Origin of the sequence: Pseudomonas sp. FYR_7, from assembly GCF_043106155.1 — a bacterium.
In the GTDB taxonomy this organism is placed as follows: Bacteria; Pseudomonadota; Gammaproteobacteria; order Pseudomonadales; family Pseudomonadaceae; genus Aquipseudomonas; species Aquipseudomonas parafulva_B.
In genome coordinates this window covers 1-113,635 of the sequence record NZ_JBICMI010000078.1, presented here as the reverse complement: position 1 = coordinate 113,635, position 113,635 = coordinate 1, and the positions used below count along the sequence as shown (strand labels likewise).

Annotated in this window: 95 protein-coding genes and 2 riboswitches (1 of these 97 cut by a window edge); of the genes, 50 read left to right on the top strand and 45 right to left on the bottom strand. The window is 63.7% G+C overall.

Going from position 1 to position 113,635, the window contains the following annotated elements; genetic code table 11:
• The 4 genes from hisI to ubiE all read right to left on the bottom strand — a co-directional run.
• A protein-coding gene (gene hisI / locus ACF8R3_RS20195) for a phosphoribosyl-AMP cyclohydrolase (RefSeq protein ID WP_182139345.1) crosses the window boundary here: on the bottom strand, positions 1–263 show its 5' portion. Its footprint begins 130 nt before the window's first position; only the first 263 of its 393 coding nucleotides appear in the window; its start codon is at positions 261–263; its stop codon lies beyond the left edge, outside the window.
• Between the two features lie 72 nt (positions 264–335).
• Positions 336–1,952, bottom strand: coding sequence for a ubiquinone biosynthesis regulatory protein kinase UbiB (gene ubiB / locus ACF8R3_RS20190; RefSeq protein WP_058639874.1), 1,617 nt, complete (start codon positions 1,950–1,952; stop codon positions 336–338).
• Entirely contained in the window at positions 1,949–2,572 is a 624-nt protein-coding gene (locus ACF8R3_RS20185) for an SCP2 domain-containing protein (RefSeq protein WP_196186591.1), read from the bottom strand. The genes ubiB and ACF8R3_RS20185 overlap by 4 nt, the downstream gene beginning before the upstream one ends.
• On the bottom strand, positions 2,572–3,342 hold the full coding sequence (ubiE, locus tag ACF8R3_RS20180; RefSeq protein WP_058604286.1) for a bifunctional demethylmenaquinone methyltransferase/2-methoxy-6-polyprenyl-1,4-benzoquinol methylase UbiE: 771 nt from the start codon (positions 3,340–3,342) through the stop codon (positions 2,572–2,574). The genes ACF8R3_RS20185 and ubiE overlap by 1 nt, the downstream gene beginning before the upstream one ends.
• Before the next feature lie 124 nt (positions 3,343–3,466).
• Here ubiE and ACF8R3_RS20175 point away from each other — a divergent pair, with 124 nt between their 5' ends.
• On the top strand, positions 3,467–3,742 hold the full coding sequence (locus tag ACF8R3_RS20175; RefSeq protein WP_058639876.1) for a polyhydroxyalkanoic acid system family protein: 276 nt from the start codon (positions 3,467–3,469) through the stop codon (positions 3,740–3,742).
• Positions 3,743–3,796: 54 nt separating this feature from the next.
• On the opposite strand, the gene phaZ is transcribed toward ACF8R3_RS20175, so the two are convergent.
• The 12 genes from phaZ to gshB all read right to left on the bottom strand — a co-directional run bounded on the left by phaZ (position 3,797) and on the right by gshB (position 15,385).
• Positions 3,797–4,609 carry a poly(3-hydroxyalkanoate) depolymerase gene (gene phaZ / locus ACF8R3_RS20170; RefSeq protein WP_058604287.1) on the bottom strand — a complete coding sequence of 271 codons (813 nt, stop codon included), beginning with the start codon at positions 4,607–4,609 and terminating at the stop codon, positions 3,797–3,799.
• A 62-nt stretch (positions 4,610–4,671) separates the two neighbouring features.
• The gene (gene phaC / locus ACF8R3_RS20165) at positions 4,672–6,348 is read right to left on the bottom strand and encodes a class II poly(R)-hydroxyalkanoic acid synthase (RefSeq protein WP_392516055.1); all 1,677 of its coding nucleotides are present in this window, start codon (positions 6,346–6,348) and stop codon (positions 4,672–4,674) included.
• A 258-nt stretch (positions 6,349–6,606) separates the two neighbouring features.
• Positions 6,607–6,984, bottom strand: a complete 378-nt coding sequence (locus ACF8R3_RS20160; RefSeq protein WP_058639878.1) for a gamma-butyrobetaine hydroxylase-like domain-containing protein — start codon at positions 6,982–6,984, stop codon at positions 6,607–6,609.
• A 135-nt stretch (positions 6,985–7,119) separates the two neighbouring features.
• On the bottom strand, positions 7,120–8,463 hold the full coding sequence (hslU, locus tag ACF8R3_RS20155; RefSeq protein ID WP_058604290.1) for an ATP-dependent protease ATPase subunit HslU: 1,344 nt from the start codon (positions 8,461–8,463) through the stop codon (positions 7,120–7,122).
• Between the two features lie 75 nt (positions 8,464–8,538).
• Entirely contained in the window at positions 8,539–9,069 is a 531-nt protein-coding gene (gene hslV, locus ACF8R3_RS20150) for an ATP-dependent protease subunit HslV (RefSeq protein ID WP_023533032.1), read from the bottom strand.
• A 417-nt stretch (positions 9,070–9,486) separates the two neighbouring features.
• Complete coding sequence (locus ACF8R3_RS20145; RefSeq protein WP_392516054.1) at positions 9,487–10,758, bottom strand: dihydroorotase; 1,272 nt, start codon at positions 10,756–10,758, stop codon at positions 9,487–9,489.
• Positions 10,755–11,759 (bottom strand): aspartate carbamoyltransferase catalytic subunit, encoded by a 1,005-nt coding sequence (locus tag ACF8R3_RS20140; protein WP_058604064.1) that lies wholly within the window; start codon positions 11,757–11,759, stop codon positions 10,755–10,757. Before ACF8R3_RS20140 ends, ACF8R3_RS20145 begins: the two co-directional genes overlap by 4 nt.
• Positions 11,760–11,771: 12 nt before the next feature.
• Entirely contained in the window at positions 11,772–12,290 is a 519-nt protein-coding gene (gene pyrR, locus ACF8R3_RS20135; RefSeq protein ID WP_078477869.1) for a bifunctional pyr operon transcriptional regulator/uracil phosphoribosyltransferase PyrR, read from the bottom strand.
• A gap of 49 nt (positions 12,291–12,339) precedes the next feature.
• Entirely contained in the window at positions 12,340–12,777 is a 438-nt protein-coding gene (gene ruvX / locus ACF8R3_RS20130; protein WP_058638869.1) for a Holliday junction resolvase RuvX, read from the bottom strand.
• Positions 12,777–13,346 (bottom strand): YqgE/AlgH family protein, encoded by a 570-nt coding sequence (locus ACF8R3_RS20125; RefSeq protein ID WP_023532990.1) that lies wholly within the window; start codon positions 13,344–13,346, stop codon positions 12,777–12,779. Before ACF8R3_RS20125 ends, ruvX begins: the two co-directional genes overlap by 1 nt.
• Positions 13,347–13,392: 46 nt before the next feature.
• Positions 13,393–14,292, bottom strand: a complete 900-nt coding sequence (locus ACF8R3_RS20120; protein WP_197844817.1) for an energy transducer TonB — start codon at positions 14,290–14,292, stop codon at positions 13,393–13,395.
• 139 nt (positions 14,293–14,431) lie between these two features.
• Positions 14,432–15,385, bottom strand: a complete 954-nt coding sequence (gene gshB / locus ACF8R3_RS20115) for a glutathione synthase (protein ID WP_058638871.1) — start codon at positions 15,383–15,385, stop codon at positions 14,432–14,434.
• 238 nt (positions 15,386–15,623) lie between these two features.
• Between gshB and ACF8R3_RS20110 the strand changes: the two genes are divergently transcribed.
• From ACF8R3_RS20110 to ACF8R3_RS20080, 7 genes are all read left to right on the top strand, one after another.
• Positions 15,624–16,025: a PleD family two-component system response regulator gene (locus ACF8R3_RS20110; RefSeq protein ID WP_058604060.1), complete on the top strand. Its 402-nt coding sequence runs from the start codon at positions 15,624–15,626 to the stop codon at positions 16,023–16,025.
• A gap of 48 nt (positions 16,026–16,073) precedes the next feature.
• A complete protein-coding gene (pilH, locus tag ACF8R3_RS20105; protein ID WP_058638872.1) occupies positions 16,074–16,439 on the top strand; it encodes a twitching motility response regulator PilH in 366 nt (121 codons plus the stop codon).
• Entirely contained in the window at positions 16,436–16,987 is a 552-nt protein-coding gene (locus ACF8R3_RS20100) for a chemotaxis protein CheW (protein ID WP_058638873.1), read from the top strand. Before pilH ends, ACF8R3_RS20100 begins: the two co-directional genes overlap by 4 nt.
• Before the next feature lie 48 nt (positions 16,988–17,035).
• On the top strand, positions 17,036–19,060 hold the full coding sequence (locus ACF8R3_RS20095) for a methyl-accepting chemotaxis protein (RefSeq protein WP_241493095.1): 2,025 nt from the start codon (positions 17,036–17,038) through the stop codon (positions 19,058–19,060).
• Between the two features lie 9 nt (positions 19,061–19,069).
• Positions 19,070–24,019: an Hpt domain-containing protein gene (locus ACF8R3_RS20090; protein WP_392516053.1), complete on the top strand. Its 4,950-nt coding sequence runs from the start codon at positions 19,070–19,072 to the stop codon at positions 24,017–24,019.
• Entirely contained in the window at positions 24,012–24,494 is a 483-nt protein-coding gene (locus ACF8R3_RS20085; protein WP_058604056.1) for a chemotaxis protein CheW, read from the top strand. The genes ACF8R3_RS20090 and ACF8R3_RS20085 overlap by 8 nt, the downstream gene beginning before the upstream one ends.
• Positions 24,495–24,562: 68 nt before the next feature.
• Positions 24,563–25,180, top strand: coding sequence for a hemolysin III family protein (locus ACF8R3_RS20080; protein ID WP_058638874.1), 618 nt, complete (start codon positions 24,563–24,565; stop codon positions 25,178–25,180).
• Positions 25,181–25,221: 41 nt separating this feature from the next.
• On the opposite strand, the gene ACF8R3_RS20075 is transcribed toward ACF8R3_RS20080, so the two are convergent.
• Together ACF8R3_RS20075 and ACF8R3_RS20070 are read right to left on the bottom strand one after the other, a co-directional pair.
• Positions 25,222–25,941, bottom strand: coding sequence for a 16S rRNA (uracil(1498)-N(3))-methyltransferase (locus ACF8R3_RS20075; protein ID WP_058638875.1), 720 nt, complete (start codon positions 25,939–25,941; stop codon positions 25,222–25,224).
• A gap of 102 nt (positions 25,942–26,043) precedes the next feature.
• A complete protein-coding gene (locus tag ACF8R3_RS20070; protein WP_058638876.1) occupies positions 26,044–27,450 on the bottom strand; it encodes an adenosylmethionine--8-amino-7-oxononanoate transaminase in 1,407 nt (468 codons plus the stop codon).
• 206 nt (positions 27,451–27,656) lie between these two features.
• Here ACF8R3_RS20070 and ACF8R3_RS20065 point away from each other — a divergent pair, with 206 nt between their 5' ends.
• From ACF8R3_RS20065 to ACF8R3_RS20055, 3 genes are all read left to right on the top strand, one after another.
• Complete coding sequence (locus ACF8R3_RS20065) at positions 27,657–29,561, top strand: FAD-dependent oxidoreductase (protein WP_145253728.1); 1,905 nt, start codon at positions 27,657–27,659, stop codon at positions 29,559–29,561.
• 243 nt (positions 29,562–29,804) lie between these two features.
• Entirely contained in the window at positions 29,805–30,356 is a 552-nt protein-coding gene (locus ACF8R3_RS20060) for a cytochrome b (RefSeq protein WP_058638878.1), read from the top strand.
• Between the two features lie 34 nt (positions 30,357–30,390).
• Complete coding sequence (locus ACF8R3_RS20055; RefSeq protein ID WP_058604050.1) at positions 30,391–30,969, top strand: YceI family protein; 579 nt, start codon at positions 30,391–30,393, stop codon at positions 30,967–30,969.
• A gap of 49 nt (positions 30,970–31,018) precedes the next feature.
• On the opposite strand, the gene ACF8R3_RS20050 is transcribed toward ACF8R3_RS20055, so the two are convergent.
• From ACF8R3_RS20050 to ahcY, 4 genes are all read right to left on the bottom strand, one after another.
• Positions 31,019–32,899 carry a DEAD/DEAH box helicase gene (locus tag ACF8R3_RS20050; RefSeq protein WP_058638879.1) on the bottom strand — a complete coding sequence of 627 codons (1,881 nt, stop codon included), beginning with the start codon at positions 32,897–32,899 and terminating at the stop codon, positions 31,019–31,021.
• Between the two features lie 218 nt (positions 32,900–33,117).
• Positions 33,118–33,906 carry an ABC transporter substrate-binding protein gene (locus ACF8R3_RS20045; protein ID WP_145253722.1) on the bottom strand — a complete coding sequence of 263 codons (789 nt, stop codon included), beginning with the start codon at positions 33,904–33,906 and terminating at the stop codon, positions 33,118–33,120.
• A gap of 133 nt (positions 33,907–34,039) precedes the next feature.
• Positions 34,040–34,885, bottom strand: coding sequence for a methylenetetrahydrofolate reductase [NAD(P)H] (gene metF / locus ACF8R3_RS20040; protein ID WP_058638928.1), 846 nt, complete (start codon positions 34,883–34,885; stop codon positions 34,040–34,042).
• A 159-nt stretch (positions 34,886–35,044) separates the two neighbouring features.
• Positions 35,045–36,454: an adenosylhomocysteinase gene (gene ahcY / locus ACF8R3_RS20035; protein WP_027914022.1), complete on the bottom strand. Its 1,410-nt coding sequence runs from the start codon at positions 36,452–36,454 to the stop codon at positions 35,045–35,047.
• A gap of 20 nt (positions 36,455–36,474) precedes the next feature.
• Positions 36,475–36,571: riboswitch (S-adenosyl-L-homocysteine riboswitch) on the bottom strand.
• A 178-nt stretch (positions 36,572–36,749) separates the two neighbouring features.
• On the opposite strand from ahcY, the gene ACF8R3_RS20030 reads away from it, so the two are divergent.
• Positions 36,750–37,151 (top strand): acyl-CoA thioesterase, encoded by a 402-nt coding sequence (locus tag ACF8R3_RS20030; RefSeq protein ID WP_023533000.1) that lies wholly within the window; start codon positions 36,750–36,752, stop codon positions 37,149–37,151.
• A gap of 34 nt (positions 37,152–37,185) precedes the next feature.
• Here the strand turns inward: ACF8R3_RS20030 and ACF8R3_RS20025 are convergent, their stop codons facing one another.
• Positions 37,186–38,421, bottom strand: a complete 1,236-nt coding sequence (locus ACF8R3_RS20025) for a sodium:proton antiporter (RefSeq protein WP_058604046.1) — start codon at positions 38,419–38,421, stop codon at positions 37,186–37,188.
• A 242-nt stretch (positions 38,422–38,663) separates the two neighbouring features.
• On the opposite strand from ACF8R3_RS20025, the gene ACF8R3_RS20020 reads away from it, so the two are divergent.
• Complete coding sequence (locus ACF8R3_RS20020) at positions 38,664–39,497, top strand: EamA family transporter (RefSeq protein ID WP_196186569.1); 834 nt, start codon at positions 38,664–38,666, stop codon at positions 39,495–39,497.
• Positions 39,498–39,524: 27 nt separating this feature from the next.
• Positions 39,525–39,911: an MAPEG family protein gene (locus ACF8R3_RS20015; protein WP_058638882.1), complete on the top strand. Its 387-nt coding sequence runs from the start codon at positions 39,525–39,527 to the stop codon at positions 39,909–39,911.
• A 27-nt stretch (positions 39,912–39,938) separates the two neighbouring features.
• Here ACF8R3_RS20015 and ACF8R3_RS20010 read toward each other — a convergent pair whose 3' ends face one another.
• Positions 39,939–41,090 carry a murein transglycosylase A gene (locus ACF8R3_RS20010; protein ID WP_392516052.1) on the bottom strand — a complete coding sequence of 384 codons (1,152 nt, stop codon included), beginning with the start codon at positions 41,088–41,090 and terminating at the stop codon, positions 39,939–39,941.
• A 119-nt stretch (positions 41,091–41,209) separates the two neighbouring features.
• Between ACF8R3_RS20010 and ACF8R3_RS20005 the strand changes: the two genes are divergently transcribed.
• Entirely contained in the window at positions 41,210–41,668 is a 459-nt protein-coding gene (locus tag ACF8R3_RS20005) for a cytochrome c (protein ID WP_196126747.1), read from the top strand.
• A gap of 49 nt (positions 41,669–41,717) precedes the next feature.
• Here ACF8R3_RS20005 and ACF8R3_RS20000 read toward each other — a convergent pair whose 3' ends face one another.
• The 4 genes from ACF8R3_RS20000 to ACF8R3_RS19985 form a co-directional block, all read right to left on the bottom strand.
• Positions 41,718–42,110: a DUF1090 domain-containing protein gene (locus ACF8R3_RS20000; protein ID WP_100850659.1), complete on the bottom strand. Its 393-nt coding sequence runs from the start codon at positions 42,108–42,110 to the stop codon at positions 41,718–41,720.
• A 138-nt stretch (positions 42,111–42,248) separates the two neighbouring features.
• Positions 42,249–43,946, bottom strand: a complete 1,698-nt coding sequence (gene ligB, locus ACF8R3_RS19995; protein WP_058638884.1) for an NAD-dependent DNA ligase LigB — start codon at positions 43,944–43,946, stop codon at positions 42,249–42,251.
• A gap of 143 nt (positions 43,947–44,089) precedes the next feature.
• A complete protein-coding gene (gene metK, locus ACF8R3_RS19990) occupies positions 44,090–45,280 on the bottom strand; it encodes a methionine adenosyltransferase (RefSeq protein WP_023532964.1) in 1,191 nt (396 codons plus the stop codon).
• Positions 45,281–45,298: 18 nt separating this feature from the next.
• The gene (locus ACF8R3_RS19985; RefSeq protein ID WP_027914015.1) at positions 45,299–46,291 is read right to left on the bottom strand and encodes a metalloregulator ArsR/SmtB family transcription factor; all 993 of its coding nucleotides are present in this window, start codon (positions 46,289–46,291) and stop codon (positions 45,299–45,301) included.
• 227 nt (positions 46,292–46,518) lie between these two features.
• Here ACF8R3_RS19985 and tkt point away from each other — a divergent pair, with 227 nt between their 5' ends.
• The 10 genes from tkt to ACF8R3_RS19935 all read left to right on the top strand — a co-directional run bounded on the left by tkt (position 46,519) and on the right by ACF8R3_RS19935 (position 56,866).
• Complete coding sequence (tkt, locus tag ACF8R3_RS19980; RefSeq protein ID WP_078477879.1) at positions 46,519–48,516, top strand: transketolase; 1,998 nt, start codon at positions 46,519–46,521, stop codon at positions 48,514–48,516.
• A gap of 184 nt (positions 48,517–48,700) precedes the next feature.
• Complete coding sequence (epd, locus tag ACF8R3_RS19975; RefSeq protein WP_058604038.1) at positions 48,701–49,762, top strand: erythrose-4-phosphate dehydrogenase; 1,062 nt, start codon at positions 48,701–48,703, stop codon at positions 49,760–49,762.
• 12 nt (positions 49,763–49,774) lie between these two features.
• Complete coding sequence (locus ACF8R3_RS19970) at positions 49,775–50,938, top strand: phosphoglycerate kinase (protein ID WP_058604037.1); 1,164 nt, start codon at positions 49,775–49,777, stop codon at positions 50,936–50,938.
• Positions 50,938–51,189, top strand: coding sequence for a hypothetical protein (locus ACF8R3_RS19965; RefSeq protein ID WP_058604036.1), 252 nt, complete (start codon positions 50,938–50,940; stop codon positions 51,187–51,189). Before ACF8R3_RS19970 ends, ACF8R3_RS19965 begins: the two co-directional genes overlap by 1 nt.
• 74 nt (positions 51,190–51,263) lie before the next feature.
• Positions 51,264–51,593: an MliC family protein gene (locus ACF8R3_RS19960; protein ID WP_058638886.1), complete on the top strand. Its 330-nt coding sequence runs from the start codon at positions 51,264–51,266 to the stop codon at positions 51,591–51,593.
• A 118-nt stretch (positions 51,594–51,711) separates the two neighbouring features.
• The gene (gene fba / locus ACF8R3_RS19955; RefSeq protein ID WP_023533056.1) at positions 51,712–52,776 is read left to right on the top strand and encodes a class II fructose-bisphosphate aldolase; all 1,065 of its coding nucleotides are present in this window, start codon (positions 51,712–51,714) and stop codon (positions 52,774–52,776) included.
• 231 nt (positions 52,777–53,007) lie between these two features.
• Positions 53,008–55,143, top strand: a complete 2,136-nt coding sequence (locus tag ACF8R3_RS19950; protein ID WP_392516051.1) for a putative bifunctional diguanylate cyclase/phosphodiesterase — start codon at positions 53,008–53,010, stop codon at positions 55,141–55,143.
• Between the two features lie 31 nt (positions 55,144–55,174).
• Entirely contained in the window at positions 55,175–55,675 is a 501-nt protein-coding gene (locus ACF8R3_RS19945) for a M48 family metallopeptidase (RefSeq protein WP_058638888.1), read from the top strand.
• An 11-nt stretch (positions 55,676–55,686) separates the two neighbouring features.
• The gene (locus tag ACF8R3_RS19940) at positions 55,687–55,983 is read left to right on the top strand and encodes a helix-turn-helix domain-containing protein (protein ID WP_078477883.1); all 297 of its coding nucleotides are present in this window, start codon (positions 55,687–55,689) and stop codon (positions 55,981–55,983) included.
• 145 nt (positions 55,984–56,128) lie between these two features.
• Positions 56,129–56,866: an ABC transporter substrate-binding protein gene (locus tag ACF8R3_RS19935; protein ID WP_078477884.1), complete on the top strand. Its 738-nt coding sequence runs from the start codon at positions 56,129–56,131 to the stop codon at positions 56,864–56,866.
• A 347-nt stretch (positions 56,867–57,213) separates the two neighbouring features.
• On the opposite strand, the gene yccS is transcribed toward ACF8R3_RS19935, so the two are convergent.
• The 7 genes from yccS to ACF8R3_RS19900 all read right to left on the bottom strand — a co-directional run bounded on the left by yccS (position 57,214) and on the right by ACF8R3_RS19900 (position 67,614).
• Entirely contained in the window at positions 57,214–59,412 is a 2,199-nt protein-coding gene (gene yccS / locus ACF8R3_RS19930; protein WP_058638891.1) for a YccS family putative transporter, read from the bottom strand.
• A gap of 124 nt (positions 59,413–59,536) precedes the next feature.
• Complete coding sequence (locus ACF8R3_RS19925) at positions 59,537–60,718, bottom strand: NAD(P)/FAD-dependent oxidoreductase (RefSeq protein WP_058638892.1); 1,182 nt, start codon at positions 60,716–60,718, stop codon at positions 59,537–59,539.
• A gap of 147 nt (positions 60,719–60,865) precedes the next feature.
• Complete coding sequence (gene dbpA / locus ACF8R3_RS19920) at positions 60,866–62,203, bottom strand: ATP-dependent RNA helicase DbpA (protein ID WP_230375157.1); 1,338 nt, start codon at positions 62,201–62,203, stop codon at positions 60,866–60,868.
• Between the two features lie 112 nt (positions 62,204–62,315).
• The gene (mdtD, locus tag ACF8R3_RS19915) at positions 62,316–63,743 is read right to left on the bottom strand and encodes a multidrug transporter subunit MdtD (RefSeq protein WP_058638894.1); all 1,428 of its coding nucleotides are present in this window, start codon (positions 63,741–63,743) and stop codon (positions 62,316–62,318) included.
• A gap of 100 nt (positions 63,744–63,843) precedes the next feature.
• Positions 63,844–65,163, bottom strand: a complete 1,320-nt coding sequence (locus ACF8R3_RS19910) for a TldD/PmbA family protein (RefSeq protein ID WP_392516050.1) — start codon at positions 65,161–65,163, stop codon at positions 63,844–63,846.
• A complete protein-coding gene (locus ACF8R3_RS19905; protein WP_058638896.1) occupies positions 65,163–66,605 on the bottom strand; it encodes a TldD/PmbA family protein in 1,443 nt (480 codons plus the stop codon). Before ACF8R3_RS19905 ends, ACF8R3_RS19910 begins: the two co-directional genes overlap by 1 nt.
• Positions 66,606–66,723: 118 nt before the next feature.
• Positions 66,724–67,614: a LysR family transcriptional regulator gene (locus ACF8R3_RS19900; protein ID WP_058638897.1), complete on the bottom strand. Its 891-nt coding sequence runs from the start codon at positions 67,612–67,614 to the stop codon at positions 66,724–66,726.
• Between the two features lie 259 nt (positions 67,615–67,873).
• Between ACF8R3_RS19900 and ACF8R3_RS19895 the strand changes: the two genes are divergently transcribed.
• Positions 67,874–68,797 carry a DMT family transporter gene (locus tag ACF8R3_RS19895; RefSeq protein WP_058638898.1) on the top strand — a complete coding sequence of 308 codons (924 nt, stop codon included), beginning with the start codon at positions 67,874–67,876 and terminating at the stop codon, positions 68,795–68,797.
• 18 nt (positions 68,798–68,815) lie between these two features.
• On the opposite strand, the gene ACF8R3_RS19890 is transcribed toward ACF8R3_RS19895, so the two are convergent.
• Together ACF8R3_RS19890 and putA are read right to left on the bottom strand one after the other, a co-directional pair.
• Positions 68,816–70,618 (bottom strand): acyl-CoA dehydrogenase, encoded by a 1,803-nt coding sequence (locus tag ACF8R3_RS19890; RefSeq protein WP_392516049.1) that lies wholly within the window; start codon positions 70,616–70,618, stop codon positions 68,816–68,818.
• Between the two features lie 251 nt (positions 70,619–70,869).
• Entirely contained in the window at positions 70,870–74,823 is a 3,954-nt protein-coding gene (gene putA / locus ACF8R3_RS19885) for a trifunctional transcriptional regulator/proline dehydrogenase/L-glutamate gamma-semialdehyde dehydrogenase (protein WP_058638902.1), read from the bottom strand.
• Between the two features lie 359 nt (positions 74,824–75,182).
• On the opposite strand from putA, the gene putP reads away from it, so the two are divergent.
• From putP to ACF8R3_RS19840, 9 genes are all read left to right on the top strand, one after another.
• Positions 75,183–76,661: a sodium/proline symporter PutP gene (gene putP / locus ACF8R3_RS19880; RefSeq protein WP_058638903.1), complete on the top strand. Its 1,479-nt coding sequence runs from the start codon at positions 75,183–75,185 to the stop codon at positions 76,659–76,661.
• Positions 76,662–76,832: 171 nt separating this feature from the next.
• A complete protein-coding gene (locus ACF8R3_RS19875; protein WP_078477889.1) occupies positions 76,833–77,669 on the top strand; it encodes a 23S rRNA (adenine(2030)-N(6))-methyltransferase RlmJ in 837 nt (278 codons plus the stop codon).
• Between the two features lie 232 nt (positions 77,670–77,901).
• Positions 77,902–79,659, top strand: coding sequence for a carbamoyltransferase (locus ACF8R3_RS19870; protein WP_058604017.1), 1,758 nt, complete (start codon positions 77,902–77,904; stop codon positions 79,657–79,659).
• Positions 79,643–80,770: a glycosyltransferase gene (locus tag ACF8R3_RS19865; protein WP_392516048.1), complete on the top strand. Its 1,128-nt coding sequence runs from the start codon at positions 79,643–79,645 to the stop codon at positions 80,768–80,770. Before ACF8R3_RS19870 ends, ACF8R3_RS19865 begins: the two co-directional genes overlap by 17 nt.
• Positions 80,770–81,666, top strand: a complete 897-nt coding sequence (locus ACF8R3_RS19860) for an antimicrobial resistance protein Mig-14 (protein WP_196142496.1) — start codon at positions 80,770–80,772, stop codon at positions 81,664–81,666. Before ACF8R3_RS19865 ends, ACF8R3_RS19860 begins: the two co-directional genes overlap by 1 nt.
• The gene (locus tag ACF8R3_RS19855) at positions 81,663–83,093 is read left to right on the top strand and encodes a PIG-L deacetylase family protein (RefSeq protein WP_392516069.1); all 1,431 of its coding nucleotides are present in this window, start codon (positions 81,663–81,665) and stop codon (positions 83,091–83,093) included. The genes ACF8R3_RS19860 and ACF8R3_RS19855 overlap by 4 nt, the downstream gene beginning before the upstream one ends.
• Entirely contained in the window at positions 83,090–84,235 is a 1,146-nt protein-coding gene (locus ACF8R3_RS19850; protein WP_392516047.1) for a glycosyltransferase, read from the top strand. Before ACF8R3_RS19855 ends, ACF8R3_RS19850 begins: the two co-directional genes overlap by 4 nt.
• Positions 84,232–85,116, top strand: coding sequence for a glycosyltransferase (locus ACF8R3_RS19845; RefSeq protein ID WP_058604013.1), 885 nt, complete (start codon positions 84,232–84,234; stop codon positions 85,114–85,116). Before ACF8R3_RS19850 ends, ACF8R3_RS19845 begins: the two co-directional genes overlap by 4 nt.
• A gap of 5 nt (positions 85,117–85,121) precedes the next feature.
• Positions 85,122–85,760, top strand: coding sequence for a CatB-related O-acetyltransferase (locus tag ACF8R3_RS19840; protein WP_058638908.1), 639 nt, complete (start codon positions 85,122–85,124; stop codon positions 85,758–85,760).
• On the opposite strand, the gene ACF8R3_RS19835 is transcribed toward ACF8R3_RS19840, so the two are convergent.
• Complete coding sequence (locus tag ACF8R3_RS19835; protein ID WP_392516046.1) at positions 85,737–86,945, bottom strand: acyltransferase family protein; 1,209 nt, start codon at positions 86,943–86,945, stop codon at positions 85,737–85,739. The genes ACF8R3_RS19840 and ACF8R3_RS19835 overlap by 24 nt on opposite strands.
• A 1-nt stretch (position 86,946) precedes the next feature.
• Positions 86,947–88,803: a bifunctional O-antigen ligase/aminoglycoside phosphotransferase family protein gene (locus tag ACF8R3_RS19830; RefSeq protein ID WP_196121420.1), complete on the bottom strand. Its 1,857-nt coding sequence runs from the start codon at positions 88,801–88,803 to the stop codon at positions 86,947–86,949.
• Positions 88,804–88,949: 146 nt separating this feature from the next.
• Between ACF8R3_RS19830 and msbA the strand changes: the two genes are divergently transcribed.
• Together msbA and hldE are read left to right on the top strand one after the other, a co-directional pair.
• Positions 88,950–90,755 (top strand): lipid A export permease/ATP-binding protein MsbA, encoded by a 1,806-nt coding sequence (gene msbA, locus ACF8R3_RS19825; protein ID WP_392516045.1) that lies wholly within the window; start codon positions 88,950–88,952, stop codon positions 90,753–90,755.
• Between the two features lie 129 nt (positions 90,756–90,884).
• The gene (hldE, locus tag ACF8R3_RS19820; RefSeq protein ID WP_023532960.1) at positions 90,885–92,306 is read left to right on the top strand and encodes a bifunctional D-glycero-beta-D-manno-heptose-7-phosphate kinase/D-glycero-beta-D-manno-heptose 1-phosphate adenylyltransferase HldE; all 1,422 of its coding nucleotides are present in this window, start codon (positions 90,885–90,887) and stop codon (positions 92,304–92,306) included.
• A gap of 72 nt (positions 92,307–92,378) precedes the next feature.
• Here the strand turns inward: hldE and ACF8R3_RS19815 are convergent, their stop codons facing one another.
• The 4 genes from ACF8R3_RS19815 to ACF8R3_RS19800 form a co-directional block, all read right to left on the bottom strand.
• Entirely contained in the window at positions 92,379–93,350 is a 972-nt protein-coding gene (locus ACF8R3_RS19815) for a metal ABC transporter ATPase (protein WP_197844734.1), read from the bottom strand.
• Positions 93,351–93,396: 46 nt separating this feature from the next.
• Positions 93,397–94,209, bottom strand: a complete 813-nt coding sequence (locus ACF8R3_RS19810; RefSeq protein WP_058638911.1) for an aldo/keto reductase — start codon at positions 94,207–94,209, stop codon at positions 93,397–93,399.
• Positions 94,206–95,381 carry an FAD-binding oxidoreductase gene (locus ACF8R3_RS19805; protein ID WP_058638912.1) on the bottom strand — a complete coding sequence of 392 codons (1,176 nt, stop codon included), beginning with the start codon at positions 95,379–95,381 and terminating at the stop codon, positions 94,206–94,208. The genes ACF8R3_RS19810 and ACF8R3_RS19805 overlap by 4 nt, the downstream gene beginning before the upstream one ends.
• Before the next feature lie 104 nt (positions 95,382–95,485).
• Entirely contained in the window at positions 95,486–95,818 is a 333-nt protein-coding gene (locus ACF8R3_RS19800) for a multidrug efflux SMR transporter (protein ID WP_058638913.1), read from the bottom strand.
• A gap of 83 nt (positions 95,819–95,901) precedes the next feature.
• Here ACF8R3_RS19800 and ACF8R3_RS19795 point away from each other — a divergent pair, with 83 nt between their 5' ends.
• Positions 95,902–96,792, top strand: coding sequence for a LysR family transcriptional regulator (locus ACF8R3_RS19795; protein WP_392516044.1), 891 nt, complete (start codon positions 95,902–95,904; stop codon positions 96,790–96,792).
• 11 nt (positions 96,793–96,803) lie between these two features.
• Positions 96,804–98,075 (top strand): lipid IV(A) 3-deoxy-D-manno-octulosonic acid transferase, encoded by a 1,272-nt coding sequence (gene waaA / locus ACF8R3_RS19790; RefSeq protein WP_196124466.1) that lies wholly within the window; start codon positions 96,804–96,806, stop codon positions 98,073–98,075.
• A gap of 82 nt (positions 98,076–98,157) precedes the next feature.
• Here waaA and ACF8R3_RS19785 read toward each other — a convergent pair whose 3' ends face one another.
• Positions 98,158–99,591, bottom strand: a complete 1,434-nt coding sequence (locus tag ACF8R3_RS19785; RefSeq protein ID WP_058638916.1) for a TolC family outer membrane protein — start codon at positions 99,589–99,591, stop codon at positions 98,158–98,160.
• Between the two features lie 160 nt (positions 99,592–99,751).
• Positions 99,752–99,858: riboswitch (TPP riboswitch) on the top strand.
• 154 nt (positions 99,859–100,012) lie between these two features.
• Here ACF8R3_RS19785 and thiC point away from each other — a divergent pair.
• Both thiC and cytX read left to right on the top strand, forming a co-directional pair.
• On the top strand, positions 100,013–101,893 hold the full coding sequence (gene thiC, locus ACF8R3_RS19780; protein ID WP_058638917.1) for a phosphomethylpyrimidine synthase ThiC: 1,881 nt from the start codon (positions 100,013–100,015) through the stop codon (positions 101,891–101,893).
• Between the two features lie 120 nt (positions 101,894–102,013).
• Positions 102,014–103,297: a putative hydroxymethylpyrimidine transporter CytX gene (cytX, locus tag ACF8R3_RS19775; RefSeq protein ID WP_392516043.1), complete on the top strand. Its 1,284-nt coding sequence runs from the start codon at positions 102,014–102,016 to the stop codon at positions 103,295–103,297.
• On the opposite strand, the gene ACF8R3_RS19770 is transcribed toward cytX, so the two are convergent.
• Positions 103,266–104,012 carry an RsiV family protein gene (locus ACF8R3_RS19770; protein WP_058638919.1) on the bottom strand — a complete coding sequence of 249 codons (747 nt, stop codon included), beginning with the start codon at positions 104,010–104,012 and terminating at the stop codon, positions 103,266–103,268. The two genes, cytX and ACF8R3_RS19770, sit on opposite strands and share 32 nt — an antisense overlap.
• A gap of 185 nt (positions 104,013–104,197) precedes the next feature.
• Between ACF8R3_RS19770 and ACF8R3_RS19765 the strand changes: the two genes are divergently transcribed.
• The 9 genes from ACF8R3_RS19765 (at position 104,198) to ACF8R3_RS19725 (ending at position 113,604) form a co-directional block, all read left to right on the top strand.
• Positions 104,198–104,815 (top strand): NUDIX domain-containing protein, encoded by a 618-nt coding sequence (locus tag ACF8R3_RS19765; protein WP_023532940.1) that lies wholly within the window; start codon positions 104,198–104,200, stop codon positions 104,813–104,815.
• Positions 104,770–105,258, top strand: a complete 489-nt coding sequence (locus tag ACF8R3_RS19760; protein WP_205885101.1) for a DUF1249 domain-containing protein — start codon at positions 104,770–104,772, stop codon at positions 105,256–105,258. The genes ACF8R3_RS19765 and ACF8R3_RS19760 overlap by 46 nt, the downstream gene beginning before the upstream one ends.
• A 12-nt stretch (positions 105,259–105,270) precedes the next feature.
• Complete coding sequence (gene cpdA, locus ACF8R3_RS19755) at positions 105,271–106,071, top strand: 3',5'-cyclic-AMP phosphodiesterase (RefSeq protein WP_392516042.1); 801 nt, start codon at positions 105,271–105,273, stop codon at positions 106,069–106,071.
• A 336-nt stretch (positions 106,072–106,407) separates the two neighbouring features.
• Positions 106,408–107,016 (top strand): YqiA/YcfP family alpha/beta fold hydrolase, encoded by a 609-nt coding sequence (locus tag ACF8R3_RS19750; RefSeq protein WP_058603997.1) that lies wholly within the window; start codon positions 106,408–106,410, stop codon positions 107,014–107,016.
• A gap of 35 nt (positions 107,017–107,051) precedes the next feature.
• Complete coding sequence (parE, locus tag ACF8R3_RS19745; protein ID WP_392516041.1) at positions 107,052–108,956, top strand: DNA topoisomerase IV subunit B; 1,905 nt, start codon at positions 107,052–107,054, stop codon at positions 108,954–108,956.
• Positions 108,953–109,939 (top strand): esterase-like activity of phytase family protein, encoded by a 987-nt coding sequence (locus tag ACF8R3_RS19740; protein ID WP_392516040.1) that lies wholly within the window; start codon positions 108,953–108,955, stop codon positions 109,937–109,939. Before parE ends, ACF8R3_RS19740 begins: the two co-directional genes overlap by 4 nt.
• Positions 109,936–110,454 carry a TIGR02281 family clan AA aspartic protease gene (locus ACF8R3_RS19735; RefSeq protein ID WP_058638923.1) on the top strand — a complete coding sequence of 173 codons (519 nt, stop codon included), beginning with the start codon at positions 109,936–109,938 and terminating at the stop codon, positions 110,452–110,454. Before ACF8R3_RS19740 ends, ACF8R3_RS19735 begins: the two co-directional genes overlap by 4 nt.
• A gap of 10 nt (positions 110,455–110,464) precedes the next feature.
• Entirely contained in the window at positions 110,465–112,720 is a 2,256-nt protein-coding gene (gene parC / locus ACF8R3_RS19730) for a DNA topoisomerase IV subunit A (protein WP_196121424.1), read from the top strand.
• Positions 112,721–112,893: 173 nt separating this feature from the next.
• Complete coding sequence (locus ACF8R3_RS19725) at positions 112,894–113,604, top strand: membrane integrity-associated transporter subunit PqiC (RefSeq protein ID WP_023532908.1); 711 nt, start codon at positions 112,894–112,896, stop codon at positions 113,602–113,604.
• Positions 113,605–113,635 lie beyond the last annotated feature (31 nt).

The window sequence follows — 113,635 nt, the reverse complement described above, 5'->3', positions numbered from 1 at the left end:
TCGACCATGAGGATGATCACGTCGGCGTCGCAGTCCAGGCGCATTTCGTGAAGTTTTTGCACATGGCCCGACTCCTCGCCCTTGCGCCACAGTTTGCCACGCGAGCGCGACCAGTAGATGGCGCGTTGCTCGGCAGCGGTCAACGCCAGTGCCTCACGGTTCATCCACGCCATCATCAGCACGCGTCCGGTCTTGTGGTCCTGGGCGATGGCCGGCACAAGGCCATCGCTGTTCCACTTGATCTCGTCCAGCCAGTCTTTCATCGTCGACTCCAAAACGGGCCCGTCTGCGTCGCGGGCCTTTTGCGCTAGTGTGCCAGCCACGGGCGCGGCTGGCTATTGGCGCACGATCAGGTAAAGGCCTGCGGCCAGCATCAACCAGGCCGGCCACGCCGTGGCGGCCGCCAGGCTACCGGCCTGCAGGGCGACACCGCCCAGGATCACACCCCCGCCCAGCAAGCCGGCACCGAGCAGGCGCAGGGCCCAATGGTCGCCATTTCGGCGCTCTGGCATCTTGGGGTCGTGCAGGTGCGGTTGCGACAGTCGTTCGAGCAAGTCCCGGGTCATGTTGGCCAGGTGCGGCAACTGCTCAGCCTGGCTGTGCAGGTTGCCCAGCAAGGCCTTGGGGCTCATGCGCTGGCGCATCCAGCGCTCAAGATAAGGCTTGGCCGTGCTCCACAGGTCCAGCTCAGGGTACAGCTGACGTCCCAGGCCTTCGATGTTGAGCAGGGTCTTCTGCAGCAGCACCAGTTGAGGTTGCACTTCCATGTTGAAGCGGCGCGCGGTCTGGAACAGGCGCATCAGCACCTGGCCGAAGGAAATATCCTTGAGGGGTTTTTCGAAGATCGGCTCGCACACGGTGCGGATGGCCGCTTCGAACTCATTGACCTTGGTGTTGGCCGGTACCCAGCCCGAGTCGATGTGTAGCTGGGCGACGCGGCGATAGTCGCGCTTGAAGAAGGCAATCAGGTTGCGCGCGAGGTAATCCTGGTCTTCATCGGTGAGGCTGCCGACGATGCCGCAGTCGATGGCGATGTACTTGGGGCTCCACGGCTTGACCGTGCTCACGAAGATGTTGCCTGGGTGCATGTCGGCATGGAAGAAGCTGTCACGAAACACCTGCATGAAGAACACTTCGACGCCGCGTTCGGCCAGCATCTTCATGTCGGTGCGCTGATCGGCGAGGGTAGCCATGTCGGTCACCGGCACGCCGTAGATACGCTCCATCACCAGCACTTTGGGCCGGCACCAGTCCCAATAGACCTGGGGCACGTACATGAGTTCGGAATCCTCGAAATTGCGCCGCAGCTGGCTGGCGTTGGCCGCCTCGCGAAGCAGGTCGAGTTCGTCGTAGATGGTTTTCTCGTAATCGCCGACAACCTCCACCGGGTGCAGGCGACGTGCATCGGCAGAAAGGCGCTCGGCACCCTTGGCGATCAGGAACAGCCAGGCAATGTCGGCAGCGATGATTGGCTTGAGCCCCGGCCGTACCACCTTGACCACCACTTCTTCACCGCTTTTCAGGCGCGCGGCGTGCACTTGCGCCACCGATGCGGACGCCAGGGGCTCCACGTCGAAGCGGCTGAACACCTCGCCCACCTTGGCCCCAAGCTGGGCTTCGATCAGCGCCACGGCTTTTTGCGGGTCGAACGGCGGTACTCGGTCTTGGAGCAGCATCAGCTCGTCGGCAATGTCAGTGGGCAGCAAGTCGCGCCGGGTAGACAACAGCTGGCCGAACTTGATGAAGATAGGCCCTAGGTCCTGCAGCGCCATGCGCAACCGCGCGCCGCGGCTCAGTTCCGAGGCGCGACGCGGTAGCCAGCGCCACGGCAACAGCAGCCGCAGGCTCATCAACCACCAGGGCAGAGGGTAGTCGAACAGCAAGTCATCGAGCCGGTAGCGGATGACGACGCGCTGGATGCGGAAAAGGCGGCGGAAGGCGAGCAGCTTCATGCGTTATCGCTGGAATCAAGGGATCGGGAAAGGCGCAGGATGCGCGCCTCGAGGCGTTCTGTATCGACCTTCATGGCATCGAGTTCGCTGAAGGCGGCCTCGGCTTCGCGTTTGCCTACCAGCGTACGCGATTCTTCCGCCAGATACTCGGACAGGCTCTGGCTCAGGCGTGCCAGGCCTTGACGGGTCCACCGGGTGCGCAGGCGGATGTGCCCTGCGATCAGGGCCGTGGGCACAGGGCCCAGCCACTTCTGCAACTCATGCTCCCAGTCCAGCTCCAGGTCCTGGAAAATGCCGAACAGATCGAGCAAGGCCGCGGTATCGCCGTGCAACGCCACATGGGGGCTGTGCAGGACTGCCGTCTTGTCTCGCGACAACGCCAGGTGCGCCAGGCTTGCCGCCGGCGCGCTCAACCGGCAGTCGACTTCGCCTTCCCAGGCACTGGCCAGCATCAGGCCCTGCTCGTCAGGCAGGATGAAGACCTGCATGGCCGGTTGGCGGCAGTCGATCTCGATGACCTTGCCTTCCAGCGCTGCTAGCCTTGGCAATGCCGTGCTGTCCATGCGCAGGACGCGGTTCAGGCCATGTTCGGCGCTGGCGAGCAGACCGGCCATGAGCATCAGGGCTTGATCCCCCGGTGCACGGCCACGATGCCGCTGGTCATGTTGTGGTAGGTCACCCGGTCGAACCCGGCCTGCACCATCATGGCCTTGAGGGTTTCCTGGTCAGGGTGCATGCGGATCGATTCGGCCAGGTAGCGGTAGCTCTCGGAATCGTTGGTGATCAGCTTGCCGGCCAGGGGCATGAAGGCGAATGAGTAGGCGTCGTAGGCCTTGGACATCAGCTTGTTGGTCGGCTTGGAGAACTCCAGCACCAGCAGGCGGCCACCCGGCTTGAGCACGCGCAGCATGGAGCGAATGGCATCTTCCTTGTGGGTGACGTTGCGCAGGCCGAAGGCGATGGTCACGCAGTCGAAATGGTTGTCCGGAAACGGCAGCTTTTCAGCGTCGGCCTGGACGAACTCAATGTTGCCGGCCACGCCACGGTCCAGTAGGCGGTCGCGGCCGACCTTGAGCATGGACTCGTTGATGTCGGCCAGCACCACGTGCCCGGTCGGGCCCACCAGGCGCGAGAACTTGGCTGCCAGGTCGCCCGTGCCGCCGGCGATGTCCAGCACACGGTTGCCGCTGCGAACGCCCGACAGCTCGATGGTGAAGCGCTTCCACAGGCGGTGCATGCCGCCGGACAGCACGTCGTTCATCAGGTCGTATTTGGCCGCCACCGAGTGGAACACTTCGGCAACCTTGCGCGCCTTCTGGCTTTCAGGCACGTCCTGGTAGCCAAAATGGGTCGTGGGTTCGGCGTGGTCGCCTTTGCGCTGGTCGTTCATATCGCTTCACCGAAATTAATTGACGCCATTCTAGGGCGAACGAGCGGATTTGTCTTGGCGGGGTGTGCCGCCAGGCGGGGGCGGGCATAATGCCGATTATGTCTACATGTTCAGGAACACCCGCATGACCCAGATCAGCGTCGAACGCAAACACACCCTCGGGCGCGACGCCGCCCGTTCCAAGGCCCAAGCGCTGGTGGACCGCCTCAGCCGCGAGTATGACCTCAAGGCCTCGTGGGATGGCGACCGCGTCGATGTGGCACGCAGCGGCGCGAACGGCAGCGTGCACATCGGCCAGGACAGCATCCGTGTCGATCTCAAGCTCGGCATGATGATGTCGATGATGAGCGGCACCATCAAGGGCGAAATCGAGCGGGCGCTGGACAAGGCACTTGCCTGAATCTGGACACCGGCCGTTCGGCCCGGATCGGCCGGTGATCGCGAATGGGGCGTTTCAGGTTGGCTCGGCCAGAAACTTCATGATGACCGGCGCGATGGCGTGTGGCCGGGTGATCAGAAACAGATGACCATCATCGATGATGTGCAACTGCGCATTGGGGATACGCCAGGCCAGCAGACGCATGTTCACCAGCGGAATCAACGGATCGTCATCCCCGGCAAGCACCAGGGTGGGCTGGCGGAGTTTGTGCAGCCAATGGATGCTGGTCCAGCCAAGTGCCGCGAACAGTTGCCAGTAATAACCCAGCTTGCCAGCCGAGCGTGCCGTGGCCGCGTGCTTTAGCGCCAGGTGCGGATCCCGGCGAAACCCGCCGCCATACACCAGCGGCGCGATGCGCATGACATGGGAGGGGTCTACGTACCGGCGGGGGCTGGCCATGCTCCACAACACCTTGGGCTTGCCAGGTACCATGACCGCGCCTGCGGCCGTGGCAGCCAGGATGAGTTTTCGGCAGCGCTGCGGGTAGTCATGGGCGAATTGCTGAGCCAGCCCGCCTCCCCACGACACGCCGATGACGTTGACCTGGCCGTAATTTAGCGTGTCGAGCAGCCGAGCGGCGAGCCGGGCCAGTCCTGAAAACCGATAAGGCCGCTGCGGCGTGGATGAACCGCCCACACCTGGGGCGTCGAAGGCGATGACCTGCAAGTCGGGGTCCAGTGCTTCGATGAACGGAAATATCAGCTCGAAGTTGGCCCCGATGCCGTTGAAGATCAGCAAGGGCGCCAAGGTCGACTGACCTGGACGCACGACGGTACGGATGGACAGGCCATCGAGCTCGACCGTTTTGAACACGTAAGGTGACGGCATGCGCATGGCTCCTGGAGCTGGTAAACGCCTTGGCACCGCGCAGGTGGCCACGGCGCAGGGGTTCAACGCTGGTGCACGTAGCTGCCTGGCGCAGCTTCGGCTGCAGGATGGCTGCGGCACCCCAAGTGGCTCGGTGCCTCGATCAATGCCCCGGCTCGGTCGGCCAGCCAGCCCTGCCAGTGCAGCCACCATGAATCGACGTGCCTGACGGCGCCCTGTTGCCAGGCAAGCGGATCGTCATGCTGGCCATCCCCAGCCTGAAAGCGCGCCTTCGAGTTGCCGGGCGGATTGATGATGCTCTGGATGTGCCCGCTGTTGGACAGCACGAACTCGACCTTGCCCCCGAACAGTCGCGCCGAGCGATAGCAGGCCTGCCAAGGCGTAATATGGTCGGCATTGCCCGCCACACTGAAGAGATCGCACTTGACCTGCTTGAGGTCGATGGCGGTACCGCAGACAGTGAGGCCACCGGGACGGGTGAGCGGATTGCGCCTGTACATCTCGATCAGGTCGGCATGGAATGCGGCGGGCAGGCGCGTGGTGTCGTTGTTCCAGTACAGGATGTCGAACGCTGGCGGCTCATTGCCGAGCAGGTAATTGTTGACCCAGTAGTTCCAGATCAGGTCATTGGGACGCATCCAGGCAAACAGCCGGGCCAGGTCGCTGCCCTCGAGTACCCCCGCCTGCTGGGATTGACGCTTGGCCGCATCCAGCGCCTGGTCGTCGACGAACAATGCCAGCGCATTGTCGAGCGTGGCGTCCAGCACGCTGACCAGCAGGGTCAAGGCATTGACCTTGGTTTCATTACGCGCCGCTAGATGACCCAGCAACGCGGTGCAGGTAATCCCTCCTGAGCATGCACCGAGCATGTTCAGGGTCGCACTGCCGGTGATGCTCAGCACGGCGTCCACCGCCTCGCCAAGTGCCTGCACATAGGTAGACAAGTCCCAGTCACGCTGCGCCCTGGTCGGGTTGCGCCAACTGACCATGAAGGTTTGTTGCCGGGCGTCCAGACAGAAGCGCATCAGGCTTTTTTCCGGGCACAGATCAAAGATGTAGAACTTGTTGATCTGCGGTGGCACCACCAGCAGTGGCCGCTCATGCACCTGCTCGGTGAGGGGGCTGTACTGGATCAATTCCAGCACCTGATTACGGTACACGACCGCGCCGCTACTGCTGCCCAGGTCCTTGCCCACTTCGAAAGCATCCATGTTCACCTGGCGGGGCATGCCGCCGTTGTGGACCACGTCCCTGGCCAGGTTCGACAGACCATCGAGCATGCTTTTGCCGCCGGTCTCGAAGAAACGCTTGAGCGCGGCAGGATTGGACAGGTTATTGGTAGGCGCCAGCGCTTCGGTCATGAGCTGGATGACGAACTGCCCGCGGCTGATGTCCTCAGGGGGCAGGTCACTGCTGCTGATCCAGGCCTGCAGTTCATTACGCCATGCCAGGTAGCTTTGCAGGTAACGTCGGTAAAGCGGGTTCTGTGACCAGGTCGGGTCGTTGAAGCGGCGATCATCGCTGGCAGGGGCAAGGCTCGATTTGCCCAGCATCACGTTTTTCAGTTCGAGCCCGAAGGCAAGCGCGTGCTTGGCACTGTGCAGGGGCTGACGCACAGCCTGGCGCAGCACGGTCTGGGCCGTGCCCAACAGGTCCTTACGTCGAACGCCGACCATCGGGTTCAGGCCCGTGGCGCGTTGCGGGCTCTGCTGCTGATCTTCATTGTTGTTGTTACTCATCCGCGACGCTCCGTTGTCTGAGACGAGTACCGGCTGGCGTGGGTGCACCGACGTGTCCCCGATACCGCTACTCGGGTAATCCGTGACCGCGTCCTGCAGTGCTACGGACGATCAGGCGCCTGCAGCGCCATGCTGGTAAATGGCCACTTCTACTGGTTACCCGAGTTTCAGGCGCGAAGCAACCTGGCGCTGTCGTAAGCTCCTTATCATTGTCAGTTGGTCCGGCATGTCGGACGAGAGCGCGTGCGAGGGGAGCGGCTAAAGCATCAGCTTGACCACGGACTCCGAAGGGTCACGGGTCTTGCCGGCCTTGTGCAGCGCCTCGAGGTATTCAGCCCACAAGGCATCCTGCCGCAGGCACAGCTGCTCCAGGTATTCCCAGGTGAACAGGCCGCTGTCATGGCCATCGTCGAAGGTAAGTTTCAGGGCGTATTGACCCGCCGGCTCCAGTCCGACGAGGCCGACGTTGACCTTGCCAAACTGCAAAATGGGGTTGCCGTGCCCCTGGACTTCGGCGGAGGGGGAGTGCACGCGCAGGAATTCGGCGGGCAGGTGGTAGACCTCATCGGGCCCGTAGGTAAGGCGCAGGGTCTTGGAGGCTTTGTGCAGGTTGATGGCGGTAGGCATGCGAGCCATGGGCGTGATCTCTGTTTGAGTTACACACCGCACGCTACCCGCTGCAAGAAGCGCTCGCCAGCTTCTTGAGCAAAAAAACTGTGTCGCCAGGCTGCAAGCGCCGCACGGGCTCGCTTGCAGCCTGGCGCAGGCCCGTTACAGGATGTAGCGGGACAGGTCTTCGTTCTGGGCCAACTCGCCCAGGTGGCTGTTCACGTAAGCTGCGTCGATCTGGATCGGCGCTTCGTCATGGGCACTGGCCAGGTCGCCAGCGCTGAACGACACCTCTTCGAGCAGGCGTTCGAGCAACGTGTGCAGGCGACGGGCACCGATGTTCTCGGTTTTCTCGTTGACCTGGTAGGCGATCTCGGCCAAACGCTTGATGCCATCCTCGACGAACTCGATGTTAAGCCCTTCGGTCTTGAGCAGTGCCTGGTACTGTTCGGTCAGCGAGGCATGCGGCTCGCGCAGGATGCGCTGGAAATCTTCCGGCGTCAGGGCCTTGAGCTCCACGCGGATCGGCAGGCGACCTTGCAGTTCAGGCACCAGGTCGCTCGGCTTGCTCAAGTGGAACGCGCCGGAGGCGATGAACAGGATGTGGTCGGTCTTGACCATGCCCAGCTTGGTATTGACCGTGCAGCCTTCGATCAGCGGCAGCAGATCGCGCTGTACACCCTCACGGGAGACATCGGCACCGCCGACATTGCCGCGTTTGGCGACCTTGTCGATCTCGTCGATGAACACGATGCCGTGCTGCTCGACCGCTTCCAGCGCCTTGGCCTTGAGCTCTTCTTCATTGACCAGGCGACCAGCCTCCTCGTCGCGCACCATTTTCAGTGCTTCGCGAACCTTCAGCTTGCGCGACTTGCGCTTGCCCTTGCCCATGTTGGCGAACAGGCTCTGCAACTGATTGGTCATTTCTTCCATGCCAGGAGGCGCGGCGATTTCGACGCCCACGGCATCGGCCACCTCAATTTCGATTTCCTTATCGTCCAGCTGGCCTTCGCGCAGGCGCTTGCGGAACAGCTGGCGGGTGTTGGAATCGGAACTGGTCTGGGCGGCTTCCTCGCTGAAGCTGCTGACCCGTGCCGGTGGCAGCAGGGCATCGAGGATGCGCTCTTCGGCGGCATCTTCGGCGCGGTGGCGCACGCGGATGATTTCCTGCTCACGCAGCATCTTCAAGGCCGCGTCGGCCAGGTCGCGGATGATGGATTCCACATCGCGGCCCACATAGCCCACTTCAGTGAACTTGGTGGCTTCGACCTTGAGGAACGGGGCATTGGCCAGCTTGGCCAGGCGCCGGGCGATCTCGGTCTTGCCCACGCCGGTGGGGCCGATCATCAGGATGTTCTTGGGCGTCACTTCGGCGCGCAGCTCGGCGGGGAGCTGCATGCGCCGCCAGCGGTTGCGCAAGGCGATGGCCACGGCGCGCTTGGCGTCGTCTTGGCCAATGATGTGGCGGTTGAGTTCGTGGACGATCTCGCGGGGGGTCATGGACATGATCAATAGGGTCCTGATACGAATGATTCAGCGTGGAAAAGCCCCGTCACCGGGACGGGGCGCCAGAGCAGCTGATCACTCGGCCAGATCCTGCTCCTCGATGGTCAGGTTGTGGTTGGTGAACACGCAGATGTCACCGGCGATGTTCAGCGCGGTCTCGGCGATTTCACGGGCCGAGAGGTCGGTCTTGTTCAGCAGTGCACGGGCTGCGGCCTGGGCGTAGGCGCCGCCGGAACCCATGGCGATCAGGCCGTCTTCAGGCTCGACCACGTCACCGTTGCCGGTGATGATCAGCGACGCATCCTTGTTGGCCACGGCCAGCATGGCTTCGAGGCGGCTGAGGGAACGGTCGGTACGCCATTCCTTGGCCAGTTCCACGGCCGCGCGAATCAGGTGGCCCTGGTGTTTCTCCAGTTGGCCTTCGAAGCGTTCGAACAGGGTGAAGGCATCGGCAGTGGCGCCGGCAAAGCCCGCGATGACCTGACCGTGGTACAGGCGACGCACTTTCTTGGCGTTGCCTTTCATCACGGTGTTGCCGAGGGATACCTGGCCGTCGCCGCCCATGACGACTTTGCCATTGCGGCGGACTGAAACGATGGTGGTCAAGGGAGAGTCTCCACGCAGCGGGGCGAAAATGCCTGTTGCAAACTCATATGGGGGTGCAAGGCGGGATTTCAACCGTGGGGGATGAACGGTTCGAGGGGGGCGGGGCTCGGGATCAGTGGCAGGGGGTGCCCAGGTTCTGGGGAAGCACCCCGAGGGGGAACGCAGCAGCCCAGGGATTTTGGCTCGCAGCGCGTATCGTTGGGGCCGCTGTGCGGCCCATCGCGGCACAAGACCGCTCCTACACCGGAATCAGTAAGCCTCACAAATACGCTGCAAGGCGATTGCTCCCCTCAGGTGCACCACCCTCCCTGTAGGAGCGGCCTCGTGCCGCGATGGGCCGCACAGCGGCCCCAACGATACGCGCTGCGAAGCTGAAACCCTAAACCGCCGCGCAACCCTTTGACCGGCCCACCAGGCTCAAGCCTCGTGACAGATACGCCCATCGACCAACGTATAGCGCACGGCACCCGGCAGGCAGTGCCCGATGAACGGGCAGTTGTCGCCACGGGAGTACCAATGCTCACCGGCCACGGTCGAGGCCTGTGGATCGAACACCACCAAGTCAGCCGCAGCGCCAACCTTCAGCTGGCCAGCCGGCAGCCGCATGGCATCAGCGGGACCACAGGTCAGGCGCGCCAGCAAGGTCGGCAGGTCGAGCAAGCCATCCTGCACCAACGTCATGGCCAACGGCAGCAACACGTCCACGCTGCTGATACCCGGCTCTGTGGCGCCGAAGGGGGCCAGCTTGGCATCGCGTTCATGAGGCTGGTGATGGCTGGAGATCGCCTGGATCACGCCGGTTTTCACCGCCTCGCGCAGGCCATCGCGATCGGCAGCGCTACGCAGTGGCGGTTGCACGTGGTACAGGCTGGAAAATTCACGCAGCGATTCGTCGGTCAGGATCAACTGGTACAACGCGACATCGGCAGTGACCGGCAAACCAAGGCTTTGCGCCTGGGCAATCAGCCGCGCGCCACGGGCGCTGGTGATCTGGGTGAAGTGGGCGCGGACGCCGGTCTGCTCCACTAGCAGCAGGTTGCGCGCCAACGCCACGGTTTCAGCAGTTTCGGGAATGCCGGGCAAACCCAGGAAGCTGGCCATGGCACCTTCATGGGCAAGGCCGCCTTGGGCCAGGTCGCGGTCCTGGGAGTGGAACACCACCGTCAGGTCGAACGTGGCGGCGTATTCCAGCGCACGGGCCAAGGTGCGGTTGTTGGGGATTTCCTTCAGGCCATTGCCGAACGCGACGCAGCCGGTGTCACGCAGGCCCACCAGTTCGGCCAACTGTTCCCCCTCCAGGCCCTTGGTCAGCGCGCCGATCGGGTAAACCTTGCTGTTGCCCGCCTCGCGGGCGCGGTCCAGGATCAACTCGGCCACCGCCGAGGTGTCCAGGGCCGGGCGGGTCTGCGGCGGGCAGCACAGGCTGGTCACGCCACCGGCCACGGCCGCGCAGGTCTCGCTGGCGATGGTGCCTTTGCGGCTATAGCCGGGCTCGCGCAGCGACACGCCCAGGTCCACCAGGCCAGGGGCGACGACCAGGCCATCGGCCTGAAGGGTGCGGTTGGCGGTAAAGCCAACGGGCGCGGCGCCCATGGCGGCAATGCGGCCGCCCTCCAGGTGCAGGTCGGTGACCTGGTCAAGGCCGCTTTGAGGGTCGATGACCCGGGCGCCAAGAATGCTGATGCTCACTGGGCGATCTCCTGGTCGAGTTGACGTTGTACGTTTTGCCCGCTCATGGCCATGGACAGCACGGCCATGCGCACGGCGATCCCGTAGGTGACCTGGTTCAGGATCACCGAATGCTTGCCATCGGCCACGGCAGATTCGATTTCCACTCCACGGTTGATCGGACCGGGGTGCATGACGATGGCGTCCGGCTTGGCCCCTGCCAGGCGGGCAGTGGTCAGGCCGAACAGGCGGTAGAACTCGCCTTCGCTGGGCAGCAGGCCACCGGCCATGCGCTCACGCTGCAGGCGCAGCATGATCACCACGTCGACGTCCTTGAGGCCTTCGGCCAGGTCGGTGTACACCTTCACGCCATACTGCTCGATGCCGATCGGGATCAGGGTTTTCGGGCCGATCACGCGAATGTCCGGGCAGCCCAGCGCCTTGAGCGCGAGCATGTCCGAACGCGCCACGCGCGAATGAAGGATATCGCCGACGATGGCAACCGAGAGGTTCTCGAAGCCGCCCTTGTGCCGGCGAATGGTGAGCATGTCGAGCATGCCCTGGGTCGGGTGCGCATGGCGGCCGTCACCGCCGTTGATCACGGCCACCTCCGGGCACACGTGCTCGGCAATGAAGTGCGCCGCGCCTGAATCCGAGTGGCGCACCACGAACATATCGGCGGCCATGGCTTCAAGGTTGCGCAGGGTATCGAACAGCGTCTCGCCTTTGCTGGTCGAGGAGGTCGACACATTCAGGCTGATCACGTCGGCGGACAGGCGCTGGGCGGCCAGCTCGAACGTGGTCCGGGTGCGGGTGGAGTTCTCGAAGAAGACGTTGCACACCGTCTTGCCACGCAGCAGCGGCACTTTCTTCACGGCGCGGGCGCCGACTTCCAGGAAGGAATCGGCAGTGTCGAGGATTTCGGTCAGCAGTTCGCGGGGCAAACCGTCAAGCGAAAGGAAATGGCGCAGCTGGCCCTGATCATTGAGCTGCAGCGGGCGCTTGGCGTCGATTGGCGTCATCGCGGGGGACTCTTAAAGGGCGGTAGCGGGGGCGAGGTCCTGGCGCTCGAGGGCGAGCGGTGCGGGTCCGGTCAATTTTACCCGTTCATGGGCCGCCAGTGACAAGGTGGCGCCGAGCACATTCGGGCGGATGGGCAGCTCGCCTGCATCCAGGTCCAGCAGGCAGACCAGGGTGACGCTGGCCGGACGGCCGTAGTCGAACAGTTCGTTGAGGGCGGCGCGAATGGTGCGACCGCTCATCAGCACGTCGTCCACCAGCACCAGGTGCTGGCCTTCGATCTCAAATGGCAGCTCCGAGGGGCGCACCTGCGGGTGCAGGCCATTCTGGCTGAAGTCGTCTCGATAGAACGACACGTCAAGCGTACCCATGGCACTGGTGTCGTCCATGGCCTGTTGCAATGCCTGGGCCACCCACACGCCTCCGGTGCGAATGCCGATGTAGCGTGGCTCGACGATGGCACGGCGGGCCAGATGGGCGCGAAGGTCGACAGCCATCTGCCGGATCAGCGCGGCAGGATCAGGTAGGCTCATTGCAGGTTCCTCGGAAGGGTGCGCCGGATGCATCCGGTCGCGAAGATGATCAGGTATTGGCCTCCAGCCAGCCTTGCAGCAGCAGGGCGGCGGCGATGGCGTCGACCGGGTTGTCCCGGTACGTGCCGCGCTGGCCGCCACGGGCCATGCGCTCGCCCTTGGCCTCGAACGTGGTCAGGCGTTCGTCATGGGTATGCACCGGCAGGTTGAAGCGCCCATTGAGGCGGCGGGCGAATTTTTCGGCCCGGGCGCTCATTTCGCTGGGGGTGCCGTCCATGTTCAGCGGCAGGCCGACGACGATGGCGTCAGGCTTCCATTCAGCGATCAGGCGCTCGACCTGGGCCCAGTCCGGCACGCCATTCTGGGCGCGCAACGTACAGAGTTCACGGGCCTGGCCGGTGACCGCCTGGCCGACGGCCACGCCGATCTGCTTGGTGCCATAGTCGAAACCCAGCAGCAGCCGGGGTGCGGTAAGCGCGTCGGCCATCAGGCGTGGCCCGCCTGGCTGGTCAGCAGATGCAGGTTGATGCCAAGGCTCGCGGCCGCCGCTTCCAGGCGCAGCTCGCTGGTCATGGCAAACAGGATATCCGGGTCGAACGCACAGTTGAGCCAGGCGTTATCGGCCAGTTCGGCCTCGAGCTGGCCCGCTTCCCAGCCGGCATAACCCAAGGTGATCAGGCTCTTTTCCGGGCCCACGCCCTCGGCGATGGCGAACAGCACGTCCTGGGACGTGGAAAGCGAGAGGCCCTGCAGTTCCACCGTGGCCTGGTAGCTGCACTCGCTGGTATGCAGCACGAAGCCGCGGTCGGTCTGCACCGGGCCGCCTTGGTAGATAGGCACCTGCAGCGTGCTGGCCGGCGGGGTTTCGTCCGGGCGCAGTTGCTCGAGGATGTCGGCCAGGTTCAGTTCCTGCGGCTTGTTCACCACAAGCCCCATCGCGCCATGAGCATTGTGCTCGACGATGTACGTGAGGGTCTGGGCGAAGTTCGGGTCGGCCATGTGCGGCATGGCGATCAGGAACTGGTGCTTGAGGTAGCTCGGCGTGAGGTTCTTCATGGGGGATAGTGTGGCGCCACCCGGCCACCGCTGCAAGCGTGCCGGCTCAGTTGCTGGACAACCGATCACCCCTGGCGAAGCGCCAGGTACGGATGATTTCCAGCCGGTCGTACTCGGCCAGATCACCGGTGAACGGCGCGAACGGTGCGGCCAGGCGCACGATGCGCTGGGCAGCCTGGTCCAGCACGGGCTGGCCGGACGATTCAAGCACCAGCACTTCGTAGAGTGACCCGTCGCGGTTGATCGAGACCATCATGCGCAGGTTGCCGTAGATCTGCTGCCGGCGTGCCTCGTCCGGATAATTCAGGTTACCCACGCGTTCGACTTTCTTGCGCCATTCCTCTTTGTACCAGGCGCCCTTGTCGCGCATGGTCGAGGCCGCATTCAGGCGATGGATACGCGGGCGCTTGGCATATTGCTGCTGCTCATTGGCAAGCTCTGCCTCAAGGCTGGCGATCTGGCTGGACAGCTGCGAGCTGTCGAACTCGCGCACGGGCGTGCTCGGCTTAGGCTGGGGCTTGCTTTCCCGGGGCTTGGACTCGACCTTCTGCGCCTTCGGAGCCTTGGTCGCGACCGCCGACTTCTGCGGGGGCGGCGGTACCTCGGGCCTGGCGGCAGGTGGCGGGGTGATCTTGTTGATCTTGGTGTCCTGGAAAGGCGCAAGCTCGGTGGTCTTGGGCACGGCCTTCTTGTCCAGGGTGCCGCTGCCTTGCTGGTTGTCTTGCGCCTGGAAGTCGGCCTTTTCCGGCGGCTTTTCGCTTTTGAACGTGGCCAGGGTGATGTCCATGGTGCGGCTGATCTGCGCCGGCTTGACCACGGTAAAGCCCACCCCGAGGATCAACGCCAGGTGCACCAGCGCCGCCAGAAACAGCGTGAAGCCCAGCCTGTCCACCGGGCGAACGCGGGGCGGCAACAGGTCGGCGGGGATGTCAGCGGGCAGCGTCATCAGGTATCCAGGGGCATCGTCGAGCTACAAACGGCACGCAACAGGCAGCAGAGGCACGGGGCGGGCGTACCGGTCTTGCAGCCTGTCGTTTGCGGGTGAGCATGATACCCCACGCCAGTCCGTTACCGAATGTCCGTGGTCAACGCGTCTTGAGCTGGCGATCAATGGCATCCATCAGCTGGCCGCCGATGTCGGTGCCGTAGGCGGCGTCGATTTCGCGGATGCAGGTGGGGCTGGTCACGTTGATTTCGGTGAGGTAGTCGCCAATCACGTCCAGACCGACGAACAGCAGGCCTTTCTGGCGCAATGTCGGGCCTACCTGCGCCGCGATCCAGCGGTCGCGCTCGCTCAGGGGGCGTGCTTCGCCACGACCGCCGGCTGCCAGGTTGCCACGGGTTTCGCCGCTGGCCGGAATACGGGCCAGGCAGTAGTCGATCGGCTCGCCGTCGATCATCAGGATACGCTTGTCGCCGTCCTTGATCGCCGGCAGGTAGGCCTGGGCCATGATCTGCTGAGTACCCAGCAGGGTCAGGGTTTCGAGGATCACCGACAGGTTCGGGTCGCCCGCCCGGTGACGGAAGATCGACGTGCCGCCCATGCCATCCAGGGGCTTGAGGATCACATCGCCATGCTCGGCGGCAAACGCGCGGATGATGTCCGGGCGACGGCTGACCAGGGTGGGTGGCGTACATTGCGGGAACAGCGTGGCGAACAGCTTTTCGTTGCAGTCACGCAGGCTCTGAGGGCGGTTGACCACCAGCACGCCTTCGCTTTCGGCTTGTTCGAGCAGGTAGGTGCTGTAGACGAATTCCAGGTCGAAGGGTGGGTCCTTGCGCATCAGGATCACGTCCAGTTCGGCCAGGGCGCTGTCCTGCTCCTCGCCCAGCTCGTACCAGCGGGCCGGGTCTGCGTGCACCGTCAACGGGCGCATGCGCGCACGTGCCTTGCCTTGACCTTGATACAGGTCGCGCTGCTCCATGTAGAACAGGCTCCAGCCGCGTGCCTGGGCAGCCAGCAACATGGCCAGCGAACTGTCCTTCTTGTAGGAGATGGACGCGATAGGGTCCATGACAATGCCGAGGCGAACGCTCATGGGGTGGTTCCTCTTGGCGGCGTGGCCGCGATGGATCGAAAGAAAAGTGGCTCAGGGTGGCGCCGCCAACGCCGCCGGTCAAGGGGCGCGGCAGATGGAATGGCTACCCGGACTGTGCTAAAAATGCAGCTTCAAGCCTTCGGCTACACGCCTCAAGCGAAAAGCGGCCACGGGCCCATTGGGCTTTCCTGTAGCGTGGCGCTTGCAACGTGCAGCTCAATTCCCCGGGTAGGCGTTTATGGAACAACCCCTGAAAGTGATGGTGATCGACGATTCACGCACCATTCGCCGCACGGCGCAGATGCTGCTCGGTGAGGTGGGCTGCGAGGTCATCACTGCCAGCGATGGCTTCGATGCCCTGGCCAAGATTGTCGATCACAACCCGGCCGTGATCTTCGTCGATGTCTTGATGCCGCGTCTGGACGGCTATCAGACGTGCGCGGTGATCAAGCAGAACAGCACCTTCAAGGACGTCCCGGTGATTCTGTTGTCGTCGCGCGACGGTCTGTTCGACAAGGCCCGTGGGCGTGTGGTCGGTTCTGATCAGTTTCTGACCAAACCGTTTACCAAGGAAGAACTGATCGAGGCGATACAGGCCCATGTACCTGGGTTTGCCACCGCTCAACAAACAGCACCCTGACCGCGCCCTGCCATGGCACGGTCTTTCGAATCCTGATGGGGAACCCGTATGGCCCGCGTTCTGATTGTCGACGACTCGCCGACAGAGATGTATCGATTGACCCAATGGCTGGAAAACCACGGGCACGAGGTACTCAAGGCCAACAACGGCGCCGATGGCGTGGCCCTTGCCCGGCAGGAGAAGCCCGATGCAGTGCTCATGGATATCGTGATGCCAGGCATGAACGGCTTCCAGGCCACTCGCCAGCTCAGCAAGGACCCGGAGACCAAGGGCATTCCGGTCATCGTGGTGACCACCAAGGATCAGGAAACCGACCGCATCTGGGCGACGCGCCAGGGCGCACGTGACTTCCTGACCAAACCTGTGGAAGAAGACGCACTGGTGCACAAGCTCCAAGAGGTGCTGGGGGCTTGACCACACGCCCGCAAGGAGCGTCGCTGACCGCCTTCGAACTGTTGCTGGATATCGATCGGCGCTGCCGCCTGCTGGTAGCCGACCAACCGGCTTCGGGTGACAGGTTGCGGCAGTGGAGCGGCATCGGTTTTCGTGTAGCCGGGCAATGGTTCGTCGCCCCCATGGGCGAGGTGGCCGAAGTGCTGCGTGAGCCCCGCAGTAGTCGAGTACCTGGGGTGCAACCCTGGGTATGCGGGGTGGCCAATCTGCGTGGCCGGTTGCTGCCCGTGATGGACCTGGGCCGTTTCCTCGGCCTGGGCAGTGCTGTGCCCGGCAAGCAACGGCGCGTCCTGGTGCTTGATCACGAGGCGCTTTTCGTTGGCCTGCTGGTGGACGAAGTGGTAGGCCTGCAGCACTTTGCAATCGACAGCCTGCAACCCGCGCTGCCGGTGACCGATGCTGCCGGGCCCTTCGTTCAGGGGCGCTTTGAACGCGACCACGACTACTGGGCGATTTTCAGCCCCTTTGCCCTGGCCCAGGCACCGGGCTTTCTCGATGTGGCGTTATAGGACCTTGCAAACGTGAACCAGCCTGCTCCCCCCGTCACCGCCACTACCGTGAGCCCCCGCACCCGCAGCATTGCGCAGATCACCGTGCTGTTCCTGATCCTGATCCTCTCGATCATTCTGCTGTTCGCCAATTTCGCCTACCTCAACACCCAGTCCAACTACGACAAGCAATACATCGGCCATGCCGGCGAGCTGCGCGTGTTGTCCCAGCGCATCGCCAAGAACGCCACTGAAGCGGCTGCCGGCAAGGGCGTAGCCTTCAGGCTGCTGTCCGATGCACGCAACGACTTCGAGCGTCGCTGGGGCTACCTGCGCGAAGGCGACAAGGCCACCGGGCTGCCCGCGGCGCCAGCCTCGGTACGCGAAGAGATGGAAGCGGTGCGCGATGACTGGGAGAGCCTGCGCAAGAGCACCGACACCATCCTGGCCAGCGAACAGACCGTGCTGTCCTTGCACCAGGTGGCGGCCACCCTGGCCGAAACCGTCCCGCAGTTGCAGGTCGAATACGAAAAGGTGGTCGAAATCCTGCTGCAAAGTGGCGCCCCGGCCAGCCAGGTTGCCGTGGCACAGCGCCAGCTGCTGCTGGCCGAACGCATCCTGGGGTCGGTCAACACCGTACTGGCCGGCGATGCGGCGGCGGCGCAGGCCGCCGATGCCTTCGGCCGCGATGCTGGCCGTTTCGGCCAGGTGCTCGAGGGCATGCTCAAGGGCGACGCAGCCATTGGCGTGACCCGTGTCGAAGACGCCGATGCCAGGGCGCGGCTGGCGGAAATCGCCGAGCTGTTCCAGTTCGTGGCCGGCTCGGTCGATGAAATTCTCGAGACCTCGCCGGAGCTGTTCCGGGTGCGTGAGGCGGCCGGCAGCATTTTCAGCCTGTCGCAGACCTTGCTCGAGGAAGCCTCGCACCTGGCCAACGGCTTCGAGAACCTGGCCAGCGGGCGCACGCTCGATACCGTTGGGGGGTATGCACTGGGCTTGTTGGCACTGGCCTCGATCATCCTCATCGGCCTGGTGATGGTGCGCACCACCAACCGTCAGTTGCGTGAGACCGCCGAAAAGAACGAACGCAACCAGCAGGCGATCATGCGCCTGCTCGATGAAATCGAAGAGTTGGCAGATGGCGACCTGACGGTGACCGTCTCGGTGACCGAAGACTTCACCGGTGCCATCGCCGACTCCATCAACTACTCCGTCGACCAATTGCGCGACCTGGTCGCCACCATCAACCACAGCGCGGTGCAGGTCGCCTCGGCGGTACAGGACACGCAGAACACGGCCCGCCAGTTGGCCAAGGCATCCGAGCAGCAGGCCGAACAGATCAGCGAAGCCTCCGAGGCAGTCGGGGACATGGTCGAGTCGATCGACCGTGTTTCGGCCCATGCCTACGAATCGGCCAAGGTCGCCGAGCGGTCCGTGGCCATTGCCAACAAGGGCAATGAGGTGGTGCACAACACCATCGACGGCATGAACAACATTCGCGAGCAGATCCAGGACACCGCCAAGCGCATCAAGCGCCTGGGCGAATCGTCCCAGGAAATCGGCGATATCGTCAGCCTGATCGACGACATCGCCGACCAGACCAACATCCTGGCCTTGAACGCCGCTATCCAGGCCTCCCTGGCGGGTGAGGCAGGGCGCGGGTTCGCCGTGGTCGCGGACGAGGTCCAGCGCCTGGCCGAGCGCTCGTCCTCCGCTACACGGCAGATCGAAGCCCTTGTGCGGACCATTCAGGCCGACACCAACGAAGCGGTCATCTCCATGGAACAGACCACGGCCGAAGTCGTGCGAGGCGCCAGGCTGGCCCAGGACGCCGGCGTGGCGCTGGCCGAGATCGAAGGGGTTTCGCAGAACCTTGCCGACCTTATCCACAGCATTTCCGATGCGGCCCAGCTGCAAACCTCCTCGGCGGGGCAGATCTCACACACCATGGCCGTCATCCAGCAGATCACCGCCCAGACGTCCGCAGGTTCCGGCGCCACCGCCGACAGTATTCGTCACCTGGCGCGCATGGCCAGCGAGATGCGTCGCTCGGTTTCCGGATTCACCCTGCCGGCACCTGCCGAGCCCCATTGAGAAATGCCCATGTCCACGCCCATGCCCGGCTCCATTGCTGGCCCTGCCCGCCACGATACCGTGGGCTTGGCCTGGACCAAGGCTGCCCTGCTCGATTGCCTGGGGCAGGGGCGCCAGGCGCTGGAACGCTTTGCCGGCGAGCCTGAAGACCTGTCGCTACTCACCTTCGTGGCGGACAACCTGCACCAGGTGCACGGTTGCCTGGTGATGCTGGAATTGCCTGGGGCCACGCGCCTTGCCCAGGAGCTGGAAATGCTTGTGACCGACCTGGCCAGCGGAAAGGTCACCCCGCGAGGCGACTGCCTGGGCGCGCTGTTCAGGGGCCTGGAGCTGTTGCCTTCGTACCTTGAACGTCTGCGCGGCGCTCGCCATGACCTGCCACTGGTGATGTTGCCGCTACTCAACCAGCTGCGTGCTTGCCGAGGCGCGGAACCGGTGGTTCATGGCCGCCTGCTCGGCAGTGCAGGCCAGCGTCTGGCAGGTGCCGAGGACCTGGCCAACCTTGACGTGTCGCTGGGCAACTGGCGCGAGCAGTTGCAGGCCGGGGAGGGCCGCGACGCGCTAAGGTCGGTGGTGGCGGCATTGTGTGACGACCTCATGCGCATCAAGGACCGCCTGGACCAGTTCGTGCGCAGCGACCGGCAGCACAATGAACAACTGGAGGTGTTGCTCGCTCCCCTGCGCCACGTGGCCGATACTCTGGCTGTGCTGGGTTTCCAGCAGCCGCGTCGGGTCATCATCGATCAAGTGATGATGCTGCAAGGGCTGGCCCAGGGCGATCGGGCCGTGGATGACGCGGTGTTGATGGATGTGGCGGGGGCATTGCTGTATGTGGAGGCCACGCTCAACGGCATGGTCGGGCCGCTCGAAGAAGGGGGAGAGGCAGGCCTGCCGGGCGCCGATGTCGCCGAGATTCGCCTGGTCGTGCTGCGAGAGTCGCTGAACGTGTTGCAGCAAGCCAAGGATCTGTTGGGCGATTGCCTGGAGTCGGGTTGGCCCCGTCAACACCTGCAGGCCTTGCCAGGTTTGCTCCAGCAGGTGCGCGGCGCCCTTGCCATACTGATGCTGCCGGCAGCTGCCGAGGTGTTCGCGCGCTGCACGGCGTTTGTCCAGGGCTGGGTACAACAGGCGCAGGCCGACCCCTCCTCCGAGGAGCTGACGCTGCTGGCCGAAGCCTTGAGCGCTGGCGAATGCTACCTGCAATGGCGCGTGGCCGACCCGCTGGCCGACGCCCAGCGCTTCATCGTCATGGCCCGCGAGCGCCTGGGGGCGTTGGGCGTCCACTGTTCCACCGCACAAGAGCATGCCGATCTGGAGGACGGGGACGGCCTTCAGGACGAGTTGCGTGGCGTATTCATCGAAGAAGCCCAAACACTGCTTCAGGACATTGAGCGGCACTGGCTGAACTGGCGTGCCGACCACCAGCAGCAGGACGCGCTGATCGACGTGCACCGGGCGTTGCATACGCTCAAGGGCGCAGCCCGCCTGATGCATGCCCAGGCGTTGGCAGAGCTGGCTTGGGCCGCCGAGCACCTGCTCAACCGCGTGCTTGCCGGCCGCAACGTGCTTGGCGCAGACGGGCAGATAGCGCTTGAGCAAGCGTTCGCGCAACTGCCCGAGGTGCTCGCCGACTTCGCCGCAGGGCACCTGCCGCACGTGAGCGCAGTACAGCAATTGGTGGGCCGCCTGCATGCCCTTGCCGAGCGCGATTTGCCAGCCGCGGCCAACGCGCAGGGGCTCGACCCGCAGTTGCTGGACATCTTCCGTTCCGAGGCGCAAGGCCACCTGGCCAGCCTCGATACATTCCTGGCACATGCCCAGCACGGCGTCCCTGTGGACGACGCCCTGCAGCGGGCCTTGCACACCCTCAAGGGCAGTGCGGCCATGGCCGGGGTCTTGCCCATGGCCGAACTTGCCACCGTATTCGATCGGCTGGTGCGTGAGTACAAGGCGCACGACCTGCTGCTCGACGAAACAGAGCTGCGCTGGCTCACGTCCGCCGCCTCCATGTTCGGGCAGGGCCTGGCGCAGTTATCCACCACCCCGCTCGCCCCCCTGCCCGGCGCGGCCCAGTTGATCGAGCAGGTTGAGTTGGCCCTGGATGCGCGTATTGCCGCCCTGGGTGGCGATGCGCATGCCTCGACCGGCAACGCCCGCGACCCGCAACAGGTCGCCACGTTCCTGTCACAGGCCATGGACCGTCTGCTGGATGCCGAGACGTTGCTGGCCGACTGGCAGCGGCACCCGGCCCAACGGGGGGCCTTGGACACGCTGCTCGATGACATGACCGAACTTGCCCATGCCGCCCATTCAGCCGATCTGTGGCAGGTCGATGAGGTGTGCGAAGCCTTGCTGGACCTGTACGGTGCCGTGGAGGAGGGCAGTCTGCCTGCCGATGGGCAGTTCTTCACCCATGCCCAGCACGCCCACGAAGCGCTGCTGGACATGCTCGACGAGCTGGCTGCTGGCCAGGACGTCGCCCCGCGTACGGCACTGGTGACCCGTCTGCGCGACCTGCAAGGGCAAGGGCTGGCTCCGGATGCCACCGGGCGCGTGGGCCTCGACAGTGTCACACCGCTGCACCCGGACATGGACGTGCAGCTGATCGACACACCGACCCCTGACGTAGCCCTCGATCCGGCGCCAGTACAGCCGTCCCAGGCTCCGGAAAGCGCTGGGGAAGAGCTGATGGAGGTCTTTCTCGAAGAAAGCTCGGACATCGTCGAGAGCGCTGCGGCGGCCCTGGCGCGGTGGCAGGCCGACCCACGCAGCACGGTGGAGGTGGACAACCTGATGCGCGACCTGCACACCCTCAAAGGGGTGGCACGCATGGTCGAAATCGGCCCCATCGGTGACCTGGCCCATGAGCTGGAATTTTTGTACGAGTTGCTCGCGGCAGGGCGCCTGCCACCGAGCGGGGCCTTGTTCTCGCTGTTGCAGAACTGCCACGACCGCCTGGCGCACATGCTCGATGCCGTGCGCCTGGGGCAACCGCTGCACGCTGCCACGGCGCTGATCGATTACATCCGCAACTTCAGCAGCGCAGGGCTGACCGACAGCGCGGCCGGCACCAGCCCGGTCGAAACTGCCGCCAGCGAAGGGCCGGCAGTAACCCCTGAGCGCGTACCGGGGGACATGGTCAAGGTCGATGCCGAATTGCTGGACGACCTGGGCAACCTGGCCGGTGAGCATTCGATCATCCGTGGGCGTATCGAGCAGCAGGTCAACGACGCCCAGTTCACGCTCAACGAAATGGAAACCACGCTCGAGCGCATGCGTGACCAACTGCTACGCCTGGATATCGAAACCCAGGGCCGGATTTCCAGCCGCCAGCAGATCGAAGGCGATGTCTATGAAGATTTCGACCCACTGGAAATGGACCGCCACTCGCAGTTGCAGCAGTTGTCGCGGGCCCTGTTCGAGTCGGCCTCGGACCTGCTGGACCTGAAGGAGACCATGGCCCAGCGCGCCCAGGAAGCCTACGGCCTGCTCCAGCAGCAGGCGCGGGTCAACAGCCAACTGCAGGAAGGCCTGACGGCAACGTTGATGGTGCCCTTCGAACGCCTGGTGCCGCGCTTGCAGCGCGTGGTGCGGCAGGTGGCGAGCGAGCTGGGCAAGCAGGTCGAGCTGGTGGTGGGCAACGCCGAGGGGGAGCTGGATCGCAGCGTGCTGGAACGCATGGTGGCGCCCCTTGAACACATGTTGCGCAATGCCGTCGACCATGGCCTGGAAAGCCGCAAAGCCCGATTGGCTGCAGGCAAGCCCGAGCAGGGCACGATCCACCTGAACCTGCTGCACGAGGGGGCGGACATCGTCATCGAGATGACCGACGACGGCGCCGGCGTGCCGCTGCACGCTGTCCGGCTCAAGGCCATCAAGCGCGGTCTGCTGGACCCGCAGGCGCAGCTGAGCGACCACGAGATACTGCAGTTCATCCTCAGGCCGGGCTTTTCCACGGCCGAAAAGATCACGCAGATCTCAGGGCGGGGCCTGGGCATGGACGTCGTCCACGAAGAGGTCAAGCAGTTGGGCGGCTCGATGACCATCGAGTCGGCCCAGGGCAAGGGGGCGCGTTTCCAGATTCGCCTGCCGTTCACGGTGTCGATCAACCGCGCACTGATGGTGCACCTGGGCGATGAGCAGTACGCGATCCCGCTCAACACCATCGAAGGCATCGTGCGGGTACCGCCCGCTGAACTGGCGGCCTGCTACGAGCAGGAGCCGCCGCGCTACGCCTACGCAGGCCATCAGTACCAGCTGCGCTACCTGGGCGAGCTGGTGCAGGGCGCCCCGCGTCCCACGCTGCTGGGCCAGAGCGTGCCATTGCCCTTGCTGCTGGTGCATTCGCAGGAGCAGTCGTTCGCCATCCAGGTCGACAGCTTGTCGCCCAGCCGGGAGATCGTGGTCAAAAGCCTGGGCCCGCAGTTCGCGGCCGTTGCCGGCCTTTCGGGTGCAACGTTGCTGGGGGATGGGCGAGTGGTGCTGATTCTGGACCTTCTGGGGCAGTTGCGCGGCCAGCAACGGCGGCTTGCTCGTTTGCCTGGAGGCATGCCACGTGGGTTGCTGCCGGCAGCAACCCCGGATCGCACCTTGCTGGTGATGGTGGTGGATGACTCGGTCACGGTGCGCAAGGTCACCAGCCGGCTGTTGGAGCGCCATGGCATGAGCGTGATCACCGCCAAGGACGGAGTGGATGCCATGGCAGTGCTGGAAGGGCACCGGCCCGATGTGTTGCTGCTGGATATCGAAATGCCGCGCATGGACGGCTTCGAAGTGGCGACCCGCATTCGCCAGGACGCCCGCCTCAAGGACCTGCCCATTATCATGATCACCTCGCGTACGGGGCAGAAGCACCGCGACCGAGCCATGGCCATCGGGGTCAACGAATACCTCGGCAAGCCTTATCAGGAGTCGGTATTGCTGCACAGCATCCTCCAGTGGAGCCAGTCCCATGCTTGAACTGATAGCCGGGCAGCGCAGCAGCCTCACCGGGCTGTTGCTGCCCTTGGGCGACCGTACGTTGGTGCTGCCCAATGTGGCCGTGGCCGAACTCAGTGGGCTGCGCAATGTGGCGTGCCAGCGCGGTGACCTGCCCTGGCACCTGGGCTGGGTCGACTGGCGCCAGCAGCGCTTGCCCCTGATCGGTTTCGAAGCGGCCTGCGACAGCCATACGCCCTGTGGCGAACGGGCCCGCGTGGTAGTGCTCAACGCATTGGGCGACACGGGCTTGCGTTACCTGGCCTTGCTGCTGCAAGGCATACCGCGCTCGTGCAAGCTCGACAGCCAGCTCAACTACGTCGACGTGGCATTGGCACCCCTTGAGTTGGCCGCTGTCCAGGTAGGGGAGCAGGTGGCGCGCGTACCTGACCTGGTGGGGCTCGAGCGCCTGGTCAGGGACGCGCAACGCAGCGGCAGGCTGCAAGCGTCGGGTTAGAGCGTACGGTCGCCGTGCGTCGATTGTCGTGGCTGAAACTAGATGGGTTTCGAAAGGTCTTTAAGGGCATGTATTACGGTGAACGCTTCAATGCCTGGACCCACTTGGTGGGTGCGTTGCTGGCAGGCCTCGGTGCCCTCTGGCTGATCATCGGGGCCGCCTTGCAGGGGGACCCCTGGAAGATCGTCAGTTTCTCCATCTACGGCGGCACGCTGTTGCTGCTGTACAGCATTTCGACGCTGTATCACAGCACGCGCGGGCGGGCGAAGGTGATCATGCGCAAGCTCGATCACCTCTCTATTTACCTACTGATTGCCGGCAGCTACACGCCCTTCTGCCTGATCAGCCTGCGCGGGCCTTGGGGCTGGAGCCTGTTCGGCATCGTCTGGGGGCTGGCAGTACTGGGCATGCTGCAGGAAATCAAGCCGCGCTCCGAAGCACGGGTCTTGTCCATCGTGATCTATGCCGTGATGGGCTGGATCGTGCTGGTCGCGGTCAACCCGCTGCTGCAGGCGCTGGGTACCACCGGTTTTGCCTGGCTGGGCGCAGGGGGCGTGTTCTACACCGTGGGCATCATCTTTTTCGCATTCGACCGGCGTTTTCGTCACTGGCATGGCATCTGGCACTTGTTCGTGATTGCCGGCAGCCTGATGCATTTCGTGGCGGTGTCGCACTACGTGCGCTGATCACCCCAGCCTGCGAGCACCGCCCGTGCGCCTGGGAAGGCTTAGAAATCACCCCAGAGCTGTTGTGCCACTGCAAGGGCCACCACGGGGGCGGTCTCGGTGCGCAATACCCGCGGGCCCAGGCGCGCCGCATGAAAGCCCGCTGCCTTGGCCTGCTCGACCTCGGGTTCGCTCAAGCCGCCTTCTGGGCCAATCAGGAACGCCAGGCTTGCCGGTTTGGCATGGCTGACCAGCGGTTCGGCTACCGGATGCAACACCAGCTTGAGCTGCGCCTGGGTGGCGGCCAGCCACTCAGCCAGGGTGATGGGCGGGTGGATGATCGGCAGGCTGGAGCGGCCACACTGTTCGCAGGCGCTGATCGCCACTTGCCGCCAGTGGGCCAGGCGCTTGTCGGCGCGCTCGTCCTTCAGGCGCACCTCGCACCGCTCGCTGACGATCGGGGTGATCTCATTGGCGCCCAGCTCGGTGGCTTTCTGGATGGCCCAGTCCATACGCTCGCCCCGCGACAGCCCTTGGCCCAGGTGCACCTGCAGCGGTGAGTCGGCTTGGCCAGCGAATGCCTGGTCCAGGCTCACGCGCACAGCTTTCTTGCCCACCTCCAGCAACTGCCCACGGTATTCCTGGCCGCTGCCGTCGAACAGCTGCACGGGGTCACCCGCCGCCATGCGCAATACGCGGCCGATGTAGTGGGCCTGTGCCTCGGGCAGGTCGTGTTCGCCAAGGCTCAGGGGGGCGTCGATGAAGAAGCGGGACAGTCTCATGGGTAAGCTCTGAAAAGGTAAGGACGACCGGAAGGCCCACGCCGGCATTACGCATGCAGCGCAGGTTCCGGAGCGGTCGCAGGCATGGCCTTTGACTCGCTATCAGCCCGGATCGCGAAAATCCGGGTGGAAGGTGCTGGGCACCGTCACGCGGGTGCTGTCGCGGGTGGCGATGTCGATGCCTTCGCTGGCCACTTCGGCCAGGAAGTCGATCTGTTCGGGCGTGATGATATACGGTGGCAGGAAATACACCACACTGCCCAGCGGGCGCAGCAGCGCGCCACGGGTCAGGGCATGCTCGAACACTTTAAGGCCGCGTCGCGCCTGCCAGGGGTAGGGCACCTTGCCGGCCTTGTCCTGGACCATTTCGATGGCCAGGACCATGCCGGTCTGGCGAATCTCGGCCACGTGGGCATGGTCGGCCAGATGCGCAGTGGCGCTGGCCATGCGCGTAGCCAGCGCCTTGTTGGCCTCGATCACATTGTCCTGCTCGAAGATGTCGAGGGTGGCCAAGGCGGCCGCGCACGCCAGCGGGTTGCCGGTGTAGCTGTGCGAATGCAAGAACGCGCGCAACGTGCGGTAGTCGTCATAGAACGCCTGGTACACCTTGTCGGTGGTCAGGCAGGCAGCCAGGGGCAGATACCCCCCGGTCAGGGCCTTGGACAGGCACAGGAAGTCCGGGCGAATACCTGCCTGCTCGCAGGCGAACATGGTGCCCGTGCGACCGAAGCCAACCGCGATCTCGTCATGGATCAGGTGCACGTCGTAGCGATCGCAGGCTTCGCGCAAGAGCTTGAGATAGACCGGATGGTACATGCGCATGCCGCCGGCGCCCTGGATCAACGGCTCGATGATGACCGCGCTGATCGAGGCATGATGCTCGGCCAAGGTCTGCTCCATGACCTGGAACAGGGTGCGTGAATGCGCCTCCCAGCTGACGCCCTCCGGGCGCAGGTAGCAATCGGGGCTCGGGACTTTCAAGGTGTCGAGCAGCAACGCCTTGTAGGTTTCGGTGAACAACGGGACGTCACCGACGGACATGGCGGCGATGGTTTCACCGTGATAGCTGTTGGTCAGGGTGACGAACCGCTTCTTGTCCGGCTTGCCGACGTTCTGCCAGTAGTGAAAGCTCATCTTCAGCGCCACTTCGATGCAGGACGAGCCATTGTCGGCGTAGAACACCCGGTCGAGCCCGGCTGGCGTCATGGCCACCAGGCGTTCGGACAGTTCGATGACAGGCTGGTGGCTGAAGCCTGCCAGAATCACGTGCTCAAGCTGGTCGACCTGCTCCTTGATGCGCTCATTGATACGTGGGTTGGCATGGCCGAACACGTTTACCCACCAGCTGCTCACAGCATCCAGGTAGCGCCGGCCTTCGAAATCCTCGAGCCACACCCCTTCACCGCGCTTGATCGGTATCAGCGGTAGTTGCTCGTGGTCTTTCATCTGGGTGCAGGGGTGCCAGAGGACCTTGAGGTCGCGCTGCATCCACTGATCATTGAGGCCCATGAGCACTTCTCCTGGCTTGGCGGCGTGGGGGCGTAAGCCTAAGCAATGGCACGGGTGAGAACAACCCGCCAGAAAATGTCATTTAGCCAGACCACTTGATGTCACTCCACTGGCAGCCCTGGCAGCGGTGACGTATTCTACCGCCTCTCTCGGGGCATCCCGCCTCTCTCTGTTTTTCTGCAACCTTTGACTCGGAGTTCGCCAACATGGCTGCTGCTTGGGTGCGCCTGTGCGCGTTGGTATTGATTGGTGTTTCCAGCGGTGCCGCGCTGGCGAGTGACAAGACGCCCACGGCAATCGTCGTGGGCGGCGGCATGGCGGGCCTTACCGCAGCCTATGAGCTGCAGAACAAGGGCTGGCAGGTGACCCTGCTCGAAGCCAAGGCAGGCATGGGCGGCCGCTCGGGCCTGGCCACCAGCGAATGGATCGGCAATACCAAGGCGCAGCCGGTACTCAACCAGTACGTTGATCGCTTCAAGCTCGACACGCTGCCGGCGCCCGAATTCGTGCGCACCCCTGGGTACCTGATCGATGGCGAGTACTTCAGTGCCGCAGACCTGGCCCTCAAGCAGCCGGCCACGGCCGAAGCTCTCAAGCGCTACGAGAAAACCCTGGACGACCTGGCCCGTTCGATCGACGATCCGCTCAACCCCCAGGCGACCAGCACCCTGTTCGCCCTGGACCAGATCAACGTGTCCTCCTGGCTGGACAAGTTGCAGTTACCCGCCACGGCCCGTCAGTTGGTCAACCAGCAGATCCGCAGCCGCTACGACGAACCGTCGCGCCTGTCGCTGCTGTATTTCGCCCAGCAGAACCGCGTCTACCGTGACGTGAGCGACCGTGACCTGCGTGCAGCGCGGCTGCCCGGCGGCAGCCCGGTGCTGGCGCAGGCGTTCGTCAAGCAACTGAAGACCATCAAGACCGGCTCGCCGGTGAGTGCAATCGTTCAGGACAAGGACGGCGTTACCGTGAAAGTCGGCAGCGTGGGCTACCGCGCCGATTACGTGGTGATGGCCGTGCCCCTGCGTGCACTGGCCAAGATCCAGATGACGCCTGGCCTGGATAACCAGCATGTGGCGGCGCTCAAGGGCACCAACTACGGTTGGCGCGACCAGGTGATGCTCAAGTTCAAGAAACCGGTCTGGGAAAGTCGGGCGCGTATGTCGGGTGAGATCTTCAGCAATACGGGCCTTGGCATGTTGTGGATCGAACCGGCCCTCAAGGGCGGTGCCAACGTGGTGATCAACCTTTCCGGCGACAACGCCCGCCTGCTGCAGGCCTTTGGTGACAAGCAGATGGTCGACCAGGTGCTCATTCGCCTGCATACCTTCTACCCTCAGGCCCGTGGCGCTTTCACCGGTTATGAAGTCAAGCGCTACAGCGCCGATGCCGGCACTGGAGGTGCCTACCTGGCCTATGGACCTGGCCAGATCAGCAAGTACTGGCGCCTTTGGGAGCGCCCGGTACAACGCATCGCCTTTGCCGGTGAGCACACCGATGCCTTGTACCCAGGCACCCTTGAAGGCGCACTGCGCAGCGGTCAACGGGCTGCCGGCCAAGTGCAGGACCTGCTGGCCGGCAAGTCGTTCGACCCGGTCAAGGCCGTGCCAGTGGCAGCGACCGCCGCTGCAGGCGCGGCAGCGGCCAAGAGCAAGGGCAATTTCTTCACCAACCTGTTCGGCGGCGGCGCGTCCGACAAGGACAAGGCAGTCGACCAAGCGCCGGCCAAGCCTGAGACCCAATCGGCCGATGCGACGGGCCAGAAAAAACCAGGCTTCTTCGCTCGCCTGTTCGGTGCCAAGGAAACCCCGGCGCCAGCGCCTCAACCGGCGGCCAAGGCAGCTGAAGTAGCCCCTGTGGCGCCACCCGCAGCGCAACCGGCGGCGCAAGCCCCGGCACAGGCACCGGCCAGCCCGGCGCCCGTCGTCAAGGCAGCGCCCACCAAGGCGGCAACCACCAAGGCTGCCCCGGTCAAGCAGGCGCCGGCCCACAAGCCAGCGGCCAAACCGGTGCACAAGCCAGCGCACAAGCCTGCCGACAGCAAAAAAGCTGCTACCAAGCCGGCGCCAGCTAAGAAGCCTGCAACCGATAGCCAGGCCAAGGCGAGCTGATACTGCAGGTCTGTCGGGCACTGCCCGGCAGGCCTGTCAGAAGGGCTCAGCCACTTGACTGAGCCCTGTGTCATGCGCGTTGCTCGAAGCACTCGCTGCCCGTTATCGGCGTTAACGTTTCCTTAATAGGCCGTAGCGAAACTTGCTATCGGATTTGTCGATAATCCAAAGCAAGTTTTTCCGCTTTTATTCGATACGTTTGACGCTAGTCTTTGCATAGCTTTCACGGGGAAGAACGCCAACATGCAAGTGCGCAATTCATCTTCACGCTACGGCGCTGTCAGCATCTTCATGCACTGGGGCGTGGCGCTGACCGTCTTCAGCCTTTTCGGCCTCGGGCTGTGGATGGTCGGGCTCGACTACTATGACCCATGGCGCAAGGCCGGCCCGGACCTGCATAAAAGCATCGGTCTGGTGCTGCTGGCGGTGATGCTGTTGCGCGTGCTGTGGCGCTTTGTGAGCCCCCCACCGCCGGCACTGGCCAGTTATGGCCCGCTCACCCGCTTGGGTGCCAAGCTGGGGCATCTGGCGCTGTACCTGGGATTGTTCGCCGTAATGATCGCCGGTTACCTGATATCCACCGCCGACGGCGTAGGTATTCCGGTGTTTGGCCTGTTCGAGGTGCCCGCCCTGGTCAGCAATCTGCCAGACCAGGCGGACCTGGCTGGTGTCATTCACCTGTGGCTGGCGTGGGGTGTGGTGGTTTTTGCGGGGTTGCACGCCCTGGCCGCACTCAAGCACCATTTCATCGACCGTGACGCGACCCTCATGCGCATGCTGGGCCGCAAAGCTTGACGCTCAACCTCAATCGCAAAGGAAGGAAGTAACGATGTTGAAAAAGACTTTTGCCGCTCTGGCGCTCGGTACTGCTCTGTTCTCCGCTGGCCAGGCCATGGCAGCCGAGTACAAGATCGACAAGGAAGGCCAGCACGCTTTCGTGGACTGGAAGATCAGCCACCTGGGCTACAGCTTCATTCACGGTACGTTCAAGGACTTTGACGGTAACTTCACTTGGGACAGTGCCAAGCCTGAAGCCAGCAAGATCAGCGTCGACCTAAAAACCGCCAGCCTGTGGTCGAACCACGCCGAGCGTGACAAGCACATTGCCAGCGCCGACTTCCTGGACGTGAAGAAGTACCCGGATGCCAAGTTCGTATCCACCAGCGTCAAGTCCACGGGTGACAAGACCGCTGACGTGACCGGTGACCTGACCCTGCACGGCGTGACCAAGCCGGTGACGTTCAAGGCTACCTTCAATGGTGAGGGCAAGGACCCGTGGGGCGGTGAGCGCGCTGGCTTCAACGCCACCACCACCTTGAACCTGAACGACTTCGGCATCAAAGGCCCAGGTCCAACCTCGCAAACGCTGGATCTGGACATCAGCGTCGAGGGCGTGAAGCAGAAGTAATAAACGCCAGCCGAATGAAAAACGGGGCCGCTAGCGGCCCCGTTTTCGTTTACGACCCCTTGCGGGTCAGCAGTGCCGGGCGTTCGCCCCGCGGACGGCTTGGCAGATCGTCCAGTTGCTCGGGAGTCGGATAACGGTCCAGCTTGGATTCCTTGCGGATGATCACAGGCTGATGCTGGGGCTGGCGCGTGTTACCCACGGCCGGTTCCAGGCGGGCGGCGGCGTCACGCGGTGGACGACCACCACGTGCGCCGCCGTCACGGCGGGCAGCGCCGCCATTATTGCCGCGAGGCGGGCGTTTTTCGCCACCGCCAGTACGGGGTTGACCGTTGTTGCGGCCTTGACCACCGGCATTGGTACGCGGCGTACCCCCTTGCGGTTGACCGCCATTACCGGCTGGGCGACGGTTGCGGCCCTGTGCCTTGCCATTCTGGTAGGGGCTTACGTAGTCGGCACGGTTACCGAAGTTGTCTACATCGTCATCCAGAAACTCTTCCGGGTCGCGGTTGGGCTGCATGACCGGAGGGGTAGCGTTACTGGCCTGTTGCTGACGAGGCTTTTTGTCACGTGGCTTGCGCGGCTGTTGCTGCCTGTCGCCGGCCTTTTCCTTGTCAGCGGGTTTGTCCGCAGCCTGCTGGCGGGTCTTGCCCTTGTCCTTGCCCTTGTCCTTGCGGCCACCGTTGGCGTCTTTGCCACCCTCGCCACGGGCCTGCTGACCACGACCGCCGCGGCCATTGGTTTGCTGGCGTTCGCGTACTTCGGGCTTCTCGGCCTCGACCTGGCTGGCATCGAAGCCCATCAGGTCGCCGTCCGCGATTTTCTGACGGGTCACGCGCTCGATGCTCTTGAGCAGTTTTTCCTCGTCAGGTGCCACCAGGGAGATGGCCTCGCCCGAGCGACCGGCGCGGCCAGTACGGCCAATGCGGTGCACGTAGTCTTCTTCGACGTTGGGCAGCTCGAAGTTGACGACGTGGGGCAGTTGGTCGATGTCCAGCCCGCGAGCGGCGATGTCGGTGGCGACCAGAACGCGAATGTTGTTGGCCTTGAAATCAGCCAGGGCCTTGGTGCGCGCGTTCTGGCTCTTGTTGCCGTGGATGGCGGCGGCAGTCAGGCCGTGCTTTTCCAGATACTCGGCCAGGCGGTTGGCGCCGTGCTTGGTGCGGGTGAAGACCAGCACTTGCTCCCACGCACCCAGGGTGATCAGGTGCGCCAACAGAGCACGCTTGTGGCTGGCCGGCAGGCGGTAGACACGCTGCTCGATGCGCTCGACGGTGGTGTTGGGCGGGGTGACCTCGATGCGCTCCGGGTTGTGCAGGAGCTTGTCGGCAAGGTCGGTGATGTCTTTGGAGAACGTGGCCGAGAACAGCAGGTTCTGGCGTTTGGCCGGCAGGCGGGCCAGCACTTTCTTGACGTCGTGGATGAAGCCCATGTCGAGCATGCGGTCAGCTTCATCCAGGACCAGAATTTCTACATGGGCCAGGTCAACCTTGCCTTGACCGGCCAGATCGAGCAGGCGGCCAGGGCAGGCAACCAGGACGTCGACGCCCTTGGCAATGGCCTGCACCTGCGGGTTCATGCCGACGCCGCCGAAGACGCACGCACTGACCAGCGGCAGGTCGCGGGCGTACAGCTTGAAGCTGTCGTGCACCTGGGCCGCGAGTTCGCGGGTCGGCGTCAGTACCAGGACGCGTGGCTGGCGTGGGCCATGGCGCTGGGATTTGTCAGGGTGACCGGCCGGGAACAGACGTTCGAGAATCGGCAGGGCGAAGCCGCCGGTCTTACCGGTACCGGTTTGTGCGGCGACCATCAGGTCGCGGCCTTGCAACACGGCGGGAATTGCCCGCTGTTGCACGGGGGTCGGCTGGGTATAGCCCGCGGCTTCAATGGCGCGGACAAGAGCCTCGGAGAGACCGAGGGAAGCAAAGGACATGGGCAATCCTGTTCTCGTGTGGGCTGGGCCCGTAGGGATGTTCTGCCTGGCGCGACTGGCATCGGCAAGATGCGATCGCGTCCGGTCCAGCTGGGCGTTCACTGCACATCCGGGAAACGGAGGGCTGACGCCTGAGTGCGTCGATGCCGATCGGGATGCCTGTTGCGAGGCCGAGCGTCCGGGCGTGAGCCGGGCGGGAAGGCCCGAGTATAACAGAGCTAGCGCGCTGTGCTGCTTTCCTGCTGCTCAACGGCGTTCGCAACGGTCTCAGGGTCGTGTGTGTAATGGTCCATGATGGCCGCATAGGCCGGTTCCTGCTTGAAGCGTCGCAGTTCCTCGGCAAAGGCCTGGGCCAGTGCCTCGCGCCCGGGCTTGCGGGCCAGGCCCAGGTATTGGGGCTGACGACTGACGACAAGCGGCAAGGCCTCGATCTGTTGCTCCAGGCCCATGAGCCGGATGACATGCAGGCCGACCCTGCGGTCGGTGATCGCAAGGTCTATACGCCCCAGCGCCAGCTTGCCGAAGTTCGCTTCATGGGTCGGCGCCGCTTCGCGCTTGAAGAACTCAGCCTCATTGAAAGCCGCACTGTAGTTGTAGCCTGGCGAGGTGCCGACGGTCAGGCCGGCCAGGTCATCCAGGCTCGACACCTCATGCCGGCGTGCCTTGGTCTGGAACAGGATCAACTCGGCCGTGGACATGGGTTCTGGGACATACAGCAAATAAGGATGGCGGGACTCGACCTGGAAGACATCCATGATGCCGTCGGCCTGCCCTTGCTCGATCATCGCCAGGCAACGTTTGAAGGGCATGAATTGCCATTGGACCTCGTACCCCAGGCGACGCAGCACCTCGGTCGTGACCTCGTAGTCGATGCCTCGCGGCTGACCGTTTTGCTCGTAGACATAGGGTGCCCAGTCATCGCTTACCAGGCGCAAGCGCTCGCCCAGCGCGAACGGGCTGAGGCAAAAGAGCAGCAGGATCCAGATCAGACGGGCGGAGATTGGCATGCCCGGAGATTACGCGCTCGGCCAGGTCAAGACCAGTGCCGGATTGGGTGGAGCAGCGCGCCGCAGGTGGGGCCTGCGACACGTGCCAATGAACCAGGCGCCGGTCGGAAACCAGCACGTGGTCCATCAGGCTTCAACGAGAGGGTTGGAGGTTGTTCCAGATCGCCATGCTCGGTTCTGCCTGGTTCAAGGTGTAGAAGTGCAGGCTCGGTGCGCCGCCTTGCAGCAGCTCCTCGCACATGCGGGTGATGACTTCTTCCCCGAAGGCCTGGATGCTGGCCGTATCGTCCGCATAGGCTTCGAGCTGTTTGCGAATCCAGCGTGGAATTTCGGCGCCACAGGCGTCGGAAAAACGCGCCAGCTTGCTGTAGTTGGTGATCGGCATGATGCCGGGCACCACTGGAATGTCCACGCCCAGCTTCTGGGCCCGCTCGACGAAGTAGAAGTAGCTGTCGGCGTTGAAGAAGTACTGGGTGATGGCGCTGTCGGCACCGGCCTTGACCTTGTGCGCGAAATTGGCCAGGTCGGCTTCGAAGTTGCGTGCCTGCGGGTGCATCTCGGGGTAGGCGGCGACTTCGAGGTGGAAGTGGTCACCCGTTTCCTGACGGATGAACTCGACCAGGTCGCTGGCATAACGCATCTCGCCACTGGCCATGCCCATGCCCGAAGGCAGGTCACCGCGCAGTGCGACGATGCGCTTGATGCCGACTTGCTTGTACTCGGCCAGCAGCGCGCGCAACTCGGCCTTGGTATCGCCCACGCACGAGAGGTGGGGCGCAGCCGGCACCTGCACCTGGCTCTCCAGTTGCAACACGGTGTTGAGCGTGCGGTCGCGGGTGGAACCACCAGCGCCATAGGTGCAGGAGAAGAAATCAGGGTTGCAGGCGGCCAACTGGCGCGCCACGCCCATCAGCTTTTCATGACCTGCGTCGGTTTTGGTCGGGAAGAACTCGAAACTGTAGCGGCGTTCCTGTGACATCACTCGTTCCTCTAACAGCAAGCCCAAAGCTGCAAGCTGCAAGTAGAAGCCAGGTCGGTGATGGCCGACCTGGCCTGGCATCGTTCACGTTTCTTTCAGGCGTGTACTCCAAGCGGCAATGCCACGGTCTGGCACTGCCTGGCGCTTGAAGTGTGCCAATCAGTAACGGTAAGCGTCAGGCTTGAACGGGCCTTCAACGGTTACGCCGATGTAGTCGGCCTGCTGCTTGGTCAACTGGGTAACCACGCCGCCAAAACCGCGGACCATTTCCAGGGCTACTTCTTCGTCGAGCTTCTTGGGCAGCACTTCGACCGTCAGGCGCTCGGCTTTCTTCTCGGCCGACAGGTCGGCGTACTTCTGCTCGAACAGGAAGATCTGTGCCAGGACCTGGTTGGCGAAGGAGCCGTCCATGATGCGGCTTGGGTGGCCAGTGGCATTGCCCAGGTTGACCAGGCGGCCTTCGGCCAGCAGGATCAGGTAGTCGTCGTTCTGAGGATCGAAGCTGCCAGCGCCAGTGCGGTGAATCTTGTGCACCTGCGGCTTGACCTCTTCCCATGCCCAGTTCTTGCGCATGAAAGCGGTGTCGATTTCGTTGTCGAAGTGGCCGATGTTGCAGACCACGGCACGCTTTTTCAGGGCCTTGAGCATGTTGGCGTCGCAGACGTTGACGTTACCGGTGGTGGTGACGATCAGGTCGATCTTGCCCAGCAGCGCCTTGTCGACACTGGCCTCGGTGCCATCGTTCAGGCCATCGAGGAAGGGCGAAACCACTTCGAAACCGTCCATGCAGGCCTGCATCGCGCAGATGGGGTCGACTTCGGTGACCTTGACGATCATGCCTTCCTGACGCAGCGACTGAGCCGAGCCCTTGCCCACGTCACCGTAGCCGATCACCAGGGCCTGCTTGCCCGACAGCAGGTGGTCGGTACCGCGCTTGATGGCATCGTTCAGGCTGTGACGGCAGCCGTACTTGTTGTCGTTCTTGCTCTTGGTGACCGAGTCGTTGACGTTGATGGCCGGAACCTTCAGCTCGCCCTTGGCCAGCATGTCCAGCAGGCGGTGCACGCCGGTGGTGGTTTCTTCGGTCACGCCGTGGACGCGCTCGAGCACCTGTGGGTACTTCTTGTGCAGCAGCTCGGTCAGGTCGCCACCGTCATCCAGGACCATGTTGGCATCCCAGGGCTGGCCGTCCTTGAGGATGGTCTGTTCCAGGCACCATTCGTATTCCTGCTCGGTTTCACCCTTCCAGGCGAAGACCGGGATACCGGCGGCTGCAATGGAGGCGGCGGCCTGGTCCTGGGTGGAGAAGATGTTGCACGACGACCAGCGCACTTCGGCACCCAGGGCGACCAGGGTTTCGATCAGCACGGCAGTCTGGATGGTCATGTGGATGCAGCCCAGGATCTTGGCACCCTTGAGCGGTTGCTCGGCCTGGTACTTGCGGCGCAGGCCCATCAGCGCAGGCATTTCCGATTCGGCGATGATGGTTTCGCGACGGCCCCAGGCGGCCAGGGAGATGTCGGCAACTTTGAAATCGGTAAAACCAGCAGGCATGTTTGCAGCGCTCATCAGAGCCTCCATTCGTAGTGTGCGAATGGGCGCCGTTGTGCGTTGAGCGTCCGCGGGAGCGGACAACGCCCCATCCGAGCCTGACAGGTCGAGCCTGCTGCAGCGCCCCTCGGACAGGTGGCGGGCATGGCGCCGCTGTGGACGGCCATGTAAAACGGCCACGATTATAGCCGGGTGCGGCACCATCCCCAAGGTTTTCTGTCGATTAATCGAGACGATAGTCGATGTTGGGTGGAGTGACGCTGGCCGCTCTGCCATCATCGTTTTACGCAAGCCAGGATGCTCAGGAGTCCCGATGAACTTCCATACCCGCAAGTGGGTTAAACCCGAAGACCTCAACCCCAACGGCACGCTGTTCGGTGGCAGCCTGCTGCGCTGGATCGACGAGGAAGCGGCCATCTATGCCATCGTGCAGCTGGGCAACCAGCGCGTGGTGACCAAGTACATGTCGGAAATCAACTTCGTCAGTGCCTCGCGCAAAGGCGACATCATCGAGCTGGGCATCACGGCCACCGAGTTCGGCCGCACCTCGATCACGCTGCGCTGCGAAGTGCGCAACAAGATCACGCGCAAGAGCATCCTGACCGTCGAACGCATGGTCTTCGTGAACCTGGGCGAGGACGGTCTGCCTGCACCCCACGGGCGTACCGAGATCAAGTACGTGCAGGACCAGTTCCCCGATTCTGCCGTGGAGTGACGGTCTGGGGCTGCTGGGTGCAGCCCCGCTTCTTTCAGGGTTGTGCGCTGACCCTGCGCACCACCTTGCCGATGCTCAGGCCCTGGACCAGGATCGAGGACAGCACCACGATGTAGGTGATCGACAGCAGCAGGTCACGCTCTTCACCCAATGGCAACGACAGCGCCAGGGCTACCGATACCCCACCCCGCAGGCCACCCCAGGTCAGCACCCGCACCGTGCCCTTGGGCACCGCACGCCAACGCCGCAGCAACACGATGGCCGGCGCCACGGTCAGCAGGCGCGACAGCAGCACGGCCAGCGCCAGTACACTGCCGGCGGCCATGTGCAGCCAGTTGAACGGTAGCAACAGCAGTTCGAGGCCGATCAACGCGAACAGCAGCGCGTTGAGCATGTCGTCGATCAACTCCCAGAAACCGTCCATGTAGCGACGGGTCATGTCGTTCATCGCCAGGTTGCGGCCTAGGTTGCCGATGATCAGGCCCGCCACCACCATCGCGATGGGGGCCGAGACGTGCAGCTCGTAGCACATCGCCGAGCCACCGATCACCAGTGCCAGGGTCAGCATGACCTCGACCTGATACTGCTCCACGCTCTTGATCATGCGGTAGGTGGCGTAGCCGATCACACCGCCGAACAGCACACCGCCGATGGCTTCGCGAGCGAACAGCAGCGCGGTGTCGGCGATGCTCGGGGTTTCACCGAGCTGGATGATGCCCAGCAGCACGGTGAAGACCACAACGGCAGTACCGTCGTTGAACAGCGACTCGCCGACGATGGTGGTCTTCAGGGGTTTTGGAGCGTTGGCCGTACGCAGGGCGCCCAACACTGCAATCGGGTCGGTCGGGGAGATAAGCGCGCCGAACAGCAGGCAGTAGATCAGCGGCACCTGCCAGCCGAACATCGCGAACACCCAGTGCGACAGGTAGCCGATGACCACGGTGGCGATCAGCACGCCCACGGTGGCCAGCAGGCCGATGGGCCAGCGGTAGCTGCGCAGGTCGGACAAGTTCACGTGCAAGGCACCGGCGAACAGCAGGAACGCCAGCATCCAGTGCATCAGCAGGTCATTGAAGTCGATCTGGTTCATCAGGGCTTCGACGCGGGCTTCCAGGCCCGGAAAGCCGATCAGGCTCAATGCCTGCAGCATGAGCGAAAACAGCAAGGCCGTGACCATCACGCCGATCGCAGGGGGCAGGCCGATGAATCGATAGTTCACATACGTGAGCAGGGTGGTGAGGCAGATAAACGCGGCAACTAATTCAAGCATCCCGATTCCTGTAACAGTGGCTTCCAAGTCGTCACCCGAATGACTCGGGCAGCTCTTTGATGACCTGACGAGGGGTTCGGGGCACAGGGTTTGACCGAATTTGCCGTAAACGTTCCCGTTCGAGCCCTGCTAAAGGCGGTGGGCGGGCTGCAACACAGGGACGCAAGGCCGCCTTGTGATTGACGCGTTCACCTGGCCAGGGCTTATAGTCTGCGTCCGGTAACCCATTGAGGACCCACCGCGTGTTGGCCACGTCTCTGGTGCTGATCGCTGCCTTGCTTCATGCCACTTGGAACACCTTGATCAAATTCAGCGGCGAGCGCCTGCTGGTCATTGCGAGCATGGACACGGTGGCCCTGGCACTGGTGTTGCCTGCGGTGGCCTTCGTGGACATCCCACCTGCCGGTATCTGGCCCTGGTTGCTGGCTTCGGTGTTTGCCGAGCAGCTGTATCGCTGGCTGCTGATCAAGGCTTACCGTGTGGGTGATTTGGGCCTGGTCTATCCGCTGATGCGTGGGCTGTCGCCCCTGGTCGTGCTGGCGCTAACCCTGGTGTTCGCCGGAGAACCTCTCAGCCAGCAACAAATCATCGGCATTCTGCTGATTCCCTGTGGCATGGCCTGCCTGTTGTGGCAGGGCGGTGGCGGGGACCGGCTGCCCTGGTCGATGTTGCCGGTAGTGGCCCTGATCGGGCTGTGCATCGGGTGCTATACCTGGTTCGACGGTCAGGCCGTGCGCGAATGGGGCAAGCCCTGGGACTACCTGGTGTGGCTGACGTTGCTCAGCGCCTGGCAATTCCCCGCGCTGGCCGCGGTGGCGCGCCGGGCCCCGTTCGTGCTGTTCTGGAAAACCCAGTGGCGGCTGGGCCTGGCCGTTGGGCTGTGCGTGCTGTTCAGTTATGCCCTGGTGCTCTGGGCGATGCACCTGGGGTCGGTGGCCGAGGCAGCGGCGCTGCGCGAGCTGAGCGTGATCCTGGTGGTGTTGCTGGGGATGCGCTACCTCAAAGAACCTTTCGGCGGGCCAAGACTCCTAGCTTGCGGGCTGGTACTGGCAGGTATGCTGGTAATGAAGCTCTGACCGACTGACGAACGAGGAACCCTGTCCATGACCGTTGCCCTGTGGTGCATCCTGATCGCAATGATCCTGCCGCCGCTTTGTGCGCTGATCGCCAAGCTGGCGAGCGGCCGGTTCGGCTTGAAGCACAACCATGACCCGCGCGCCTTCCTCGATACCCTGTCCGGGCTGCCGCGCCGCGCGCACTCAGCCCAGCAGAACGGGTACGAAGCCTTTCCGGCATTCGCCGCCGCCGTGCTGGTGGCAGACATCGTCGGCAATGCCGAACAGGTGACCCAGGATGTGCTGGGGGTGATGTACATCACCAGCCGACTGCTTTACATCATCTGCTACCTCGCCGACTGGGCGGTACTGCGCTCGTTGGTCTGGTTCGCCGGCCTTGCGATCATCGTGGCGTTCTTCGTGGTCTCGGCCTGACCCCATCGCCCGATGCCAAGGCCCTGGTCACGGGACCTTGGGCACCTCAGGCAGCGGTTGGCCCTTGGGCCACAGCATCCAGATCTGGCCCTGCTGCTTCATGTTCCCGGCCAGGTCTCCGGCTGCCTGGCCGGTCCCCCAGAACAGGTCGGCGCGCACCTCGCCTGCAATGGCGCCTCCGGTGTCCTGGGCTGCGACCGGGCGCACGACGGGGCTGCCGTCCGGGCGTGTGGTCGATAGCCACAGCAGACTGCCAAGCGGGATGACTTTGCGGTCAATGGCCACACTGTAGCCCGCCGTCAGCGGAACGTTGAGCGAACCACGTGGCCCCTCGTTGCTGTCGGGGCGTGGGCTGAAGAACACGTAGCTGGGGTTGCTGGCCAGCAATTCAGGCACCCGTGAAGGGTTGGCCTGGGCCCACGCATGAATGGCGCCCATGCTCACGTCTTCTTTTTTCAGCTGCCCTTGCTCGACCAACCAGCGGCCAATGGGACGATACGGATGACCGTTCTGGTCGGCGTAACCCAGGCGCAGCTGGCGCCCGCCCTCCAGTTGAACACGGCCAGAGCCCTGGATTTGCAGGAACTGCAAGTCCATCGGGTCGGTCAGCCAGGCCAGTACCGGTGCCTTGGCGCCGTTGCGGTTGATCACCTCTGCGGTGTCGTAGGGCTTGAGCACGCGCCCTTCGAGGCGACCGCGCAGGCGCTTGCCCTTGAGTTCCGGGTACACGCTGGCCAGGTCCACCGTGATCATGTCTTCGGGAGGGCCGTAGACCGCCACATGATAGGTGGCAGATGGGGTCAAGCTGCCGGGGTAGACAGGCTCGTAATAGCCGGTGATCAAGCCGTCGGCACTGTTGTCGGCCGAACGCAGGCCGTAGACCTCAAGGTTCTGCTCGAGAAAGGTGCGCACCTGTGCAGCGCTTGCCGGCTGGCTCCCGGCGGCTTCACAGGTGGCGGCCCAGACCGGGTCGCGCGTGAGTTTTTCGCAGCCGCTGCGCCAGGCATAGAAGCCGGCGAGCATGTCTTCGTCGCTGACCGTGGGCAGGTCTTTCCAGGCAACAGGCGCGTAGGTCGCGATGGCGTGGGGCTCGGGCTTTGTCGTCTGGTCGTTGTCGCAGCCGGACAGCAACGCCATTAGCGGGAATGTCCAGGCCAGGTGGCGCAAGGCATGTTTCATCGTTGTATTCCTGTCATGGACGAACACGCGGTTCACCCCTGTTTTTTATGTGGCTATTGGTCTTTCGCCTTTTGCCAGCGATACTGGCCGGCCCTTTCTTCCAGGCATGGGTAGGCGCGATGTTTAAGCGGTTGGGCGTTGTGGTGCTTGCAGCATTGACCTTGGGCAGTGGCCTGACGGGGTGCGGGGGCGTTGACCCCGACTCGCCGCTGGGTAAGCGCAAGGCCATCTTCAAGGACATGCTCACGACAAGCGAGGACCTGGGCGGCATGTTGCGTGGTCGACTGCCGTTCGACGCCGGCCGCTTCGCCCAAGGGGCGCAGACACTGGATACGCTGTCTCACCAACCCTGGCAGCACTTTACGCAGGTGCGTGAAGGCGACAGCAGCGCAGCCCGCCCTGAGGTGTGGCAACGGCAGGCGCGCTTTCAGGACCTGGCCCGGCAATTGGAGGCAGCCACTGGCGAGCTCGTACAAGCGACGCGCCAGCCATCGCTGGACGCTGCGCAATTGAAGGCGCCCATGGACAAAGTCGAAGGCGCATGCCGAGCGTGCCATAGCGAATTTCGTAACCATTGAATGGCGAGGCGGGCGGCGGCTGGCCCGTGCGCCGCCTCAGGCGCTGGCCTCAGCGGTCAAGGTCGTCTACCGCGTCCTGCAGTTCCTTGCGGGACTCGGCGAGCTTGTCCTTGCGCTTGTTGATCTTTTCGGCATCGCCCTTCTTCTCGGCCTTTTTCAGGTCTTTCTCTCGCTGGGCCACCTCATGGCGCGCATCGAGCACCTTCTGCTCACGCTCCTTGCGTAGGCTGGCGTCAGTGCAGTTGGCTACGCCACGCAAGGCTTCTTCCAGCCCGGCCGCCTGAGCGGCATTGCCATGCTCACGGGCGATTTTGAGCTGGTTCTCGATCGCGCTGCGCTTGGCGTCGCAACCTGTCAGGCCGGCATCGGGCGCGGCTGCTTGTGCAGTGCCTGCGCCCAGGCCCAAGGCCGCGAGCAGAAAAAGGGGGGAAAAGCGTTTCATGAAAAGCCTCCTGGACGGGGCAGGGCAACGAGAAAAATTCTGGATGGAAATCCTGCCTTGGTTTTGGCTATTTAGAAACCCTTGATAAAGCTGGGCCGCTAAATCTCCGGCTTTTCCTACAGTTTTTTTGGTAAATAATCATTGCTCAGGCCTGAGCGGCTGCTCCGAGAACCCGTCTACAGCCTGCCCGGCCAGATGGGCTGCAATGGCTTGCACCTCGGCGCTGGCGAAGAATCGCGCAAGTTCGTCCGCCCTTTTCGAGCCGATGCCAGGCTGGGCTTGCCACTGCACGTGCGTCTGGGCAACCACTGTCGGCCAGTCACCGGGCAGCAGCACACCTTTGCCAATGGGTGCTCCAATACCGCGAACCCATTGGGAAAATGGGCGCGAGCGGGCCTGCTCGAAGGCGGCTAGCAATTGGGCTGCCCTCAGAGCGCTGATGCCTGGCACCTGTTGCAGGCGCCCCTCATCGAGCTCCAGCCAGTCGGTCATCGTCGACACCAGGCCTGCCTCGACCAGTCGCCGCCAGGTCCCTGGGCCCATCCCAGGCAGGACCAGGCCCTGTTTGCCGGCCAGCCAGCTGAGGCGGGCGATGAACTGCTCATTGCAGCCTTCTCCAGCACGCCAGCAGCTATGGGCATGGTATTGGTCGACTGCAGGTGCGTTGACTGGCTGGCGTTCGACCGAGTAATGCACGATCTGCTCGAAACGGGGGATGGTCAGCCCCGCCAGGCTAATGGCTATCTGGTCGCCTGGCCGAACGTCCAATGCCTGCCAGCGTGACAGCGAACCCAGGCTGATACGGGTCACGCGTCGGTCATCGAGGGTGACCGGCTCGAGGTGAACGATGGGGGTAACCTTGCCAGTACGGCCGACCTGGAAGCGCACATCGCGTACCTGCGCCAACTTTCGTGCGTAGGGGTATTTCCAGGCTGCGATCCAGTACGGCGCCTTGGCCTGCCAGCGTTGGGCGGGCGGGCGTTTGCCCTGGCGCAGGATCACCCCGTCGCTGGCGAAGTGTAGCGGCGTGCTGAACCAGTGGTCCCGCCACCGCGCAGCTTCTTCGGGAGTATTGATCGCAACGCTGTAATGCTGACTGTCCGCAAAACCTAACTGGACCAGCTGCGACAGGCGCTCGGTTTGCTGCTCAGGCCCGTTGGGCCAATCCCACACGAACAGACCGATGCGCGCGCCTTGTTCCTCGTCGATTTGGTGGCGAGCAAGCAGGCCGGCGACCGTGCCACGGGCATTTATACCCCCTGCGCTTGCCTGTATGTGGCCCTCAAGGCGCAAGTAGAGCTCGCCTTGAAGCGACAGATCGAGCGGGTGGGGCAGTCGCCGGACAATCCGTCCGAGTTGTGGGATGTGGCGGCTCCAATCGTGTCCCTGGACCCCGTCGCCTCGGCTGATCAACTGGGTCAGCCGGCCTTGGCGGTAGATCAGTGAAACGGCCACGCCATCGACCTTTGGCTGTATCCATAGGTCAGTCTTGCCAACCATCCAGCCGGCAACACGCTGGAAGTCGGCCAGCTTCTGCACGCCGGTGTGCGGCACGGGATGGACGACTGGGCCACCTGCGCTGGCCAGCGGCGAGGCCTGGGTCGCAAGGCCAACGCAGCGTTGCAGCATGGCCAGGTGATCGCGGCTCTGGTCATACAGCTCATCGGCCACCAGTGCCACGCCGTCACGGTGATAACGCTCGTCCCAGTGCGCGAGCGTGGCGCTCAGTTGGGCGATCTCAGCGTGTGAGCGCGACGGTGTCCAATCCGGGCACGGGTTGGCCCAGGTCGGCGGCAGGTGGAACACCACCATGATCAGCAGCAATACGATTGGCATGGCCCGCTTCCTTGCGTGGCTGAAAGTGTGCCGAGCCTATGGGTTTTTCACGGTGTTCGCCTCGGGCGGTTTGTCAGGCGATATGTCATAAAAAAGCCCCTGCCGATTGCTCGGCAGGGGCTTTCGCTCAGCGCTGTAGGAAATTACAGGCCAGCAGCGTCACGCAGCGCTTCAGCGCGATCGGTGCGTTCCCAGGTGAAGGTGGTGAAGGTATCGTCACCCACTGTCTTTTGTTGCGGGGTGCGGCCGAAGTGGCCGTAGGCAGCGGTTTCCTGGTACATCGGGTGCAGCAGGTCGAGCATGGTGGTGATGGCATATGGACGCAGGTCGAAGCACTCGCGCACCAGCTGGATGATCTTCTCGTCCGACACTTTGCCGGTGCCAAAGGTGTTGATCGAGATGGACGTCGGCTGGGCCACGCCGATGGCGTACGAGACCTGGATCTCGCAGCGCTCGGCCAGGCCGGCGGCGACGATGTTCTTGGCCACGTAGCGGCCGGCATAGGCGGCGGAACGGTCGACCTTGGACGGGTCCTTGCCCGAGAACGCGCCGCCACCGTGGCGGGCCATGCCGCCGTAGGAGTCGACGATGATCTTGCGACCGGTCAGACCGCAGTCACCGACCGGGCCGCCGATGATGAAGTTGCCGGTCGGGTTGATGTGGTACTGGGTACCCTTGTGCAGCAGCTCGGCAGGCAGCGTGTGCTTGACGATCAGTTCCATGACCGCTTCCTGCAGGTCTTTCTGCGATACCTCAGGGTTATGCTGGGTGGACAGGACCACCGCATCGATGCCCACGACCTTGCCACCTTCGTAGCGGCAGGTGACCTGCGACTTGGCATCCGGGCGCAGCCAGGGCAGCAGGCCAGACTTGCGTGCTTCGGCCTGGCGTTCGACCAGGCGGTGCGAGAAGCAGATCGGCGCTGGCATCAGCACTTCGGTCTCGTTGCTGGCGTAGCCGAACATCAGGCCCTGGTCACCGGCGCCCTGGTCTTCTGGCTTGGAACGGTCGACGCCCTGGGCGATGTCCACCGACTGCTTGCCGATGATGTTCATCACGGCGCAGGTGGCACCGTCGAAGCCTACGTCCGAGCTGTTGTAGCCGATGTCGATGATGACCTTGCGTACCAGGTCCTCAAGGTCGACCCAGGCCGAGGTGCTCACCTCGCCGGCAATGATCGCCACGCCGGTCTTGACCAGCGTTTCACAGGCGACGCGGGCGTACTTGTCCTGGGCGATGATCGCATCCAGCACGGCGTCCGAAATCTGGTCGGCGATTTTATCCGGATGCCCTTCGGACACGGACTCGGAGGTGAAAAGGGAGTATTCGCTCATCTCGAAGGTTCCTGAAATTTACCGATGGTGTATGTCGCCAGCCGTCCGCTGGAAATGGCGGACCTGGATCTGGAAACCGTTACGCAGGCCTACGTACAGGCTATCCCCGTGGGACAGGCCTGCCGCGTTGGCCCAGCGGGCCAAGTCGTCCTGTTCGAAGCCGAGCCACAGGTCGCCGCAGGCTTCCCGCGCCCACCCCTGGTCATGGCTGCACAACTCGGTGATCAGCAGGCTGCCGCCTGCTTTCACCCGTTTGGCCAGCTGGCACAACGCCAGGGCCGGGTCGCTGAAATGGTGCAGGACCATGTTCAGCACAACGCAGTCAGCGACCACATCCGTTGCACCCAGTGCATCGGCCAACTGCAGGTTCACATTGTCCAGCCCTTCGCGCTGGCAGACCTGGCGGGCGAGTTCGAGCATGGTCGGGCTGTTGTCCAGCGCCGTGACCTGGGCAAAGCGCCGAGCCAGGTCCGGCAGGAACCCGCCATCGCCGGGGCCGACTTCAAGCGCGCTGGCGCTTGGGTCGAAATGCAGTTTGTCGAGCAGCGCCAGCAGGCTCTCGCGGTATTGCGGCAAGCCTGCGATCAGGTCCTGCTGGGCGCGAAAGCGTTCTTCCACACGCAGGAAGAAGTCCTGGCTGGTTGCTGCGCGGCGCTGCTGCACCTGGGCGATGCGGCCCTGCACCTCAGCGGGCAAGGCCAGGTCATCGACCTCGTCGAGCAACGCGGCATGCAAGCGCCCGCCCAAGCGCAGGCTATCGGGCAGGGCACGGCGATAGAAAATGGCGTTGCCTTCCCGACGGGTGGCGACCAGGTCGGCCTGGGCCAGCACCTTGAGGTGGTGGCTCATGCCCGACTGACCGATGTCGAAGATCTGCGCCAGCTCCAGCACGCCGAAGGAATCGTTGGCCAGGGCGCGCAGTACATTCAGGCGCAACTCGTCGCCACTGGCCTTGCACAGGGCGGCCAGTGCCTCGCGTTGTTCCGGGATCGCTTGCGCACGAAGGTTCATGGTGCGGGAGTCTAGACAGGCATCGTTGCCCTAGCAAGGCCTATATCAAAAAGTTTTGATATTGCAGGCCTGCTACCCGATCACCCTCACCCTGGCCTTGCCATTGCGCCGATCATCGGACCAATGCACGCCGCCTGCTGCTTAAATGTTTGCCCCAAGCGCCCCAGTGGGCGAAAATGGCCGCCTTTTTCGTAATACCACCTATTCAAGCCCCCAGGAGATCAGCGATGCCCAGCCGTCGTGAACGTGCCAACGCCATTCGTGCCCTTAGCATGGATGCCGTGCAAAAGGCCAACAGCGGCCACCCCGGTGCCCCCATGGGCATGGCGGATATCGCCGAAGTTCTTTGGCGCGACTACCTCAAGCACAACCCGAGCAACCCGGCATTTCCCGATCGCGACCGCTTCGTGCTGTCCAACGGCCACGGCTCGATGCTCATCTACTCGCTGCTGCACCTGACTGGCTACGACCTGTCGATCGACGACCTCAAGGGCTTCCGTCAACTGCACAGCCGTACCCCTGGCCACCCGGAGCACGGTTACACCCCCGGGGTGGAAACCACCACCGGCCCGCTCGGCCAAGGCATCGCCAACGCCGTGGGCTTCGCCCTGGCCGAAAAGGTCATGGCGGCCCAGTTCAACCGTGACGGCCACACCATCGTCGACCACAACACCTACGTGTTCCTGGGCGATGGCTGCATGATGGAAGGCATCTCCCACGAAGTGGCCTCACTGGCCGGCACCCTGGGGCTGAACAAGCTGATCGCCTTCTACGACGACAACGGCATTTCCATCGACGGCGAAGTGCATGGCTGGTTCACCGACAATACCCCGGCGCGCTTCGAAGCCTACAACTGGCAGGTGATCCGCAACGTCAACGGCCACGACGCCGAAGAGATCAAGACGGCCATCGAGACCGCCCGCAAGAGCGACCGTCCGACCCTGATCTGCTGCAAGACCACCATCGGCTTCGGTTCGCCGAACAAGCAGGGCAAGGAAGAGTCCCACGGCGCGCCGCTGGGCAACGACGAAATTGCCCTGACCCGTCAGGCATTGGGCTGGAACCACGGCCCGTTCGAAATCCCTGCCGACATCTATGCCGAGTGGGACGCCAAGCAAGCCGGTGCCAAGGCCGAAGCCGAGTGGAACCAGCGTTTCGAGGCCTACGCCCAGGCTCATCCGGAGCTGGCCGCAGAGTTCAAGCGCCGCATGGCCGGTGACCTGCCTGCCGATTTCAGCGAAAAGGCCCAGGCCTACATCGAGGAAGTGGCGGCCAAGGGCGAAACCATCGCCAGCCGCAAGGCCAGCCAGAATGCCCTGAACGCCTATGGCCCGATGTTGCCTGAATTCCTTGGCGGCTCGGCGGACCTGGCCGGTTCCAACCTGACCCTGTGGAAGGGTTGCAAGGGTGTGGAAGCCGGCGACGCCAGTGGTAACTACGTGTTCTACGGCGTACGTGAGTTCGGCATGACCGCCATCATGAACGGCGTGGCACTGCACGGCGGTCTGGTGCCTTACGGCGCGACTTTCCTGATGTTCATGGAATATGCCCGCAATGCCGTGCGCATGTCGGCGTTGATGAAACAGCGCGTTATCCACGTCTACACCCACGACTCCATTGGCTTGGGCGAAGACGGCCCGACCCACCAGCCGATCGAGCAGTTGACCAGCCTGCGCACCACGCCGAACCTGGACACCTGGCGCCCGGCAGATGCCGTGGAGTCGGCCGTGGCCTGGAAGAACGCCCTGGAGCGCAAGGATGGCCCATCGGCGCTGATCTTCTCGCGCCAGAACCTGCAGCACCAGGCTCGCGATGCGCAGCAGCTCGCTGCCATCAGCCGTGGCGGCTACGTGCTCAAGGATTGCGCGGGCGAGCCGGAGCTGATCCTGATCGCCACCGGCTCGGAAGTGGGCCTGGCCGTTCAGGCCTACGACAAGCTGACCGAGCAGGGCCGCAACGTGCGCGTGGTGTCCATGCCGTCGACCAGCGTGTTCGATGCCCAGGATGCTGCCTACAAGCAGTCGGTGTTGCCGTTGGAAGTCAGCGCCCGTATCGCCATCGAAGCGGCCCATGCGGACTTCTGGTACAAGTACGTCGGCCTCGAAGGCCGCGTCATCGGCATGACCACCTACGGTGAGTCGGCGCCGGCTTCGGCACTGTTCGAAGAATTCGGCTTCACCCTGGAGAACATCCTGGGTACTGCCGAAGAGCTGCTGGAAGACTGATGTATCAGGGAGGGCAGGATGCCCTCCTGGTCGTGCGAGGGGAGGGCGTCGCCCTCCATCGCGCCATGAGGCCGCTTCCACAGGTACTACCCTGCCAGCAACGGCGTGGTACCTGTGGAAGCGGCCTTGTGCCGCGATAGGCCGCCATGCGGCCTCGAAGCCATCACGCTTAGCGAGTCAACGAATGTCCCACTTGCGTCCCTATAAAGTTGCACTCAACGGTTATGGCCGTATCGGCCGCTGTGTTCTGCGCGCGCTGTTCGAGCGGGGCAGCAGGGCCGATTTCGAGATCGTCGCACTCAACGACCTGGCCGACCAGGCCAGCCTGGAATACCTCACCCGCTTCGACTCCACCCACGGGCGCTTTCCCGGCGAGGTCAAGGTCGATGGCGATTGCCTGCATATCAATGGCGATTGCGTAAAGGTGATGCGCAGCGCCACGCCCGAAGGCATCGACTGGGCAGCCCTGGACGTGGACCTGGTCCTGGAGTGTTCCGGGGCCTACAACACCCGTGCCGATGGCCAGCGCTTTCTTGAGGCGGGTGCGCCACGGGTGCTGTTTTCCCAGCCCATGGCCAGCGAGGCCGACGTCGATGCCACGGTGGTCTACGGTATCAACCAGGATTGCCTGACCGGCACTGAGCGCCTGGTCTCCAATGCTTCGTGCACCACCAACTGCGGTGTACCGCTGCTGAGGGTGCTGGATCAGGCATTTGGCATCGACTACGTACAGATCACCACCATTCACTCGGCCATGAACGATCAGCCGGTGATCGACGCCTATCACCATGAAGACCTGCGCCGTACCCGTTCGGCGTTCCAGTCGGTGATTCCGGTGTCCACCGGGCTTGCGCGCGGCATCGAGCGCCTGCTCCCGGAACTTGCCGGGCGAATCCAGGCCAAAGCGGTACGCGTGCCGACGGTCAACGTCTCGTGCCTGGACATCACCTTGCAGACCGCTCGCGACACCACCGCAGCCGAGGTCAACAGGGTGCTGCGCGAGGCCGCGCTGACCGGGCCGCTCAAAGGCCTGCTGGCCTATACTGAGCTGCCCCACGCCAGTTGTGATTTCAACCACGACCCGCATTCGGCCATCGTCGATGCCAGCCAGACCCGTGTATCAGGCCCGCGCCTGGTCAACCTGCTGGCCTGGTTCGACAACGAATGGGGGTTTGCAAACCGTATGCTCGACGTCGCCGGACATTTTCTGCACGTCGTCCACCCAAACCGCAACAAACAGCCCTGAAGGACCGCATTCATGACCGTGTTGAAGATGACCGACCTCGACCTGCAAGGTAAGCGCGTACTGATTCGCGAAGACCTGAACGTGCCTGTCAAGGACGGTGTGGTGACCAGCGATGCGCGCATCCAGGCGGCGCTGCCGACCATCAAGCTGGCCTTGGAAAAGGGCGCGGCGGTGATGGTCTGCTCGCACCTGGGCCGCCCCACCGAAGGTGAATTCTCTGCCGAAAACAGCCTCAAGCCGGTTGCCCAGTACCTGAGCCAGGCGCTGGGCCGCGACGTACCACTGGTGGGTGACTACCTCGATGGCGTCGAGATCAAGGCCGGCGAGCTGGTGCTGTTCGAGAACGTGCGCTTCAACAAGGGCGAGAAGAAGAACGCCGATGAGCTGGCCCAGCAGTACGCGGCATTGTGCGACGTGTTCGTGATGGACGCCTTCGGCACGGCGCACCGCGCCGAGGGTTCTACCCATGGCGTTGCCAAGTTCGCCAAGGTCGCGGCGGCTGGCCCGTTGCTGGCAGCTGAGCTGGATGCCCTGGGCAAGGCGCTGAAGGCCCCGGCCAAGCCAATGGCCGCCATCGTTGCCGGTTCCAAGGTTTCCACCAAGCTGGACGTGCTCAACAGCCTGAGCTCGGTATGCGATCAGCTGATCGTCGGTGGCGGCATCGCCAACACCTTCCTGGCGGCTGCCGGGCACCCGGTCGGTAAGTCGCTGTACGAGCCTGATCTGGTCGAAACGGCCAAGGCCATTGCCGCCAAGGTCAGCGTGCCGCTGCCTGTCGATGTGGTGGTTGCCAAGGCCTTTGCCGAAGACGCCGAAGCCACCGTCAAGGCCATTGCCGATGTCGCTGCCGACGACATGATCCTGGACATCGGCCCGCAGACCGCCGCCCAGTTCGCCGACTTGCTCAAGTCCTCCAAGACCATCCTGTGGAATGGCCCGGTCGGCGTATTCGAGTTCGATCAGTTCGGCAATGGCACCCAGGTGCTGGCCAAGGCGATCGCCGACAGCGCCGCGTTCTCCATTGCCGGTGGCGGTGATACCCTGGCGGCCATCGACAAATATGGCGTCAGCCAGGATATCTCCTACATTTCTACCGGTGGCGGCGCCTTCCTCGAATTCGTCGAAGGCAAAGTCCTGCCAGCGGTGGCCATGCTCGAAGAGCGGGCCAAAGCCTGATGAACACGGCGCCTGGCAAAAGGAGTGGCCTGGTGGCCAAGCAGTTGCCTGTGTTGCTGCTGGCCGGGCTGCTGAGCGCCTGCGCCGGCAGCCCGGATGCCCAGGACGACCCGGCGCAACCGCCCAAGGGCGGGTGCTATCAGTCCGAATGGCAAGCCGAAACCGTGCCGGTGATCAGCAAGCGCGTAGGCCCGGAAGGCCTGGAAAAGTACGACGAAGAGCACCAGCGCAAGGCGCCAGGCTGCCCTTGATCGGGCCGCCGGCAACCTGCAGGCCGGTTTGTGGTCTTGGAGAAGGGCCGTGTACTGCCCATCGAGGTAATTGAATGAAAGCGCTCTTGGCCGTAATGGCCCTGGCGACACTGGCAGGATGTTCACTGCTGCAACCGGCGCAGACCGCGCCGGCGGACAACTGGACCCGCTGGGTCTGCGACACCCAGGCCGAAGTGCTGTGGCGGTTTGCCGACCCGCAGCGGGACCAGGTCGACGTGCGTCTTGGTGGCGGCGACCAGGTGTACCGGCTCAAGGCCGAGCCCGGCGCGTCCGGCGCGCTGTACAGCGACGGCATGCTGGCGTTCCACACCCAGGGTGAGGAAGGCCTGGTGTACTGGGTGGCGACCAACGATCTGATAGGGCGGGGCTGCAAGGCACCGTGACTGGCCGGGCCGCTAGGCTCTGTGTGAAAAGCCTAGGTGGCCCACACTACTTGAACAGCAACCGCCCCTGCGGCAGGCTTGCACGAAACAACGACGCTTGTCGGGAGAGAGATACACAATGGCACTCATTAGCATGCGCCAGATGCTGGACCACGCCGCCGAGTTCGGTTACGGCGTACCGGCTTTCAACGTCAACAACCTCGAGCAGATGCGCGCCATCATGGAAGCGGCTGACAAGACCGACTCCCCTGTGATCGTCCAGGCCTCGGCTGGTGCGCGCAAGTACGCGGGTGCGCCGTTCCTGCGCCACCTGATCCTGGCGGCCATCGAAGAATTCCCGCATATCCCGGTGTGCATGCACCAGGATCACGGCACCAGCCCGGATGTCTGCCAGCGTTCCATCCAGCTGGGCTTCAGCTCGGTCATGATGGACGGCTCGCTCGGCGAAGACGGCAAGACCCCGACCGACTACGAATACAACGTGCGCGTCACCCAGCAGACCGTTGCCATGGCCCATGCCTGTGGTGTGTCGGTAGAAGGCGAACTGGGTTGCCTGGGCTCGCTGGAAACCGGCATGGCCGGTGAAGAAGACGGTATCGGTGCCGAAGGCGTGCTCGACCACAGCCAGATGCTGACCGACCCTGAAGAAGCGGCCGACTTCGTCAAGAAGACCCAGGTCGATGCCCTGGCCATCGCCATCGGCACCAGCCATGGTGCGTACAAGTTCACCAAGCCGCCTACCGGTGACGTGCTGGCCATCGACCGCATCAAGGAAATCCACAAGCGCATCCCCGACACCCACCTGGTGATGCACGGCTCTTCCTCGGTACCGCAGGAGTGGCTGGCGATCATCAACCAGTACGGCGGCGACATCAAGGAAACCTACGGTGTGCCGGTCGAGGAAATCGTCGAAGGCATCAAGTACGGCGTGCGCAAGGTCAACATCGACACCGACCTGCGTCTGGCGTCCACCGGTGCCATCCGTCGTCACATGGCCATGAACCCAAGCGAGTTCGACCCGCGCAAGTTCTTCGCTGAAACCGTAAAAGCCATGCGCGACGTGTGCATCGCCCGTTACGAAGCATTCGGCACTGCCGGCCATGCCTCGAAGATCAAGCCGATCTCCCTGGAAGGCATGTTCCAGCGCTACGCCAAAGGCGAGTTGGCTGCAAAGGTCAACTAAGCCACCCGGCCTCGAAAAAACCCGCAGCGATGCGGGTTTTTCGTTTCTGGCAGTGGCTGCGAAACCGATCTGCCGTTGCGTATCACAGAATGTCAGCGAAACCGCTATCGGTCGGCTACCTTCAGTCAGTGACTGATGGTTTTGGCTTGTGATGCGTGCTATCAGCTCATGCCTGGGGTAAAACTGGATCCAACGGCCAGTTTGTAGTCGGTCATATAACAGAGATGCAGCATGGATGGCGCTCACCTTCAACTCATGCCACAGGATGGCAGCTCGGTGCTTCTGGTAGTCGACGATTACCCGGAGAACCTCATCAGTATGCAAGCCTTGTTGTCGCGCCAGGATTGGCAGGTGCTGACGGCAAGTTCGGGCCGAGAAGCCCTGAGCGCGTTGTTGGAAAACGATGTCGACCTGGTTTTACTCGATGTGCATATGCCCGAGATGGACGGCTTCGAAGTCGCTCGTCTGATGCGTGGCAGCCAGCGAACCCGGCTTACGCCCATCATTTTCCTGACAGCCAACGAGCAGTCCCAGGCCGCCGTGTTGAAAGGCTATGCCAACGGCGCCGTGGACTACATGTTCAAGCCGTTCGACCCTCAGATTCTCAAGCCCAAGGTTCAGGCCCTGCTCGACCAGCAGCGCAATCGGCGGCGTTTGCAGGCGCTGACCCGTGAACTCGACGAAGCCCGCGCCTTCAATGCATCCATTCTGGACAATGCGGCCGAGGGTATTGTGGTGGTGGATGCAGGCGGCATCATCCGCTTCGCCAACCCGGCTGTCTGTTCCCTGCTGGCAACGCCTATCGAACTGTTGCAGAACGTCGACCTGCTGGGGCTGTTGCAGCTGAGCACGCCGAGTACGTGGCAGGATTCGGCGTTCTACCAAAGCTACCTGGCCAGGCGCATCTACCGCCTGCACGACGCCCAATTGCGTCGCCCGGGCGGCGAGCTGCTGCCGGTGGCCCTGTCCTGTGCGCCCCTGCCTGCCGAGCAGCAGGCGATGGTGGTGACCGTGCTGGACATGTCGGCGGTGCACAACCTGCACCAACAGCTCGAATACCAGGCCATTACCGACCCACTTACCGGCCTGCTTAACCGCCGTGGGTTCTACCAGGCGGCCGAAGGGGCATTGCTGCGCAATGAGCGCTCCGACCGGGCGCAGGCCTTGATGTACATGGACCTGGATGGCTTCAAGCGTATCAACGATTCCCTCGGCCACGATGCAGGTGACCGGGTATTGCGCTGGGTGGCCGAGCAGCTCAAGGATTGTCTGGGCAGTGAAGCCCTGCTGGCGCGCATGGGCGGAGACGAATTCACCGCGCTGTTCGACGGCTTGCCCTATGCCGAGCAAGCCGGGCGCTACGCCGAGCGGCTGCTCGAGCGCATTGCCATCAGCCACCAGATCGATGGGCTGGACGTATGCCTGGGCGTGAGCATCGGCATCGCTACCTACCCCGACTGCGGTGGCAACGTCGAAGGCTTGCTGCGCGCAGCCGACGCGGCCATGTACGCTGCCAAGCAGGCAGGGCGCCAGCAGTATCGCTTCTACGACCAGGAGCTCAATGGCCGCGCCCGTTCCCGCCTGATGCTCGAAGACGGCGTGCGTACGGCCATCGAGCAGCAGGATTTTACCTTGGTGTATCAGCCGCAAGTGGCCTTCGCCGATGGTCGCCTGCGCGGCTTCGAAGCCCTGCTACGCTGGCAGCACCCCAGCGTTGGCGATGTGCCGCCAGGCCTGTTCATTCCCCTGCTCGAGGAAGCGCGGCTGATCAACCGCCTGGCCGGCTGGATCTACGGACAGAGTGCTGCCCAGCGCCAGGCCTGGTACCAATGCTTTGCGACCGACATTGTGTTGGGCATCAGCCTGAGCCGGGCCCAGTTCGTCTCGCCAAGCCTGGTCGAGGAGCTGCAACGGGTCATCCAGCGCTATAGCCTGCAGCCAGCGCACCTGGAAGTGGAAGTGGCCGAAACCTCGCTCATGTACAACATCGATGCGGCGGTCAAGCAGGTCGACCGGTTGCGCGCGCTGGGTGTACGTGTGGCGCTGGACGATTTCGGCGCCGGTGACTGCTCACTGCGTATGCTGCGCGATTTGCCCATCGATACCCTGAAACTCGATCGCCACCTGGTGGCGCGCCTGCCGGAGGCGTCGGCCGATGCGGCGCTGGCACGCAGCGTCATCGGGCTGTGTGCCGATTACGGGATCACCGTGATTGCCGAGGGCGTGGAAACCCAGGCCCAGGCTCAATGGCTCAAAGCCGCAGGCTGCCAATACGTTCAGGGCTTCTTGGTAGCGCACCCTATGACAGCTGCCGATGCCGGCAACTTCCCGGCAATTTTCCCCTGGCCTGCCCCGCCAGCGGGTTAGAATTGGCGTTCGTTACGCCGACTGTACTGCCATGACCGTCCTACGCTACCTGCAAGCTTACCCACCGCACCTGCAACAACAGGTGCGGCAGATGATCGACAGCGACCGCCTTGGCGAATACCTGCACAAGCGCTACCCCGAGCGCCACGAGGTACAAAGCGACAAGGCCTTGTACGGCTACGCCCAGGAACTGCGCCAGCGTTTTCTGCGCAGTGCACCGCCACTGGACAAGGTGCTGTTCGACAGCCGGCTGGACCTGACCCACCGGGCGCTGGGCCTGAACACTGCCGTCTCTCGCGTGCAGGGCGGCAAACTCAAGGCCAAGAAGGAAATCCGCATCGCCTCGCTGTTCAAGGAGGCTGCGCCGCAGTTTCTGCGCATGATCGTGGTGCATGAGTTGGCCCACTTGCGCGAGCGTGACCACAACAAGGCGTTCTACCAGCTCTGTCAGCACATGGAGCCGGACTACCATCAACTGGAATTCGACCTGCGCGTCTACCTGACCTATCGGGAGTTGCCGGGTAACGCTTGAGGACCCGCAGCATGGAAATAAGCAAGACCAAGAGCAGTTTCTACCGCCGTCTTTATGTCGCCTGGCTGATCGACAGCCAGGCCGCTACCAGCGTGCCTGCGCTGATGGAGGCTACGGGCATGCCCCGGCGCACGGCCCAGGACACCCTTGCAGCGCTGGCCGATCTGGACATCGTCTGCACCTTCGAGCAGCAAGAAGGCGCGCGCAATCACGCAGGCCATTACCGCATAAAGGACTGGGGGGCCATCGACCGGCAGTGGATCGAGCGTCACCTGAATCAAATACGCAAGGTACTGGGTTATCCCTGACCTGTACCCGTTAAGTCCACTGCAATAAAAACCGTAGGTTCGGCCAGAATAGAGGCTAGATGACACTATTGGCCGCTGCCCCGACCAGAGCCTTTGTGTAAGCTCACCCGCAGTGTACGTTTCTTCACCGCGCAAGGGCTTGGGCATGCGGCTGATGCTTTGTGTTCTCGGGTTACTGGCCACTGTCATGGCGCCTCCGGCCGCCGCCTCCGGCAAGCTGCGCCTGGTATCGGATCATTGGCCGCCCTTCACCGACGCCAGTATGCCTGGCGGCGGTCTGGCCATCAGCATCGTGACCACGGCGCTGACGCGGGCGGGGTATAGCAGCAGCTTCGAGGAGGCACCCTGGGCTCGGGCCCTGGCAGGCGTCGGGGACGGTCGTTACGACATACTGATCAACGCCTGGCACAACGAATCGCGTGCGCGCATCGGACTTTTTTCCAGCGCCTACCTGAACAACCGTATCCGCCTGCTGCAGCGTAAGGGTGCGGGCCTGCATTATGAGCACATCTCGGACCTGTATCCCTACAGCATCGCCGTGGTGCGTGATTACGCCTACTCGAGCGCGTTCGACGGCAATACCCGCTTGCACAAGGTAGCGGTGAGTACATTTTCGTCCGCCGTGCGCATGCTGGCGGCAGGGCGTGTGAGCCTGGCCGTGGAGGACGAGTACGTGGCCCGCTATCACCTGCAGCGCGAGCCGGACAATGTGCGTGACAAGGTGGAGCTGGTGGAGCCTGCACTGGGCGAAAACCCGCTGCACATTCTGGTCAGCTTGAAGCACCCGGATCACCAATTGATCGTCGCTCGCTTCGACGCGGCCATCGCCGCCATGAAGGCCGATGGCAGTTATGAACGGTTACTGCATCAGTATGGTTTCTAGGCGAGCAGGGGTGGCGTTACGATGCGCCGGCTTGGCAATGGCTTCAGGATTGCAGCTTCGCAGCTCATGGTGCCGGGGGCCGCTCTGCGGCCCATCGCGGCACAAGGGCCGCTCCTACAAAGACCGCGTTTGCCTGCAAGTCGGTGCATCCAAAGGCAATCGATTTCTCGGGTGGGAGCGGCCTTGCCGGGGCGCCGGACCGGCCGCGATGGGCCGCAAAGCGGCCCCGGCAGTATGCGCTGCGAAGCTGAAATATCAGGCTATTGCATAGCCCCTACCAATCCGCTGTCCCTGGAGATTCGCCAGCCTGCGAAGACTAATCAAAGCTATTCATCCTTGCTCCAGACCTAACGCGAAGCGCCACCTGCCGGAGCATCCTTCTTGATCAAATGCGCCGCCAACGTACGCAGCGGAGCCAATTGGCGGCAGATCAGTGCCAGTTGCGTCTGTACCAGGCGCTGATGTTCATCCACCTCTTCGGGCATCTGCTCCAAGGCGTTGGCAAGCGCTTCTTCGGCATCGCTGTGAATCGCTACCGGTGAGCGCGCCGCCAGGCCATTGGCTATTTCCTCAAGGCTGTTTGCCAGGCGGCTGCCTGCGTCTTCGATCAAGTGCTCCCGTGCGTCGGCCGGCAGAGCCGTGTCACGGTGGGCGCCCAGTCCCGACAGGTAGCTGAGCAGGGTGTGCGACAGCACCAGGAAGCGGAAGCCCACATCGGCCTCCTTGCGAAAGTGGCCAGGCTCCATGAGCATGTTAGCCAAGGTCGTCGACAGGGCCGCATCGGCATTGTGGGCATTGCGCCGCGCCAGGCGATAGGCCAGGTCGTCGCGCTTGCCGTAGGCATATTGCTGCATGATCTGGCGCAGGTACTCGCTGGCACAGATCAGCGTGTTGGCCAAGGCCTTGTTCAAGCGGCGGCCTTGCCAGTCGGGCAGGAACAGGAACACGGCAAGAATGGCGATCAGGCTTCCGACCAGGGTGTCGAACAGCCGCGGCAGGAACAGCCCGTAGCCGTCGCCGATCTGGTTGAAGCAGAACAGCACCATCAGTGTGATCGCAGCGGTGGCCAGGGTGTAGCGCGTGGTTCGGTTGACGAAGAACACCACCCCCGCCACGACCGCGAACAGCGACTGGATGACCGGGTTGGGGAACAGGTCAAACAGCGCCCAGCCGACGGTCAGGCCCACGGCAGTGCCGATGATGCGCTGCACCAGTTTGCGCCGGGTTGCTCCGTAGTTGGGTTGGCACACGAACAGCGTGGTCAGGATGATCCAGTAGCCCTGGGTCGGGTGGATCAGGTGCACCATGCCGTAACCGATGGACAGGGCCAGCGGCAGGCGCAGGGCGTGGCGGAACAACAGCGAGGTGGGCGTCAATTGCGTACGCAGGCGCTTGCCCATGTCCTTGAGCGAGCGCGGCGAGCGGTCCAGCAAGCTGCTGTCGCTGGCATCGGCCAGGCTGTCAGGGTTGCTTGCGGCACCGAGCAGGCGATCGAGCGTGGCCAGGTTGGCCGCCAGTGCACGTAATGAACGCAGCAGCCCGCGCCAGGCCGGGTTGTTCTGGCCGCGCAGGTGTTCGAGCGAAGCGTTGAGGTCTTCGAGTGCCTCGGTAAAGCCGCTGGCCAACACGAAGGGTTGGCGCAACCGAATCGAGCGTGCAAGTTCCTGGCACGAGGCACCTTGCTTGCGCAGCAGGCGCTGGCACCGGAACATCACATCGCTGTGGAAGAAAGCTTCGGCCAGTGCATTGTAGGGGTAGTGGGAGGCGCTGACCCGCTCATGGATGTCCTGGGCCAGGAAGTAGAGTTTCAGGTAACGGCTGACCTTGGAGTTGGGCTGGCTGTTGCCCACCCGGTGCAGGATGATTTCCTTCGCCGCGTTGAGGGCCGCCACCACCTTGCCATTTTGCTGGGCGAGTTCGAGCCGACGTGCTTCGACGTCCAGGGTGCGGACAGGCTCGAACAGGCTGGCCTTGAGCTTGAGATAGCTGCCCAGTTCGAAGAACAGCTTCGCCAGGCTCTGCTGCACCGGCTGGTTGGAGAACAACGCCTGCCACAGCACCGAGAGCAGCCCATACCAGGCCGCGCCTGCCACCAGCAGCATGGGTTCGTGCCAGAAGTCCGTCACCTGCCCGCCGCGCTGGTCCACGCCGATCATCGTGTAGACCGCCGTGATGAGTGTTGCCGATGCGATGGCGCCGTAGCGCTCGCCCAGGGCGCCCAGCATGGTCAAGGCAAACGCTGCCAGGGCCAGGGCGCAGACGAAGATCAGGGGGTAGGGGAACAGCAGTTCGACCGCGAGCGCCGCGATGGCAAAACAGACCAGGGTGACCGCCAGGGCGCTGAGGCGGCCTTGCCAGCTGTCGTCGGTTTCAGCCAGGGCACTGGCGATGATGCCCAGAAACAACGGGATCAGCAGGGCCATTTCGTTCTGGTGCCAGCACAGGGCAAGGCTGCCGGTAAGGGCAATGGTCACCCTGATGCTATAGCTGAACTTGTCCTGGCCCCACAGGCGACGCAGTGAATGACGTAACGAGCTCGATGACATGATGGCCTGCCGGGCAGTGATCGTAGAAATACCGTAGCGATGAGCGGGGCCGCCAGGCGCCCCGCCACCCGCTATTGAGCACGTGCCAGCAAGAAGCGTTCCGTGCTGCGCGGTGGATTCTACCCTAGACGAACTGCGCTGCGGCGTTGGCCGATGCCCAAGCCCACTGGAAGTTGAAGCCGCCCAGGTGCCCCGTGACGTCCAGCACTTCACCGATGAAGTAAAGCCCCGGGCTCTTGAGCGACTCCATGGTCTTGGACGAGACCTCACGGGTGTCCACACCGCCCAAGGTCACCTCGGCAGTGCGGTAACCCTCGGTGCCGGCAGGCACCAGTTGCCAGCGTGCCAGCTTGTCGGCGATCAGGGCCAGTTCAGCCGGTGTGTACTGCTTCATCGGCTTGGATTCGAACCACTGCTCGGCCAGCAAAGTGGCCAGCTTGCGCGTGAACACCTCACCCAGCACGGTCTTGAGTTCAGCATTGCCGCGCTCGGTTTGCTGGGTCTGCAACCAGTCCAGCGCATCGCGGTCAGGCAGCAGGTTGATCTCAAGCGTATCGCCGGCTTCCCAGAACGATGAGACCTGCAGGATCGCCGGGCCGCTCAGGCCCCGGTGGGTGAACAGCAGGTTTTCACGGAAGCTGGTGCCGTTGCAGCTGGCGGTGCAGTCCAGCGAGGTGCCGGACAGCTCGGTGCACATGGCCTTGAGCTGGGGCTCGGTGATGGTGAATGGCACCAGGCCCGCGCGGGTCGGCAGCAAGGTATGGCCGAACTGTCGGGCCACCTGGTAGCCGAAACCGGTCGCACCCAACGTCGGGATGGACAGTCCACCCGTCGCGATCACCAGCGACTGGCAGGCGAATGGGCCGGCGCTGGTCTGCAGCAGGTAGCCGTTGTCGGTCTTGTCGATCTGCTCGATGCTGGTGTGCATGCGAATCTGGGCGCCGGCCTCGTCGCACTCGGCCAGGAGCATGTCGAGGATGTCGCTGGCCTTGTTGTCGCAGAACAGCTGGCCGAGCTTTTTTTCGTGGTAGGGCACGCCGTGCTTGCACACCAGCTCGATGAAGTCCCACTGGGTGTAGCGAGCCAGGGCCGACTTGCAGAAGTGCGCGTTGTGCGAAAGAAAGTTGCTCGGCTCGGTGTACAGGTTGGTGAAATTGCAGCGCCCGCCGCCGGACATCAGGATCTTCTTGCCTGGCTTGTTGGCGTGGTCGAGCAGCAGGACCCGGCGGCCTCGGCGGGCGCTGAGCTGGGCACACATCAGGCCGGCAGCGCCTGCGCCCAGGATGATCACGTCGGTGGAGTGCACGGTGTTACCTCATCAATAGCCGAGGCCGCGTTGCGGCCCATCGCAGGCAGGCCAGCGCCTACAGGGGCGGCAACTGGCTGGAGGCCTGTGATGATCCTGTAGGGGCTGGCTTGTCTGCGATAGGCTGCAACGCGGCCCGAAAAAATGTCAGACGATGCGGACTTTCAGGGAGCGGCCCTTGATCTTGCCGCTATTCAAGCGTTGCATGGCCTGCTTGGCCAGCGCCCGCTCCACCGCCACAAACGCCTGGAAATCAAAGATCGCAATCTTGCCCACCTGCTTGCCGGGGATACCGGCATCACCGGTCAGCGCACCGAGAATATCGCCCGGGCGCAGCTTGTCCTTGCGCCCGGCTGCGATGCACAGCGTACTCATGACCGGCAGCAGCGGCTCACCGCCCTTGTTCTTGAGACTGTCCAACAGGTCCCAGCGCAGCGGGCTCTTCTGCAAGGCTTCGATGGCCTGGGCGCGATGGCCTTCGGCAGGTGCGACCAGGCTGACCGCGATACCCTTCTCGCCAGCGCGGCCGGTGCGGCCCACGCGGTGCACGTGGATTTCGGCATCACGCGCCAGCTCTACGTTGATAACCATGTCCAGGCCGTCGATATCCAGGCCACGGGCGGCCACATCGGTGGCCACCAGCACCGAGCTGCTGCGGTTGGCGAACATGGTCAGCACCTGGTCGCGATCACGCTGCTCCAGGTCACCGTGCAGCGCCTGGGCCACGATGCCCTTGGCCGTAAGGTGGGCCACCACGTCTTCGCACTGCTGCTTAGTGAAGCAGAATGCCACGCAGGACTGCGGGCGATAATGGCCCAGCACCCGGGTAACCGCTTCAAGGCGCTGTTCGGGAGCGATTTCGATGAAGCGCTGCTCGATCTGGTTGTCGGTATGCAGGCTTTCGACTCTGACCTGCTGCGGGTCGCGCATGAAATCGGCCGCCAGCTGCTTGATGCCAGAGGGATAGGTGGCGGAGAACAGCAAGGTCTGACGGCGCGCTGGGGTCTTGGCGATGATGCTGGCGATGGCATCGAAGAAGCCCATGTCGAGCATGCGGTCGGCTTCGTCGAGGATCAGCGTGTTCAGGCCGCCCAAAACCAGCGTGCCCTTGTCCAGGTGCTGCTGGATGCGGCCCGGGGTGCCGACGATGATGTGCGCGCCGTGCTCCAGAGAGGCGATCTGCGGGCCCAGCGACACGCCGCCACACAGCGTCAGGATCTTGATGTTGTCTTCGGCACGGGCCAGGCGACGCAGTTCCTTGGCCACCTGGTCGGCGAGCTCGCGGGTAGGGCACAGCACCAGCGCCTGGCAGCCGAAGTACCGAGGGTTGATCGGGTTGAGCAAGCCGATACCGAAGGCGGCGGTCTTGCCGCTGCCGGTCTTGGCCTGGGCGATCAGGTCCTGGCCCTTGAGAATGACCGGCAGGCTCTGGGCCTGGATCGGCGTCATCGAGGTGTAGCCGAGAGCGTCCAGGTTGGCCAGCATGGCGGCGGACAACGGCAAGGTGGCAAAGGCGGTGGAATCGGTGGTCACGAGGCGGGCCTGCGGTGCGAAGCGAAAAATGCTGCACAGTCTACCAGCCCCGACGCCATTCGCCCTAAGACTCCACGTGCTCTTCCGGACGACGGGCACGCCTTCCGTCCGTCGGCGCCAGTTGCAGGAAGATGGCCGCCGCCAGCATGGCCATGATGCCGATGGTGAAGAACGTCAGCTGGAACGCACCCAGGGTGGTTTCCACGCCTTCGGCGCTGCCTGCTGCCGTGAAGCCGCCCAGCAGCGCGCCAGCACAAGCCACCCCCAGGCTCAGCGACAGCTGGGCCACCACCGACAACAAGCTGTTGCCGCTACTGGCGCTGGCATCGTCCAGGTCGATCAGCGTCACCGTGTTCATGGCAGTGAACTGCAGGGAGTTCACGGCGCCCAGCAGGCCCAGTTGCACCAGCAGCAACCAGTACGGGGTCTGCTCGTCCACCAGGCCCAGGCCAGCGAGCAGCACGCCCAGCAGCACCGTGTTGCCAGTCAGGATGATGCGGTAACCGAGCCGTTCGATCAGCGGCCTGGCGACGGACTTGGCGACCATGGCCGCCGCCGCCAAGGGGATCATGCTCATGCCCGCCTGGGCCGGTGAATACCCAAGCGCTACCTGAAGCAGCAGCGGTACCAGGAACGGCAGTGCACCGCTGCCCAGGCGGGCGAACAGGTTGCCCAGGATACCGATGGCGAAGGTACGTACGCGGAACAGGCTCGGAGAGAACAACGGCTCCGGGTCGCGCCCGGCTCGCAGCCAGTAGGCCGCCAGGCAGGCCATGCCGGCGAACAGCAGCAACATGACGCGCAAGTGCGGCAGGTGCAGCTCGCCCAGGCCTTCCATGGCGATGGTGATCAGCACCATCGCGGCGCCGAACAGCAAAAAGCCCGGCCCGTCGAACGTAGTGCGCTCGGCGCCGCGCAGGTCGGGTATGAACTTCCAGACGGCGTAACAGCCCAGCAGGCCGACCGGCAAGTTAAGCAGGAAGATCCAGTGCCAGCTCAGGATCTCCACCAGCCAGCCACCTACCGTGGGGCCCAGCAATGGCCCGAGCAGACCAGGGATGGTGATGAAGCTCATGATGCGCACCAGTTCGGTGCGAGGGTAGGCGCGCAGCACCACCAGCCGGCCGACCGGCAGCATCAGCGCCCCGCCGAGCCCTTGCACGATCCGCGCGAAGATCAGAAAGCCCAGGCTGTTGGCCACTGCGCACAGCAACGAGCCGAAACTGAACAGCAGGATGGCGCTGAAGAAGATGCGCTTGGTGCCGAAACGGTCGGCGATCCAGCCCGAGGCGGGGATCAGCAAAGCCACGGTGAGCATGTACGAAATGATCACACCCTGCATGCGCAAGGGGTCTTCGGCCAGGGAGCGGGCCATGGCGGGCAGCGCGGTGTTGAGAATGGTGCCGTCCAGCGACTGCATGAAGAAGGCGATCGCCACCACCCATGGCAGCCAGCGGGCGGTGATGGGGTCGAGCGGGTTGCGTTCGGGCATGACGTCCTCGTCTGTCTGTACTGGCCTCTCGACGGCAAGCGCCGCGCCTACGGGGCGGGGCAGGCGTGGCTACCGCCGTGAGATGGCCGGCAAAATCCAATCACAATGTCAGCGTCAGCGCTTTGACCAGCGCGCCGGGCAAATGACTCGATCCGGTGCTGCGTTGCCCGTAAGTGCTGGTCGACAGAATCAGCTCCCGCTCGCACGTCAACGCCTCCAGTTGCTCGCCCAGCAGGTTGTACAGGCTGTCATCGAAGCGCATCGTGTTGACCGGCCCCTGGATCTGCCCGTCCTGCACCCAGAACGTGGCGAAGCGGGTCAGGCCGGTCATGCGCGCTGCGGGCAGGTCGGAGTAGTTCAAGTACCACAGGTTGCTGATGTACAGGCCGGTGCCGAGCCGCTCCAGAACCTGTTCACGGGGTAATTGGCCGGGTGCGAGGCTGAGCGCACAGGGCGACTCGTGGCTGTCGGCCCCGTTAGCCAACACCCCGAACTCGGCCGCGCTGCGCGCGCAAACCAGGCGTCGTGCTGGCTTGCCCTGCTCGATCAGCGCCACGTCCAGGCGCGGTGAGCCCTCGTCGGAGAACGCTGGACTCAGTGAGCCGCTGACCTGCTCGGTGAAGCTGATCAGTGGGCTCAGGGTGGCGTCACCGCTGTACAACCGCTGCAGGGCACTGCTGCCGGTCGCCAGGGCCTGCGCCGAGAAGCCACCCCAGCACAGCATGCCGGCGATTTCGTCCATGGCCGCTGGCGCCAGGTAGGCGCGGTAGCTGCCCGGTTGCAGTACCACCGGCGCACGCCCCAGGTAGCCCAACTGCGCCCGAGCCTGACGCAGGCGGGCGGTGAAGTCGTCGGCACGCCATACCTGCCCGGCATAGTTGGCCTTGACCGCCTGGCCGCTCTCGTGGAACAGGCTCCAGTCGATGTTGAAGCTATTGGCCTGGTGCCAGCCAAAGGCGCCGAACGAGCTGGCGAAACCCCGCCAGATCGGGCCTGCGGCATAAATGCCGACCAGGTCCAGGTCACCGGCTTCCTGTTCCAGCAGGGCCAGCACCTCATTCAGGTCGGGCAGGGCCTGCGTCTGTTGGCTATCACTGCGCCAGGCACTTTCATCCAGCCTCAGGTACGGGTCTGCCGCCAGTAGCGGCAGCATCTGGCGCAGTTGCGACAGGGCATCGAGCAGGCGCTGGCGGTCCAGGTGCGCATCACCGCTAAGGGTCACTTGTTGCTCGGCCTGACGACCAGCGTGGATCAAGCGCAGGTGAGCACTGGCCTGGCTCACCTCGCCCGCCTGACGGACCTTGGCGTGGTTAAAGCGCACGAATTGCGACTGCTCGGCGCTCAACCCCAGGGTGTAGTGTTCGCCTGCTTGCAGGGCAGCGCCCAGGGTGTCGATGAGTGATTGGAAGGCCTGTTTCATCATGCATCTCCTCCAAACACGTCGATGGCGCTGAACACGCAAGCTGGCGAGGCGTGCCCAACCCGGATCACCTGGTTGGGCTCGCCCTTGCCACAATTGGGCGTCCCCAGGACCTGGAAGGTGCTGCGGTCGCCGACGGCGGCCAAGTTGCGCCAGAACCGTGCGGAAATGCCGCGGTAGTTGGGGTTCTTCACGATGCCCTTGAGTTCGCCATTCTCGATCAGTTGGCCCCATTCGCAGCCGAACTGGAACTTGTTGCGCGCATCGTCGATGGACCAGGACCGGTTGGTGCGCATCAGGATGCCATGCTCGATACCTGCGATCAGCTGATCCAGGGACTGGTCGCCCGGCTCTATGTTCAGGTTCGCCATGCGGTCGATCGGCGCCCGGTTCCAGCCGCAGGCGCGGCTATTGGCCACGCCGCCAAGACCAGAGCGGAACTGGGAAAGGGCACCGCCCAGCGGGCGCAGCAGCACGCCGTCCTGAATGAGAAATTGCTTGCTGGCCGGCGTGCCATCGTCGTCGTGGCTGTAGCTGGCCAGCTCTTCGTTCAAGGTCGGGTCGAAGGTTACGTTCAGCAGGGAAGAGCCGTACTGCAACTGGCCAAAGTCACTGGCTTTGACGAAGCTGGTACCGGCGTAGTTGCGCTCATCGCCCAGGATGCGGTCCATCTCCAAGGGGTGGCCGATGGATTCGTGGATCTGCAGCATCATCTGGTCAGGCATCAACAGCAGGTCGCGTACGCCGCTGGGCGTGTTCGGCGCCTGCAGCAATTGCAGGGCCTGGTCGGCAACCTGCCGGGCCGAGCCCCTCAGGCCGCAGCGCTCGATGATTTCGAAGCCGCCCTGCTGACCGAAGTTCTCCCTGCCCAGGCTGCGGCTCTGGCTGTCCTGGCCATCGCTGGCCGTCACGGCCAGGCCAGGGAACAGAAAGCGCTGGGCCTGGCGCAGTTCGGCACCGGCCGAGTTCAGGTAAGTCTGCTCGACCAGGCTCATGCCAAGGCTTGCCTGCCAGTCCACCAGGCGCGAGTCCGACGGCACGCTGGCCGACTCTTCGGCGAGCAAGCCGAGGCAGTCGGCAAGGCCCGGCATCGGTTGGTCGAAATGAGGCGAAAGGTAATCGTGGCGCCCGGTCGGCACAGGCTGTTCGCGCAGGTCCAGCAGGCTGTAGCGGGCAATCTGTCGAGCGAGGGTTTCAGCCTGCTCCAATGCGCGCTGCAGGCCACTCTGGGACAGATCGGCCGTGGCGGCGTAGGCCTCCACACCGTTGATGCGCACGGTCAGCATGGCGCCCTCGTCCTGGCTCAAGGCAGGCGGCTCGGCGACGTTGCGGCGCACGGACAATGCCTGGTGCGACTGCCTGACATGGCGCAAGGAAAACAGATCGGCCGTGCTGCGCAGGGCGGCGAAGCGCTGGCGCAGCAGGGTGCTGGAATCGAACATGGACAAGCCTCCGGATACACGGTGGCTCCCTGGAACCACGCGCTGGGCAATGCCGAGACGGGCCGCGCTGCGGGCTCGGGCAATGCCGGGTCATTATGGCAGCCTACTGATGTGCTGGTCAGGCATTAACGGGCGTTTGCGTTGCGGCGAACTCTGAGTCGGCTTCTTTTTGAATCGCAGCCTTGAGCACTGCGTGCAAATGCACGGCCACAGGGTGCGCGGTGTCTGTCAACAGGTAGATGCCGTGCGCGGGAAGCGTCGGCAGGTCCTGGTCATGCAAAAAGACGAGCGAGTCGTCGGCTTCGAGCTCCTCGACGATGCCAACTGCCAGGCCACTTTTGACACAGGCCAGTACCGCATGCCAGTTGGCACTTTCCAGCAGGATACGGTACGCAATGCCTTCGGCTTTCAATGCCTGTACCGCTGCCTCCCGGTAGGGACAGCCCTTTAGCTGCAATGCCAGAGGTAGCGGGCGGCTGTGATCGCGGATGAAGCCCTTCGCGGCGGCCCAACGGGGTTTTGTGGGGCGCAGCCAGTCACCCTGTTGGATGTGCTCGCTGCTGACCGCCACGGCCAGGTCCAGTTGCTGCCTGGCAAACAGGTCCAGCAACTGCGCGCTGGAGCACGCCACAGCTTCCAGCTCCATCTTCGGATTACTGGCAACGAATACCGGCAGGCATTCACTCATGAGCGTGGCGGCATAGCCATCCGGTACCCCCAGACGGACTTTGCCTGTCAGTTGCCGGGGGGACAGCGTCGCCAGCAGCTTGTCGTGGGCGATCAGAAAGCGTGTCGCCTCGCCCAGTAGATGCCGGCCTGCGGGGGTGAGCTCCACTGCCTGGTTGCTGCGCGCAAACAGCTGTTGGCCAACCTGCTCTTCGAGCTTCTGTATCTGCGTGGTCACCGCTGAAGGACTGCGATGGACATAGTCTGCCGCTGCGTTGAAACGACCGAGTCGAGCCACGGCCTGAAAAGTTCGCAACACATTGATATCTAGACCTTTGCCCATGAAAGCACCTGGTTTGGCTGGATCGAATCAGCACTTCGATTTAATCAACTGTACAGGCTTTATACCCCTTCCTAAGGTGAGGTCAACGAATGTCCAACTGCCGAAATGCCTAGGCAGCGGGCACCGGATAACAGCGTGCCTGCGCTCTGCGCCTAGCCAAGAGGCTGAGTTTGTTTAATGAGCGCTTGGCTGATCGGGTAGAGGTGGGTGGCCGTAAATCCACTCTTTACCATCGCCCGCGTCATTTGGAGGTGTAGAGATGCAACATAACTGGCCCTCCCACATTTTCCTGCAAACAACCTTTGTCCTGTCCTGGAGTTCCGGTTTCATTGGCGCCCGGCTCGGCACGCAGGATGCAGGCGCAGTGAACTTGCTGTTCTGGCGCTTCCTGTTGGTCAGTCTTTGTTTATTGCCGTTTGTTTTGCATCGATTACGTAACCTGTCCTGGGCGCAAGTTCGCTACAACGCGGTCATCGGCTTCCTGGCTCAGTTCGCTTACCTGATCAGTGTCTACATTGCCATACGCGGTGGCTTGCCTGCGGGGATAGCCGCCATCATCTGCGCGCTGCAGCCCCTGATCACGGCGGCGATGGGTAGTGCGGATCAGCAGGAGCGAAGCGGCAGGCAGGAGTGGCTTGGGCTGGTACTCGGGTTTGCCGGGGTCAGTGTGGTGATTCTTGGTGAGTACAGCCTGTCTTCCACTCGGCTCGAGCTATGGCTGTATGCGCTGCCGCTGATTGCCGCGATCACGTTATCGATCGCCACCCTTTACCAACGGCGACAGTCGGTCATGGGCACGGATCACAGTAAAGAGGGCTTGTTGATGCCGCTCTTCCTGCAATCGAGCGCGACGCTGGTACTGCTCAGTGTCACAGGAGTGCCGTTGCGCCTGATCGAGCTGCCCAGCAGTGCTCAGGTATGGGTGGCGGTGGCGTGGTTGACCTTGTTTTCGACCTTCATCGCCTACCTGAGCCTGTGGATACTCTTGACCAAACTGTCGGCAACACGGGTGTCCGCGTTGGTTTACCTGGAACCCCCTGTAACGCTCATTTGGGCGGCGTTGATGTTCGGCGATGCCATTCATTGGACGACCTACCTGGGTATCGCGATAGTCGCCACTGGCATTGCCATCACCCGCACCGCTCGACGTGTGCCGTCAGCAGGGGAGTGCCCGCAACGATGAGCGGGCCAAGGCCACTTTCTAGAACCACTCTTGTTGCATGTTCAAGCTGGTGTCATCGCGCGCTTCAAGCAAGGCCAGGTCTGCATGGCAGCCCGGTATTTCGCAGGTCAGGAAATACCGGGCTGCCTGCAGCTTGCCGAGGTAGAAGTCGCGGTCAGCCGCGGCGCGCTGAAGCAGACCGAGTTCGGCATGAATCGCCTGTTCCAGCCAGCGCCAGCCAATCACGCAATGGCCGAAGACCTTGAGGTAAAGGGCCGAGTTGGCCAGGGCGCCGGCGACCTTGCCCTGGGCCAGGTCGCCGAGCAGGGCAAGGGTGACACCTTGCAAGCGATTGACCAGCTGTTCCAGTGGCTGGCGCAGCGGGTCGAGGTTGGGGTGATGGCTGGCGCGCTCACCAGTGACAGCGATCAGGCGCATCAAGTGCTTGAGCCCGGCACCCCCGTTCTGGGCCAGCTTGCGGCCCAGCAAATCGAGCGACTGGATGCCCTCGGTCCCTTCGTGGATGGGGTTCAGGCGATTGTCACGGTAATACTGCTCGACCGGGTACTCCCGGGTGTAGCCGTGGCCGCCGAGAATCTGGATGGCCAGTTCGTTCGCTTTCAGGCAATACGCCGAGGGCCAGGATTTGACGATGGGCGTCAACAGGTCGAGCAGCGCCTGGGCCTGCTGGCGAGTGTCTTCATCGGGCGCCGTGTGGGTGTCGTCGAACAGGCGCGCCGCATACAAGCCCAGGTCGAAAGCGCCTTCCACATAGGCCTTTTGCGCAAGCAGCATCCTTTTGACATCGGTGTGCTCGATGATCGGGATGGCCGGGGTTTGCGGGTCCTTGTTTTCGGCTGATCGGCCCTGTGGGCGCTGCCGCGCATAGTCCAGCGAGTACAGGTAACCGGCGTAACCGAGCATGACCGCGCCCATGCCGACGCCGATGCGTGCTTCGTTCATCATCTGGAACATGCAGGCCAGGCCTTGATGTGGCTGGCCGACCAGATAGCCCACGCACTGGCCGTTGTCGCCGAAGTTCAGCGCCGTGGACGTGGTGCCGCGCCAGCCCATCTTGTGAAACAGCCCCGCCAGCACTACGTCATTGCGCGAGCCCCGGCTGCCGTCGGGCCCGACCAGGTACTTGGGCACGATGAACAGCGAGATGCCTTTGACCCCCGGTGGGGCATCCGGCAGTTTGGCCAGGACCATGTGCACGATGTTTTCCGACAGCTCATGGTCACCGCCGGAGATGAAAATCTTGTTGCCCCGGAGCCGGTAGCTGCCGTCACCGGCCGGTTCTGCGCGGGTGCGGATGTCAGCCAGCGATGAGCCGGCGTGGGGTTCGGTCAGGGCCATGGTGCCGAAGTAGCGGCCCTCGATCATCGGCTGCAGGTACAGGCGCTTTTGTTTTTCGCTGCCGAAGCTCTCGATTAGGTTGGCCGCGCCCATGGTCAGAAACGGGTAGGCGGTGGTGCCGGCGTTCGCCGCCTGAAAATGGGCAAAGCAGGCTTGTGACACCAGGCTGGGCAACTGCATGCCCCCGACCTCGAAGTCGCGGTTGGCGTTGAGGAACCCGGCTTCAAGAAAAGCATCCACGGCAGGCTTGACCTCGGGAATCAGCTCGGCGCGGCCGTCTACGTAGCGCGGTTCGTTTTCGTCAGCTTTGCGGTTGTGGGGGGCGAAATATTTCTCGGCGATGGTGCGCGCGGTGGTCAGCGCAGCGTCGAAGGTTTCACGGCTGTGCTCGGCAAAGCGGGGGCGCTGGGTGAGGCTTTCGGCGTCGAGGACTTCATAGAGTTCGAATGCCAGGTTTCGGGTGCTAAGCAAGGTCTCGGGCATGATGGCGGTCCTGGTGCGCAATGCTGCGAGTGTAGAAGCGGGTTGGATGGCCAGGACAGGTTAATAGGTCTGGGTGATATGGCGTGAGAAAGGTGAAGCCCGTCGTGTCGAAAGTCGCTTCGCGACACGTCGCGTCATACCCCCGCTATTGGACGGGCGCCGGTACATGGTCAGGTTGTCACTCCGGCTAGAGTGCGACCATAAAAAAGGGAGAGCCGAAGCTCTCCCTTTTTCTTCAACAACCCTCAGCCTCAGCCAATGGTCATCAAGCTGGCGTTACCCCCAGCCGCCGCAGTGTTCACACTCACCGCCCGCTCGATTACCAGACGCTCCAGTGCAATCTGATGATCACCGCTGGACAAGCCGTGTACCCCGACAATCGCCCCGGCACGCTTGGCCACCTGCTGGCAGACACTGCGCAGCTGGTCCGAATCGCCGTGATGGATCACGGCATCGAACGCCACTTCGTCCTTGCTCCAGTCCGGTACCAGCTTCACCTTGGCCTGCAGTTCGCGTGGCAGGCGGGCGCGCAGGGCCTTGCCGGGTTCGCCGTCGGCCCACACCGCTGAGCTTCCCACCGCCAGCACGGCGGCGAACTGCGCCAGCAGGTCGGTTTCGTTGTCCGCCAGGCACAGCACGTGTTCGCGTGGCAGGATGGTGTAAGTGTTGCGCTCGCCGGTCGGGCCAGGCAGCAGACGGGCGATACCGCTCTGCGACTGGCTGGCGAACTGGCTGCACAGCACGGCGAGGTCGGACAGCTGATTGCTCTCGGCCCAGGCCTTCAGGGCGTGGAGCGGCTTGACAAGCTGCTCGTGCAGCGCGCGGTCTGGCTTGGCTTCGCCGTCCTGGTGCTGGAAGTGGCTGCCGATGGCGTCCGCCGGGCGGGTCGACAGCAGGCGGTACAGGTACAGCGGGCCGCCGGCTTTCGGGCCAGTGCCCGACAGGCCTTCGCCACCGAACGGCTGTACGCCCACCACGGCACCGACAATGTTGCGGTTGACGTACATGTTGCCGGCATGGGCCGACTCGACCACCTTGGCGATGGTTTCGTCGATGCGTGTGTGCACACCCAGGGTCAGGCCATAGCCCGAATTGTTGATCTGCTCGATCAAATGGTCCAGGTTGCGGCGGTTGTAGCGCACCACGTGCAGTACTGGGCCGAAGATCTCGCGCTTGAGCTCGTCGAAGCTGTCCAGTTCGATCAAAGTTGGCATCACGAAGGTGCCACGCTTGATCTCGGCACTGTCGGCAATCGCCACCTGATAGACCGAGCGGCCTTTCTCGCGCATGCCCTGGATGTGCTTCTCGATGCCAGCCTTGGCTTCAGCGTCGATCACCGGGCCGATATCCACGGCCAGGCGATCCGGGCAACCGAGCCGGCTTTCGGCCATGGCGCCCTTGAGCATCTCGATCACGCGGTCGGCGGAGTCTTCCTGCAGGCACAGTACGCGCAGCGCGGAGCAACGCTGGCCGGCACTGTCGAAGGCTGAGGACACGACATCGATCACCACCTGCTCGGTCAGTGCCGAGGAGTCGACGATCATCGCGTTCTGGCCGCCGGTTTCGGCGATCAGTGGCACTGGGCGACCCTGGTTGTCCAGGCGGCCTGCCACGTTGCGTTGCAGCAGGCGAGCCACTTCGGTGGAACCGGTGAACATCACGCCCTTGACGCGCTCGTCACCCACCAGGCCAGCACCGACGGTTTCGCCGCGGCCCGGCAGCAGTTGCAGGACACCTTCCGGAATGCCGGCTTCCAGCAGCAGGCGCACGGCCTGGGCGGCGATCAGCGGGGTTTGCTCGGCAGGCTTGGCCAATACTGGGTTGCCGGCGGCCAAAGCTGCTGCCACTTGGCCGGTGAAGATCGCCAGCGGGAAGTTCCATGGGCTGATGCACACCACCGGGCCCAATGGGCGGTGGGCATCGTTGCTCAGGTCGTTGCGCGCCTGGACGGCGTAGTAGCGCAGGAAGTCGACGGCTTCGCGCACTTCGGCAATGGCGTTGGCAAAGGTTTTGCCGGCTTCGCGGATCAACAGACCCATCAGGGGCTGAATCTCGGCTTCCATCAGGTCGGCCGTGCGTTCCAGGATGGCGGCGCGCTCGGCTGGCGGGGTGGCCTGCCAGATGGGCGCTGCGTTGAGTGCGCACTGGATGGCATTGTCGACGTCTGCAACGGTCGCTTCCTGAACGTGGCCGACCACATCGCGGTGATCGGCAGGGTTCAGCACCGGCGTTGCCGCGCTGTCACTGGCGGTGCAGGCCAGCAGCGGACCGGCTTTCCAGTCGTTGTTGGCGGTGGCCAGCATGGCGCAGGACAGCGAAGCCAGGCGGTGTTCGTTGGCCATGTCGATGCCGGCGGAGTTGGCCCGCTCGGTGCCGTATAGGTCACGTGGCAGCGGAATGCGGGGGTGTGGCAAGCCGATGCGGCCTTCCTGGGTACCCATGCGCTCGATGCTGGTAACAGGGTCGGCGACCAGTTCCTGGATGGAAATGGACTGGTCGGCGATGCGGTTGACGAACGAGGTGTTCGCGCCGTTTTCCAGCAGGCGGCGAACCAGGTAGGCCAGCAGGGTTTCGTGGGTGCCGACCGGCGCATACACGCGGCAAGGGCGGTTCAGCTTGCCGTCGGCGATCTTGCCGACCACCTGTTCGTACAGCGGCTCACCCATGCCGTGCAGACACTGGAACTCGTACTGGCCGGGGTAGTAGTTCTGCCCGGCGATCTGGTAGATGGCCGACAGGGTGTGGGCGTTGTGCGTGGCGAACTGCGGGTAGATAGCCTCGGGCACAGCCAGCAGCTTGCGCGCGCAGGCCACGTACGACACGTCGGTGTAGACCTTGCGGGTGTAAACCGGGTAGCCCTCCAGGCCTTCGACCTGGGCGCGCTTGATCTCGCTGTCCCAGTAGGCACCTTTCACCAGGCGGATCATCAGGCGGTGGCGGCTGCGCTTGGCCAGGTCGATCACGTAGTCGATTACATACGGGCAGCGCTTCTGGTACGCCTGGATCACGAAGCCGATACCGTTCCAGCCGGCCAGCGCGGGCTCGAAGCACAGGCGCTCGAGCAGGTCCAGGGACAGCTCCAAGCGGTCGGCTTCCTCGGCATCGATGTTCAGGCCGATGTCGTATTGCTTGGCCAGCAGGGTCAGGGACAGCAGGCGCGGGTACAGCTCTTCCATCACCCGCTCGTACTGGGCACGGCTGTAGCGTGGGTGCAGGGCCGAGAGCTTGATGGAGATGCCCGGGCCTTCATAGATGCCACGGCCGTTGGAAGCCTTGCCGATCGAGTGGATGGCTTGCTCATAGGATGCCAGGTACTTCTGGGCATCGTGCTCGGTGAGTGCTGCTTCACCGAGCATGTCATAGGAATAGCGGAAGCCCTTGGACTCGAAGCGCGTGGCATTGGCCAGTGCTTCGGCGATGGTTTCGCCGGTGACGAATTGCTCGCCCATCAAGCGCATGGCCATGTCCACGCCCTTGCGGATCATCGGCTCGCCGCTCTTGCCGATGATCCGGGTCAGCGAGGAGGTCAGCCCGGACTCATTGTGGGTGCTTACCAGCCTGCCCGTCAGCAACAGGCCCCAGGTGGCGGCGTTGACGAACAGCGACGGGCTGTTGCCCAGGTGCGGCTGCCAGTTACCGGTGCTGATCTTGTCGCGGATCAGGGCGTCGCGGGTGCCTTTGTCGGGGATGCGCAGCAGCGCTTCGGCCAGGCACATCAGCGCCACACCTTCCTGCGAAGACAACGAGAATTCCTGCAGCAGGCCTTGAACGATGCCGGCCCGGCCACCGGTGCTCTTCTGGTTGCGCAGCTTCTCGGCGATGCCGGCAGCCATCTTGTTGGCCGCGTCGGCAAGCGGAGCGCTCAGGCGCGCCTGCTCCAGCAGCATCGGCACCATTTCCTGCTCGGGCCGACGGTAGGCGGCGGTAATGGCCGAGCGCAGGACCGACTGCGGCAGGATGCTTTCGGCGAATTCCATGAAACTCTGGTGACCTTGCTCGGGCTGTACATCGCCGGCTTCATCGCTCAGGCCCAGGGCCTGGCCACTGATTTCGGTCAGGGTCGCGCCACCCTCGAGCTTCTCCAGGTAGCTGAAGATCGCTTGCTTGATCAACCAATGCGGCGTGCGGTCCACGGACAGCGCAGCGGCCTTGAGTCGTTCACGGGTAGGGTCGTCGAGTTTGACCCCAAGGGTGGTCGTCGCCATTTCTTATCCTCATTATTGCCACGAGTGCGGCTTAAGCTGGCGACAAGATTATCTGTAGGAAAACGCGGGTGCAACCAGGTGCAACCCTAAAATGTCGCGAATAAGGTGCAACTCGTCAGGCTGTCGTTTTTAGTGAGGGTCAAAGCGTCAAGTCGACAAGATTTTGTTCTATAAAAGGGCAACGCCTGCCTCAATAGGGAGCAAAAACGGGGCTTTGTCTGAAAAAGCATACTTGGGTGCAACTTCACAGTGAAAAATGGTTGCACCGGATTTATGTTGTTGAATAGCATCTGCCGCCTGGGTGCAACCACCAACGATGTGGGTGCGCATGAGATAACAACAAACGCCAGGGCCAACACATGGGTAATCCGTTAACGATCACATTCGTGATCTACATCGCAGCAATGGTGCTGATCGGCTTTGCTGCCTACCGCGCCACCAAGAACCTTTCCGACTACATCCTTGGCGGTCGCAGCCTAGGCAGCGTGGTCACCGCATTGTCGGCCGGTGCTTCCGACATGAGTGGTTGGCTGCTGATGGGCCTGCCCGGCGCCATCTATTTCGCGGGGCTGTCGGAAGTCTGGATCGCCATCGGCCTAACCGTCGGCGCCTACCTGAACTGGCTGTTCGTCGCCGGCCGTCTGCGCGTGCAGACCGAGCACAACGGCGATGCGCTCACCCTGCCGGACTATTTCTCCAGCCGTTTCGAAGACAAGAGCGGCCTGCTGCGAATCATCTCTGCCATCGTCATTCTGGTGTTCTTCACTATCTATTGCGCCTCCGGCATCGTGGCCGGTGCTCGCCTGTTCGAAAGCACCTTCGGCATGTCGTACGAGACAGCGCTGTGGGCAGGTGCTGCCGCTACCATCATCTACACCTTCGTCGGTGGCTTCCTGGCCGTGAGCTGGACCGACACGGTCCAGGCATCGCTGATGATCTTCGCGCTGATCCTGACGCCGGTAATCGTGCTGATCTCCACCGGTGGCTTCGACCAGACCTTCGCCGCCATCGAAGCCGTCAACCCGGCGCACTTCGACCTGCTCAAGGGTGCGAGCTTCATCGGGATCATCTCGCTGATGGGCTGGGGCCTGGGCTACTTCGGTCAGCCCCATATTCTGGCGCGCTTCATGGCCGCCGACTCGGTGAAGTCCATCGCCAACGCACGCCGCATCTCCATGACCTGGATGATCCTGTGCCTGGCCGGTACCTGCGCCGTCGGTTTCTTCGGCATCGCCTATTTCTCGGCCCACCCTGAGGTGGCCGGGCCAGTGAATGAAAACCACGAGCGCGTGTTCATCGAGTTGGCGAAGATCCTGTTCAACCCGTGGGTCGCCGGCGTCCTGCTGTCGGCCATCCTGGCGGCGGTGATGAGTACCCTGAGTTGCCAGCTGCTGGTGTGCTCGAGTGCGCTGACCGAAGACTTTTACAAAGCCTTCCTGCGCAAGAACGCCTCCCAGCGAGAACTGGTGTGGGTCGGTCGTCTGATGGTACTGGCCGTGGCCTTGATCGCCATCGCCATGGCTGCCAATCCTGAAAACCGCGTGCTGGGCCTGGTGGCCTACGCCTGGGCCGGCTTCGGCGCTGCATTCGGCCCTGTCGTGCTGATCTCGGTGCTGTGGAAGGGCATGACGCGCAACGGCGCGCTGGCCGGTATCGTGGTGGGTGCGCTGACCGTGATCCTGTGGAAAAGCTTCGACACCATGGGCCTGTACGAAATCATCCCTGGCTTCCTGTTCGCCAGCATCGCCATCGTCCTGGTGAGCAAGCTGGGCCGCCCATCGCAGGCGATGGTCAGCCGCTTTGAAACGGCAGATGCGGCTTATCGCGCTGACAAGTGACAGCCACCAAGGCTCGCTGCTAGCTGAAAGCCGGACCCGCTCCAGCAGTGTCCGCACGGCCTTTGAGGGTTCGTGCAGCACTGCGGTGGCGGGTTCGTTGTTTTCTGGGGACCGTCAGGCCTGACGTCGTTTGCCAGGCAGGGTAAACTTGCGTCCTGCGCAGGAGTTGCCATGAATTATCGTCACGCCTTCCACGCCGGCAACCATGCCGACGTTCTCAAACATATTGTGCTGACCCGCCTCATCGCCCTGATGTCGCGCAAGGAGCAACCGTTCGCCTACCTCGACACCCATGCCGGGCTGGGGTTGTACGACCTCAAGGGTGATCAGGCGAGCCGAACCGGTGAGTACCTCGAGGGGGTCGCGCGGCTGTGGAACCGTGATGACCTGCCGGCCATGACCGCCGATTACCTGCGCGTCATCAAGCGCCTGAATGCCGATGGCGAGCTGCGCTACTACCCAGGCTCCCCTGAATTGGCGCGTCGCCTGATGCGCCAGCAGGACCGCGCCTTGCTCAACGAGAAGCACCCAGAGGACGGGCCGCTGCTTAAGGAAAACATGAAGAAGGATCCGCGCGTGGTCGTGCACCTAGGCGAGGGTTGGCACGTGCCGCGCGCCTTGTTGCCCGTGCAGGAAAAACGCGCGGTCATGCTCATCGACCCGCCGTTCGAGCAGGCTGATGAGCTCAAGCGTTGCACGGCTGCGATGAAGGAAGCCATTGGTCGGATGCGCCAGACGGTGGTGGCCATCTGGTACCCCATCAAAGACCAGCGCTCGCTGACCCGTTTCTACCAGGACCTCACCAGCACTGGCGCGCCCAAGCTGTTGCGTGTCGAACTGTATGTGCACCACCAGGACAGCCCGCAGGGCCTCAATGGATCCGGGCTGGCCATCGCTAACCCGCCTTGGGGGCTGGAAGATGAGCTCAAGGAACTGCTGCCTTGGCTCGCCCGGGAATTGGCGCAGACCGAGGGCAGCTACCGCATGGATTGGCTGATCGCCGAATGAGGCCTGGCGGTCGCTGACGGGCCCATTGCGGTCGCCCCGGCTAGGCCGCGCCAGTGACCGCGTGATGGGTGAGCTGCGGGATTGCCGTGTTTGTGGAGTTTGTGCCCTGGCCAAAGGCGTAGCCTTTGCAGAGGCATGCGCACGCTGCGCTTTGCGTTATAATCCCGCCTTTTAGCCGCCACCCGCCCACCAGGCCGCTGGCGCATCTTTATCGAATGAAGAGGCCTATCCCTTGGCATTGACGATTCTTGGCCTGTCCGGCGCCCTCAGCCATGACCCTTCCGCGGCCCTGTACATCGACGGCAAGCTGATTGCCGCCGCCGAAGAAGAGCGTTTCGTGCGCGACAAGCATGCAAAAAACCGCATGCCCTACGAATCGGCGAAGTTCTGCCTGGAACAAGCCGGTATCAAGCCCTCCGACGTCGATGTCATTGCCATCCCGTTCGCGCCCATCAGCCTGTTCGGCAAGGCGCGCTGGCACTACGCCAAACGCTACTGGTACGCACCGGACCGCGCCCTCGACGCGATTCTGATGGGCAACCGCCGCTACAAGCGCTACCGCAAGAAGATCGTCTGGTGCCTGGAACAGCTGGGCTTCGACCCGAAAAAGGTCAAGATCGAGCCCGTGGAACACCACCTGGCTCATGCCTCCAGCGCCTATCACTGCTCCGGCTTCAAGGAAAAGACCGCGATCCTGGGCATCGACGGCAAAGGCGAGTACGCCACCACTTTCTTCGGCTACGGCGAGAACGGCAAGATCCACAAGATCAAGGAGTTCTTCGATCCGGATTCGCTGGGGGGCCTGTACGGTGCCATCACCGAATTCCTCGGGTTCGAAATGCTCGACGGCGAATTCAAGGTCATGGGCATGGCGCCCTATGGCGATGCCAGCAAATATGACTTCTCACGCCTGGCCAGTTTCGAAAACGGCGAGTTGGTGATCAACACCGACTACGCCAACGTCATTGGCTTGCGCCGCTACAAAGAGAAAGGCAAGGGCTTCTACTTCTCGCCCAAGTTGATCGAATGGCTGGGGCCCAAGCGCGAAGGCGACATCGCTGACGAGCCGTACATCCATTACGCAGCCAGCATGCAGGCGCTGTTCGAGAAGATCGCCCTGCAGATGATCGACCACTACCTGGGCGACACCCTGCGCGAAACCGGCAAGCTGGCCTTCGCCGGCGGTTGTGCGCTGAACGTGAAGCTCAACCAGAAGATCATTGCCCGTCCCGACGTGAAGGAACTGTTCGTGCAGCCAGCCTCCGGCGATGCCGGTACGGCAGTGGGGGCGGCCGCCTACGTGTCCCACGCCCGCGGCGTGCCGGTCGAGAAGATGGAGCACGTCTACCTCGGCCCGTCCTACTCCAACGAAGATGTGATCGCAGCCTGCGCCCGTCACCCCAACGCGCCGAAATGGCGCAAGCTCGACGACATGCCGCAGCGCATCGCCAAGATCATGGTCGATGGCAACCCGGTGGCCTGGTTCCAGGGCCGCATGGAGTTCGGCCCGCGTGCCCTGGGTGGCCGCTCGATCATCGGTTGCCCGAGCGTGCCGGGCGTGGCCAACCGCATCAACGAGCAGATCAAGTTCCGCGAACGCTGGAGACCCTTCTGCCCGTCGATGCTCGATACGGTCGCCCCGCAGATGATCAAGGTCGACCACCCGGCGCCCTTCATGACCTTCACCTTCGAAGTGGCCGAGGAGTGGAAGAGCCGCGTGCCGGAGGTGGTCCATGAAGACGGCACGTCCCGTGCCCAGGTGCTCAAGCGCGAGTACAACCCGCGCTACTACGATATGATGAAGGCGCTGGAGACGTTGACCGGCAACGGCGTCTCGCTGAACACCTCGCTCAACCGCCGGGGTGAGCCGATGATCTGCTCGCCGACCGATGCCCTGAACATGTTCTTCGGCTCCGATCTGCAGTACCTGATCATGGAAGATATCCTTGTCGTCAAGGACGGCGCTGCCGCCTATGAACAGCCGCTCTGAACCGCGCATCCTGCAGTTCTGCCATGGTTATGACGGGCCTTTCCTCGATTGTGCCCGTCAATACGCCAGCCTGTTCGAGGGCAGCGGCTACAAGGTCACGACCGTGTTCCTGACCGGTGCAGCCGACCCGCAGGTGGCGGCCGGCTGTGGGTCGGATGAAGTGCTGTTTCTGGAGTTCAGTTCCAAGGCGGTCCGTGGCCTGAAGCTCGGCGCGATCCGGGCGTTGCGCAAGATCGCGGCCCAGCGCGACTTCGCGTTCTGCATCGCTCACCGCTTCAAGCCGATCTACGTCGCCTTGCTCGGGACCCGGTTACCGGTGATAGGCGTGCACCACGCCTTTGGCGACTATGAGCGCAAAGGCCGGCGCCTGTTCGCCAACCTGTTCAGCAAGCGCTTGAGCCTGTTGGGTGTATCCGACGCGGTGCGCGACGACATGCGCCGCTGCCTGGCGCAGTGGCCCGCCGACCGCATCCAGACGCTGTACAACCGCATCGACATCGCCACCCTTCAAGCCGCCCTGGTGCCGCGTGCCGAGGCACGCGAAGCCTTGGGGCTGGATGCGCAGGCCTGGGTGGTGGGCAATGTCGGTCGGTTGCACCCAGACAAGGACCAGGCCACCTTGCTGCGCGGCTTTGCCCAGGCGTTGCCGGCATTGCCGGTTGGTGCGCGCCTGGCCATCCTGGGCAAGGGCCGCCTGGAATCCAAGCTAAAGGCCCTGGCCCGCGAGCTGGGCATTGCCGATCAGGTCGACTTCCTGGGGCAGGTGCCCGATGCGCGTCGCTATTTCCAGGCCTTCGACGTGTTCGCCTTGAGTTCCGATCATGAGCCCTTCGGCATGGTTTTGCTCGAAGCTATGGTCGCTGGTGTCCCAGTGTTGGCCACGGCCTGTGGCGGTGCGCGGGAAGTGGTCGAGGGTGTCGGCATGCTGTTCCCCCTGGGCGATGCCAGCCAGCTGGCGCAAGGCTTCGAACGCATGGCTGCGCTGGACGACTCGCAGCGCCAGGTGTGCGCCGAGCATATGCTCGAACGCCTGCGCGAGCGTTTCTCGGACCAGGCGGTGCGCGAGACCTTCTGGCAACTGCCCCAGGTTCGCACGTTGGTGGGGGCCTGATGTTCAATCCTGTAAAAGCCCTGCGCGAGCGTGGCTGGCAAGTCATCGATGCGCAGACCTATGCCCAGGCCTGGGCGCGTTTCGGCGGTAGTGTCGCCACCCATCCCCTGGTGGTCTCCCAATTGGCGGACCTGGCGCAGATCCCCGTGCGTTACCTGGCCTGGCACCAGGCCGGCGAGCTCAAGGCGGCCATCCCCACCTGGGGGCGTCACCTGGCGCTGTCCAAGGACGTGCTCAAGCGCAGCGGCAAGAAGGCATTGTTCGACCTGGGCAATGCCGAAATCATCCTGCCTGCGGCAGCCAACGCCGCCGCGCCGCTGCGCCATGGCGCACGCTACCTGTCCGAACTGAACCAGGGCCGCTTTGTCGGCCTCAAGGCGCAGAAAGAACAGCTGGCGATGGCCCGTGCGCCAGAAGACCTGTCGAAGAAATTCCGTTACAACCAGCGCCGTGAACTGCGGTTGCTGGAAGAAGCCGGTGGCGTGGTGCGGCCGATCAGCGACTTCGATGCCGCTACTGTCGCCGCCATGTATTGCGACCTTTTCCAGCGTCGCTGGGGGTTCGCAGCCACTGGCGCCGAGCGCATGGGCGACGTGATCGAGCGCCTGCGGGACCTGCTGATCGGCTCGGTCTTGCTGCTCGATGACAAGCCTATCGCCATCCAGCTGGTGTATCGCGTCGAGGCGCCTGAGTGGATCAGCGTCGAATACGTCAATGGCGGCGTCGACCCTGAGACCAAGGCGTTCAGCCCCGGCAGCGTGCTGAGCTTCCTCAATACCCAGGCCGCCTGGGAGGACGCCCGCGCGCGCAACAAGCCATTGCGGTTCTCGTTCGGCCGGGCCGACCGCGAGTACAAGGACCGCTGGTGCCACCCCGTGCCGGTGTACCAGGCGTGAGCCGCAAGCAGCAGTTGCTAAAGCGCCATCGGCGCAACAAGCGCCTCGGGCTGCTGGTGGCCCTGGTGGCGTTGATTGCGCTGGGTGCGTTCATCTGGTGGCTGCCGTTGTTGCTCCTGCCGCTGCTGTGGGTAGCCCACGAGGCGTGGCTGGCCGACCACCTGTTCTACACCCCGGCCGACGACTACACCTATGCCTTCGATGGGGCCGATGAAGTGATGGGCGTAAGCCTGCAGGGCGGCCGTTTGCAATTACCCGCAGCGCCCGTCGCTGAAGGTGCAACATGGGTGCTGCAGGTTGAACTGCGTTGCGCCCTGCTGGGCAGGTTTTTCGACCCCGGGGTGTACATCGAAGGCGCAGGCGGCAAAGACCTGCAGGTGTTCGAGCGCGGTGTTCGCGGCAAGCGCTACCTCAACCTGACTGGGTTCGACACGGTGCTGCGTCAAAGCCAGATCACCTTGCGCGGGCGCTTCTGCCGGCTGGTGGGCCAGCCGCGCCTGTGGATGTTCCAGCAGCCAGACCTGCGTCGCAAGCGGGTGATGGTCATCGCGCCCCATGCCGATGATGCCGAACTCGCCGCCTACGGCCTGTACAGCCAGGCAGACGAAGCCTGGATCGTGACCCTGACCGCTGGCGAAATCGAGGCCGAGCACTACCAGGCCATGGGCCTGTCATCTGCCGAGGCTGCGCGCCTCAAAGGGCGCTTGCGGGCCTGGGACAGTATCGCGGTGCCTCGCTGGGCGGGCGTTGCGCAAGAGCGCTGCGTGCAGTTGGGCTACTTCTGCCTGCAATTGCCCGCCATGCGGCAGGCACCGACCACCCCCTTCGGCTCGCGCGAGGCGGACATGACCGACACGCGCCCCTTCCGTACCCTCAACGCGCTGCCTTTGCCGGGCGACGACGGCGTTCCGACCTGGCAGAACCTGCTGGCCGACGTGCGCGCGTTGGTACTACAGGCGCGCCCGGAAGTGATCGTGATGCCGCACCCGGTGCTCGATCCGCATCCTGACCACGTGGCTGCCCAGCAAGCGCTGCACGAAGCGTTGCAGGGCCTGCAGTGGCAACCCGAAATCCTGCTGGGCTATGCCAATCACCTGCACGACAACGACCGCTGGCCCATGGGCGACAGCGGTGCAGGCGTGGCCTTGCCGCCGGTCATCAGTGAGTTGTCGGTCGGGCGCCCTTGCACCCTGGTGCTGGACCGCTCACTGCAACATGACAAGGCCATGGCACTGGGCATGATGCACGACCTGCAGCCCCGCCCGCCCTTCAAGCGCCGAGTACGCCGAGTGATCCAGCGCTGGTTGGCAGGCCGGCGCAGTTCGCCTTATGGCGAGAACGAATTTTTCCGCAAGGCCGTGCGTCGCCACGAGCTGTTCTGGGTTCTGACGGACCGCCACCAGGGTGTACATCGGGAAAACGTATGAAGCGTTTCAAAGTCCTGCAACTGCAACCGGACTACAACATCAAGCAGCACGATTTTGCCGACCTGGCCGAACAGATCTTCAAGGCGCTGCCAGCGGATCGGTTCGAAACGACCATGGCCTTTCTCAAGGGCCGGCCTGCGCCTGGCCAACCGGTCAGTCGCGCCGACCATTCGGTGTACTTCGACTTCAGCGACGGTGCGCTCAAGGGCATGCGCCTCAAGGCACTGTGGCAGCTCTACCGGTTTTGCCGGCGCGAACGCTTCGACGTGGTGATTTGCAACCGCTTCAAGCCTGTGAACATGCTGTTGCAACTCAACCGTTGGTTGAAGATCCCGTTGTGCATCGGCATTTCCCATGGCTTTGGCGAGTACGACCGCACCTATCGCCGTCGTCAGACCCAGCGCCTGATCGACGGGCATTGGCAGTTCGTGGGTGTGTCGCCGGCAGTCAAGCAATACCTGCTGGACTGCAAGTGCGGCTTCACCGATGCCAACACCCATGCCATCACCAATGCCATCGACACGGATCAGGCCCAGGCGTTGCAGTTGAATAAGGCCGAGGCCCGCACACAGCTTGGCCTGGCCCAGAACGTTCGCATGGTCGGGGCGCTGGGCCGCCTGGTGCCGGTCAAGGGCCATACCTACCTGATCCAGGCGTTTGCCGCCTTGAAGGACAAGTACCCCTCCGCGCAACTGGCGATCATCGGGGCGGGTCGTGAGCAGGCGCGCCTGCAGGCCGAGATCGATCGCCTGGGCCTGACGGGCAGGGCGCACTTGCTGGGCTTTCGTGACAACGCCCTGCGCTATGTCCGTGCGTTCGACATCTGGGCCATGCCATCGCTGGCCGAAGGTCTGGGCCTTGCCCTGCTCGAAGGTATGAGCGGGCGTTTGCCGGTCATCGCCAGCGACGTGCCGGCCATGTTGCCGCTGATCACCGGCGCGGGCGGCGAGGTGGTCAAGCCTGCGGACGTTGCCAGCCTGACCACAGCACTGGACCGCTACCTGGCGCTGGATGACGCGGCGTTGCACGCCAAGGGCGAGCAGGCCTATCACTACCTCAATCAACACCACGACATCGACGTGTTCCGTCAGCAATACCTGGCGCTGATCGAGTCGGGCTTGGCTGCGAAGGAGCCGAAATGAGTGCGGACCCAACCCTGGTCACGGTGATCATCGCATCGTACAACCATGGCCCATACATCGAGCAGAGCATTCTCAGCGTGCTGAACCAGACCTACCCGCACATCGAGCTGCTGGTGGTGGACGACGGCTCTACCGATGACAGCGTCGAGCGTATCGAGCGCCTGCAGGCGCAGCACGGTTTCGATTTTCGCGTGCAGCGCAACAAAGGCCTGACCCACACGCTCAACGAGGCCATTGCGCGGGCCAAGGGCTCGCTGATTGCGCCGTTTGGTTCCGACGACATCATGATGCCGGACCGCATCGCGATCCAGGTCCAGTACATGGCCGACAAGCCCGAAGTGGGTATCTGCGCTGGCAACATCGAGCTCATCGATTCCCAGGGTGAGCTGTTCCCCGAAGCGCGGCAGCGCCGCGAAGTCCCATTCAGGCGCCTGGACTTCGAGGACATGTTCCTTGAGCGCAAACCCTACCCACCTGCGCCCACGCTGCTGATCCGCCGCGAGGCACTGGAGAAGGTGGGCGGCTTCGACCCGGATATCCGCCTGGAAGACCTGTTGATCGAACTGAAGGTGACCCATGCCGGGTACTTCATCGATGGCCTGAGCGTGGTCATGGCGCGCTACCGCAAACATGCCAGCAACTCGTACAAGAACCACCGTTTCATGATCGACAACATCCTGCGCACCTATGCCAAGTTCAAGGATCATCCGGCCTATGAGCAGGTCAAGTTCAAGGCGCTGAACTCGATGTTCCTCAAGGTGGCCAACCGTGATCGCAAGCTGGCCCGCGAACTGCTGGCGCAGATTCCACTGCGCGCCTACACGCGAAAGACCTGGCGTGGGCTGGGGCGGTTGTTCTTTTCGCCATTGGAAAAGGGCTGAAGGGCATGGGCTGGCTCTCGCGCTACCGGGAAAAACGGGCCAAGCGGGCGATTCGCAAGCTGCCGGCCATCGAGCGCGGGCAAGCGCGATTTGCCGCGCGTTACCCCCAGTACGCTTTCGGCGTGGGTAGCTATGGCGTGCCCGAGGTGCACGACTGGCAGGAGGGGACGACGCTGCGCATCGGCGCCTATTGCTCGATTGCCGAAGGCGTGCAGATTTTCCTGGGCGGGCATCATCGGGCCGACTGGGTAACCACTTACCCATTCCCGGCCATGCTGCCCGAGGCATCGGCCATCGAGGGCTATGCCTTCAGCCGCGGTGACGTGACCATCGGCAACGACGTATGGCTGTGCTCCAACTGCACGATCCTGTCGGGGGTTAGCATTGGCAGCGGGGCCATCGTGGCCGCTGGGGCCGTGGTGACCCGGGATGTGCCTGCTTACGCGGTGGTCGGCGGCAACCCGGCCAGCATCGTGCGCTGGCGATTTCCGGAAGCGGTGCGAGAACAACTGCTGGCCAGCGCCTGGTGGGATTGGCCACCTGCCGAGATTGCCCATGTGGTGGGCAAGCTGTGCAGCGATGACATCCAGGCGTTTCTCGCCTATGCCGAGCGGCGCGCCTCAGGCCTGGTGGGTCGAGCCTGACTTCAGGTTCTCGGGCTTGGCCTGCGGGCGCTGGGCCAGGCGCTTGCCCAGGGCGATCCCCGGCTTTTCCAGTAAGAGGAACGTGGCGCTGCTCACGACCACCAGCACGGTGCAGGCGATGGCGATCACGGCCATGAACGCCCCGCGGTCGTCGTAGGTGAACCCGTAAGAGGGGTAGAGGCGATAGGCGAGCCACCACAGCACCAGCCCATGGAGCAGGTACAGGCTATAGCTGATTTCGCCTAGCCAGCGGGCACTGCGCAGGGCCAGGGCGCCCAGTAGGTCGTTGCCTGAGACGATGATGCAGAACACGAGGCTTAGCAGCAGCAGCGGGAACACCGCGAAGGTCTTGTGCAGCACCGTCATTACCAGCACCAGCAAGCCGATGGCCATCCAGGTGCCGTACCTGCCCTTGGCCCATTGCACCAGTGCCGGGCTGCGTACCCAGTAAACCGCCGCAATGCCGCCTGCAAAGCTCATCAGGTATTTCTTTTTCAGCGCATGTTCCCAGCCCACAAGCTTTGCCAGCAGGTACAGGGCGACCACGCAGGCAATGGCCCTCAAGAGCGTACCGCGGTAGACGAACATCAGGCCCAGCAACGGCAGGGCCAGGTAGAAGTAGATTTCGTAGTTAAGGGTCCAGGTCACGTTCGAGATCAGGTTGCCGGTGCCGGCCAACTGGTTGATGTCGGGGCGGTGGAACAGCAGCCAGCCTGAAAGCTGTTGTGCCAGGGCGGTTGGCGTGTCGAGCAGCTTCCAGCCTTGCAGGTAGAACACCGTCACAAGCACCGCAGCCAGCAGGCCGAAATACAGCGGGTACAGGCGCATGACCCGGGAAATGGCAAAGGCTCGCCAGTCGAAGGCGCGGCCCTGGCGCACCAGCCTGCTCCAGAACAGAAACCCGGTGATCATGAAGAACAGCGCGACGCTCGCTTGCCCGATCTGGGCGAAGAAGCGTTCGGGGGGCATGTTGATCTGGCCGGTGTGCTGGTAGTGCCAGGCAATGGCGGCATGGTGGATGAAGACCCCGAGTGCCAGGTAGCCCCTCAAGCCATCGAGAGTGGCCCAGCGCCCCGCCACCGGCTCAAGATGGCGCGCCACCCAAGGGCTGCGCAGCAGCAGCCCTGCCAGCAACAAGGCAAGGCCGAACACCAGGAAACTCAGCAGCGGCGCCAGATAGCCCATGTCAGCGTTCCGCTCCCGGGGCCAGTTCCAGCTTTTGGCGCAGGGCGTGGCTCATGGTCTGGCTGGCTGCTGCGCTGTAGCCTTCCAGCAGGGCCTGGACGTTTTCCTCGAACAGCCACTGCTTGTCTTCGGTGTAGCGCTGCATGTGGCGCAAATTGCGCTGGCGCAGCTCCGCCGACAGCGGCGAAGGCAGCAAGCGCATGTCGGCAAGGTCGATCAGGCCGAATTCACCGTTGTCCATCAGCAGTACATTGCCCAGATGCAAGGACCGGAAGTAGACGCCTTGCTGGTGCAGACGCCCCATGAACCGCCCCATACGCTGCACCAGGGCCCGGCGTCCTGCCAGCGATGGGCAGGCCTGCAGCGCCTGGCGCACGGTCTGGCCTGCCAGGGGGATGTAGCGCACGCCTTGGGTGCCATCGGCGTAGTTCAGCAGTTCCACGACGGGGGGCGTGGGAATGCCTTCGAGTGCCAGTTGCTGGCTGTTCCTGGCAAAGCGGCGCGCGTAGGGGTAGAAGGCGCCGGCGGTGTACCAGGCGCGCGGGCGGAACAACTTCAGGAAGCTGCCATCTTGCAGCAGCAGGACCTTGGGGCCCAGCCCGTCCTCTTCGATGACGCGAGCACCCTCATGCAGCTGCCTGGCCTGCGCCTCGCTCAAGCGGGCGCGGTTGGCCGCCACCAGCCTGCCACCCCGGCGGGCGATGTTCAGCCCGGCGACCAGCGCCAGCGGAATCCACAGCAGGAACCAATGCTCCTTGGGCCGCGACAGGATACCGCCGCCCTCGGTCAGACCCGCACCGATGCCAAACACCAGCAGCGCCGAGGCCATCTGCAAGGCAGGGTGGGTGCGGTACTTCCAGCCGCTGTAAAGCGCGTAGACGATCATGCCCAGCCACGGCAGCAAGCCCAGGATGCCCACGTAATACAGCACGCCCATGACGAAACTGTGGGGCTCGCTCAGCAGGTAGCCCACGCCGACATCGATGGACAGGGGCGCGTCGTAGCCATGGCCGATCAGCGGGTGCTGGAGGAACAGGTCCCACGTAATGCGCCAGATATCGAAACGGTACGAGTCGCCGCGCGCCATGATCAACTGCGGGTCCACCACCAGCACCGCGACGATGAACAGCGGGGCGGCCAGGAACAGGGGGATCGAGCGACGGTCCAGGCAGAGCAGGGCGATCCAGTTCACCGCCAGGGTCATGGCCACCAGGGGCGTGCGGGAACCGGTGGCCACCACCGCGGCGAACATGACCGCAAAGGCCGCCATGCACAGCGACACGGTCAACGCCCGCTTGCCGTTGACCGCCATCCACAGCCAGTAGGTCCCGAAGAAACCGTACAGGTGCGAGCTGAGCAGCGGGTTGTCCAGAGCGCCGGCCCCGATTAGCCGGCTGCCCGGGGTGTAGGTGAGCATGAACGTGGTCAGGTCCCGCAGCGTGGCCAGCAGCGCCAGCAGCGCAGCGCCCAGGAACAGCCCCTTGAGCGCCTCGGGTCGGTAACGCAGCATCAGCCCGGTGCCCAGGAACAGCATCAGGGTGTGCAGGGGCCGCTTGATCAGGTTGTCCGCCTGCGCCGGCGAGGGTGACCAGCTCAGGCTGAGGATGGCGTAGCCGGCGAAGGCCACGAACAGCCACAGCAGCGGTTCACGAAACAGGGTTTTCAGTTCACGAGGCCGGACGCACAGCGCCAGCAGGGTCGGAATGCTGAAAAGACCGTAGTACAGCTTGTGGTGCAGGCTGCGTTCGGGCAGGAAGAACAGGGCACCGAGCAGCGCCAGCATGCCGGCCGGCAGCAGCCACAGGCACACGAAATCGAAAAAGCGGTTGCCGGCGTTGTGTAGGCTGCTTGGGAACATGGAGAAAGAGGGCCCAGGTCGAAAGAACGGGCAATGTTAACCCAGCTTTGCGCGCATTGCTGCTGGTAAGCGGCGGGGCCGAGTGGTCCGACGCCGCTGCCAACGTGTGGTAAAGTCAGCACCCCATTTTCAGCATGTTCCGTGATATGACAGACGCCAACGGCTCCCAGAGCCCATCGAGCATGAAGATCTATTTCCGTCTACTTGGTTATGTCCGACCCTACATCGGCGTGTTCCTGCTGAGTATCCTGGGCTTTCTGATCTTTGCATCGACCCAGCCAATGCTGGGCTACATCCTCAAGTATTTCGTCGACGGCCTGTCCAACCCGGATGCCTCGCTGTTTCCCAACGTCCCGCACCTGCGTGACCTGAACCTGCTGCACACGGTGCCGGCGCTGATCATCATCATCGCTGCCTGGCAGGGCCTGGGGTCGTTTCTGGGCAACTACTTCCTGGCCAAGGTCTCGCTGGGCCTGGTCCATGACCTGCGGGTGCAACTGTTCAATAACCTGCTGAGCCTGCCCAACCGCTACTTCGACCAGAACAACTCCGGGCACCTGATCTCGCGCATCACCTTCAACGTGACCATGGTCACTGGGGCGGCTACCGATGCCATCAAGGTGGTCATTCGCGAAGGCATGACGGTGGTGTTCCTGTTCGGCTCGCTGCTGCTGATGAACTGGCGCCTGACGCTAGTGATGCTGGCCATCCTGCCCCTGATCGCCTTCATGGTGGGCCGTGCCAGCAAGAAATTCCGCAAGCAGAGCAAGAAGATCCAGGTTGCCATGGGCGACGTCACCCACGTGGCGTCCGAGACCATTCAGGGCTACCGCGTGGTGCGCAGCTTCGGCGGTGAAGCCTACGAGCGCCAGCGCTTCCTCAAGGCCAGCCAGAGCAACACCGACAAGCAGCTGCGCATGACCCGCACCAGCGCCATCTATACGCCCCTGTTGCAACTGGTGATCTATGTTGCCATGGCCGTTCTGATGTTCCTGGTGCTGTACCTTCGTGGCGACGCCTCGGCAGGTGACATGGTGGCCTATATCACCCTGGCCGGCCTGCTGCCCAAGCCGATTCGCCAGCTTTCGGAAGTCAGTTCGACCATCCAGAAGGGCGTGGCCGGTGCCGAGAGTATCTTCGAGCAGCTCGACGAGCAGCGGGAAGTGGACAGGGGCACCGTCGAGCGCGATGCGGTCAGCGGGCGCCTGGAAGTTCGCAACCTCAGCTTCACCTACCCCGGTACCGATCGCCAGGTGCTGAGCGACATCAACTTCACCGTCGAGCCTGGGCAGATGGTCGCGCTGGTGGGCCGCTCCGGGAGCGGCAAGTCCACCCTGGCCGGCCTGATTCCACGCTTCTACCACCACAGCAGCGGCGAGATACTGCTCGATGGCGTGGAAATCGAAGACTTCAAGTTGCTCAACCTGCGTCGACACATCGCCCAGGTCAACCAGCATGTGACCTTGTTCAGCGACACCATCGCCAACAACATTGCCTACGGTGACCTGGCCGGCGCGCCGCGTGCCGACATCGAAGCGGCGGCCGAGGCGGCGTTTGCCAAGGATTTCGTCGATCAGTTGCCCAAGGGCTTCGATACCCAGATCGGCGAAAACGGCGTGTTGCTCTCCGGTGGTCAGCGCCAACGCCTGGCCATCGCCCGTGCGCTGTTGAAGAACTCGCCATTGCTGATCCTGGACGAAGCGACTTCGGCCCTGGATACCGAATCCGAGCGGCACATCCAGGCTGCACTGGACCGCGTGATGCAGGGGCGCACCACGTTGGTGATCGCGCACCGGCTGTCGACTATCGAGAAGGCCGACCAGATTCTGGTCATGGATCAGGGCCGCCTGGTGGAGCGAGGCACCCATGCCGAGCTGCTGGCCGCCAACGGCTACTATGCCCGCCTGCACGCCATGGGCCTGGATGAGCCGGCCAAGGCCGACATCACCTGACCCTGCCCGCAAAGGGGGCCCAGCGCCCCTTCTGTTTCGGGGTATTCCTCAGCGCGAACTGGCCCTAAAGCCGCCAGCCACGCTGTGCTAATATCCCGTCCCTGTTCACTATTGTCATATGGGTTGCCCATGAAGTTGTCCATGCCGCGTTTCGATCAAGCCCCGGTACTGGTGGTCGGCGATGTCATGCTCGACCGCTACTGGCATGGCGGTACGTCGCGTATTTCGCCGGAAGCGCCAGTGCCGGTGGTCAAGGTCGATCAGATCGAGGATCGCCCAGGCGGTGCGGCCAACGTAGCCTTGAACATCGCCGCACTCGGCGCGCCGGCTTCCCTGGTGGGCGTCACCGGGCAGGACGAAGCTGCCGACAGCCTTTCCAACAGCCTGCAGGCGGCAGGCGTGCGTTCTGTGTTCCAGCGCATTGCGCACCAGCCGACCATCGTCAAGCTGCGGGTCATGAGCCGGCACCAGCAACTGCTGCGCATCGATTTCGAAGAATCCTTCGCCACCGACCCGGTATCGCTCAGCGCAGAAGTCGACGGTTTGCTCGAAGGCGTCAAGGTTCTGGTGCTGTCGGACTACGGCAAAGGCGCGCTGAAAAACCATCAGGCGTTGATCCAGGCTGCACGGGCCAAGGGCATCCCGGTGCTGGCCGATCCCAAGGGCAAGGATTTCTCCGTTTACCGTGGGGCCAGCCTGATCACCCCCAACCTCAGCGAGTTCGAGAACATCGTCGGGCGTTGTGCCGACGAGGCGGAGCTGGTTGCCAAGGGTTTGCAGCTGCTGCAGGAACTGGACATGGGCGCCTTGCTGGTGACCCGTGGCGAGCACGGCATGACCTTGCTGCGCGAGGGCCATCCGCCCCTGCACCTGCCAGCCCGTGCGCGTGAAGTGTTCGATGTGACCGGCGCAGGCGATACCGTGATCTCCACCCTTGCCGCCGCCATTGCCGCCGGTGAAGAACTGCCCCAGGCAGTGGCCCTGGCCAACCTGGCAGCGGGCATTGTCGTCGGCAAGCTCGGTACTGCGGCGATCAGCGCGCCGGAGCTGCGCCGCGCCATCCAGCGCGAAGAGGGCTCCGAGCGCGGGGTGCTGGGCCTTGAGCAATTGCTGGTGGCAATCGACGATGCCAGGGCGCACAACGAGCGCATCGTGTTCACCAACGGCTGCTTCGACATCTTGCATGCGGGCCATGTGACCTACCTGGAGCAGGCACGCGCGCAAGGCGATCGTCTGATCGTCGCGGTCAATGACGATGCATCGGTCAGCCGCCTGAAGGGCCCGGGCCGGCCGATCAACAGCGTCGACCGCCGCATGGCCGTGTTGGCAGGCCTGGGCGCGGTGGACTGGGTGATCAGTTTCTCCGAGGGCACCCCGGAAAACCTGCTGAGCCAGGTCAAGCCGGATGTGCTGGTCAAAGGCGGCGACTACGGCATCGACCAAGTGGTTGGCGCCGACATCGTCAACGCCTATGGCGGCACCGTGAAAGTGCTGGGGCTGGTGGAAAACAGCTCTACCACCGCCATCGTCGAGAAGATCCGCAAGCACTGACAGGGCAGGGCTGCGTGGTGGTCCTCGGTCGTCAGCCGGCCCTGCTAGCGGCGCGCTGCAGGCCGGCTTCGGTCAGGGCTTGTGCAGTGAGGTACGCGCCCGCTTGAGCAGCGCTCGGGCCTTGGCACCGAACCGTTGCAGGTGAGAGGCGCGGGCTGGCTTGGGCTCCACCAGGCCTTGCTGGCGCACCCAGTCCTTCCAGCGTATGCGTTCCTCGTTGACCACCCAGCCCTCCTGCCGCGCGAAGCTTTCGGCCAGGTACAACCCGCGTGTGCTGGCTGGCACCAGTTCGTCTTTCTTCAAGGTATACAGCTCGGCCAGGGGCTGGCCGTCCTGTAGCGGCATCAGGTACAGGTCCGGGCGCTTGCGGTTCAGCCGCGCCACCAACTGGTCACCCTCCAGGCGTTCGTCCACATGGAACAGGCTGAGTTTCTTGATCTCCCTGGGCACTTGCAGGCGCATGTCGTAGATCAGTTGCAGGGAAGCGGTCGGCAGGTGCACGTAGGCCCGGGGCCGTTCCAGCAGGACCAGGTTACCGCAGTAGACCGGGCGGGCGGCACCGGACTGCGGGGCCAGTTGAAAATGCGGCGTCTCACGGTAGTGCAAGGCTGCTGCATAGGGCACCGGTAGCCAGGTGTCGTTGAAACGGCCGCCCAGCCAACCCTCGGTGGTTTCCAGCAGGCATTCCTCGGCCACTTCCTGCACGGCGGTGTGCAACGGCAGGTTCAGCTCCTGGGCGGGCACGTAGCCTGAGATCAGTTTCAGCACCACGTCGCCACGGTCTTGCCGCCGTTGACGGACCAGCACCCAGTAGTAACGGTTCTGCCAGCTCAGCGTCAGGCGCACCGACACACCCAGGTTGGCAAGCTCAACCGCGAACCGCTGCGGATCTGCCACCGCCACCGGTTTGCGACGTTGCTGGGTCTGGGCGAAATTGAGGGGCATGCCGGTGCCCTGGTAGAGAAGGCTTTCGGCCGTGGCCTCGACATGCAGCGGCAGCGTCTTGAAGTTGCTCGGGTTCTTGCGTATCAGCGTTCGCGCCACGTTGCTCCTCCTTGCGACGGCTCACCTGGCGCGTGGCCAGGCAGACTCAATGCTGGCCCAGGATTCGGGCGACGGTGGCCGCGTTATGGGCCAGGTGCAACGGGTTGATGGTGCCCACGATAGCACTGCTGACGCCTGGGTGGGCGAACAGCAGCTCGAAGCTGGCACGGACCGGGTCGACGCCGGGTGCCAGGCAGGCATGGCCGCTGGCCAGGGCCTTTTTAACCAAGATGGCCTTGCCGTGCTGCGCAGCGTAGTCGAGTACCGGTCGCTCCGCCTGTTCGTTCAGGTTGAAGGTCACCATGGCGCAGTCGCCTTGCTCCAACGCCTTCAAGCCTCCGGCCGCCGTCTTGCCTGAAAAGCCGAAACCCAGGAGCTTGCCTTCACGCTTGAGCGCGGCCAAGGTCTCATACACTTCCTGCTGTTCGAGGATGGCCAGGTCATTACCGTCGGAGTGCACCAGCACCAGGTCGATACGGTCGGTTTCCAGCCGGCGCAGGCTGCGTTCTACCGAGCGGCGGGTGTGGGCTGCGCTGAAATCGAAGCGCGATTGACCGCCGTCGTATTCCTCGCCCACCTTGCTCACCAGCACCCAGGCATCGCGCTGACCCCGCAGCAGCGGGCCAAGGCGCTCTTCACTACGGCCATAGGCCGGGGCGGTGTCGAGCAGGTTGATGCCCAGGTCGCGGGCCTGGCCGAGCAGCAGCCTGGCTTCATCGTCGCCGGGGATGGTGAAGCCTGAAGGGTATTTGACGCCCTGGTCCCGGCCAAGCTTGACCGTGCCCAGCCCCAGGGGCGAAACCTGCAAACCCGTGCTGCCCAGGGGGCGATGCAGGCCGTGGAGAGTTGGCAGGCTCATGGCAGCAGGGTCTCCCACGCAGGCTGGCCCAGCGGCGGGCGCGGCAAGTCGGTCAGGTCGGCCTGGGCCTGGGGCTGCACGGCGTCGCGTTGCAACTGGCGGATAACCCGATCGCTGAAATCAGGTGCCAGGGCCAGCTTGGTAGGCCAGCCCACCAGCAGCCGTTGCTGCTCGGCAAGAAACGCATTGTCCGGGCGCACCAGGCCGGACTGGGCAGGCTCGGCACGGTCCACCCGCAAGGTGGCCCAGTGCAGCTGGCTTTGATCCACCCAGGGCAGCAGGCTGGCCACTTCTTTCTGTGCCGCGGCGATCTGCTCGGCCGGCTCACGGGCCACCCCATCGGCTTCGGCCAGCTCGCCGCCCAGGTACCACACCCACTGTCCGTCGGCGGCCGGGTGGGTGGTCACCGTCATGCGCGGCTTGGGGCCTGCGCCCAGGCAATGGGCATAGAGTGGCTTGAGGTTGGCCCCCTTGACCATCACCATGTGCAGGGGGCGGGTTTGCATGGCGGGCTGCTCGAGGCCCAGTGCCTGCAACAGGTCCGCGATGCCGGCGCCGGCGCTGAGCACGATGCGCTGGGCGCGGATGTCACGCCCATCCACACGTAGGCCCACCAGCTCGCCATCGTCGCGCAGCGGCTCGATGCGCTCGCCTGCCAAGAGGCTGTCACCGGCCAGTTCGGCCAGGTTGGCCAATAGGCTGGGCACGTCGATCACCAGCTCGGCCAAGCGATAGACCTTGCCCTTGAAGGCGCGGTCTTGCAGCGCCGCAGGCAATTGGTCGCCTTTGACCTGATCCACCCGGCCACGCACCGCCTTGCTGGCGAAGAAGCTGGTGAGGTTGCCGGCCAGGGTGCCTGGAGACCACAGGTAATGCGCATCGGACAGCAAGCGCGTGTGGCGCAGGTCCAGTTCGCCGTTGCCCGCCAAGGCTTCGCGCCAGCGGCGCGGCATGTCGGCAATCGCTTCCGAGGCGCCGGTCAAGGCCCCATGCAGCGCGTACTTGGTCCCGCCATGGATGATGCCCTGGGACTTGAGCGTCTGTGCGCCGCCTACCGTGGCGCGCTCCACCAGCACTGTCGAATAACCCAAGCGGCGCAAGCGGGCATTGAGCCAGAGGCCTGCGACCCCGGCGCCGACGATCAGCACGTCAGTGGAAATGGCAGATGGCATGGCGATACCTCGAAAACTGGGACAGCTGGCAAGTATACAGGCTCAGGATCGGATGCACGGGGTGGCGTGCGTCACGCATCCAGAGGCTGCTGCCAAGGCCCGGCTCAATGCCCCGTGGTCTTGGAGAACAACTGGATCACCACCACGCCGCCGACGATCATCGCCATGCCGAGTATCGCCGGGATGTCCAGCTTCTGCCCATAGATCACCAGTGCTGCCACGCTGATCAGGACGATACCGAGCCCAGACCAGATCGCGTAGGCGATGCCCACCGGAATGCTGCGCACCACCAGCGTCAGCATCCAGAACGCGATGCCGTAACCCACCACCATCAGCAGCAAAGGCAATGGCGTGCTAAGGCCTTTGACGGCCTTCATGGAAGCGGTGGCGACGACTTCGGCGCAGATGGCAATCGCAAGGTAGGTGTAGGCATTCATGACGGTTCTCCATTCGATGGGCGCATTCTAGGCCGTACTCGGATGCGGTAAAGTCATTACCTATCTGGCAAGGAGATAGGTGGATGGCCGAGCAATGGAGTCTGGATCAGCTGCGCACGTTCCTGCGGGTGGCTGAGCTGCGTTCGTTTTCGGCGGTTGCACGCGAACAGCACAAGGCTCAGTCAGCGATCAGCAGCGCCATCGCCCTGCTCGAAGCGGACCTTGGGGTCACCTTGTTCGAACGCAGCAGTGGGCGCCAACCGAAGCTCACCGCAAACGGCGAAGCGCTGCTTGCCGATGCCCGTGAGCTGCTGCGCCAATGCGAGCGCCTGGCCGGGCGGGCCCTGGCACTGATGCGTGGCCAGGAAGCACTGCTGCGGGTGGCGCAGGATGAGGCGATGCCGTATCAGCCTGTCATCGACAGCCTGGATGAGCTGGCAACCTGTTACCCCTTTCTGCAAGTGCAACTGGCCAGCGGCGCTCAGGGCGATGTCGCGCGCAAGCTGGTGGAGCGGCGCGCCGACTTGGGGTTGTTCTTTCACCACGAGCGCATACCGGCGTCGCTTGAACGGCGGGCCTTGGGTAGCGTGGAAATGGTCACAGTCTGCGCCGTCGGCCATCCTTTGGCGCAGGCCGGCCGGGTGGACCGACAGCAACTGGCACGCCATCGACAGCTGCTGATTACGCCCCAGCAGAGCGGTTACCCGGGGGGTGAGGCGATCAGCCCGCAGGTATGGCGGGCCGACAGCTTCTATGCCATGGCCGAACTGCTGATGCGTGGGCTGGGCTGGGCCTGGCTGCCGCGCCATGTGGTGCAGTACCCCACCTACCAGGCGCACATGGTAGAGCTGGCCAGCGACTGGCGGCCACCGGCGCTGGTGGTGGAGCTTGCCTGGCGTCGGGACGAACCGCTGGGGCCTGCTGCGCAGTGGCTGGCCGAGCGCTTTGCGGTGCATTTGCGTGCGATCGGGTAAACTGCGTCGCCATGAACAGAACCCTCTACACTTTGCTGTTTCACCTGGGCCTGCCCTTGCTGGCGCTGCGCCTGTACTTGCGCGCGCGCAAGGCCCCTGCCTACGGCCGCCGCCTCGGTGAGCGGTTCGCCTTCAGGCTACCGGCCATGCGCAAAGGCGGCATCTGGGTGCATGCCGTCTCGGTGGGCGAAAGCATTGCAGCCGCGCCCATGGTGCGCGCCCTGCTCAAGGCCTACCCTGAGCTGCCGATTACACTGACGTGCATGACGCCCACCGGGTCGGAGCGTATTCGCGCCCTGTTCGGCGATGAACCCCGGGTCCAGCATTGCTACTTGCCATATGACCTGCCGTGGGCGGCAGGGCGCTTTCTCGACCATGTGCAGCCAAGGCTGGGCGTGATCATGGAAACCGAACTCTGGCCCAATCACATCCATCAGTGCGCCAGGCGTGGCATTCCCGTGGCGCTGGCCAACGCGCGCTTGTCAGAACGCTCGGCCCGTGGCTACGGGCGGTTTGCCAGGCTGACCCGGCCCATGCTGGCCGAAATGAGCCTGATTGCTGCGCAGACTGAAGTCGAAGCCCAGCGCTTTCTTGCACTCGGAGCGCGTACTGGCTGCGTGCAGGTGACCGGCTCGATCAAGTTCGACCTGAAGATCGATGAGCACCTGGTGCCGCGGGCCCAGGCCTTGCGCCAGCAATGGGCCGCCGCTTCGCGCCCGGTGTGGATCGCCGCCAGCACCCACGATGGCGAAGATGCCCTGGTCCTGCAGGCGCACCGGCAGTTGCTGCAGGTGCATGGGGATGCGCTGTTGATCCTGGTGCCCCGGCATCCGGAGCGCTTTGAGGCGGTCCATGCCTTGTGCAGCCAGCAGTTTGCCACGGTGCGTCGCTCTACCGGGCTGCCGGTGCTTGCACAGACGCAAGTGCTGCTGGGCGACACCATGGGTGAGTTGCTGTTCTTGTATGCCCTTGCCGACATGGCGTTCGTCGGCGGCAGCCTGGTGCCGACTGGCGGGCACAACCCGTTGGAACCGGCAGCCCTGGCGCTACCGGTGCTGATGGGGCCGCACGTGTTCAATTTTCTCGAGATCAGTGCCATGTTGCGCGAGGCGGGCGGGTTGCAGCAGGTCGATGACGCCCAGGGGCTGGCCGGTGCCGTGCAGCGGCTGGTCGAATTACCGCAAGATGCCCGGCGCATGGGTGAGGCGGGCAGGGCGGTGATGAGGGCCAATCAGGGGGCGTTGCAGCGCTTGCTCGAGGGGTTGGAAAAGTTGATGCCCTGAGCTCACCACGGGGGCGATGGCTGCGGTTGGCGTGATCAGGGGCCGCTTTTGCGGCCCATTTTGCAGTTCGGACAGCCCGCCCTCAGGGCCTGCGCTCGAAATTCTTCGCCGCCGCTGCCGCCAGGTCCGGAGGCAGGAAATCCTTGTCCGGGTTGTAGTCGGGTTTCAGGTAGCGCTTGAGGTCCTGCAGGTCTTGCGGGCTCAGCGTACCGGCTGCCTGTTTCAGGCTCAGGTTGTCGAGGATGTAGGCGTACCGGCTGTTGTTGTAGTCGCGCACCGAGGTGTACAGCTGGCGCTGGGCGTCGAGCACATCGACGATGTTGCGGGTGCCCACCTGATAGCCGATTTCGGTAGCCTCAAGTGCGCTCTGGTTGGAAATGATCGACTGCTTGCGCGCCTGCACCTGTTCGACGTCGGTGTTCACCGCGCGGTGCAGGTTGCGGGTATTCTCCACCACCTGGCGGCGCAGGCTTTCGCGCTGCTGCTCGCTCTGGCTCAGGCGTTGGTAGGCTTCGCGTACCTGTGAACTGGTCAGCCCGCCGCTGTAGATGGGGATGTTCAACTGCAAGCCAACGGTGGTCTGCTCCACGTCGCCGCCATAGCGAACACCCAGCGGTGAAGGGTTGCTAAAGCCCAGGTTGTCGTTGTCACCCTTCTGGTATTTGGCCACGGCATCCACGGTCGGGGCGTGACCGGCCTTGCGCTGACGCAGCGTTTCTTGCGCCGCGGACACTGCGTAGTTGGTCGCCAGCAGGTTGAGGTTCTGCCGGCCTGCAGTTTCGACCCAGGCCTTGGCGTCGTTGGGCACGGGCACCTGCACCGGCAGGCTGTGCACCACGCCCTGGATAGCGGTGTATTCCCGGTTGGTCAGGGTGACCAACGCCTCGAAGGCGTCCTGCACCTGACGGTCGGCGATGATGCGGTTGGCGCGGGCCGTGTCGTAACTGGCCTGGGACTGCAGCACGTCGGTCTTGTCCGAAAGCCCCACGTCGAAACGCTCGTTGGACTGGTCGAGCTGACGCTTGAGGGCCGCTTCCTCGGCCTTGCTGGCCGCCAGGTTGTCCTGGGCGCGCAGCACCGCGAAGTAGCTTTGCGCCGTCTGCAGGATCAGGTTCTGCTCGGTGGCAGACAGCTCCAGCGCGGCCTGTTCGTTGAACGCTTCGGCAGCCTGCAACTGGAACCAGCGGTCGGCGCGGAAGATGGGCTGGGCCAGGGTCGCGCTCCAGGCATTGCCGCTGCGGTTGGATGTGATCGAAGGTTCGTCGAGCTTGGTGCGGGTGCTTTGCATTTCGGCACCGGCCGACAGGTTGGGCAGCAAGCCGGCACGGGCCTGGGGCACGATTTCGCGACGCGCGCCGTAGTCGGCGCGAGCGGCGGCCAGATCGGCGTTGTTCTGTACCGCTTCCTGGTAAACGCTCACCAGATCGGTCTTCACCGTAGCCGGCACGTCCGCTGCCCAGGCCATCGTCTGGGACGCACAAGACACGGCCAGGGCCAGTGAGAGTTTGCGCAGCATAGGGGCAATCCTTGTACGAAATGTAATTACTGAACTGTTGAGTTTCGTGTGATGACGCAGTGTAGTGCCACGCGCACCGGGCAACAATCACCCCGGATGCCGTTGATCATTCCCGGGATTGCTCGCTTGGCTTTGCCGGCAACTCCAGTCTAGACTGCGCATGTTCTTGTCGGGGTGCCTTGAAGCAAAGGCTGAGATCGCATAGGTGCGGATCCCGTTGAACCTGATCAGGTTAGCGCCTGCGTAGGGAACAAGATTGCTCGCCTTCCCGGGGAGCCTCTTGTGCCAGGTCCGGGAAAGCATCGGCTGCTTGCAGCCCATGACACCCCGTCTTTGGCACCGCACCCGTCTAGGAGTGCGTCCGCGTCCTTCAGGTTCACCCCGACATTCCACTGCTAGGAAGCCGTCTGGAGAGCCTGTGATGACCCAACAAGAAAAAGCGATGAACCTCAGCGAATCGGCGCAAGTCGATCAGCAGTCCGTGCAGCCGTTTCCGCGCTCGCGCAAGGTTTATGTCCAGGGCTCGCGCCCGGATATTCGCGTGCCGATGCGCGCGATCAGCCTGGCCGACACGCCCACCGATTTTGGGGGTGAGAGCAATGCGCCGGTGCTGGTCTACGACACTTCCGGCCCTTACACCGACCCAGAGGTGTTGATCGACGTGCGCAAGGGCCTGGCCGACGTGCGTTCGGCCTGGATCGACGCACGGGGTGACACCGAGCGCCTGAGCGGGCTGAGCTCCCACTTCGGCCAGCAGCGGCTGAACGACGCCGAACTGGCCAAGCTGCGCTTCGCCCATGTCCGCAACCCGCGTCGTGCCAAGCCAGGCGCCAATGTGTCGCAGATGCATTACGCCCGCCAGGGCATCATCACCGCCGAGATGGAATACGTGGCCATCCGCGAGAACATGAAGCTGCAGGAGGCCCGGGCGGCAGGCCTGCTCGATACGCAGCATGCCGGTCACAGCTTCGGCGCCAGCATTCCCAAGGAAATCACCCCCGAGTTCGTACGTGAGGAAGTGGCCCGTGGCCGCGCCATCATCCCGGCCAACATCAACCATACCGAGCTGGAGCCGATGATCATCGGCCGCAACTTCCTGGTGAAAATCAACGGCAACATCGGCAACAGTGCGTTGGGTTCGTCCATCGAAGAAGAAGTGGCCAAGCTCACCTGGGGCATTCGCTGGGGCTCGGACACCGTCATGGACTTGTCCACCGGCAAGCACATCCATGAAACCCGCGAATGGATCATTCGCAACTCACCCGTGCCCATCGGCACCGTTCCCATCTACCAGGCATTGGAAAAGGTTGGCGGTGTGGCCGAGGACCTGACCTGGGAGCTGTTTCGCGACACGCTGATCGAACAGGCCGAGCAGGGCGTGGACTACTTCACCATCCATGCCGGGGTGCTGCTGCGCTATGTCCCGCTGACCGCCAAGCGCGTCACCGGCATCGTCAGCCGGGGTGGCTCGATCATGGCCAAGTGGTGCTTGGCGCATCACCAGGAGAACTTCCTGTACACCCACTTCGAAGAAATCTGCGAAATCATGAAGGCCTACGACGTCAGCTTCTCGCTGGGCGATGGCCTGCGCCCAGGCTCGATCGCCGACGCCAACGATGCGGCGCAGTTCGGCGAGCTGGAAACCCTGGGCGAACTGACCAAGATCGCCTGGAAGCACGATGTGCAATGCATGATCGAAGGCCCTGGCCATGTGCCGATGCAGTTGATCAAGGAGAACATGGACAAGCAGCTAGAGTGCTGTGACGAAGCGCCGTTCTACACCCTCGGCCCGCTGACCACCGACATCGCCCCTGGCTACGACCACATCACCTCCGGCATCGGGGCGGCCATGATCGGCTGGTTTGGCTGCGCCATGCTCTGCTATGTGACGCCCAAGGAACACCTGGGACTGCCTGACAAGGACGACGTCAAGACCGGCATCATCACCTACAAGATTGCAGCCCATGCAGCCGACCTGGCCAAAGGTCACCCAGGGGCCCAGATTCGCGATAACGCGTTGTCGAAGGCGCGCTTCGAGTTTCGCTGGGAAGATCAGTTCAACCTGGGGTTGGACCCTGACACGGCGCGTGCCTTCCACGACGAAACCCTGCCCAAGGAGTCGGCCAAGGTGGCGCATTTCTGCTCCATGTGCGGGCCGAAGTTCTGCTCCATGAAGATCACCCAGGAAGTGCGTGAATACGCTGCTCGGATCGAAACCGTGGACGTCTCGGTGGAGCAGGGCATGCGCGAGCAGGCCGAGCGCTTCCGCCAGGCCGGCAGCCAGCTGTACCACAAGGTCTGAGGCGCAGCCTTTGGGCCAAGGTGGGTACACCCTACGCCGCGAAGCAGGTAAGTGCTGCAACGCGGTTAGCCGCCTGCCTTGCGCCCACCCCTACAATCACATTGCCGAGTGCGAGCAAGCATGACCACGTCCAGTCTATTCTCCCCCGATCATCCCATCCCCAACGGCCAACGCGTGTTCGGCGGCCGCGACCTGTTTTCACTATGGTTTTCCCTAGGCATCGGCCTGATGGTGCTGCAAGTCGGTGCCATGCTGGCGCCGGGCCTTGGCCTGTCCGGGGCTATCCTGGCCATCGCCTTGGGCACCGGGGTCGGTGTGTTGTTGTTGGGTGCTGCCGGTGTGATCGGCAGTGACACCGGTTTGTCCGCCATGGGTACGCTCAAGCTCAGCCTGGGGGCGCAAGGTGCGCGCTTGCCAGCGCTGCTCAACGTATTGCAGCTGATAGGCTGGGGCGCCTTCGAGATCATCGTCATGCGCGATGCCGCCAGCCTGCTGGGTGCACGAGCCTTCGGTGAGGCCAGCGTGTGGAACAGCCCGGTACTGTGGACGCTGTGTTTCGGCGCGCTGGCCACCGTGCTTGCGGTCAGCGGGCCGTTGGCCTTCGTGCGCAAGATCCTGCGGGCCTGGGGTATCTGGCTGCTGCTGGGCGCCTGTGCCTGGCTGACCTGGAACCTGTTCGCCAAGGCTGACCTGGCGACGCTGTGGCAACGCGGCGGGGATGGGTCGATGTCGCTGGCCGTGGGCTTTGACATCGTCATCGCCATGCCCTTGTCGTGGTTGCCGCTGATTGCCGACTATTCGCGGTTTGCCCGTGACGGCAGGCAGGTGTTCGGCAGTACGGTGGTGGGGTACTTCATCGGCAACACTTGGCTGATGAGCCTGGGGGTGGCCTACACCCTGGCCTTCGCGGCGCAGGGCGAAGTCAATGCCCTGCTACTGGCGCTCGCCGGGGCTGGCATGGGTATTCCGTTGTTGCTGATTCTGCTCGACGAATCGGAAAAAGCCTTCGCCGATATTCATTCGGCAGCGGTCTCCGCCGGGGTGCTGGCACGCGTGAAGGTAGAACACCTGGCCCTGGCCATCGGTGTGTTGTGCACGCTGATCGCCCTGTTGGCACCGCTTGCGCAGTACGAGAACTTCCTGCTGCTGATCGGCTCGGTGTTCGCCCCGCTGTTCGGCGTGGTGCTGATGGACCATTACTGGGTTCGCCGTCGCAGCGTTCCAGCCCATGTAGGGGCGCTGCACTGGCCGGCATTGCTGGCATGGGCGGCTGGGGTGGCGGCGTATCACATCATTGCCGCCCAGGCGCCGGACCTGGGCGCGACCCTGCCGGCGTTGGTGCTGGCAGGGGTGTTGTATGGCGTGTTGAACCTCAGCCGCGGCCGGGGAACAGTTCGGGCTTGATCACACCATTGAGGCGTGGGTAAGGGATTTTCAGCTCCACATGGCCCATGGAATACGGCGCGATGGCGTACACCTCGTACTTCACCACCACCGCGCCGTAGGTCAGGGCGATATGGGGCGAGCGTTTGAATGGCCAGGTCTTGATGAACTCGGCATCCTTGTCCATGCCGACACTGATCAGCCAGGCGCGGTGCGATTCCTCCACCGTCTTCCAGAACGTTTCTTCCTGGCCCGGGACCAGCATGTCCTGCAGTGTCAGGACCTTGTCCAGCTTGCGTGAATAGTTGATGAAGGCACGACCTGGCATGCCATGGGCGCCACCGGTATCCAGGTAGCTGGACAGCTCGATGATCACCAGCCCGTCATGCTGTTCGCGTACCTTGGCCTGCAAGTAGCTGCTGTTGCGCTTCTCGGCGCTGGCCAGGTAGTGCTGTTCGTAGGCTTGCAACGTGGTCGGTGCTGCCGCGTGCTGGTTGTCCTCGGTCAGCTGCAGCAGGCGCTTTTCGACAATACCGTCGAGCTTGGGCAACGCCGGGAAATGCACGGTGTCAATATTCACCAACGGGCAATCACGCTCGCTGCAGCCTGGCTTGACGTGCTCCCAGGCTTCGCGCTTGACCTCGAGCGGTGCTCGGTAGTTGGGGGCGAACAGGCTCTGGCATGCGCCCAGCGCCAAGGCCAGCACAGCGATGGATGTCAGTTTGACGAGTGTCATGATGATCCTTGCAAGAACAGGGAAAAGTCGGCCTTTGACCGTCGGCATGGCCTTCAGTTCGCCACTAAGCTAACAGAGACCGGGCCCGCTGTGCCATGTACGCCAACGGTTGTCGCCGGGGGGTGAAACGTGCCAGCGTGCAGAGTAGGATGGCGCGATGCAGCAGCGATGCAACGAGGATTTTCATGTCGGATACGTTGAATTCAGTGCCCCAGGCGGTCGAGATCGTCAAGCGGGACAAGTGTTTCCAGGGCTTTTACAGGCTCGACAAGCTGCACCTTCGCCATGAGCTGTTCGCCGGTGGAATGGGCCGGGAAATCAGCCGTGAGCTGTTCGTGCGCCATGACGCGGTGTGCGTTTTGCCGTACGACCCGCAGCGCGATGAAGTGGTCCTGATCGAGCAGTTTCGTGTGGGCGCCCTGGACAAGGTCGCCAACCCCTGGTTGATCGAGATGGTCGCCGGGCTGATCGACAAGGACGAGCAGCCAGAAGAAGTGGCCCACCGTGAGGCCGAGGAAGAGGCCGGCCTGACGTTCAGCGCGCTGTGGCCGATGACGCGCTACTTCCCTTCGCCAGGCGGCAGTGACGAATACGTCCACCTGTTCCTTGGCCGCTGCAGCGCCGAGGGTGCCGGTGGCCTGCACGGGCTGGAGTCTGAAGGCGAGGATATCCGGGTGCGCGTGTGGTCGTTCGAGGATGCCTTGCAGGCGGTACGCGACGGGCGCATCTGCAATGCCGCGACCATCATCGGCTTGCAATGGCTCGCCCTGAACCGCGACGAAGTTCGAGGTATGTGGAAGTGAACCTGCTGCGCGAGCGCTACCGGGTCGACCTGGCCGGATTGCAGGCCGCCTGTGAGGCCAACTATGCCCGGCTGATGCGCCTGCTCCCGGACATGCGCACCACCCAGAGCTCGCGTAGCATCGGCATGACCCAGGGCGACCAGATGCTGGGCGTGCTAGTGCTCGACGTGGTCCTGGCCTGCCCCTACACCACCACGCTGCGCATACGCCAGGAGCACAGCCTGCCCTGGCTGCCGGTCCCGGTCATGGAGGTGCAGGTTTACCATGACGCCCGCATGGCCGAAGTGGTGAGCGCCGAGCACGCCAGGCGTCTGCGCAGCATCTATCCTTACCCCAACGCCGCCATGCACCAGCCGGACGAAAAAGCCCAGCTGAACCTGTTCCTGGGTGAATGGCTTTCTCACTGCCTGGCCTGCGGCCACGAACTGGTAAGCGCTCGCTGAAAGGAGACGGCCTTGCCGCACTCGAACCCTGCCGGCACCGTTAACGTGGTGCACCTGACCGACGCCCATCTGTTCGCCAGCCCCGAGGGCAGCATGCTAGGCCTCAATACCCGCGACAGCCTGCGCCATGTGGTGCGGCAGGCATTGCGCGAGCAGAGCGACACGCACCTGTTGTTGTGCACGGGGGACTTGTCCCAGGACGCCAGCGTTGCTTCCTACGCGGCCTTTGAGCAATTGACCGCAGGCTTTGCTGCGCCGGCGCGCTGGCTGCCGGGCAACCATGACGAAGCGCAGGTGATGGCGCAGGTGGCGCCTGAGTTAGTGCAGCCGGTTACCGACATCGGGGCCTGGCGCATCGTCATGCTCGACACGGCAGTGCCAGGAGCGGCCCATGGTTGGCTGCAGGATACCCAGCTCAGCCTGCTGGAAACTGCATTGCGCACGTCAGGGGAGCGCCACTGCCTGGTGTGCCTGCACCATCAACCGGTCGACATCGGCTGTGCATGGATCGCCCCCATCGGCCTGCGCAACGCCGATGCGCTGTTCGCCGTGATCGATCGTCACCCCCAGGTGCGTGCGCTGTTGTGGGGGCACGTGCATCAGGAATGGGATCAATGGCGCGGCGACCTGCGGCTGCTGGCCACGCCTTCGACCTGCATCCAGTTCGCCCCAGGCAGTGAAGATTTCGAGGTAAGCCAGCAGCATCCTGGCTATCGCTGGATCCGCTTGCAGACTGATGGGACGGTGGACACGGGGGTGGAGCGGGCGCTGGATTTCGAGGTCAGGCTCGATTTCGATAGCCCGGGGTATTGAACTGCGCGGGCTGTCCTGCACGCGCTCTCCAAGCGAACCCAGTCCCGTGCGGCCTTTGTGCCGCGATGGGGCGCGCAGCGGCCCCAGGATTTCAGCTTCGCAGCAGATGTCGCCGGGGCCGCTTTGCGGCCCATCGCGGCCGGTCCGGCGCCCCGGCAAGGCCGCTTCCACCCTAACCGTGTCACCATAGCTGCCAGTAGTCTCAGTGACTCTCCACCTGCCCATAGCGGAATGTGTTTCAGAAAAACCGGCGCGGCGCCAAAACCTTGCGAACGCGATACACTGCGCGTCCCTGCGCCTGCCTACAGGCGCAACGCTACAGCTTCCGGGGGCAGCATGTCGGGTTCCATCCTCTATATACACGGCTTCAACAGCTCGCCGTTGTCAGCCAAGGCCAGGCAGCTTCAGGCCGTCATGCAGCACCTCGGGCTGATCGACCGGCTGCGCCTGCCAGCGCTGCATCATCATCCCCGCCAGGCCATCGAGCAGCTTGAAGGTTGCATCGCCGAACTGGGCGCGCCGTTGCTGGTGGGCAGTTCACTGGGCGGCTACTATGCCACCTACCTGGCCGAGCGCCATGGCCTCAAGGCCTTGCTGGTCAACCCCGCCGTAGGGCCGCACCGCCTGTTCGACGGCTATTTGGGTACCCAGCACAACCATCACACAGGCCAGGCGTGGGAGTTGACCCTTGACCACGTCCAGGCGCTGGCCGAGCTGGAGGTCCCGCCCCCTACGGACCCAAGCCGCTACCAGGTATGGTTGCAGACCGGCGACGAAACCCTGGACTATCGCCACGCCGAGCGGTACTACCGCCACTGCGCGCTGCGTATCCAGGCCGGTGGCGACCACAGCTTCCAAGGCTTCGCCGAGCGCCTGCCGGCCCTACTGGCCTTCGCCGGTGTTGCCCCGACGCAGTACGCTGCACTCGATTTTTCTGTATTTTGATTTTTTTGCATTCACCAGACTGACGACGAGACCCCATGGCCAATCCCAGCGCTAGCGCCTATAACGCAGACGCCATCGAAGTCCTCTCGGGCCTTGACCCGGTTCGCAAGCGGCCGGGCATGTACACCGACACCAGCCGCCCCAACCACCTGGCCCAGGAAGTCATCGACAACAGTGTCGACGAAGCCCTCGCCGGCCACGCCCGTTCGGTGCAGGTCATCCTGCACGCCGACCATTCGCTGGAAGTCAGCGACGATGGTCGCGGCATGCCAGTGGACATCCACCCTGAAGAAGGCGTGTCGGGCGTCGAACTGATCCTCACCAAGCTGCATGCCGGCGGTAAGTTCTCCAACAAGAACTACCAATTCTCCGGCGGCCTCCATGGCGTCGGTATTTCGGTGGTCAACGCCTTGTCCACGCAGGTGCGCGTGCGGGTGAAGCGTGACGGCAACGAATACCAGATGACCTTTGCCGATGGCTTCAAGTCAAGCGAGCTGGAAGTGGTCGGCGCGGTCGGCAAGCGCAACACCGGCACCAGCGTCTATTTCAGCCCCGACCCCAAGTACTTCGATTCCCCGCGGTTCTCCATCAGCCGGCTCAAGCACGTACTCAAGGCCAAGGCCGTGCTCTGCCCAGGCCTGCTGGTCAGTTTCGAGGACAAGGCCAGCGGCGAGAAGGTGGAATGGCATTACGAAAACGGCCTGCGCTCCTACCTCGTGGATTCGGTCAGTGACTTCCAGCGCCTGCCCGACGAGCCGTTCTGCGGCAGCCTGGCCGGCAACAAGGAAGCGGTCGACTGGGCCCTGCTGTGGCTGCCCGAAGGGGGCGACAGCATTCAGGAAAGCTACGTCAACCTGATCCCCACGGCCCAGGGCGGCACCCATGTCAACGGCCTTCGCCAAGGCTTGCTGGACGCGATGCGTGAGTTCTGCGAGTTCCGCAACCTGCTGCCCCGTGGCGTGAAGCTGGCCCCGGAAGACGTCTGGGAGCGCATCACCTTCGTGCTGTCGATGAAGATGCAGGACCCACAGTTCTCCGGGCAGACCAAGGAACGCCTTTCCTCGCGCGAAGCCGCTGCCTTCGTCTCAGGCGTGGTCAAGGATGCCTTCAGCCTGTGGCTCAACGCCCACCCGGAGCTGGGCATGCAGCTGGCCGAGTTGGCCATCAGCAACGCCGGTCGCCGCCTGAAGGCCAGCAAGAAGGTCGAGCGCAAGCGCATCACCCAGGGCCCCGCACTGCCAGGCAAGCTGGCCGATTGCGCGGGCCAGGACCCGATGCGCGCCGAGCTGTTCCTGGTCGAGGGCGACTCGGCCGGTGGTTCGGCCAAGCAGGCGCGTGACAAAGAGTTCCAGGCGATCCTGCCGCTGCGCGGCAAGATCCTCAACACCTGGGAAGTGGACGGCGGTGAAGTGCTCGCCAGTCAGGAAGTGCACAACATCGCTGTCGCCATTGGCGTGGACCCAGGCGCTACCGACCTGGCGCAGCTTCGTTACGGCAAGGTGTGCATCCTGGCCGACGCCGACTCCGACGGCCTGCACATCGCCACCCTGCTGTGCGCGCTGTTCGTGCAGCATTTCCGGGCACTGGTCGAAGCCGGTCATGTGTATGTGGCCATGCCGCCGCTGTACCGTATCGACCTGGGCAAGGAAATCTACTACGCCCTGGATGAAGCCGAACGAGACGGCATTCTCGACCGCCTGGTGGCAGAGAAAAAGCGCGGCAAGCCGCAGGTCACCCGCTTCAAGGGCCTGGGCGAGATGAACCCGCCCCAGTTGCGCGAAACCACCATGGACCCCAACACTCGGCGCCTGGTCCAGCTCACCCTGGACGACGTGCAGACCACATGCGAGCTGATGGACAAGCTGCTGGCCAAGAAGCGTGCCGGGGACCGCAAGGCCTGGCTGGAAACCAAGGGCAACCTGGCAGAGGTCATGGTTTGATTCGTTGGCTCCTGGCGGCTTGCCTGCCGCTGGTGGCCTTGCCGACCCTGGCAGACACCTGGCCTGAACTTGAACTGATCGGCGAGCATCCCGTCGATGGCATGCGTGCCGGTAACCTGTCGGGCCTTGCGCAATGCCGGGGTAGCTTATGGGGTGTCTCGGACCGGGACGACGATCGCCTCTACCGTTTCGAACTCAAGGACGGTGCGTGGCAGGCACAGGCAGTGGCGTTCGACCCACCACCGGTGCCGGAGAGCGGCTTGCCGTGGGGGCTGAAGATGCGGACCTGGCTGGCGTCGTGGCTGCGCGGTGGCGACCTTGATTTCGAGGGCATCACCTGTGACCAGGCCGGCAACCTGTACCTGGTCAGCGAGGCGCATGCCGCCGTGCTGCAACTGCCTGTTTCGGGCGCGCCGCACTGGCTGAAGATCGATTCGGCCATGGTGCGCCAGGCACGGGCCAGCGGCATGCTGCTGAACTTCAATGCGCTGTTCGAAGGCGTGGCCGTCAACCCTGCCGGCGATCGCCTGTGGCTGGCTGGCGAGCGTGAGCGCCGTGGGCTGGTGGCCATCGAGCGCCAACAGTCGGTGTGGGCCTGCGGGCGACGCTGCGTCCTGTTCAGCGAAGCCGGTGTAGAGATGCAGCCGCCGCAGCTACCCGATGCGCGACCGGTTTCGCGAGACTTTGCCGACCTGGCCTGGTTCGACGGCAAACTGTTCACGCTCGAGCGCAATGCCTATCGCATCTGTCGCCGCGATGCCGACAGCGGTCAGATCGAGCGCTGCTGGTCGTTTGCGGCCGACGCGTTGACCGAGCCACGGCGCTATGGCCAGCTGTTCGGTGTGGCCGAGGCGCTAGTGGTCGACGCCGAGGGGGCGTGGATCGGCCTGGACAACAATGAAGGCGCGCGTGCCGATGGCGAGCGCCGGCCGATCGTCTGGCGCTTTGCGGCCCCTGCCGGCGGCTGGAGTGCCAAGCCGTGAGCCAGGCACCGGGCAAACGGGCGGGCAGGGTGCTGATGATCCTGGCCTGGGCGGCGGCGCTGTTCCTGGCCACGCGCTTCTTCGGGCAATGGGAAGACCGCCAGCGCAACCCCAATGCGCAGGTCCAGTCCTCCCATGGACAAGGGTTTGTCGAGGTGCGCCTGCTGGGCAATGGCCAGGGCCACTTCGTCGCCGATGGCGCCATCAATGGCCAGGTGGTGCATTTCATGCTCGACACCGGTGCCACCGATGTTGCCATACCCGAATCCCTGGCCGACGGCCTTGCGCTCAAGCGTGGCAGCCCGGTAACCGTCAGCACCGCCAACGGTCGCACGCAAGGCTATCGCACCCGGCTGGACAGCCTGCAATTGGGCGATATCCACCTGCGCGACATTCGCGCGATCGTGGTGCCGGGCCTGGATGGCACCACTGTGCTATTGGGCATGAGCGCCCTGAAACAACTTGAATTTACCCAGCGCGGCGGCACCATGCTGCTGCGCCAGAACCTGAAATGACGAGGCTCGCATGAGCGAACTACAAGACAGTCTGGACGGCGTCGAACGCCGCTCGTTGGCTGACTTCACCGAACAGGCCTACCTCAACTACTCCATGTACGTGATCATGGACCGGGCCTTGCCGCATATCGGCGACGGCCTCAAGCCTGTGCAGCGGCGCATTGTCTACGCCATGAGCGAGCTGGGCCTGGACGCCGATGCCAAGCACAAGAAGTCGGCGCGCACCGTGGGCGATGTGCTCGGCAAGTTCCACCCCCACGGGGACTCGGCCTGCTACGAGGCCATGGTGCTGATGGCGCAGCCCTTCAGCTACCGCTACACCTTGGTGGACGGCCAGGGCAACTGGGGCGCGCCGGACGATCCCAAGTCGTTTGCCGCCATGCGTTATACCGAAGCACGGCTGTCGCGGTATGCCGAGGTGCTGCTCGACGAAGTCGGCCAAGGTACCGTGGATTGGGTGCCCAACTTCGACGGCACCTTGCAGGAACCGGCGGTGTTGCCCGCGCGCCTGCCCAACATTCTGCTCAACGGCACCACCGGCATCGCCGTGGGCATGGCCACCGACGTGCCGCCGCACAACCTGCGCGAGGTGGCCAGTGCCTGCGTGCGCTTGCTCGACGAGCCAAAGGCCTCCATCGAGCAGTTGTGCGAGCACATCCAGGGGCCCGATTACCCGACCGAGGCAGAGATCGTCACGCCTCGGGCCGACATTCTCAAGATGTATGAAAGCGGGCGCGGTTCGATTCGCATGCGTGCAGTGTACCGGGTCGAGGATGGCGATATCGTCGTCACGGCGTTACCGCACCAGGTGTCCGGCGCCAAGGTATTGGAGCAGATCGCCGCACAGATGCAGGCCAAGAAGCTGCCGATGGTCGCTGACCTGCGCGATGAGTCCGATCACGAAAACCCCTGCCGCATCGTCATCATCCCGCGCTCCAATCGCGTGGATGCCGACGAGCTGATGCAGCACCTGTTCGCCACCACCGACCTTGAAAGCAGCTACCGGGTCAACGTCAACATCATCGGCCTGGACGGCCGCCCGCAACTGAAGAACCTGCGGGCGCTGCTGCTGGAATGGTTGGAGTTCCGTACCGGCACTGTCCGGCGGCGCTTGCAGCATCGCCTGGACAAGGTCGAAAAACGCCTGCACTTGCTGGACGGCTTGCTCACTGCCTTCCTCAATCTGGACGAAGTGATTCATATCATCCGTACCGAGGAACATCCCAAGCAGGCGCTGATCGCCCGCTTCAACCTCACCGAGATCCAGGCCGATTACATCCTGGAAACCCGCCTGCGCCAGCTCGCCCGGCTGGAAGAGATGAAAATCCGTGGCGAGCAGGACGAGCTGCTCAAGGAGCAGGCCAAGCTGCAGGCACTGCTGGGCAGCGAGGCGAAGTTGCGCAAGTTGGTGCGCAGCGAATTGATCAAGGATGCTCAGACCTATGGCGATGACCGACGCTCGCCCATCGTGGCGCGGGCAGAAGCCAAGGCGCTCTCGGAAAACGAGCTGATGCCGACCGAGCCCGTCACGGTGGTGCTGTCGGAGAAAGGCTGGGTAAGGTGTGCCAAGGGGCATGACATCGATGCCACTGGCCTGTCTTATAAAGCCGGGGATGGGTTCAAGGCCGCGGCCGCAGGGCGCTCGAACCAATTTGCCGTGCTCATCGACTCCACCGGACGAAGTTATTCGGTGGCCGCCCACAGCCTGCCGTCAGCCCGTGGCCAGGGCGAGCCCCTGACCGGGCGCCTGGCGCCGCCACCGGGCGCCACTTTCGAGTGCGTGCTGCTGCCCGAAGACGATGCGCTCTACGTGGTGGCTTCCGATGCCGGCTACGGGTTCGTGGTCAAGGGTGAAGACCTGCAGGCCAAGAACAAGGCTGGCAAAGGGCTGCTCAGCCTGCCCAACGGCGCCAAGGTGATGACGCCGCGACCGGTGGCCAACCGGGAGCAGGACTGGTTGGCAGCGGTAACCACCGAAGGCCGTCTACTGGTGTTCAAGGTCAGTGATCTGCCGCAGTTGGGCAAGGGCAAGGGCAACAAGATCATCGGCGTGCCCGGTGACCGGGTCGCCAGCCGGGAAGAGTACGTCACCGACCTTGCCGTGGTGGCCGAAGGGGCCACGCTGGTGCTACAAGCCGGCAAGCGGACCCTATCACTCAAGGGCGATGACCTGGAGCACTACAAGGGCGAACGTGGTAGGCGCGGCAGCAAGTTGCCCCGTGGCTTCCAGCGGGTCGATGGGCTGCAGGTCGAATTGCCCGGCTGAGCATCCGACAGGCCCGCAATGGCGATTTCACCGCCGTTGCGGGCAGAAATGCTGGAGTCGGGCACTTATTTCGCGGATGATATGCCCCCCTGCGGTGCCGGCGTAGCCGTGTGCCCGTTTGAATCCATACGTATCACTGCGGCGTGCCTGAAGGCAGCCGCCTGGATGGGATGATGAAATTTCTGCGCCTTCCCTTTGCGCTGTTGATGACGGGTCTATTGGGCCTTGGCGGGTGCACCATGCACCAGCCGGTTGCCTTGTACCAGCTCGACAGCGGTGATCCTGGCCAGCCGTCGCAACATGCGGGCATGGCCGTCGTACTCGGCCCGGTTTCGGTGGCCGACTATCTGCAACGTGAGACGTTCCTGCAACGCCAGGCCGACGGCAGCCTCAGTGCTGCGACCGACGGGCGCTGGGCAGGCAGCCTGTCCTCGGATATCGACCAGTTGCTGGTGCGGCAGCTGGCTTGGCGTCTGGACAGCCAGCGCGTGGTGCTGGCGCCGGCGACGGCAGGTTTCAGCCCGGACGTGCAAGTGCTGCTATCGATCACGCGACTGGACTCTGGCAAGAACCAACCTGCGGTTCTGGATGCACAATGGCGTGTGCTCGACCGCCGTGGTCAGGTGCGTGACAACCGCATCGTACATTTAGAGCAGAAGCATGAAGGCAGCGAGGCCTCGCAGGTCCAGGCGCAAGGGCAACTGTTGCAGAAGCTGGCCGAGCAACTAAGCACTGCGGTCAAGCCGTTGGCAAACCAGCCGGCCATTGCCGAAGCCGCACCCAAGAAGCCTGCAGCGCCTGTGCAGGTCAAGAAGCAGCCCGAGAAATCCAAAATCCCGATGGCCTCGCCGATTCGTACCGACATGGAAGTGTATCGGTTCTGATCGAAGACCAGCCATGAAAAAGCCCGCATCA

What these genes read in the sequence shown, in the direction of transcription:
- ACF8R3_RS19750 (WP_058603997.1), top strand. Translation starts at nt 106,408, where the DNA reads ATGTCGGGTTCCATCCTCTATATACACGGCTTCAACAGCTCGCCGTTG.
- metF (WP_058638928.1), bottom strand. Translation starts at nt 34,885, where the DNA reads ATGTCACAGGAACGCCGCTACAGTTTCGAGTTCTTCCCGACCAAAACC.
- ACF8R3_RS19875 (WP_078477889.1), top strand. Translation starts at nt 76,833, where the DNA reads ATGAATTATCGTCACGCCTTCCACGCCGGCAACCATGCCGACGTTCTC.
- ACF8R3_RS19940 (WP_078477883.1), top strand. Translation starts at nt 55,687, where the DNA reads ATGGAAATAAGCAAGACCAAGAGCAGTTTCTACCGCCGTCTTTATGTC.
- ACF8R3_RS20030 (WP_023533000.1), top strand. Translation starts at nt 36,750, where the DNA reads ATGAACTTCCATACCCGCAAGTGGGTTAAACCCGAAGACCTCAACCCC.
- ACF8R3_RS20090 (WP_392516053.1), top strand. Translation starts at nt 19,070, where the DNA reads ATGTCCACGCCCATGCCCGGCTCCATTGCTGGCCCTGCCCGCCACGAT.
- ACF8R3_RS20140 (WP_058604064.1), bottom strand. Translation starts at nt 11,759, where the DNA reads ATGACGCCAATCGACGCCAAGCGCCCGCTGCAGCTCAATGATCAGGGC.
- fba (WP_023533056.1), top strand. Translation starts at nt 51,712, where the DNA reads ATGGCACTCATTAGCATGCGCCAGATGCTGGACCACGCCGCCGAGTTC.
- waaA (WP_196124466.1), top strand. Translation starts at nt 96,804, where the DNA reads ATGAACAGAACCCTCTACACTTTGCTGTTTCACCTGGGCCTGCCCTTG.
- ACF8R3_RS19965 (WP_058604036.1), top strand. Translation starts at nt 50,938, where the DNA reads ATGAACACGGCGCCTGGCAAAAGGAGTGGCCTGGTGGCCAAGCAGTTG.
- ACF8R3_RS20060 (WP_058638878.1), top strand. Translation starts at nt 29,805, where the DNA reads ATGCAAGTGCGCAATTCATCTTCACGCTACGGCGCTGTCAGCATCTTC.
- parE (WP_392516041.1), top strand. Translation starts at nt 107,052, where the DNA reads ATGGCCAATCCCAGCGCTAGCGCCTATAACGCAGACGCCATCGAAGTC.
- phaZ (WP_058604287.1), bottom strand. Translation starts at nt 4,609, where the DNA reads ATGCCGTCACCTTACGTGTTCAAAACGGTCGAGCTCGATGGCCTGTCC.
- ACF8R3_RS19985 (WP_027914015.1), bottom strand. Translation starts at nt 46,291, where the DNA reads ATGAACCTTCGTGCGCAAGCGATCCCGGAACAACGCGAGGCACTGGCC.
- putP (WP_058638903.1), top strand. Translation starts at nt 75,183, where the DNA reads ATGGGTAATCCGTTAACGATCACATTCGTGATCTACATCGCAGCAATG.
- yccS (WP_058638891.1), bottom strand. Translation starts at nt 59,412, where the DNA reads ATGTCATCGAGCTCGTTACGTCATTCACTGCGTCGCCTGTGGGGCCAG.
- ACF8R3_RS19800 (WP_058638913.1), bottom strand. Translation starts at nt 95,818, where the DNA reads ATGAATGCCTACACCTACCTTGCGATTGCCATCTGCGCCGAAGTCGTC.
- ACF8R3_RS19900 (WP_058638897.1), bottom strand. Translation starts at nt 67,614, where the DNA reads ATGGGCAAAGGTCTAGATATCAATGTGTTGCGAACTTTTCAGGCCGTG.
- ACF8R3_RS19830 (WP_196121420.1), bottom strand. Translation starts at nt 88,803, where the DNA reads ATGTTCCCAAGCAGCCTACACAACGCCGGCAACCGCTTTTTCGATTTC.
- tkt (WP_078477879.1), top strand. Translation starts at nt 46,519, where the DNA reads ATGCCCAGCCGTCGTGAACGTGCCAACGCCATTCGTGCCCTTAGCATG.
- ACF8R3_RS19845 (WP_058604013.1), top strand. Translation starts at nt 84,232, where the DNA reads ATGAGTGCGGACCCAACCCTGGTCACGGTGATCATCGCATCGTACAAC.
- ACF8R3_RS20000 (WP_100850659.1), bottom strand. Translation starts at nt 42,110, where the DNA reads ATGAAACGCTTTTCCCCCCTTTTTCTGCTCGCGGCCTTGGGCCTGGGC.
- ACF8R3_RS19945 (WP_058638888.1), top strand. Translation starts at nt 55,175, where the DNA reads ATGACCGTCCTACGCTACCTGCAAGCTTACCCACCGCACCTGCAACAA.
- ACF8R3_RS20175 (WP_058639876.1), top strand. Translation starts at nt 3,467, where the DNA reads ATGACCCAGATCAGCGTCGAACGCAAACACACCCTCGGGCGCGACGCC.
- metK (WP_023532964.1), bottom strand. Translation starts at nt 45,280, where the DNA reads ATGAGCGAATACTCCCTTTTCACCTCCGAGTCCGTGTCCGAAGGGCAT.
- hslU (WP_058604290.1), bottom strand. Translation starts at nt 8,463, where the DNA reads ATGTCCATGACCCCCCGCGAGATCGTCCACGAACTCAACCGCCACATC.
- ACF8R3_RS19970 (WP_058604037.1), top strand. Translation starts at nt 49,775, where the DNA reads ATGACCGTGTTGAAGATGACCGACCTCGACCTGCAAGGTAAGCGCGTA.
- ubiE (WP_058604286.1), bottom strand. Translation starts at nt 3,342, where the DNA reads ATGAACGACCAGCGCAAAGGCGACCACGCCGAACCCACGACCCATTTT.
- ACF8R3_RS19840 (WP_058638908.1), top strand. Translation starts at nt 85,122, where the DNA reads ATGGGCTGGCTCTCGCGCTACCGGGAAAAACGGGCCAAGCGGGCGATT.
- pyrR (WP_078477869.1), bottom strand. Translation starts at nt 12,290, where the DNA reads ATGAGCCTACCTGATCCTGCCGCGCTGATCCGGCAGATGGCTGTCGAC.
- ACF8R3_RS20050 (WP_058638879.1), bottom strand. Translation starts at nt 32,899, where the DNA reads ATGTCCTTTGCTTCCCTCGGTCTCTCCGAGGCTCTTGTCCGCGCCATT.
- ACF8R3_RS20125 (WP_023532990.1), bottom strand. Translation starts at nt 13,346, where the DNA reads ATGAAGAACCTCACGCCGAGCTACCTCAAGCACCAGTTCCTGATCGCC.
- gshB (WP_058638871.1), bottom strand. Translation starts at nt 15,385, where the DNA reads ATGAGCGTTCGCCTCGGCATTGTCATGGACCCTATCGCGTCCATCTCC.
- ACF8R3_RS19905 (WP_058638896.1), bottom strand. Translation starts at nt 66,605, where the DNA reads ATGTTCGATTCCAGCACCCTGCTGCGCCAGCGCTTCGCCGCCCTGCGC.
- pilH (WP_058638872.1), top strand. Translation starts at nt 16,074, where the DNA reads ATGGCCCGCGTTCTGATTGTCGACGACTCGCCGACAGAGATGTATCGA.
- ACF8R3_RS19950 (WP_392516051.1), top strand. Translation starts at nt 53,008, where the DNA reads ATGGATGGCGCTCACCTTCAACTCATGCCACAGGATGGCAGCTCGGTG.
- ACF8R3_RS19895 (WP_058638898.1), top strand. Translation starts at nt 67,874, where the DNA reads ATGCAACATAACTGGCCCTCCCACATTTTCCTGCAAACAACCTTTGTC.
- msbA (WP_392516045.1), top strand. Translation starts at nt 88,950, where the DNA reads ATGACAGACGCCAACGGCTCCCAGAGCCCATCGAGCATGAAGATCTAT.
- ubiB (WP_058639874.1), bottom strand. Translation starts at nt 1,952, where the DNA reads ATGAAGCTGCTCGCCTTCCGCCGCCTTTTCCGCATCCAGCGCGTCGTC.
- ACF8R3_RS20070 (WP_058638876.1), bottom strand. Translation starts at nt 27,450, where the DNA reads ATGGGCCTCAATGATCAGTGGATGCAGCGCGACCTCAAGGTCCTCTGG.
- ACF8R3_RS20120 (WP_197844817.1), bottom strand. Translation starts at nt 14,292, where the DNA reads ATGACGCTGCCCGCTGACATCCCCGCCGACCTGTTGCCGCCCCGCGTT.
- ACF8R3_RS20045 (WP_145253722.1), bottom strand. Translation starts at nt 33,906, where the DNA reads ATGCCAATCTCCGCCCGTCTGATCTGGATCCTGCTGCTCTTTTGCCTC.
- ACF8R3_RS19935 (WP_078477884.1), top strand. Translation starts at nt 56,129, where the DNA reads ATGCGGCTGATGCTTTGTGTTCTCGGGTTACTGGCCACTGTCATGGCG.
- ACF8R3_RS20055 (WP_058604050.1), top strand. Translation starts at nt 30,391, where the DNA reads ATGTTGAAAAAGACTTTTGCCGCTCTGGCGCTCGGTACTGCTCTGTTC.
- ACF8R3_RS19860 (WP_196142496.1), top strand. Translation starts at nt 80,770, where the DNA reads ATGTTCAATCCTGTAAAAGCCCTGCGCGAGCGTGGCTGGCAAGTCATC.
- ACF8R3_RS20185 (WP_196186591.1), bottom strand. Translation starts at nt 2,572, where the DNA reads ATGCTCATGGCCGGTCTGCTCGCCAGCGCCGAACATGGCCTGAACCGC.
- ACF8R3_RS19890 (WP_392516049.1), bottom strand. Translation starts at nt 70,618, where the DNA reads ATGCCCGAGACCTTGCTTAGCACCCGAAACCTGGCATTCGAACTCTAT.
- mdtD (WP_058638894.1), bottom strand. Translation starts at nt 63,743, where the DNA reads ATGCCCGAACGCAACCCGCTCGACCCCATCACCGCCCGCTGGCTGCCA.
- ruvX (WP_058638869.1), bottom strand. Translation starts at nt 12,777, where the DNA reads ATGGCCGACGCGCTTACCGCACCCCGGCTGCTGCTGGGTTTCGACTAT.
- ACF8R3_RS19960 (WP_058638886.1), top strand. Translation starts at nt 51,264, where the DNA reads ATGAAAGCGCTCTTGGCCGTAATGGCCCTGGCGACACTGGCAGGATGT.
- ACF8R3_RS20065 (WP_145253728.1), top strand. Translation starts at nt 27,657, where the DNA reads ATGGCTGCTGCTTGGGTGCGCCTGTGCGCGTTGGTATTGATTGGTGTT.
- hldE (WP_023532960.1), top strand. Translation starts at nt 90,885, where the DNA reads ATGAAGTTGTCCATGCCGCGTTTCGATCAAGCCCCGGTACTGGTGGTC.
- ACF8R3_RS19835 (WP_392516046.1), bottom strand. Translation starts at nt 86,945, where the DNA reads ATGGGCTATCTGGCGCCGCTGCTGAGTTTCCTGGTGTTCGGCCTTGCC.
- ACF8R3_RS19805 (WP_058638912.1), bottom strand. Translation starts at nt 95,381, where the DNA reads ATGCCATCTGCCATTTCCACTGACGTGCTGATCGTCGGCGCCGGGGTC.
- ACF8R3_RS19770 (WP_058638919.1), bottom strand. Translation starts at nt 104,012, where the DNA reads ATGACACTCGTCAAACTGACATCCATCGCTGTGCTGGCCTTGGCGCTG.
- ACF8R3_RS20010 (WP_392516052.1), bottom strand. Translation starts at nt 41,090, where the DNA reads ATGAAACATGCCTTGCGCCACCTGGCCTGGACATTCCCGCTAATGGCG.
- ACF8R3_RS20015 (WP_058638882.1), top strand. Translation starts at nt 39,525, where the DNA reads ATGACCGTTGCCCTGTGGTGCATCCTGATCGCAATGATCCTGCCGCCG.
- ACF8R3_RS19795 (WP_392516044.1), top strand. Translation starts at nt 95,902, where the DNA reads ATGGCCGAGCAATGGAGTCTGGATCAGCTGCGCACGTTCCTGCGGGTG.
- ACF8R3_RS19785 (WP_058638916.1), bottom strand. Translation starts at nt 99,591, where the DNA reads ATGCTGCGCAAACTCTCACTGGCCCTGGCCGTGTCTTGTGCGTCCCAG.
- ACF8R3_RS19765 (WP_023532940.1), top strand. Translation starts at nt 104,198, where the DNA reads ATGTCGGATACGTTGAATTCAGTGCCCCAGGCGGTCGAGATCGTCAAG.
- ACF8R3_RS20075 (WP_058638875.1), bottom strand. Translation starts at nt 25,941, where the DNA reads ATGAGACTGTCCCGCTTCTTCATCGACGCCCCCCTGAGCCTTGGCGAA.
- ACF8R3_RS19725 (WP_023532908.1), top strand. Translation starts at nt 112,894, where the DNA reads ATGAAATTTCTGCGCCTTCCCTTTGCGCTGTTGATGACGGGTCTATTG.
- ACF8R3_RS20080 (WP_058638874.1), top strand. Translation starts at nt 24,563, where the DNA reads ATGTATTACGGTGAACGCTTCAATGCCTGGACCCACTTGGTGGGTGCG.
- parC (WP_196121424.1), top strand. Translation starts at nt 110,465, where the DNA reads ATGAGCGAACTACAAGACAGTCTGGACGGCGTCGAACGCCGCTCGTTG.
- ACF8R3_RS20160 (WP_058639878.1), bottom strand. Translation starts at nt 6,984, where the DNA reads ATGGCTCGCATGCCTACCGCCATCAACCTGCACAAAGCCTCCAAGACC.
- phaC (WP_392516055.1), bottom strand. Translation starts at nt 6,348, where the DNA reads ATGAGTAACAACAACAATGAAGATCAGCAGCAGAGCCCGCAACGCGCC.
- ACF8R3_RS20110 (WP_058604060.1), top strand. Translation starts at nt 15,624, where the DNA reads ATGGAACAACCCCTGAAAGTGATGGTGATCGACGATTCACGCACCATT.
- epd (WP_058604038.1), top strand. Translation starts at nt 48,701, where the DNA reads ATGTCCCACTTGCGTCCCTATAAAGTTGCACTCAACGGTTATGGCCGT.
- thiC (WP_058638917.1), top strand. Translation starts at nt 100,013, where the DNA reads ATGACCCAACAAGAAAAAGCGATGAACCTCAGCGAATCGGCGCAAGTC.
- putA (WP_058638902.1), bottom strand. Translation starts at nt 74,823, where the DNA reads ATGGCGACGACCACCCTTGGGGTCAAACTCGACGACCCTACCCGTGAA.
- ahcY (WP_027914022.1), bottom strand. Translation starts at nt 36,454, where the DNA reads ATGAGCGCTGCAAACATGCCTGCTGGTTTTACCGATTTCAAAGTTGCC.
- ACF8R3_RS19760 (WP_205885101.1), top strand. Translation starts at nt 104,770, where the DNA reads ATGGCTCGCCCTGAACCGCGACGAAGTTCGAGGTATGTGGAAGTGAAC.
- cytX (WP_392516043.1), top strand. Translation starts at nt 102,014, where the DNA reads ATGACCACGTCCAGTCTATTCTCCCCCGATCATCCCATCCCCAACGGC.
- dbpA (WP_230375157.1), bottom strand. Translation starts at nt 62,203, where the DNA reads ATGCTGGCCAACCTGGACGCTCTCGGCTACACCTCGATGACGCCGATC.
- ACF8R3_RS19865 (WP_392516048.1), top strand. Translation starts at nt 79,643, where the DNA reads ATGAACAGCCGCTCTGAACCGCGCATCCTGCAGTTCTGCCATGGTTAT.
- ACF8R3_RS19910 (WP_392516050.1), bottom strand. Translation starts at nt 65,163, where the DNA reads ATGAAACAGGCCTTCCAATCACTCATCGACACCCTGGGCGCTGCCCTG.
- ACF8R3_RS20005 (WP_196126747.1), top strand. Translation starts at nt 41,210, where the DNA reads ATGTTTAAGCGGTTGGGCGTTGTGGTGCTTGCAGCATTGACCTTGGGC.
- ACF8R3_RS19810 (WP_058638911.1), bottom strand. Translation starts at nt 94,209, where the DNA reads ATGAGCCTGCCAACTCTCCACGGCCTGCATCGCCCCCTGGGCAGCACG.
- ligB (WP_058638884.1), bottom strand. Translation starts at nt 43,946, where the DNA reads ATGCCAATCGTATTGCTGCTGATCATGGTGGTGTTCCACCTGCCGCCG.
- ACF8R3_RS19850 (WP_392516047.1), top strand. Translation starts at nt 83,090, where the DNA reads ATGAAGCGTTTCAAAGTCCTGCAACTGCAACCGGACTACAACATCAAG.
- ACF8R3_RS20025 (WP_058604046.1), bottom strand. Translation starts at nt 38,421, where the DNA reads ATGCTTGAATTAGTTGCCGCGTTTATCTGCCTCACCACCCTGCTCACG.
- ACF8R3_RS20085 (WP_058604056.1), top strand. Translation starts at nt 24,012, where the DNA reads ATGCTTGAACTGATAGCCGGGCAGCGCAGCAGCCTCACCGGGCTGTTG.